This window comes from Marinobacter profundi (assembly GCF_002744715.1).
Classification (GTDB): domain Bacteria; phylum Pseudomonadota; class Gammaproteobacteria; order Pseudomonadales; family Oleiphilaceae; genus Marinobacter; species Marinobacter profundi.
The window spans coordinates 399,537-514,879 of sequence record NZ_KZ319370.1; the positions used below are offsets into that span (position 1 = coordinate 399,537).

96 protein-coding genes and 1 pseudogene (2 of these 97 cut by a window edge) are annotated in these 115,343 nt (G+C 62.8%); 53 read left to right on the top strand and 44 right to left on the bottom strand.

Features of this window, described 5'->3' with window-relative positions:
- From CLH61_RS09825 to CLH61_RS09855, 8 genes are all read left to right on the top strand, one after another.
- Positions 1-1,373 carry the 3' portion of an AMP-binding protein gene (locus CLH61_RS09825; RefSeq protein ID WP_170003678.1) on the top strand. The gene continues 163 nt to the left of window position 1, outside the view, so only the last 1,373 of its 1,536 coding nucleotides appear in the window; its start codon lies beyond the left edge, outside the window; its stop codon occupies positions 1,371-1,373.
- A 1-nt stretch (position 1,374) separates the two neighbouring features.
- Complete coding sequence (locus CLH61_RS18560) at positions 1,375-2,058, top strand: iron-containing redox enzyme family protein (RefSeq protein WP_170003681.1); 684 nt, start codon at positions 1,375-1,377, stop codon at positions 2,056-2,058.
- The gene (locus CLH61_RS09830; RefSeq protein WP_099614530.1) at positions 2,045-2,827 is read left to right on the top strand and encodes an SDR family oxidoreductase; all 783 of its coding nucleotides are present in this window, start codon (positions 2,045-2,047) and stop codon (positions 2,825-2,827) included. Before CLH61_RS18560 ends, CLH61_RS09830 begins: the two co-directional genes overlap by 14 nt.
- A complete protein-coding gene (locus CLH61_RS09835) occupies positions 2,824-3,444 on the top strand; it encodes a tetratricopeptide repeat protein (protein WP_099614531.1) in 621 nt (206 codons plus the stop codon). Before CLH61_RS09830 ends, CLH61_RS09835 begins: the two co-directional genes overlap by 4 nt.
- A gap of 94 nt (positions 3,445-3,538) precedes the next feature.
- Complete coding sequence (locus tag CLH61_RS09840; protein ID WP_099614532.1) at positions 3,539-5,035, top strand: sensor domain-containing diguanylate cyclase; 1,497 nt, start codon at positions 3,539-3,541, stop codon at positions 5,033-5,035.
- Positions 5,036-5,118: 83 nt separating this feature from the next.
- Complete coding sequence (locus CLH61_RS09845) at positions 5,119-5,985, top strand: MBL fold metallo-hydrolase (protein WP_099614533.1); 867 nt, start codon at positions 5,119-5,121, stop codon at positions 5,983-5,985.
- 7 nt (positions 5,986-5,992) lie between these two features.
- Complete coding sequence (locus CLH61_RS09850; RefSeq protein WP_099614534.1) at positions 5,993-7,717, top strand: SulP family inorganic anion transporter; 1,725 nt, start codon at positions 5,993-5,995, stop codon at positions 7,715-7,717.
- Positions 7,718-7,758: 41 nt separating this feature from the next.
- The gene (locus CLH61_RS09855) at positions 7,759-8,430 is read left to right on the top strand and encodes an energy-coupling factor ABC transporter permease (protein WP_099614535.1); all 672 of its coding nucleotides are present in this window, start codon (positions 7,759-7,761) and stop codon (positions 8,428-8,430) included.
- Here CLH61_RS09855 and CLH61_RS09860 read toward each other — a convergent pair.
- From CLH61_RS09860 to gdhA, 8 genes are all read right to left on the bottom strand, one after another.
- Positions 8,354-10,549: a sensor domain-containing protein gene (locus CLH61_RS09860; RefSeq protein ID WP_099614536.1), complete on the bottom strand. Its 2,196-nt coding sequence runs from the start codon at positions 10,547-10,549 to the stop codon at positions 8,354-8,356. The genes CLH61_RS09855 and CLH61_RS09860 overlap by 77 nt on opposite strands.
- A 219-nt stretch (positions 10,550-10,768) precedes the next feature.
- On the bottom strand, positions 10,769-12,133 hold the full coding sequence (locus CLH61_RS09865) for a DUF1329 domain-containing protein (protein ID WP_099614537.1): 1,365 nt from the start codon (positions 12,131-12,133) through the stop codon (positions 10,769-10,771).
- Between the two features lie 27 nt (positions 12,134-12,160).
- Positions 12,161-14,029, bottom strand: a complete 1,869-nt coding sequence (locus CLH61_RS09870; RefSeq protein WP_228152605.1) for a DUF1302 domain-containing protein — start codon at positions 14,027-14,029, stop codon at positions 12,161-12,163.
- 178 nt (positions 14,030-14,207) lie between these two features.
- Entirely contained in the window at positions 14,208-17,213 is a 3,006-nt protein-coding gene (locus CLH61_RS09875) for a hypothetical protein (RefSeq protein WP_099614539.1), read from the bottom strand.
- A gap of 163 nt (positions 17,214-17,376) precedes the next feature.
- Positions 17,377-17,910 carry a response regulator transcription factor gene (locus tag CLH61_RS09880; protein ID WP_099614540.1) on the bottom strand — a complete coding sequence of 178 codons (534 nt, stop codon included), beginning with the start codon at positions 17,908-17,910 and terminating at the stop codon, positions 17,377-17,379.
- Positions 17,879-19,153 (bottom strand): sensor histidine kinase, encoded by a 1,275-nt coding sequence (locus tag CLH61_RS09885; RefSeq protein ID WP_099614541.1) that lies wholly within the window; start codon positions 19,151-19,153, stop codon positions 17,879-17,881. Before CLH61_RS09885 ends, CLH61_RS09880 begins: the two co-directional genes overlap by 32 nt.
- 16 nt (positions 19,154-19,169) lie before the next feature.
- Positions 19,170-21,788 (bottom strand): PEP/pyruvate-binding domain-containing protein, encoded by a 2,619-nt coding sequence (locus tag CLH61_RS09890; RefSeq protein ID WP_099614542.1) that lies wholly within the window; start codon positions 21,786-21,788, stop codon positions 19,170-19,172.
- Positions 21,788-23,137 carry an NADP-specific glutamate dehydrogenase gene (gdhA, locus tag CLH61_RS09895; protein ID WP_099614543.1) on the bottom strand — a complete coding sequence of 450 codons (1,350 nt, stop codon included), beginning with the start codon at positions 23,135-23,137 and terminating at the stop codon, positions 21,788-21,790. Before gdhA ends, CLH61_RS09890 begins: the two co-directional genes overlap by 1 nt.
- A 255-nt stretch (positions 23,138-23,392) precedes the next feature.
- On the opposite strand from gdhA, the gene CLH61_RS09900 reads away from it, so the two are divergent.
- The 3 genes from CLH61_RS09900 to CLH61_RS09910 all read left to right on the top strand — a co-directional run bounded on the left by CLH61_RS09900 (position 23,393) and on the right by CLH61_RS09910 (position 29,839).
- Positions 23,393-25,375 carry a TonB-dependent receptor domain-containing protein gene (locus tag CLH61_RS09900; protein WP_211289095.1) on the top strand — a complete coding sequence of 661 codons (1,983 nt, stop codon included), beginning with the start codon at positions 23,393-23,395 and terminating at the stop codon, positions 25,373-25,375.
- A gap of 169 nt (positions 25,376-25,544) precedes the next feature.
- Positions 25,545-26,612, top strand: a complete 1,068-nt coding sequence (locus tag CLH61_RS09905; RefSeq protein WP_099614544.1) for an efflux RND transporter periplasmic adaptor subunit — start codon at positions 25,545-25,547, stop codon at positions 26,610-26,612.
- Positions 26,609-29,839 carry an efflux RND transporter permease subunit gene (locus CLH61_RS09910; protein WP_099614545.1) on the top strand — a complete coding sequence of 1,077 codons (3,231 nt, stop codon included), beginning with the start codon at positions 26,609-26,611 and terminating at the stop codon, positions 29,837-29,839. The genes CLH61_RS09905 and CLH61_RS09910 overlap by 4 nt, the downstream gene beginning before the upstream one ends.
- 169 nt (positions 29,840-30,008) lie before the next feature.
- Here the strand turns inward: CLH61_RS09910 and CLH61_RS09915 are convergent, their stop codons facing one another.
- On the bottom strand, positions 30,009-30,434 hold the full coding sequence (locus CLH61_RS09915) for a potassium channel family protein (protein ID WP_099614655.1): 426 nt from the start codon (positions 30,432-30,434) through the stop codon (positions 30,009-30,011).
- Between the two features lie 182 nt (positions 30,435-30,616).
- Here CLH61_RS09915 and CLH61_RS09920 point away from each other — a divergent pair, with 182 nt between their 5' ends.
- From CLH61_RS09920 to CLH61_RS09940, 5 genes are read left to right on the top strand one after another with little or no spacing between them, the layout of a single operon-like run.
- On the top strand, positions 30,617-31,873 hold the full coding sequence (locus CLH61_RS09920; protein ID WP_099614546.1) for an efflux RND transporter periplasmic adaptor subunit: 1,257 nt from the start codon (positions 30,617-30,619) through the stop codon (positions 31,871-31,873).
- Positions 31,870-35,034 (top strand): efflux RND transporter permease subunit, encoded by a 3,165-nt coding sequence (locus CLH61_RS09925; RefSeq protein WP_099614547.1) that lies wholly within the window; start codon positions 31,870-31,872, stop codon positions 35,032-35,034. Before CLH61_RS09920 ends, CLH61_RS09925 begins: the two co-directional genes overlap by 4 nt.
- Positions 35,035-35,085: 51 nt before the next feature.
- Positions 35,086-35,802 (top strand): ABC transporter ATP-binding protein, encoded by a 717-nt coding sequence (locus tag CLH61_RS09930; protein ID WP_099614548.1) that lies wholly within the window; start codon positions 35,086-35,088, stop codon positions 35,800-35,802.
- Entirely contained in the window at positions 35,799-38,090 is a 2,292-nt protein-coding gene (locus CLH61_RS09935; RefSeq protein ID WP_099614549.1) for an FtsX-like permease family protein, read from the top strand. Before CLH61_RS09930 ends, CLH61_RS09935 begins: the two co-directional genes overlap by 4 nt.
- Entirely contained in the window at positions 38,087-39,193 is a 1,107-nt protein-coding gene (locus tag CLH61_RS09940; RefSeq protein ID WP_099614550.1) for a lipocalin-like domain-containing protein, read from the top strand. Before CLH61_RS09935 ends, CLH61_RS09940 begins: the two co-directional genes overlap by 4 nt.
- A 4-nt stretch (positions 39,194-39,197) precedes the next feature.
- Here CLH61_RS09940 and CLH61_RS09945 read toward each other — a convergent pair whose 3' ends face one another.
- The 5 genes from CLH61_RS09945 to CLH61_RS09965 form a co-directional block, all read right to left on the bottom strand.
- The gene (locus tag CLH61_RS09945; RefSeq protein WP_099614551.1) at positions 39,198-40,406 is read right to left on the bottom strand and encodes an ammonium transporter; all 1,209 of its coding nucleotides are present in this window, start codon (positions 40,404-40,406) and stop codon (positions 39,198-39,200) included.
- A 205-nt stretch (positions 40,407-40,611) separates the two neighbouring features.
- Positions 40,612-41,052 (bottom strand): YkvA family protein, encoded by a 441-nt coding sequence (locus CLH61_RS09950; RefSeq protein WP_099614552.1) that lies wholly within the window; start codon positions 41,050-41,052, stop codon positions 40,612-40,614.
- A 32-nt stretch (positions 41,053-41,084) separates the two neighbouring features.
- Positions 41,085-42,728 carry a phytoene desaturase family protein gene (locus tag CLH61_RS09955; protein WP_228152606.1) on the bottom strand — a complete coding sequence of 548 codons (1,644 nt, stop codon included), beginning with the start codon at positions 42,726-42,728 and terminating at the stop codon, positions 41,085-41,087.
- Positions 42,722-43,219: a DUF6231 family protein gene (locus CLH61_RS09960; protein ID WP_099614554.1), complete on the bottom strand. Its 498-nt coding sequence runs from the start codon at positions 43,217-43,219 to the stop codon at positions 42,722-42,724. Before CLH61_RS09960 ends, CLH61_RS09955 begins: the two co-directional genes overlap by 7 nt.
- Positions 43,216-44,541, bottom strand: a complete 1,326-nt coding sequence (locus CLH61_RS09965; protein WP_099614555.1) for a DASH family cryptochrome — start codon at positions 44,539-44,541, stop codon at positions 43,216-43,218. The genes CLH61_RS09960 and CLH61_RS09965 overlap by 4 nt, the downstream gene beginning before the upstream one ends.
- Before the next feature lie 134 nt (positions 44,542-44,675).
- Between CLH61_RS09965 and CLH61_RS09970 the strand changes: the two genes are divergently transcribed.
- Positions 44,676-45,788: an S-(hydroxymethyl)glutathione dehydrogenase/class III alcohol dehydrogenase gene (locus CLH61_RS09970; protein WP_099614556.1), complete on the top strand. Its 1,113-nt coding sequence runs from the start codon at positions 44,676-44,678 to the stop codon at positions 45,786-45,788.
- Positions 45,789-46,011: 223 nt separating this feature from the next.
- Positions 46,012-46,971: a ketopantoate reductase family protein gene (locus tag CLH61_RS09975; protein ID WP_099614557.1), complete on the top strand. Its 960-nt coding sequence runs from the start codon at positions 46,012-46,014 to the stop codon at positions 46,969-46,971.
- A 41-nt stretch (positions 46,972-47,012) separates the two neighbouring features.
- Here the strand turns inward: CLH61_RS09975 and CLH61_RS09980 are convergent, their stop codons facing one another.
- The 4 genes from CLH61_RS09980 to CLH61_RS09995 all read right to left on the bottom strand — a co-directional run bounded on the left by CLH61_RS09980 (position 47,013) and on the right by CLH61_RS09995 (position 50,735).
- Complete coding sequence (locus CLH61_RS09980; RefSeq protein ID WP_099614558.1) at positions 47,013-47,801, bottom strand: alpha/beta fold hydrolase; 789 nt, start codon at positions 47,799-47,801, stop codon at positions 47,013-47,015.
- A gap of 16 nt (positions 47,802-47,817) precedes the next feature.
- Positions 47,818-49,020 carry a 3-oxoadipyl-CoA thiolase gene (gene pcaF / locus CLH61_RS09985; RefSeq protein WP_099614559.1) on the bottom strand — a complete coding sequence of 401 codons (1,203 nt, stop codon included), beginning with the start codon at positions 49,018-49,020 and terminating at the stop codon, positions 47,818-47,820.
- Between the two features lie 112 nt (positions 49,021-49,132).
- Positions 49,133-49,906 carry a CoA-transferase subunit beta gene (locus CLH61_RS09990; protein ID WP_099614560.1) on the bottom strand — a complete coding sequence of 258 codons (774 nt, stop codon included), beginning with the start codon at positions 49,904-49,906 and terminating at the stop codon, positions 49,133-49,135.
- 1 nt (position 49,907) lies between these two features.
- Positions 49,908-50,735, bottom strand: a complete 828-nt coding sequence (locus CLH61_RS09995; RefSeq protein WP_099614561.1) for a CoA transferase subunit A — start codon at positions 50,733-50,735, stop codon at positions 49,908-49,910.
- A gap of 217 nt (positions 50,736-50,952) precedes the next feature.
- Here CLH61_RS09995 and CLH61_RS10000 point away from each other — a divergent pair, with 217 nt between their 5' ends.
- A complete protein-coding gene (locus CLH61_RS10000) occupies positions 50,953-51,732 on the top strand; it encodes an IclR family transcriptional regulator domain-containing protein (RefSeq protein WP_099614562.1) in 780 nt (259 codons plus the stop codon).
- Positions 51,733-51,799: 67 nt separating this feature from the next.
- Here CLH61_RS10000 and CLH61_RS10005 read toward each other — a convergent pair whose 3' ends face one another.
- Positions 51,800-52,702: a LysR family transcriptional regulator gene (locus CLH61_RS10005; RefSeq protein ID WP_099614563.1), complete on the bottom strand. Its 903-nt coding sequence runs from the start codon at positions 52,700-52,702 to the stop codon at positions 51,800-51,802.
- A 105-nt stretch (positions 52,703-52,807) separates the two neighbouring features.
- Between CLH61_RS10005 and CLH61_RS10010 the strand changes: the two genes are divergently transcribed.
- The 9 genes from CLH61_RS10010 to CLH61_RS10050 all read left to right on the top strand — a co-directional run bounded on the left by CLH61_RS10010 (position 52,808) and on the right by CLH61_RS10050 (position 61,972).
- On the top strand, positions 52,808-53,929 hold the full coding sequence (locus tag CLH61_RS10010; RefSeq protein WP_099614564.1) for a muconate/chloromuconate family cycloisomerase: 1,122 nt from the start codon (positions 52,808-52,810) through the stop codon (positions 53,927-53,929).
- Between the two features lie 67 nt (positions 53,930-53,996).
- Positions 53,997-54,287 (top strand): muconolactone Delta-isomerase, encoded by a 291-nt coding sequence (gene catC / locus CLH61_RS10015; RefSeq protein WP_099614565.1) that lies wholly within the window; start codon positions 53,997-53,999, stop codon positions 54,285-54,287.
- A gap of 118 nt (positions 54,288-54,405) precedes the next feature.
- Positions 54,406-55,347, top strand: coding sequence for a catechol 1,2-dioxygenase (catA, locus tag CLH61_RS10020; RefSeq protein ID WP_099614566.1), 942 nt, complete (start codon positions 54,406-54,408; stop codon positions 55,345-55,347).
- A gap of 116 nt (positions 55,348-55,463) precedes the next feature.
- Positions 55,464-56,849: a Rieske 2Fe-2S domain-containing protein gene (locus tag CLH61_RS10025; protein WP_099614567.1), complete on the top strand. Its 1,386-nt coding sequence runs from the start codon at positions 55,464-55,466 to the stop codon at positions 56,847-56,849.
- Positions 56,846-57,337, top strand: a complete 492-nt coding sequence (gene benB / locus CLH61_RS10030; RefSeq protein WP_099614568.1) for a benzoate 1,2-dioxygenase small subunit — start codon at positions 56,846-56,848, stop codon at positions 57,335-57,337. Before CLH61_RS10025 ends, benB begins: the two co-directional genes overlap by 4 nt.
- A 20-nt stretch (positions 57,338-57,357) precedes the next feature.
- A complete protein-coding gene (gene benC / locus CLH61_RS10035; RefSeq protein ID WP_099614569.1) occupies positions 57,358-58,386 on the top strand; it encodes a benzoate 1,2-dioxygenase electron transfer component BenC in 1,029 nt (342 codons plus the stop codon).
- A complete protein-coding gene (gene benD, locus CLH61_RS10040; protein ID WP_099614570.1) occupies positions 58,383-59,162 on the top strand; it encodes a benzoate diol dehydrogenase BenD in 780 nt (259 codons plus the stop codon). Before benC ends, benD begins: the two co-directional genes overlap by 4 nt.
- Positions 59,163-59,324: 162 nt before the next feature.
- Positions 59,325-60,665 carry an MFS transporter gene (locus CLH61_RS10045; RefSeq protein WP_099614571.1) on the top strand — a complete coding sequence of 447 codons (1,341 nt, stop codon included), beginning with the start codon at positions 59,325-59,327 and terminating at the stop codon, positions 60,663-60,665.
- Positions 60,666-60,781: 116 nt separating this feature from the next.
- The gene (locus CLH61_RS10050; protein ID WP_265734787.1) at positions 60,782-61,972 is read left to right on the top strand and encodes a benzoate/H(+) symporter BenE family transporter; all 1,191 of its coding nucleotides are present in this window, start codon (positions 60,782-60,784) and stop codon (positions 61,970-61,972) included.
- Positions 61,973-61,999: 27 nt separating this feature from the next.
- On the opposite strand, the gene CLH61_RS10055 is transcribed toward CLH61_RS10050, so the two are convergent.
- Positions 62,000-62,662, bottom strand: a complete 663-nt coding sequence (locus CLH61_RS10055; RefSeq protein WP_099614573.1) for a 3'-5' exonuclease — start codon at positions 62,660-62,662, stop codon at positions 62,000-62,002.
- Between the two features lie 104 nt (positions 62,663-62,766).
- Between CLH61_RS10055 and CLH61_RS10060 the strand changes: the two genes are divergently transcribed.
- The 7 genes from CLH61_RS10060 to CLH61_RS10090 all read left to right on the top strand — a co-directional run bounded on the left by CLH61_RS10060 (position 62,767) and on the right by CLH61_RS10090 (position 67,914).
- Positions 62,767-64,149, top strand: coding sequence for a ribonuclease J (locus tag CLH61_RS10060; protein WP_099614574.1), 1,383 nt, complete (start codon positions 62,767-62,769; stop codon positions 64,147-64,149).
- A gap of 138 nt (positions 64,150-64,287) precedes the next feature.
- On the top strand, positions 64,288-64,680 hold the full coding sequence (locus CLH61_RS10065; RefSeq protein ID WP_099614656.1) for a globin: 393 nt from the start codon (positions 64,288-64,290) through the stop codon (positions 64,678-64,680).
- A 115-nt stretch (positions 64,681-64,795) separates the two neighbouring features.
- Positions 64,796-65,221, top strand: a complete 426-nt coding sequence (locus CLH61_RS10070) for a hotdog fold thioesterase (protein WP_099614575.1) — start codon at positions 64,796-64,798, stop codon at positions 65,219-65,221.
- Positions 65,222-65,317: 96 nt separating this feature from the next.
- Entirely contained in the window at positions 65,318-65,998 is a 681-nt protein-coding gene (locus tag CLH61_RS10075) for a hypothetical protein (protein ID WP_099614576.1), read from the top strand.
- Positions 65,999-66,130: 132 nt separating this feature from the next.
- Complete coding sequence (locus CLH61_RS10080) at positions 66,131-66,715, top strand: YchJ family protein (protein WP_265734786.1); 585 nt, start codon at positions 66,131-66,133, stop codon at positions 66,713-66,715.
- 90 nt (positions 66,716-66,805) lie between these two features.
- A complete protein-coding gene (rarD, locus tag CLH61_RS10085) occupies positions 66,806-67,699 on the top strand; it encodes an EamA family transporter RarD (protein ID WP_099614577.1) in 894 nt (297 codons plus the stop codon).
- Entirely contained in the window at positions 67,696-67,914 is a 219-nt protein-coding gene (locus CLH61_RS10090; protein ID WP_099614578.1) for a DUF3565 domain-containing protein, read from the top strand. The genes rarD and CLH61_RS10090 overlap by 4 nt, the downstream gene beginning before the upstream one ends.
- 18 nt (positions 67,915-67,932) lie before the next feature.
- Here the strand turns inward: CLH61_RS10090 and CLH61_RS10095 are convergent, their stop codons facing one another.
- A complete protein-coding gene (locus CLH61_RS10095; protein WP_099614579.1) occupies positions 67,933-68,868 on the bottom strand; it encodes a LysR family transcriptional regulator in 936 nt (311 codons plus the stop codon).
- A gap of 94 nt (positions 68,869-68,962) precedes the next feature.
- Between CLH61_RS10095 and CLH61_RS10100 the strand changes: the two genes are divergently transcribed.
- Positions 68,963-69,829 carry a cation diffusion facilitator family transporter gene (locus CLH61_RS10100; RefSeq protein ID WP_099614658.1) on the top strand — a complete coding sequence of 289 codons (867 nt, stop codon included), beginning with the start codon at positions 68,963-68,965 and terminating at the stop codon, positions 69,827-69,829.
- Between the two features lie 21 nt (positions 69,830-69,850).
- On the opposite strand, the gene CLH61_RS10105 is transcribed toward CLH61_RS10100, so the two are convergent.
- Positions 69,851-71,263 (bottom strand): CHAD domain-containing protein, encoded by a 1,413-nt coding sequence (locus tag CLH61_RS10105; protein ID WP_099614580.1) that lies wholly within the window; start codon positions 71,261-71,263, stop codon positions 69,851-69,853.
- A gap of 23 nt (positions 71,264-71,286) precedes the next feature.
- Positions 71,287-71,970 (bottom strand): type 1 glutamine amidotransferase domain-containing protein, encoded by a 684-nt coding sequence (locus tag CLH61_RS10110; protein ID WP_099614581.1) that lies wholly within the window; start codon positions 71,968-71,970, stop codon positions 71,287-71,289.
- 265 nt (positions 71,971-72,235) lie between these two features.
- On the opposite strand from CLH61_RS10110, the gene CLH61_RS10115 reads away from it, so the two are divergent.
- The 7 genes from CLH61_RS10115 to CLH61_RS10145 all read left to right on the top strand — a co-directional run bounded on the left by CLH61_RS10115 (position 72,236) and on the right by CLH61_RS10145 (position 82,155).
- Entirely contained in the window at positions 72,236-74,734 is a 2,499-nt protein-coding gene (locus CLH61_RS10115) for a penicillin acylase family protein (RefSeq protein WP_099614582.1), read from the top strand.
- 143 nt (positions 74,735-74,877) lie between these two features.
- Positions 74,878-75,924 (top strand): TRAP transporter substrate-binding protein, encoded by a 1,047-nt coding sequence (locus CLH61_RS10120; RefSeq protein ID WP_407657571.1) that lies wholly within the window; start codon positions 74,878-74,880, stop codon positions 75,922-75,924.
- 81 nt (positions 75,925-76,005) lie between these two features.
- On the top strand, positions 76,006-77,130 hold the full coding sequence (gene potA, locus CLH61_RS10125; protein WP_099614583.1) for a spermidine/putrescine ABC transporter ATP-binding protein PotA: 1,125 nt from the start codon (positions 76,006-76,008) through the stop codon (positions 77,128-77,130).
- Positions 77,123-77,986, top strand: a complete 864-nt coding sequence (potB, locus tag CLH61_RS10130) for a spermidine/putrescine ABC transporter permease PotB (RefSeq protein WP_099614584.1) — start codon at positions 77,123-77,125, stop codon at positions 77,984-77,986. Before potA ends, potB begins: the two co-directional genes overlap by 8 nt.
- Positions 77,983-78,753, top strand: a complete 771-nt coding sequence (potC, locus tag CLH61_RS10135) for a spermidine/putrescine ABC transporter permease PotC (protein WP_099614585.1) — start codon at positions 77,983-77,985, stop codon at positions 78,751-78,753. The genes potB and potC overlap by 4 nt, the downstream gene beginning before the upstream one ends.
- Positions 78,750-79,793, top strand: a complete 1,044-nt coding sequence (locus CLH61_RS10140) for an extracellular solute-binding protein (RefSeq protein WP_099614586.1) — start codon at positions 78,750-78,752, stop codon at positions 79,791-79,793. Before potC ends, CLH61_RS10140 begins: the two co-directional genes overlap by 4 nt.
- 103 nt (positions 79,794-79,896) lie before the next feature.
- Complete coding sequence (locus CLH61_RS10145) at positions 79,897-82,155, top strand: GGDEF domain-containing protein (protein WP_099614587.1); 2,259 nt, start codon at positions 79,897-79,899, stop codon at positions 82,153-82,155.
- Positions 82,156-82,233: 78 nt separating this feature from the next.
- On the opposite strand, the gene nadN is transcribed toward CLH61_RS10145, so the two are convergent.
- Together nadN and CLH61_RS10155 are read right to left on the bottom strand one after the other, a co-directional pair.
- Positions 82,234-84,087, bottom strand: coding sequence for an NAD nucleotidase (nadN, locus tag CLH61_RS10150; protein WP_099614588.1), 1,854 nt, complete (start codon positions 84,085-84,087; stop codon positions 82,234-82,236).
- A gap of 198 nt (positions 84,088-84,285) precedes the next feature.
- Positions 84,286-86,304, bottom strand: a complete 2,019-nt coding sequence (locus CLH61_RS10155) for an ExeM/NucH family extracellular endonuclease (protein WP_228152600.1) — start codon at positions 86,302-86,304, stop codon at positions 84,286-84,288.
- 200 nt (positions 86,305-86,504) lie between these two features.
- Here CLH61_RS10155 and CLH61_RS10160 point away from each other — a divergent pair, with 200 nt between their 5' ends.
- The gene (locus CLH61_RS10160; RefSeq protein WP_099614589.1) at positions 86,505-86,921 is read left to right on the top strand and encodes a PaaI family thioesterase; all 417 of its coding nucleotides are present in this window, start codon (positions 86,505-86,507) and stop codon (positions 86,919-86,921) included.
- Between the two features lie 72 nt (positions 86,922-86,993).
- Here the strand turns inward: CLH61_RS10160 and CLH61_RS10165 are convergent, their stop codons facing one another.
- The 5 genes from CLH61_RS10165 to paaX form a co-directional block, all read right to left on the bottom strand.
- The gene (locus tag CLH61_RS10165; protein ID WP_099614590.1) at positions 86,994-87,434 is read right to left on the bottom strand and encodes a universal stress protein; all 441 of its coding nucleotides are present in this window, start codon (positions 87,432-87,434) and stop codon (positions 86,994-86,996) included.
- A 42-nt stretch (positions 87,435-87,476) separates the two neighbouring features.
- On the bottom strand, positions 87,477-88,763 hold the full coding sequence (locus tag CLH61_RS10170) for a TRAP transporter large permease (RefSeq protein ID WP_099614591.1): 1,287 nt from the start codon (positions 88,761-88,763) through the stop codon (positions 87,477-87,479).
- Positions 88,764-88,807: 44 nt separating this feature from the next.
- The gene (locus CLH61_RS10175; protein WP_099614592.1) at positions 88,808-89,401 is read right to left on the bottom strand and encodes a TRAP transporter small permease; all 594 of its coding nucleotides are present in this window, start codon (positions 89,399-89,401) and stop codon (positions 88,808-88,810) included.
- A gap of 109 nt (positions 89,402-89,510) precedes the next feature.
- Positions 89,511-90,539 (bottom strand): TRAP transporter substrate-binding protein, encoded by a 1,029-nt coding sequence (locus CLH61_RS10180; RefSeq protein WP_099614593.1) that lies wholly within the window; start codon positions 90,537-90,539, stop codon positions 89,511-89,513.
- Between the two features lie 211 nt (positions 90,540-90,750).
- Positions 90,751-91,728, bottom strand: a complete 978-nt coding sequence (paaX, locus tag CLH61_RS10185; protein ID WP_099614594.1) for a phenylacetic acid degradation operon negative regulatory protein PaaX — start codon at positions 91,726-91,728, stop codon at positions 90,751-90,753.
- Between the two features lie 402 nt (positions 91,729-92,130).
- Between paaX and CLH61_RS10190 the strand changes: the two genes are divergently transcribed.
- The 6 genes and pseudogenes from CLH61_RS10190 to CLH61_RS18570 all read left to right on the top strand — a co-directional run bounded on the left by CLH61_RS10190 (position 92,131) and on the right by CLH61_RS18570 (position 97,390).
- Complete coding sequence (locus CLH61_RS10190) at positions 92,131-93,285, top strand: ABC transporter substrate-binding protein (protein ID WP_099614595.1); 1,155 nt, start codon at positions 92,131-92,133, stop codon at positions 93,283-93,285.
- Between the two features lie 85 nt (positions 93,286-93,370).
- Complete coding sequence (locus CLH61_RS10195; RefSeq protein WP_099614596.1) at positions 93,371-94,246, top strand: branched-chain amino acid ABC transporter permease; 876 nt, start codon at positions 93,371-93,373, stop codon at positions 94,244-94,246.
- Positions 94,246-95,253 carry a branched-chain amino acid ABC transporter permease gene (locus CLH61_RS10200; protein ID WP_099614597.1) on the top strand — a complete coding sequence of 336 codons (1,008 nt, stop codon included), beginning with the start codon at positions 94,246-94,248 and terminating at the stop codon, positions 95,251-95,253. The genes CLH61_RS10195 and CLH61_RS10200 overlap by 1 nt, the downstream gene beginning before the upstream one ends.
- Positions 95,250-96,008, top strand: a complete 759-nt coding sequence (locus CLH61_RS10205) for an ABC transporter ATP-binding protein (RefSeq protein ID WP_099614598.1) — start codon at positions 95,250-95,252, stop codon at positions 96,006-96,008. The genes CLH61_RS10200 and CLH61_RS10205 overlap by 4 nt, the downstream gene beginning before the upstream one ends.
- Positions 96,009-96,046: 38 nt before the next feature.
- A pseudogene (locus tag CLH61_RS18565) lies at positions 96,047-96,475 on the top strand (hemerythrin domain-containing protein); the annotation flags it as partial.
- A gap of 210 nt (positions 96,476-96,685) precedes the next feature.
- Positions 96,686-97,390, top strand: coding sequence for an ABC transporter ATP-binding protein (locus CLH61_RS18570; protein ID WP_228152607.1), 705 nt, complete (start codon positions 96,686-96,688; stop codon positions 97,388-97,390).
- Positions 97,391-97,570: 180 nt separating this feature from the next.
- On the opposite strand, the gene paaZ is transcribed toward CLH61_RS18570, so the two are convergent.
- The 11 genes from paaZ to paaG all read right to left on the bottom strand — a co-directional run bounded on the left by paaZ (position 97,571) and on the right by paaG (position 109,084).
- Positions 97,571-99,616: a phenylacetic acid degradation bifunctional protein PaaZ gene (gene paaZ / locus CLH61_RS10215; RefSeq protein ID WP_099614600.1), complete on the bottom strand. Its 2,046-nt coding sequence runs from the start codon at positions 99,614-99,616 to the stop codon at positions 97,571-97,573.
- Positions 99,617-99,660: 44 nt separating this feature from the next.
- Positions 99,661-100,740 (bottom strand): 1,2-phenylacetyl-CoA epoxidase subunit PaaE, encoded by a 1,080-nt coding sequence (gene paaE / locus CLH61_RS10220; protein ID WP_099614601.1) that lies wholly within the window; start codon positions 100,738-100,740, stop codon positions 99,661-99,663.
- Positions 100,741-100,753: 13 nt separating this feature from the next.
- Positions 100,754-101,323 carry a 1,2-phenylacetyl-CoA epoxidase subunit PaaD gene (gene paaD / locus CLH61_RS10225; RefSeq protein WP_099614602.1) on the bottom strand — a complete coding sequence of 190 codons (570 nt, stop codon included), beginning with the start codon at positions 101,321-101,323 and terminating at the stop codon, positions 100,754-100,756.
- Positions 101,307-102,071 carry a 1,2-phenylacetyl-CoA epoxidase subunit PaaC gene (gene paaC, locus CLH61_RS10230; RefSeq protein ID WP_099614603.1) on the bottom strand — a complete coding sequence of 255 codons (765 nt, stop codon included), beginning with the start codon at positions 102,069-102,071 and terminating at the stop codon, positions 101,307-101,309. The genes paaD and paaC overlap by 17 nt, the downstream gene beginning before the upstream one ends.
- A 12-nt stretch (positions 102,072-102,083) precedes the next feature.
- The gene (gene paaB, locus CLH61_RS10235) at positions 102,084-102,365 is read right to left on the bottom strand and encodes a 1,2-phenylacetyl-CoA epoxidase subunit PaaB (protein WP_099614604.1); all 282 of its coding nucleotides are present in this window, start codon (positions 102,363-102,365) and stop codon (positions 102,084-102,086) included.
- 17 nt (positions 102,366-102,382) lie between these two features.
- Positions 102,383-103,372, bottom strand: a complete 990-nt coding sequence (gene paaA / locus CLH61_RS10240) for a 1,2-phenylacetyl-CoA epoxidase subunit PaaA (RefSeq protein ID WP_099614605.1) — start codon at positions 103,370-103,372, stop codon at positions 102,383-102,385.
- Positions 103,373-103,700: 328 nt separating this feature from the next.
- Complete coding sequence (gene paaK, locus CLH61_RS10245; protein ID WP_099614606.1) at positions 103,701-105,008, bottom strand: phenylacetate--CoA ligase PaaK; 1,308 nt, start codon at positions 105,006-105,008, stop codon at positions 103,701-103,703.
- A gap of 55 nt (positions 105,009-105,063) precedes the next feature.
- Positions 105,064-106,311, bottom strand: coding sequence for a 3-oxoadipyl-CoA thiolase (gene pcaF, locus CLH61_RS10250; protein ID WP_322868230.1), 1,248 nt, complete (start codon positions 106,309-106,311; stop codon positions 105,064-105,066).
- Complete coding sequence (gene paaI / locus CLH61_RS10255; protein ID WP_099614607.1) at positions 106,308-106,772, bottom strand: hydroxyphenylacetyl-CoA thioesterase PaaI; 465 nt, start codon at positions 106,770-106,772, stop codon at positions 106,308-106,310. Before paaI ends, pcaF (CLH61_RS10250) begins: the two co-directional genes overlap by 4 nt.
- Entirely contained in the window at positions 106,769-108,289 is a 1,521-nt protein-coding gene (paaH, locus tag CLH61_RS10260) for a 3-hydroxyacyl-CoA dehydrogenase PaaH (protein ID WP_099614608.1), read from the bottom strand. The genes paaI and paaH overlap by 4 nt, the downstream gene beginning before the upstream one ends.
- Positions 108,290-108,292: 3 nt before the next feature.
- A complete protein-coding gene (gene paaG / locus CLH61_RS10265) occupies positions 108,293-109,084 on the bottom strand; it encodes a 2-(1,2-epoxy-1,2-dihydrophenyl)acetyl-CoA isomerase PaaG (protein WP_099614609.1) in 792 nt (263 codons plus the stop codon).
- Between the two features lie 454 nt (positions 109,085-109,538).
- On the opposite strand from paaG, the gene CLH61_RS10270 reads away from it, so the two are divergent.
- Positions 109,539-110,132, top strand: a complete 594-nt coding sequence (locus tag CLH61_RS10270; protein ID WP_099614610.1) for a phenylacetic acid degradation protein PaaY — start codon at positions 109,539-109,541, stop codon at positions 110,130-110,132.
- Positions 110,133-110,138: 6 nt separating this feature from the next.
- Here CLH61_RS10270 and CLH61_RS10275 read toward each other — a convergent pair whose 3' ends face one another.
- From CLH61_RS10275 to CLH61_RS10285, 3 genes are read right to left on the bottom strand one after another with little or no spacing between them, the layout of a single operon-like run.
- The gene (locus CLH61_RS10275; protein ID WP_099614611.1) at positions 110,139-111,140 is read right to left on the bottom strand and encodes an LLM class flavin-dependent oxidoreductase; all 1,002 of its coding nucleotides are present in this window, start codon (positions 111,138-111,140) and stop codon (positions 110,139-110,141) included.
- 27 nt (positions 111,141-111,167) lie between these two features.
- A complete protein-coding gene (locus tag CLH61_RS10280; protein WP_099614612.1) occupies positions 111,168-112,514 on the bottom strand; it encodes a cyclic di-GMP phosphodiesterase in 1,347 nt (448 codons plus the stop codon).
- A 43-nt stretch (positions 112,515-112,557) separates the two neighbouring features.
- Complete coding sequence (locus CLH61_RS10285) at positions 112,558-113,028, bottom strand: hypothetical protein (protein ID WP_099614613.1); 471 nt, start codon at positions 113,026-113,028, stop codon at positions 112,558-112,560.
- Between the two features lie 313 nt (positions 113,029-113,341).
- On the opposite strand from CLH61_RS10285, the gene CLH61_RS10295 reads away from it, so the two are divergent.
- Together CLH61_RS10295 and CLH61_RS10300 are read left to right on the top strand one after the other, a co-directional pair.
- Positions 113,342-115,042 (top strand): VRR-NUC domain-containing protein, encoded by a 1,701-nt coding sequence (locus CLH61_RS10295; protein WP_099614615.1) that lies wholly within the window; start codon positions 113,342-113,344, stop codon positions 115,040-115,042.
- Between the two features lie 8 nt (positions 115,043-115,050).
- On the top strand, positions 115,051-115,343 hold the start of the coding sequence (locus CLH61_RS10300) for an ATP-dependent DNA helicase (RefSeq protein ID WP_099614661.1). It continues 1,975 nt past the right edge of the window; the window shows 293 of its 2,268 coding nt (coding positions 1-293); it begins with the start codon at positions 115,051-115,053; its stop codon lies beyond the right edge, outside the window.

The window sequence follows — 115,343 nt, forward strand, 5'->3', positions numbered from 1 at the left end:
CGGGTGACAATGCCATTGGCTGGGTGGTAGCTGACCTGGCCTGCCTGATGGCCCGAATTGTCTGTGTGCCGGTGCCAGGCTTTTTTTCTGCCCAGCAATCCGCCCACCTGACCGCCATGGCGGGGCTCGAGGGTCTGCTGGAAGTCCTGCCGCCGTCAGCGGCGGCGCAAGAGGAAGATGCCTCTGGGCTGGAGCGCCTGACGGCACGGGTGGCGTTGCGCCGGCTGCCCGCGGGTGGACCGCTGGCACCGTTGCCGCCGGGTACCGCCAAGATCACCTTTACCTCGGGCTCTACCGGCAATCCCAAGGGCGTCTGCCTGTCTGCTGCCCAGCTCACCGCAACCACCCTGGCATTGGGCCGGAGGCTGGAGGCTGTGGCGCTGCAGCGGCACCTGTGTGTGCTTCCGCTGGCGACCCTGCTGGAGAACATCGCCGGGGTTTATCTGCCCCTGAGCCTCGGAGCCACGGTGGTGCTGGAGCCCCTCGCCAGTCTCGGATTCACCGGCAGCAGTCAGCTGGAGATTCCCCGCCTGCTGGCTGTTATCAACCGGGTTCGCCCCCATTCCGTCATCCTGGTGCCTGAACTGGCGTCGGTGCTGGTCGGTGCTGCCGAAACCGGGGCACTGGATACCGCGCCCTTCCAGTTCGTAGCGGTGGGCGGTGGCAAGGTGTCGCCCCGGATGCTGGCGCGTGCCCGGGCGGTGGGGCTGCCGATGTATGAGGGTTACGGCCTGTCGGAATGTGGTTCGGTGGTGGCGCTCAATGTGCCGGGTGCGGCCCGGGCCGGCACCGTTGGGCGTCCGCTGGATCATGTGGCGGTTGCCGTTGGTGACGATGGTGAAATCCGCATAGCCGGCAGTACCCACCTGGGCTATCTGGGTGAGCCCCGGGAGCCGGGTGCGGAACTTGCGACCGGCGATCTGGGGCGGTTCGACAACGGTTTCCTGGTCGTCAACGGTCGCCGCAAGAACCTGCTGATCACCAGTTACGGCCGCAATATCAGTCCGGAATGGCTGGAAAGCGAGCTGGTGCAGGCCGCCGGCGCCCGCCAGGCCTTTGTGTTTGGCGAGGGCGAGCCGCACCCCTGTGCCCTGCTGGCGGTGGGCAGCGGCAGCCCGGCGGAGATTGCCGCGGCCCTTGCCGGGCTGAACGCGCGGCTGCCGGATTACATGCGCCTGCAAACCGTTTATCTGCGCCGGCAGCCGTGGACCCGGGAGGACGGATACCTGACCGCCAATGGCCGCCCGCTGCGGAGCCGGCTGAATGAGGACCTGCCTGCGCTGCTGGCCAGCGCCCACCCCCTGACACTCGATGTTTCGTGTGCTGCCCCGGCCGAACCGGCGGCGGAAATTACCCAAGTTGAGGAGTTTTAATATGTCGTTTTTCCAGATACTTCAGGATGAAACCGCCGAAGATCGCAAGCACGTGACCGGCGCGCCGGCGTTTACCGCCATTCCGCAGGGCCGCTTCAGTCGCGCCAGTTACACCTGGTTCCTGACCCAGGCCTTTCATCATGTGAAGCATACCGCCCCGCTGATGATGGCCTGTGGTGCACGGTTGCCGGAGCGGCTGGAATTTGTCCGCAAGGCGCTGGTGGAGTACATCGAGGAAGAGTATGGCCACCATGAGTGGATTCTTGATGACCTGGCCGCCTGCGGTGAAGACCGGGAGGCCATTCGTCAGGGTGATCCGGACCTGTCGATCCGGCTGATGGTGTCCTACCTCTATGACCAGATTAACCGCGGCAATCCGATTGGCCTGTTCGGTATGGTGCAGGTGCTGGAAGGCACCAGCATCGACCTGGCCACTCCCATGGGGCAGAAAATTCAGCAGAACCTGGGCCTGCCCGACAAGGCGATGAGCTACCTGTTTTCCCATGGAGCCCTGGACCAGGACCATTTCGAGTTTTTCCGCGGACTGATGGACCAGATTACGGACCCACAGGACCAGAAGGCCATCATCGACACCGCCAGGATCTGCTACCGGCTGTACGGTGACATGCTGCACAGCATTCCGCTGCCGGCCCGCACCGAGGAGAAGGCCCATGAAATTGCATAACCGGGTCTTCCTGCTGCTGGGTGGCACCGGGGGAATTGGCCAGGCATTGATCAGCCCGTTGCAGGCCGGTGGTGCCAGGGTGATCGTGGCGTCCCGCCAGTCGCAGAACGCCGCGGTTCCGGCCGGAGTCGAGGTGGTGGCGCTGGATCTGGCTGCGGCGGATCTCGACCAGCAGCTGGATCAGCTGTCCCGCGCCCATCCGGAGATTGACGGGGTCATCCACTGCGCCGGTCAGAACCGGTTCGCCGCCGTTGATCGTCTGACGGTGGAGGCGATTGACGACCAGCTTACCGTCAACCTGCGCAGCGCAATGCTGGTTGGCCGGCATTTTGCGCCGCGCTTTGCAGCCTCCGGCCGCGGCGCCCTGGTGTTTGTCGGTTCCACCTTCGGCAGCATCGGCTTTCCCGGCTACACCGCTTACTGCGCCAGCAAGTTTGGCCTGCGCGGCTTCTCCGAGGCGTTGCGCCGGGAACTGGCGGACACCGCAGTCCAGGTACTTTATGTGGCCCCCCGTGCCACGGCAACCGCGATGAATCCGGAGGCGGTTAACCAGCTCAACAAAGCGCTCGGCAACAAGACCGATTCGCCGCAGCAGGTGGCGGCGGAAATTATCCGTGCGATGGTGCGGGGTGAGCGTCGCCGGTTCCTCGGCTGGCCGGAAAAACTCTTCGTGGTCATTAATGGCATCCTCCCGAAGCTTGTCGACAAGGCCATGCTCAAACAGCTGCCGGTCATCCGCCGGTTTCTTGATACAGGAGTCACATCATGAAGGTTTTGCTGGCCGTTCTGGGCCTGGTTCTGGCCCTGCCTGCGCTGGCGGGGGATCTGCAGTCCGACCTGCAGGGGATCCAGCAGCGCTGGGCCGAGGTCCAGTACCAGTTGCCGGACAAGGACCGCGAAGGCGCCTTCGAGCAGTTGGCACAACAGACCGAAGCCCTGGTCGCGGCCTACCCGGAGCGGGCCGAGCCGCTGATCTGGCACGGTATTACCCTGAGCACCTGGGCGGGCGCCAAGGGGGGCCTGGGGGCGCTCGGGCTGGTGAAGGAGGCCCGCGCGGCGCTGGAGTCTGCCTTGACCATCGATCATGCCGCGCTGGAAGGGTCCGCCTACACCTCGCTGGGCAGTCTGTACTACCAGGTGCCAGGCTGGCCCCTGTCGTTCGGGGATGACGAGAAGGCGCAGAAATACCTGCAAAGTGCGCTCAAGCTGAACCCCGAAGGGATTGACCCGAACTATTTCTTCGGCGACTTCCTGCTCGGGCAGGGTGAAACCAAGCGTGCCCGGGTCTACCTGGAGCGGGCGCTGAATGCGCCGCCCCGTCCGGGCCGGGAAGTTGCCGACGATGGCCGGCGGAACGAAATCCGTAGCAGGCTGGCAGGCCTCTGAGTATTGCCGTAACCGGGTCATCGCTGTGTGTGTGGGGTTGGACTACACTTCCTGTTGAACGAGGCAAAGTCGTCAGTGGGGAGATGGGGCGTCCATGGGGAAGCAGTCGACCGTTTCCGGAGAGTTGCTTGCAAGACTGGCAGCGGGTGTGCCCGGCGTGCTGTTTACCTATTGGCTCAGCGCCACCGAGGACCAGCACTGTTTCCCGTTTCTGGGCGAGCGTGCCAGGCCGTTGTTTGGCCTGGCACCCGAGGCTCTCGCGGCTTCTGCCGACCCGTTGTTTGCCCTGATTCATCCGGAGGACGTGGCGGGCCTGGCCGACAGTATCGTGGCGTCCGCCCGAACGCTGACGCCCTGGCAGTACCGTGGTCGCCTGCGGCTGCAATCCGGCGAGTTCCAGTGGTTTGAAGGCAGTTCAACGCCGGAGCGCCAGGACGATGGCAGTACCCTCTGGTATGGCTATTTCAACAACATCCAGTATTACAAAGAGCTGGAGGTCTCGCTCAGGGAGAGCGAGGCGGAGTTCGCGTTCCAGGCGCAGTTCCAGAAACTGATCGCAAAACTGTCCACCCGCTTCATCAACCTGGGGTTCGGTACCATTGACCAGGGTATCGACGAGTTGCTGATGGAGATCGGCAAATTCTTCGGGGTCGACCGCGCCTACCTGTATCACTTTTCCGACGATTACCGCGTCATGACCAACAGCCATGAATGGTGTGGCAAAGGTGTGCCATCGCTCAAGGCTTCCCAGCAGCAGGTTGCCATCGAATCCTTCCACTGGTGGCATGACCGGATCCACGAGATGGTCAGCCGGGGGCGGGTTATTTTCGTTGAGGATGTCAGGCGGTTGCCGAAACGGGCCCACCAGGAGCGCAAACTGCTGCTGGAGCAGGGCGTGGCTTCAATGTTCTGTGTTCCGGTCCAGATCCGCGGCCGGGTAACCGGATTCTTCGGGGTCGATTCGTTGCGCAAGCGCCAGTGGCGGCGGGACCAGGCTGACCTTCTGGTGATCATTTCCGGATTGCTGTCGGGGGCCCTGGAGCGCCACCGGCTGGAGGAGAAGCTGTTAAACCAGTCGATCCGTGACCCGCTGACCGGGCTGCACAACCGTCGCTACCTGATCCCCCGCCTTGAGGAACTGCTTGGCCGCAGCCAAAGGTTCGGGGATACCTTTTCCCTCGCGCTGTTCGATGTTGACCATTTCAAGCAGATCAATGATTCGGTGGGTCACCTGGCGGGTGACCATATCCTGCGCCAGTTTGCCGGTGTGCTAAGGCAACAGGCACGCACCACCGATGTGGTGGTCCGCTTCGGCGGCGAAGAGTTCATTGTTGTATTTGTCGGTACTGCCGCGGAGGATGCGGTACCCATCGTTCAACGGATTATCGAGGCCGTGCGACAGGCCTTGTTCCAGGCCGGGGGGTCCGCGGTCCATGTCACGGTCAGTGCGGGTATGGTCGGGCTGGGTGAGGTTCCGGCGCTGCCTGACACCCCGGATTCGCTGATCGGACGGGCGGACGAGCGCCTGTACCGCGCCAAAGCGGCGGGTCGTGACTGTCTGGTAAGTGCATCAGGAATCGTCCGCATATAAGAAACGGGCATTTCCCTTTATATTTCCTTTTGGTATAACCTTAGAATCAAATTTGATTTCCGACCCGGAAAGAGGTAAATGCCGTGACCAATCCGATCGTTCAGCATTTCTTTGACGAACCGACCAACACCTTCAGTTATGTGGTGAGGGACCCGGCAAGCGATGCCTGCGCCATCGTCGATTCCGTCCTTGATTTCGACTACGCGGCGGGCCGTACCGATGTGCGCTCGGCGGATGAGATCATCGCCTATGTCCGCAGCGAAGGCCTGCGGGTGGAGTGGATTGTCGAAACCCATGTCCACGCCGACCACCTTTCCGCCGCTCCCTATCTGCATGAAAAACTGGGTGGCAAGACCGGTATCGGTGCCCAGATTGTCGCCGTGCAGGAAATCTTCGGCAAGGCCTTCAATGCCGGCACCGAGTTTGCCCGTGATGGCAGTCAGTTTGACCGTCTGTTCAACGACGGCGATACCTTCATGATCGGTGAGCTTGAAGGCCGGGTGATGCATACGCCGGGCCACACCCCGGCCTGTCTGACCTACGTATTTGGTGATGCGGCCTTTGTGGGTGACACCCTGTTCATGCCGGATTACGGCACCGCCCGGTGTGATTTCCCGGGTGGCGATGCCCGTACGCTCTACCGCTCCATCCAGAAGGTGCTGGCACTGCCGCCGGAAACCCGGATCTTCCTGTGCCACGACTACAAGGCGCCGGGCCGTGAGGAGTACCAGCACATGACCACGGTGGCCGCCGAGCGCGAGGCCAATGTCCATGTTCACGATGGCGTCACCGAAGACGAGTTTGTCCGGATGCGCAGCGAGCGGGATGCCACCCTGGACATGCCGCGGCTGATTCTGCCGTCGGTACAGGTCAATATGCGGGCCGGCCAGATGCCGCCGGCGGAGGATAACGGTCAGGTTTACCTGAAAGTTCCGCTGAACCTGTTCTGACACGCTGATGAGACTCAAACAGTATCTGCCGTTCCTCGAATGGCTGCCCGGTTACCGCCGTGACATTCTGGTCAGCGACCTGGTGGCCGCGGTCATCGTCACCATCATGCTGATCCCGCAGTCGCTGGCCTATGCCCTGCTGGCGGGGTTGCCTGCGCAGGTAGGGCTGTATGCCAGTATCCTGCCGCTGGTGTTCTACGCCCTGTTCGGCACCAGCCGGACCCTGTCGGTCGGGCCGGTGGCGGTGGCGTCACTGATGACCGCTGCGGCTCTCGGGGCCATTGCCGAGCCCGGCAGCCCCGAGTACATCGGTGGTGCGGTGTTGCTGGCAGTCATGTCGGGCCTGATGCTGGTGGCCATGGGGGTACTGCGGCTGGGCTTCCTGGCCAATTTCCTCAGCCACCCGGTGATCTCGGGCTTTATCACCGCCTCCGGCGTGGTGATTGCGGCCAGTCAGCTCAAGCATATCCTCGGTGTCCAGGCCTCCGGCCACAACCTGCTGGATATTGGTGGGACGCTGCTGGCAAATATCGGTGACACCAATCTCCCGACCCTGCTGATCGGCAGCGGCGCCCTGGTATTTCTGCTGTTTGCCCGCAAGAAACTGAAAGCCTTGCTGGCCCTCGCCGGGGTGACCGGGCGGTTCGCCGATATTGTGACCAAGACCGCGCCGATTCTGGCGGTGGTGGTCACGACCCTGCTGGCCTGGGGGCTCGGGCTCGACCAGCAGGGAGTCAAGGTGGTCGGCACGGTACCCGCCGGGTTGCCGCAACTCACCCTGCCGACCATGGACCTGGCAGTGTGGCAGCAACTGGCGCTGGGGGCGCTGCTGATTAGCATCGTCGGTTTTGTGGAGTCGGTGTCGGTGGGCCAGACCCTGGCCGCCAAGCGCCGGCAGCGGATTGACCCCGATCAGGAGCTGATTGGCCTGGGTGCAGCCAACCTGTCGTCGGGTTTTTCCGGCGGCATGCCGGTGACCGGTGGTTTTTCCCGTTCGGTGGTCAACTTCGATGCCGGCGCCGAGACCCCCGCTGCCGGCGCGTTTACCGCGGTCGGTATTGCCCTCGCCACGCTGTTTCTGACGCCGGCGATTGCCTACCTGCCCACCGCCACCCTGGCGGCCACCATCATCGTCGCGGTTTCCACGCTGATTGATTTTCCGGCCCTGCTGCGTACCTGGCGCTATTCCCGCACCGATTTTGTGGCGATGCTGGCCACCATCGTGCTGACCCTCGGGCACAGTGTCGAGTCGGGCATTGTGGCCGGTGTTGCGCTGTCCATCGGGTTGTTCCTGTATCGCACCAGCCGACCGCACAGTGCGCTGATCGGCCGGGTGCCGGGTACCGAACACTTCCGCAATGTGCTGCGACACCAGGTAGAAACCCGGCCGGAGCTGGCCATGCTGCGGGTGGATGAGAGCCTGTACTTTGCCAATGCCCGTTTCCTGGAAGAGACCGTGATGGAGCTGTTGAGCAAGCAGCCGGCACTGCAGGATGTGGTGCTGGTGTGTCCGGCGGTCAACCTGATCGACGCCTCGGCACTGGAAAGCCTGGAAGCCATCAACGAGCGGCTGGTGGATGCCGGTGTTCGCCTGCACTTGTCCGAGGTCAAAGGCCCGGTGATGGACCGGTTGCGGGATACCGAGTTTCTCCGTCATCTCGGTGGCCAGGTGTTTCTCAGCAGCTATGAGGCCTGGCAGACCCTGAGCAGGCCCCGGCAGGCCGCTGCCTGATCCTGGCACGATCGGGACCATTCCGGGACAAGGGCGCATTCATGGGCATGACGGACAATCTGTTATCCGCCGGCCAGTTGCTGGTCACTGGCCTGTTGTTCCTGCTGATTCTGCTGGCGGCGGCCCGCCAGGTGGACTGGCAGGCCCTGCGGCGGGACAACGCCCTGCAGCATAGCTTTTTCGGCGCGGCGGTGGTGCTGGGATTCCTCTGGCAGCTGCGGGCCGGGATCTCGCCCGGGTTGTCCATCCACGTCTTCGGGATCACCGTCATCACCCTGATGATGGGCTGGGCACTGGCGGTGTTCGCCGGCCTGCTGGCACTGGTGATTACGGTGATTACCGGCCGTGAGCCGTTGCTGATGTTTGCCGTCAATGGCCTGGTGACGGTGATGGTGCCGGCGCTGGTCAGCTATCGCATCATGTTGTGGGAGCGCCGGCGCGGATTCCGCAATTTCTTTGCCTACATCTTCTTCTGTGGTTTTTTCGGGGCGGCGATTGCGGTGGCCACGGCGGGCCTGGTGATGTGCGCCCTGCTGTGGTCGGCCGATGTCTACAGTATCGACGAGCTGGTCGACGAGTACCTGCGTTACCTGCCGCTGTTCATGATTCCCGAGGGATTTGTGAACGGTACCATTGTTACCGGCCTGATGGTGTTCCATCCCGAGCGGCTGGTGACCCTCGATGAGCGCCGTTACCTGACTCCTCCGCGTTGAACTGGCGGTCGTTGGCCTGCATCACTGCAAACGGGTCGCGACCACCGACCGGCCAGGACTGGCGCCACTGCTCCAGCCAGCCTGCGATGTCCTCCGCCGGCATCGGCCTGGCCACGCCATAGCCCTGAATCATTTCGCAGCCCAGCGTACGCAGGGCCCGGGCATGCTCCAGGGTTTCCACACCCTCTGCAAGGACGGGCCGGCCAAAGCGCTTGGCGAGAAAGATCACGCTTTCGACGATGGCGCGGTCCGCCGGATCCGACAGCATGCTGCGGACAAAGCTCTGGTCCATCTTGATCAGGTCGACCGGCAAGGCGCGGAAATAGGTCAGCGATGAGAAGCCGGTGCCGAAATCGTCCAGGGCGACCTGCAGGCCCATGGCCCGGCACTGCTCGATCACGTGGCCGGCGCGCTGCATGTCGTCCAGCGCGGTGGATTCGAGTACTTCCAGGTGAATCAGCGCCGGATTGATCTCCGGGTGGGCCATCAGGTAACGCTGCAGGAACTCGGTGAAGTTGCGGTCGAGGAGGTGAGCTGCACTGATGTTGACGCTGACGGCGATTGCCTCGCCACGTGCGCTCCAGCGGCCCAGTTCACTCAGCGCCTCCCGCAGCACCCACTGGGCGATGGGGACTTCAAGGTGGCTGCCTTCCACCGCCGGCAGGAAGTCGGCTGGCGCCAGCTGGCCCCGTTTCGGGTGCTGCCAGCGAATCAGGGCCTCAAAGCCGACCACGGCCCGGTCGCACATGCGGATCTGGGGCTGGTAGTGCAGGCGGAACTCGCCATCATCCAGCGCCCGGGTCAGTTCCATCAGCTGCTTCCGCCGTTTCTTGCGGTGCTCATCCAGTGCCGGATCGAAGATCGCCCACTGGTTGCGGCCTTTTTCCTTGGCGGCGAGCATGGCCTGGTCGGCATGGCGGACCAGCCGGTCGGCATCGGTGGCGTCGTTGGGGTAGAAGGTAATGCCCATGCTGGCGGTCAGCCGCAGATTGGCGGGCCCGACCGGTGCCGGTCCGTTCACGACATCCAGAATGCGCTGGAAGGCATGGTCGTCGGTCACGTCCTGCAGCAGCAGGACAAACTCGTCGGCGGCAATCCGCGCGACCGTGTCCTCACTGCGGATGACCGTGCGCAGCCGATCGGCGATCAGGGTCAGCACCCGGTCACCGCCATTACGGCCAAAGCGGTCATTGATGCTTTTCAGGCCGTCCAGGTCCAGGTAACACACCGCCAGTGGCCGGTCATTGTGAATCGCATGCTCCATGGCGCGGCGCAGCCGTTTCAGCAGCAACTGCCGGTTCGGCAGGTTGGTCAGGCTGTCGTAATGGGTCGCCCGGTCCAGTTCCTCGGCGTGGTTCTTGAGGGTGGTGATGTCCGAAAACACGGCGACATGGTGCCACTGTCCGGGTTCGTCCAGGTGGACCCGGGTAATCGACAGCAGCTCGGGATACTCTTCGCCGTTCTTGCGCCGGTTCCAGATCTCGCCACGCCAGTGATTGTTGACGTTTATGGCTTCCCACAGGGCGTGGTAGAACTCGGCGGTGTGGCGGCCGGAACTGAGAATCGACGGATTCTGGCCGATGATTTCGTCGCGCTGGTAACCGGTGATCCGGCTGAAGGCCGGATTGACGTCGATGATGCGGTTAGCGCGGTCGCTGATCATGATCGCTTCATGACTGCGTTCAAACACACTGGCGGCAATCCGCAGACGCCGTTCTGACGATTTGCGGGCGCTGATATCCCGCAACACCGCGGCATAGCCGGGACGTGCCTTGCCCGCCGGGGCGAGGGCGGTGCAGTTGACCTGCAACCACACCGGCTTGCCGTCGCGGGTGTAGTTGAGAATTTCCACGTCGAAGCCCTGGCCTTTGCGCAGGCACTGGCGCATGTAGGCCACGGTTGCCGTCGAGCTTTCCTCGCCCTGCAAGAAATCACCGGGGCGCTTGCCCCGAACTTCGGCCAGCGTGTAGCCGGTGATCCGCTCGAAGCTGGGGTTCACCCATTCAATCACGCCTTGCTCGTCAGTAATCACCACACCGTTGTTGGTGTAAAGCGCCACTTTTGCAAGGCGGTTGGCATCCATGCCCTCGAACTGGTGGAGATTGTCAGAATCAGCCATGGTGTCGGAGGGTACCGTGTTAGCCGGGGCAGGCCGGAGAAGAGCTTGATGGAACGTGTTGAAGAGGCGGGCATGTTAACGATATTTGGCCCGTTATGACAGCTGCGATTGGCGATAGATTGACTTTGCTCAATCTGGCCGGTTTACCTCGCAAATGCCAAGGGCTGAGTGTGCCCGTACCGGGGCTGGCCGGTACGGGCGGGTTATCCGCGGTGATGATCAGCGCACGCCGGCGCGGCGCAGGGCGGCAGGGGTGAACTCGTTGGAGCGGGCCTTCACGCCAAAGGTGTACGGGTCGTCCTCTTCATTGGTCAGGCCCATCACCAGGTAACGGCCGGACAGCAGGTCGTAGAGGGTTTCCGCAGCGTAGCTCGGAACACCGATGTCGTAACCCTGCACCATGTGCGATTCGGCGACGCGCCACAACTGGCCGCGACCGTCATAGTGATCGACCACGGCGATCTGCCAGGAATCCTCATCCACATAGAAATCGCGCTTGGCGTAGATGTGGCGCTCACCGTCCTTCAGGGTGGCGCGGACATGCCACACCCGGTGCAGTTCGTAACGGGTCAGCTCCTGGTTGATGTGGCCAGGCTGGATAATCTCGTCATAGCTCAGCTCCGGGTCCGACAGCTTGTAAGAGTTGTACGGAATGTACATTTCCTTTTTACCCACCAGCTCCCAGGTGTATTTGTCGGGGGCGCCGTTATACAGGTCCAGGTTGTCCGATGTGCGCTGGCCGTCCGCCGCGGTACCGGGGCCGTCGTATGCTACCTGGGGGGCACGGCGAACCCGGCGCTGGCCGGAGTTGTACAGCCAGGCCCGGCGCGGTTCCTTGACCTGGTCCAGGGTCTCGTGCACCAGCAGAACGTTGCCTGCCAGGCGGGATGGTGCGGTGATGACCTGCTTGAAGTAGAACATCACGTTGTCGTCCACGCCGGCCTCGTAGTCTTCAAGGGCGACCCGGTCGGTCAGGTATTCGGTGAACTTGACCGCGCTGAAATCGCCGTTGGCCTGTGGCGTCACCTGGGCAACATTACGGACAATCGAACCACCGCGGTAGCGGGTGATGTGGTTGAAGATGACCTCAACGCCGCTTTGCGGAATCGGAAACGGTACGCCGGTTTCATAGTTCTGCAGGCCGTTGCCGTTGGCAGTCAGTGACACCTGGGTGGCATTGGCTTTGGCTTTCGCCGTCATGAACTCCGGATAGGCCGCGGTGCGCCGGGTCTGGTAAACCGGAATGAAGTAGTCACTGTAGGTCTTGATGGTGGCCACCTGACCCGGTGACAGCTTGTCCTGGTACTGGTCCACGTTGCTCTGGTCGATCACCAGCAGACGCTCGTCGCCGGGGAAGGGATCGGGGTAGATGCCCTGTTGGGGTTGTTTGACCGGCGGTGTGGTCAGGCCGCCATCCCAGGCCGGAATGGCATCGCCGTTACCGGCCTTTTCGGCCCCGATGGGGGTCAGTTCGCCGCCAAGCCGGGCCGCCTGATCGGCGGAAACCGCCGCCAGACTGGTGCCCGCGGAAAGCAGGGACAGGGCAATGGCACTGCCGATGACCGTGCGTTTGAAGGTTTGCATAGTTGACTCCTTGGTTTGTCGTTGTGATCAGAACGAGTAGGAAACGCTGGCCGAAACGAAGTCGCGGTCAGAAATTTCGTTGTAGTCGCCGCCGAAATAGTTGGTGTAGCTGATCGACGCGGAATATTTGTTCTGATAGCTGCCATCAAGGCCCAGGCTCACGGACTTGTTGCCTTCCTTGAAGTTGCCGCCGGGATCCGGGGCGTAGCCCTTCACGTCGTGGGTGAGGAACAGTTTGGGCAGCAGGTTGATGCCGGCAATGGCATTGGGGTAATCGAGGGCAAACAGTGCCCGGTAACCCCAGGAGAACGAGGTGGTGAAGCCGTCGCCACCACAGTTGGTGGGGTTGATGTTGAGGCGGGTGGTTTCATCGCCCGGGCCCTCGCGGCACAGATCGCCGGTAAACGAAGGTCCGTCCAGCGGCACCGGTCCCACGCCCCAGATACCGGAGCGGCCGTAGCGGGCCTCCTCCTTGCCGGGCAGATCGTGGATGTAGGTGGCACCGATTTCCGCCACGGTGATAAACCGCGCCGCGCCCAGCACCCGGTCGACAAAGTGGATCAGGGTCGCCTGGGCCTGGGAGACGTTATAACGGTCGTAGCCGTCGATGGCTTTACCGGCGTAGTTGAAGTCCGGGTCATTCTGGCGGGTCTGCTGTTCCAGTTTGCTGATGACCTGGCCGTCCGGGCCACGCTGCTGCAATCCGCCGTAGATCAGCTCGAAGGTGTTCCACTGGATCGGCAGGTTGGGGCGGAAGCTGTATTCCGCACCCAGGGAGGTGCCGGTGGGCAGTGTGGTGTTGATACTGATGCCATACAGGTCGATGCCTTTCGGGTAATCGATGAAGTAGCTCGGGAACCTTGAGTACGGTAGCGAATCGTCGTTGATCTGGGTTGCAGTAGGCGACTCAGGGTTAGATACAACGCCACTGATGTAAGGCAGCCGGCTGTTGTATTTGATGTAGTAGAAGCCGAGTTCGGCATCCAGTGCGGGTACAAACCAGCGTACTGCGGCACCGAATTGATCCTTGTCCCCTGGTTTTTGGTCACCGAGGCGGGGCGATACAAAGCCTTCGGCCAGCGCCTGGGAGTCAGGCACCTGACCGGCCAGCAACACCGGACCACAGCCGTCCGCGGCAACGTCGGCACTGGAGAAGTAGGTGCCGCAGTCATCAATCTTGAACGGTTCCCACTTGGTCTGGACGTAGGCCTCGACGTTGATCTCCGGGGTAATGCCTACCGAGGTATACAGCATTTCGACCGGACGCAAGACGTCCTTGAGCTCGGCGCCGGGGGTGCGGAACGCCGGCACGTCAATCGGGTTGGTGGCGTTGATGCCGCCGAGGATAAAGGTGCTTTCTCCCCAGCTCACCACCTGCTTGCCATAGCGCACGGAAATCGGCGTGTCACCGGCGTACCAGTCGGAGAACACATAGGCGTCGAGCAGTTCGGCACCGGCGGCGTTATCCAGGGCCTCGTCATTCAGCGTGCGTTGCTGGCCCACCGGGTCGACCGCACGGTCGTTCTCCCGCAGCTCGTAATCGTAGTAGTAGGAGCCACGTACCAGTGCGCCCACCCGGGTCAGGTAATCACTGTCCGGCGCGTAGTCCAGGAACAGCTCGGTACGGCCACGCAGAATCTGCGAGTAGGGATCGCCCTTCTCGAAATTGAGGTTGCCGTCATCAAAGTTGTTGGAAGAGGCGCCGGTGTTGCTGTAGGCGAATTCCGGGCCCAGGTTGCCCTGGGTAATCAGGTCCGGATCCTGTTCTTCCAGCCGCACGCCGATGCCGGCGGTCAGAGTGGTGCTGAGGGACGCGTCAATCCCGTAGAGCTCGAAATCGAAGGCCATGGCCGGCGTGGCAAATGTGGCCAGGGTGGCCGCTATCGCGGTCGCCATGGGCAGTTCCGGGGTGCTCAACCGGGGCGTGTTGAAACGGGAAGTGCCAAGCCATGGAGTGCTCAGCCGGGAGTTCTTTGTTGTTGTCATCGTTACTGCTCCGTTTTTCGGACATGCGCCGGGCCAGAGGGCTTTGCCTCAGGCCCGGCAAATCAATCACTTGAGAGAATTATTCCGGTTACAGCGGGATTATTCCGATAATGTCGCCGATACCGCCGCCAGTACCGTCACCATCGTTGCCGCCGCCATCACCTCCGCCATCGGGCGCGGTTTCGCCGGCATCGGTCTGGGCGGTACAGTCAACGCCGGTGGTGTCGGCATCTTTCACTACGCAGGGGTTGAACACGGCGGTGGTGCCATTGATAAACAGCTCCCGCATCTGGGCCGCCATTTCATTGAACACTGCGCCGGAGCTGAAGGGCTCGGAGGCCTTCTGGCCGGCAGAGATCGGGTTGCCGTGGGCACCTTCCAGGAAGCGGGTAATGGCCGGGAAGCCACCGTCGGCCAGGGGGGTGGACGCCGCTCCCATAGCCGCTGCCAGCGGATCGGTGCCGGCCAGCGGCGACCGTTCACCATTGATCTGGAAGCCGGTTTCCGGAATGACCAGGGCCAGCGGACCGAGGTCATAGAGGAGGTCATCGGCCGCGTTAGGCATGGTGCCGTCGGTGGGCCGGTCGGGGTCATCCGGAACGCCGACGATCGAGGTCATCAGGGTGGGGGTGCCTTGCAGCAGTGGCGCGAAGGCAGTGGGGTCGGCGGAGTCCAGCAGGCCCTGGAACACGTTCAGGTAGATGTTGAGTTCGGTGCGGCCCTGGGCCAGCAGGCCACCGGATGCCGCATCCAGTGTCGGCAACAGGCGCGGGGCTATGCTGGGAGAATTTTCCGCGATGCGGGTGAACTGGCCGCCGGTGTTGAACAGGACCGAGGCCAGTACCGGTGTCAGGTTGCCATTGCTCTGTGCCGCCAGGTTGTTGATCACCGGGAAGGGAACGCCACCCATGCCGCTCAGGGAGTGACTGATGAAGTACACCCGGTCTGGATTGAGGTTGATGCCGTTGGCGCAGCTGCCGGCAGCATTGCACTGGTTGATGGCGTCCTCGATCGCCTGGATCGATGCATTGACATTGAGCAGGTCAAGGGTGCCCTGGCGCATGTTGTCCCGGGTGTTGGCGTAGTTGGTGAAGTTGAGGAACAAGTCGCCGGAGCCGGGTTCGGTCACCTGGTCGGCCGGCACCGCCGCCAGGGTGTCGCTGGCGGCAAAGCCGAAGTGGCGCTCGGAGGCATCTGCGGAGGCTCCCGGTTGGCCGGTAATCGGTGTCAGCCCGACGAGGCCCGTGTCAAAGATGCCGTGCAGAGGCTGGTCGATGCCGACGGTGACAAAACAGTTTTCACTGTTAACCGGGGCAGAGCCGTCCTGCAGGCACAACAGACCGGCGGCGGTCGCCATCGGCAATATCGCCGAGCGGTCGGTGGTGGCAGCATGCTGGTAGATGATCACCGGATAGCCGTTGGCCGGGGGAGCGCCGAAATCCTCGTCCGGTGTCACGATGACCACCGGTACCTTGGTGTCGGCCTGCTTGGCGGCAAACGGGTAGCGGTAGGTAATGCGGTCCGAGGCTGCGACCGGCAGGGTCTCGTCGCTGCTGAGGTCAGCCGGTTGCCAGCTGCCGGCCTGGATCGGCGTGCCGTCGCCGGCCTCGGGCAGTGACTGATAGTACGGCAGGGTAATCTCACCTTCGAAAACCTGCGGATTGACCGTAATCTGGGTAAAGCCGAGGTCAATGGCGGTCTGCTCCAGCGCCGGATTCACTTCGCCACCCTCTTTCTGGCTGAAGACCCGGACTGCTCGCGGTTTCGGGGTGTCCAGCAGCGGTTCGGCGGCACTCGCGAGGGTCGCGGCTTCGGCTGAAACATCCACCACATTGGTGACCGCATCGGCGGTCGCGGCCTGCAGGGTGAAGGCGAGCCGGCGATCGCTGTCAGCATCTGTCACCAGGTCGCCGTAGCTAACAGCGAGCCCTGCGGCATTGGCCTCACTGAGCGCAGCAGCGAGGCTGGCGTCGTAGAGCCGGTACGCGGAATCCGTCAACTGGCGGTAGATCTCGCCGTTAATGGCTTCATGCTCGGCACTTGCACCGCTGCCAAGGGGCTGGCCCGACAGGTTGAAGGTACCGGCAAGCAGCTCACCGATGGCCGCCTGCTTGCGTTCGAGGCCGAGCTGGCGGGTGAAGAAGGTGACGGGGGCCGCGTTGGCCAGCAAGACATCCTCCACCGCGGTGGTGGTAATGCCGGTGGCGAAGGTAACGTCTTCAAACCCGGGCTGCTGGCCGCCGAGGAACTCGCCCCTGAAGGCGAAGAAGTCTGCGGCCAGCTGGCGCGCCGGCAGCATGGCCTGGCGGAAGGGGGTAAGCGCGGCGTTGGACAGTACCCGCTGCGGATCGGAAACACTCTGGAAGGTGGGCGAACCGACGAGTGGCTCGCCGCGGGCATCCACAATGTCGTTGGTCAGCACGGCGGCGTACTTGGTTTTCGGATCCAGCGGGCGGGTTGGCAGAAGGCGGATCAGGTTGTTGCTGCCGCCGTCGATATCCAGCAGTTCCACCCGGAAGCCGGGCTCCAGCAACGAGCGGAACAGGTCATCCGCCGCGGCGGTATCGCCGGCATCGCGCAGCGCCACGGCGCGACGGTAGATGTTGGCTTCGACCAGCCCCGCAACTTCACCCTCGGCCTGGTACACACTGTCACCACCGGGGTATTCCAGCTTCAGCAGAAAAACATTCTGGTCCGGATTGGGCACCACCACACCGTCGATCTCCACGAAACTGCGGCCATCCAGCACCTGATCGGCCGCGAGGCTGTCGGAGATCTTGATGTCGATGCCGGCCAGTACCGAGTTGCCATCCAGCAGGCCCAGTCCGGTGGTCACCGGGTTGGCTGGATCGGTGCCGTCGAGCATGGTGCCGTCGTTGCTGGGATCAAGGAAGAACAGCGCGTCGCTGGGGATCGGGAATGCCGTTTCCAGCGGCGCAAAGACCGGATGGGTTCCGGTGGCCAGCTGGGGGTTGGTGATCTGGTACACCGGGCTGGCATTGTCGCTGGTCTGGCCGCCCTCGCTGAGGCAGCCGGCAAGGCCGGTACTTGCGATGACGACTGCCAGAATGGACTTCTTGTGTTGGCTGAACATCTTTCTACCTTTCCGCTTGTTATTGTCATGACGGCGATCAGAGCGCCTTGACTGTCCTAACGGCGGTCGCTGGAGAAAGGTTCCAAAAAAATGTCAATAAGATGTAGGTAGCAATTTCTACCTATCGGCGTGCAGTTTGGGCCAATGACAAGGGTCTGGCGCTTCAGCTGCGCCAGCGGGAGTGCTTTTGCAGTTTGCGCTGGAGGGTGCGCCGATGCATGTTGAGCGCGCGGGCGGTGGCGGAGACGTTGCCGTCGTTTTCGGCCAGGACCCGCTGGATGTGTTCCCACTCCATCTCTTCCACCGACGGCGGCTCGTGGCGTAGTTCCGGGGGCTGTTCCAGGGGGTCAAAGCCGGAGGTCAGCTGGCTCACCGTCACCGGTTTGCAGAGGTAGTTGACGGCCCCGCGACGCATGGCCTCCACCGCAGTGGCAATACTGCCGTAACCGGTGAGCACCAGGACCTCCAGGTCCGGGGCCAGGTCGAGCAGTTCCGGCAGCAACTGCAGGCCACTTTCTCCCGCCAGGTTGAGATCCAGGACGCAGCGGTCGGCGCCGTGTTCCTGCAACAGGGCAAGGGCGGTTTCCCGGTTGCCGGCAGTCAGGGTGGTAATCTGCTGGCGCTGCAGGGAGCGCTCCAGCACCGTCAGGAATGCCCGGTCATCGTCAATCAGCAGCCAGCGCTGACTTTGGCTCATGGTTGGCCTCCGGTAGTTCGATGATCATGGTAGTGCCCTGCTCGCCCACCCTGGCCTTAAGGCTGCCGCCGAGGCGCTGGATGGTAGCGTTGGACAGGAACAATCCTACACCCAGACCGTTCTCGGACGGTACGGTGTGCTCGCCGGGCTGGTCCTGCAGGGTGCTGGCCAGGCCGTCGCCGTGATCTTCGACCACCAGCTCGATCAGCCCGTTGCCCTCATTGCGGGCGGCAACGGCGACCCACGACGGGCTGGCGGTCAGGGCATTGGCCAGCAAGTTGAGCACCGCCTGGTCGAGGGTGGCATCAACTGCAACCCGCCCGGCCGGTGCGGGCAGGCGCCACTGGATCGGTGCACCCGGCCAGAGCAGGGTGGCGGATTCCCGCAACCGGGCTATCCAGCTGGCCAGTTCCAGCACTTCCAGTTCGGCGGCGCGGGCCTGGCTGGCGGCGGATGACAGCTGGTGGAGGTGGCTGGTGCAGACGTCCAGCTGTTGCTCCAGCAGGTCCAGGTCGCTGGCAAGCTCGGCCTGATTGCGACTGTGGCGCAGCTCATCCACCAGCAGTGTCATGGTGTTGAGGGGGGTGCCCAGGCGATGGGCGACGGCAGCGGCAGACAGACCGAGGGCGATGATCTGCTCGTCCCGCAGGCGCCGCTCGCGGACCTCGGCCAGTTGTATCTGCTGCTGGCGGAAGCGGCGGGCCAGGGTGCCTACCACCAGCAGCAGAATGCTGGCGGTAATGGTGAAGGTAACCCACATGCCGACCAGGTGAAGCTGGGCCAGGTTGCTGGCGGCATGGTCGTGGGCGTGGGCAATCGGGGTGTGCCAGATTACCAGTACGGTGTAGGTCAGCACCCCGCAAATGGTCAGCAACACCGCCTGGGCCAGCGGCACCAGGATGATGGCTACGGCCAGCGGCAACAACAGCAGCGAAGTCAGCGGGTTGGTGTAGCCACCGGTGAAGAACAGCCAGCCGCCAATCAGTACCAGGTCCAGCAGCAGGGACAGGGTCACCGGCCACGGCACCGCCGGAGGCCGGCGGGTCAGCCACAGCCAGCCGGATACCGCCAGCACGCCGTACAGCAGGCACAGCAGGATGGCTTCTGGCCGGTGGCTGAGGGTGACCAGGGTTTCAGCAATCGCGAGGCTGGCCAGCTCGATGCCGGCGATGGTCAGGCGCATGCCGAGCAGGTAGCGCGCCGCCTGTTTGAAACCGGCCTGGGAAAGGGTGAGCCATTCCATATCGATAAACCGTCCGTCAGTCCGGGGTCGCGGGGGGCGGAACAAAGCAGGCCAGTTGCTGGCTGACCACGTCGGCACTCAGGCTGAGGGGTTGTGACTCGAGCTCATAGACCTCGACAACTCCGGGTGCCAGCAGGTCACTGTGTTCCGGCAGCTGCCGGATGTCGCTGGCAAACTGCAAAAGCCGCTCCGGATAATACTCACAGTGCCGGTCCTGGGGAAACAGCGCCACGTAGGCTATGCCGGTTTCGACCAGGTCCTGGAAGAAATGCGAGCCGTATGACAGGTCCGGCACCATCTCCCCGGACCGTTCCGCAACTTCCACCAGCGCTGCGATACCGGCGATGTCGGCGAACCGCACCGGCACGCCCAGTTCGGGGCTGCTGGTGCCCCAGCGTCCCGGCCCGATCAGCATGATGCGCTGGCCGGCGGGCGCCTGACGCACCAGTTCACCCACCAGCGACGCAACCTGGTAGCGCGCGGGCTGGGTCAGCTGCGCATAGTGCTCGGCATTGACCCGGATGATGCGGTCGATCTGCAGGTTAATGTTGCCGCCCATGAAGTGGCCCTGGTTGGCAAACAGCAACTGGCTGGCCGGCAGCGGGTCGGGCATCACGGCGGCGGCGGACTCCCCGAGGGTGGCCAGGGGCCGGCATTGCACCAGGTTGAAGGTCGGGCCCTGGCTGTCACTGAGGTGGACGGTAAACTCCACGTCCACCGGATGCTGGTAGGCAGCTTCCAGCGTAGCGAGCAGGCTGCGGACACGGCTGACAAACGCGCCCTGACGAATCAGCGGCTGAAAGGTCAGGCGCCAGACCGGAGCGGGTAAACCGAGTTCCCGCGCCCGGCTGCTGGCGGCGCGGTCCTGCTCGCCAAGACGGTCCAGTGGCAGGTCGGCGGCGGCTTCGCCAAGGCGGCTCAGGGGCAGGGTGATGAGACCGGCGCCGGCGGTATCCAGCACGTCGACCAGATGCTGGGAGAAGCGGAAGCTTTCGTCTTCATTGCGAAACGGCCGGCGACTCGGGTGATCCAGGGCCATCACACAGGCATGGTCACCCTCGATGCGGTCGACGGCACGGGTGCCCAGGCCCATGACCAGTCGCACCATACCGGCCGCCGGGTCCATGTCGCGGTCCCAGACAAAGGTATTGCGGGACACCCCGACGCCGGCGGCATCCGGCAGATAGTATTGGCCGTGGAAGCGGCCGTTGACCCGTTGCAGCAGCAGCGCCATGGGCTCTTCCCGCTGGTCGAGGCCCCGTTGCTTGCGGTAGACCAGGGCATCCTCACTCATGGTGGAGGCATAGACCTGGCGGATGGCGTCCTCGAGGGCGCCGAGGCGCTGCTCGGGCGGGCCCTGGTTGACCAGGAACACACTGTCATATTTGCCGGCGAAGGCATTGCCGAAGCCGTCTTCCTGCAGGCTGCTGGAACGCACAAGGATCGGATACTGGCCATAGTGGTCCAGCAGGCGTTCCAGCTCGGCGCGATACTCGGCAGGAAATTTGCCGGCCAGGATACCCGCCCGCAGCGCCGGCGCCTCGGTCAGATAACCCTCTGCACAGCGTTGGCGCATGATCGCAGGCCACAGGCCGTTGTGGACCAGGAAGGCATAGTAGACATCCGATCCCAAATAGCTGGAGTCGTGGGGTTCCAGGCACTGCTGCCATAGGCTCGGGTCGCAGTTGAGCAGGATGCTGCGGGCAATCAGCATGCCGGCAGCCTTGCCGCCAATGTAGCCGCTGCCAACCAGCCGGCTGCGGATCGTCAGCAACTCGTCGCGCCCCAGGTGCTGACGTGCCAGCGCCAGCATGCGGGGGTCCCGGCTTACCAGCACCTGCAGTACCCGGTCACAGATGTCCGTCAGGCCGCCGGCATCGGCGGGCTCGTCCGGCGTCTGCGCCAGTTCCATGAACAGCCGGTCCCAGTAGTCCAGCAGCGGCTGGCTATGTACCTGATGTTGTTCAATGGCGGCCTGCAGGCGGGTAGCATCGCTGCTGTCGGTGACCGGCACAAAGCGGCCGGCCTCCTCGCGATGAGGCAGGAACATGGTGGGTGACTGGCGGCGCCACACCTTGATCGGTTGCACCTGGACGTCGTCACCGGCCCGGTGGACATCCACCAGCACCTGGGTGGTTTCGCGGATGCGGTCGAGGGTGGTGCGGGAATGCCGTGAGGGGTAGAGGGCGAACCAGGCCACGGTGTCCAGTTCGAACAGGAACGGGCATACCACCCGGAAAAAGTTGCCCACCATGGTGTCGGTGGCCCAGGCATCGAGCAGGTCGCTGAGACAGTCGCAGATGTAGAAAGCGCCGCGGCCATGCTCTTCGATCAGGCGCCAGACCTGGCTGGTAAACGCCTCGAAGCCGCCCAGGGCGTCCAGGCTGACAACGCGGATGTTATCGGTGCCGGAAACCAGCGGCGGATGCTGGCCGAACCGGAGATAGATGATGCGGCGGCCGGTGGTGGCCGCCGCAGCAACGAAGGGAGCAACGAATCGGCGGTAGTCGTCCAGGTCACTGACCCGCCAGACCACGTTGTCGCCGATGCGCAGGCCGTCCAGAACCTGGTCCAGCCCGGGCAGGCCGGTGGAGACCCGGTCCTGGGCTGGTTCGGTTCCGGAGGCCCCGGTCATCAGATCAGACCCATGGCGTCCATGGCGCGGGCGACCTTGATGAAGCCGGTGATGTTGGCGCCGAGCACGTAGTTGCCCGGAGCGCCGAACTCGGCCGCGGTTTCGAAGCAGTCCTTGTGGATGTTGATCATGATTTCTTCCAGGCGCTTCTGGGTGAAATCGAAGCTCCAGGAATCACGGCTGGCGTTCTGCTGCATTTCCAGCGCGGAGGTGGCAACGCCACCGGCGTTGGCCGCCTTGCCCGGGCCGTAAGCCAGCTTGGCAGTCTGGAACACCTGGATACCTTCCGGAGTGGTCGGCATGTTGGCGCCTTCAGCAACGGCGATACAGCCGTTCTTGACCAGCAGTTCGGCATCTTTACCGTTCAGCTCGTTCTGGGTGGCACAGGGCAGCGCCACGTCACAGGGAACAGACCAGATGTTGCCATTGGCGACATACTTGGCGTCGCTGTGAGCTTCGGTGTAGGCACTGAGGCGGCGACGCTCGACTTCCTTGATGCGCTTGAGGGTGTCGAGGTTGATGCCGGCCTCGTGAACCACCATGCCGCTGGAGTCGGAGCAGGCAATAACCTTGGCGCCGAGTTCGTGGGCTTTCTCGATGGCGTAGATGGCAACGTTACCGGAGCCGGAAACCACCACGGTCTTGCCGTCGAGGGAGTCACCGCGGGCCTTCAGCATTTCATGGGTGAAGAACACGGTGCCGTAACCGGTGGCTTCGGTGCGGGCACGGCTGCCGCCGTAGCTCAGGCCCTTGCCGGTCAGCACGCCGGATTCGTAACGGTTGGTGATGCGCTTGTACTGGCCGAACAGGTAGCCGATCTCGCGGCCGCCTACGCCGATGTCGCCGGCCGGCACGTCGGTGTACTCACCCAGGTGACGGTAGAGTTCGGTCATCAGGCTCTGGCAGAAACGCATGATCTCGTCGTCGGACTTGCCTTTCGGATCGAAGTCGCTGCCACCCTTGCCGCCACCGATAGGCAGGCCGGTCAGGGCGTTCTTGAAGATCTGCTCGAAACCGAGGAACTTGATGATGCCCAGGTAGACGGACGGGTGGAAACGCATGCCGCCCTTATAGGGGCCCAGGGCGCTGTTGAACTCGACGCGGAAAGCGCGGTTGATATGAATCTCGCCCTTGTCGTCCTGCCAGGGTACCCGGAAGATGATCTGGCGCTCCGGCTCACAGATGCGCTGGATGATCTTCTTGTCGGCAAATTCCGGGTACTTGACCAGCACGGGTCCCAGGGTTTCGAGGACTTCATGAACGGCCTGGTGGAATTCGGTTTCACCGGGGTTGCGGTGGAGGACGTCCTGGAAGATCGGCTCCAGTTTTTCGTCGAGTTTTACGGTCATAAGGGATACCTCGGTTCGGATCCTGCGTATTGCAGAATTAAAGAAATGGGTATTGACAGGAAAAATGGGGCGATGATTTGACCACTATTGGTGCAAATTTGCAAGATACCGCCGCTTTAGGGGGCGTTTATCGGCACGCCCTACTACTTTTCACCTGCTCCTGATCTACCTCTTCCGGGATGCGGCATTGTGTCTCACGTCGCGGCGCAGTCCGGGCGGTATCATTTCCTCAAATTTCTTGTTTGGGGATGTGGAATGAAGGACAGAGCTCTGGGCCGGCTGGCGGCCGGAATTGCCTTGGCGGGCATGGCCGCGGTACCAGTATTGGGGAATGCTGCCGGGGAGACCGAAGACGACGTGGTCATCCGGGTCACCGAGGGCCGGCTGAGTGAGGGCGCGCAGCCGTCACTGGTCTCCGAACCGGTCACCCGGTTGTCGTCCAGTCCGGCGGTGGCGCTGTCGCGGATGGGTGGACGCGGTATCGATCCGATCATTCGCGGCCAGGGTCAGGAAAGGGTAGATGTCCTGCTGGATGGTATCCGTGTGGAAGGTGCCTGTCCCAACCGGATGGACCCTCCGACCAGTCGCCTCAGTTCGGCGCTGGCACCGGTGCTGGAAGTTCGCACCAGCAACCAGACCCTGCGCTGGGGTCCGATCACCGGTGGCCAGATCGTCGCGACCACCGCCGCGCCCGAGTTGGACGAAAACGGTCTGGCCGGCCATCTGACCATTGGCGGATCTGATAACGGGAACGGCAAACTGGCCAACGCCAGCGCCGCGGTCGGTAATGACACCGGCCATTTCCGCATTGCCGCCGGTCACGATGAGGCCGACGACTACGAGGATGGCAGCGGCAACGAAGTCCGCAGCGCCTACGAAAACACCGAAGGCCGGGTGGATGCTGCCTGGCGGGCCGATAACGGCTTCTATATCAAGGGCCTGGTGACACGCCAGGAAGAGCGCGACGTCAAGTATGCCGGCTCAGGGATGGACGCGCCGAAGACCGACACCGATACCTACCGACTGGAGCTGGGTGCGCCGGTGGCCAGTGGTGAGTGGAACCTGCTGACCTGGCAGGCCGATGTGGATCACATCATGGACAACTTCAGCCTGCGTGAACTGACCGCGCCAATGCCGATGCTGACGGCATCCGAAACCCGCACCCGGGGCCTGCGTCTGACCCTCGACCAGCGGGCCGGTGATTACACCGACTGGGCGCTGGGCACCGACGTGGAAACCAACGAATGGACCGCCAATCGTTACGGCGGCATGAACCTGGCCATGCTCAACTCGGTAATGTGGCCGGGGGTTGAGCGCGACCGTGTCGGGGTGTTTGCCGAGGCGTTCCATCGCATCGTCCCCGGTGTCCGTCTTGGCGGCGGGCTCCGTTACGACCGGGTCGACATGCAAACCACGCTGGCCGAGCCGAACGACGCCTACTTCCGCACCTACGGCACTACCGACACCGATGCCACCGATGACAACATCAGCGGGTTTGTCAGCAGCGAGTGGCGGTTCTCCCGTTTTCAGACCCTGGATGTCACTGCCAGCCACAGCGTCCGCAGCCCCGGCGTCAGCGAGCGCTACATTGCCAGCTGGAGTATGGACCCGGCGATGCGCTGGGTCGGCAATCCGGAGCTGGATACCGAGAAGCACCGCAAACTCGAGCTCAGCCTGACCGGCAAACGGGACGGCTGGCGCTGGAAACCGGCGATCTGGGTCGATGATGTCAACGACTATGTGCTGCGCACTAAAAACGATCAGGGCACCACGGTGTATCGCAACATCGATGCCCGCCTGCTTGGCGTCGAGGGCGAGCTGGGTTGGAGCAACGGCACCTGGAGTACCAGCAGCCGGATTGCGTCGGTGCGCGGCGATAACCGGACCGATGACCAGGCCCTGCCGCAGATTCCGCCGGTCCAGTTTATCCAGACCCTGGGCTGGCATCACCTCGGCCACAGCCTGCAGGCGGAATGGCAGGTCGCGCGCCGGCAGGACCGGGTGGACCTGGAGTCCGGGCTGGATGCCGGCACCTCGCCGGGCTATGGCGTGGTCAACCTGTCGGGGAACCACCCGTTGGTGGAGCACCTGAGCCTGGCGTGGGCCGTGGACAACCTGTTTGACAACACCTGGGCGCCCCATGTCAGCCGCGCCAATACCGACCCGTTCAATCCGGAGGCGGTGCGGGTAAACGAACCCGGACGCACCTTGCGGGCGGCCCTGACAGCCCGCTGGTAAGCGTCACCCTTGGCGGTTGCCCGCTTCTCATAGCCGGCGGGTAACACTCTCGCTCCGTGCGGACCCAACTCCTCCGCACGGGGCTTTTTTTTGTGGCTTTACTGTTGGGCAACTCCTGATACCCTGAAATCATGACCTTATAACCTGATCTTCTTCCAAGGATGCGTCCATGAAATCTTTCCGCTGGCTGGCCCTGTTGCTGGCTTCTGGTATGCCGGTGACTGTCCTGGGCGACGTTGCGGCCGACATTGCGGCCGACATTGCGGCCGAACCGGCGAGCCGGGGCGTGCTCCAGGAAACCGTGCGTCTCGATGGCGTGATTGAGGCGGTGCAACAGAGCACCGTATCGGCCCAGACCAGTGGCACGGTGATGGAGTTGCCGTTTGATGTCGATGACTCGGTGGCCGCCGGGGAGCTGATTGTGCGGCTGGAAGACAGTGAACAGCAGTCCCGGCTGAGCCAGGCCGAGGCGGGGCTCGAAGAAGCCCGGGCCGGCCTGCGGGATGCCGGCCAGCAGTTCGAGCGTATCGAGGCCGTTCACCAGCGCGGGCTGGTCTCACGTCAGGAGTTTGATCAGGCCCGCAATAACCTGGCCGCGGCCCAGGCCCGGCTGGAGCGGGCCCGGGCGGCGGTAGCCGAAGCACGGCAGCAGCTGGCCTACACCCGAATTGTGGCGCCCTATGGCGGCATTCTCACCGAGCGCCATGTCGAACTGGGGGAGTCCGTCAATCCCGGCCAGCCGCTGTTGAGCGGCCTGTCGCTTGAGCAACTGCGGGTTGTGGTGGATCTGCCCCAGCGTTACGCCGACAGTGCACGTGCGGCGCGCAAGGCGCAGGTCACCCTTAATGATGGCCGGGTGCTGGAAACCGGCGAGATGACCTTCTACCCCTATGCCAACCCCGCCACCCACACCTTCCGCCTGCGGATGCCCCTGACCGAGCCCAATGGTTCGCTGTTTCCCGGCATGCTGGTAAAGGTCAGTGTACCGGTGGCCAGCCGGGAGGCGCTGTGGATACCTGCGAGCAGCCTGATTCACCGCGGTGAGCTGCGGGCGGTATTCGTGCTGGACGGTGACGGTCAGCCCCGGCTTCGCCAGGTGCGGACCGGAGTGCGGGAAAATGGCCGTGTTGAAGTGCTGGCGGGCCTCGACGAGGGTGAGCGGGTGGTCAGCGATCCCCTACCGCTTGTGGGCAGTGTCCGGCTCGAACTCAAACGGCCCGAAGGGGATAACCCGTGAACGACCAGCTGCCTCCGGTGGGACCGTCCGGCGCGATTGCCCGGGTGTTCCAGAATTCCAGGTTGACGCCGCTGCTGGCGCTGATTGCCATCCTGCTGGGGGTCCTGGCGATCATCCTGACCCCCAAGGAAGAAGAACCGCAGATTGACGTCACCATGGCGGACATCATGGTGGCCCTGCCCGGTGCCAGTACCCGGGAGGTGGAGAATGTGATTGCCACCCCGGCGGAACAGGTGATGAGCGAAATCGAGGGGGTCGAGCACGTCTACTCGGTGTCCCGCCAGGGTCAGGCGCTGATCACCGTGCAGTTCGAGGTGGGGGTGACCCGCCAGGAAGCCCTGGTCCGCCTCTACAACCAGGTTTACTCCAACCAGGACTGGCTGCCACCGGACCTGGGCGCCAGCCAGCCGGTCATCAAGCCCCGGGGCATTGATGACGTGCCTATCATGTCACTGACACTGTACGACCCGGCCAACCGGCTGTCCGGTGAAGATCTGACCCGGCTGGCGCACATGCTGGAAGTGGCCCTGAAACGGGTGCCGGGCACCCGGGATGTCTACACCGTGGGGGGGATTCCCGACCGGGTGGATGTGCGCTTTGACCCGGCCTTGCTGAACGGCTTCAACCTGACCGTTGACGATATCCGCAACGCCCTGCTGGCCGCCAACGCCAGCAGCCAGGAAGCGCGGGTGACCCGCGACGGGGTTTCCATCCCGGTGCAGGCGGGCACGCTGCTGGAGGACGTTGCCAGTGTGCGCCGCCTGGTGGTGGGGATGCACAACGGATCGGCGGTGTTTCTCGACGATGTTGCCGCCATTTCCCGCGGGAGCACGGTGCCGGATCAGAGCGTGATGATGGGGTTCGGCCCGGGCAAGGATCCGCAGCGGGCCGGGCGTCCGGGCGAACTGTACCCCGCAGTGACCCTGGCCATCGCCAAGAAACCCGGCGAGAACGCCATCAATATCACTACCGCCATCGAGCAACGGCTGGAGTTGCTGCGCAACCGGGCGCTGCCGGCGGATATCGAGGTGCTGGTCACCCGGGATTACGGCAAGACGGCGTCGGCCAAGGCGGAGAAACTGATCACCGACCTGGTGTCGGCCACCCTGTGCGTGGTGTTGCTGGTGCTGGCGGCCATGGGCTGGCGCCAGGCCCTGATTGTCGGCGTCGCGGTACTGGTGACCCTGCTACTGACCATGGTGTTTTCGACCGCCTGGGGCTTCACCCTTAACCGGGTGTCGCTGTTCGCACTGATCTTCTCCATTGGCATCCTGGTGGATGACGGCATTGTGATCACCGAAAACATCAACCGGCGGATCCAGAACTCCCGTCACCCGGTGAAAGACATCATTCCGGTGGCGGTGGACGAGGTGGGTACGCCCACCATCATGGCGAGCCTGACCATCATGTCGGCGCTGATCCCGATGGCCTTTGTGTCCGGGCTGATGGGGCCCTATATGAGCCCGATTCCCATCAATGCTTCCGCCGGCATGGTGCTGTCCCAAATCGTCGCCTTCGTGGTGGCGCCCTGGATGGCCATGCGGCTGTTGCGGCACAAGCAGGGCTCGGCAGTTGAGGAAGCGGCCGCCGCCGGCAACTCGGCAGACGGCGTCAGCCCGCGCTCACTGCGGATTTTCCGTGGCCTGCTGGGGCCGTTCCTTGGCGATCATCCCTGGCGTCGCCGGGCCCTCGGGCTGGGCGTGGTCGGGCTTACCCTGCTGGCGATGCTGCTGCCGGTATTTCAGGTGGTCATCCTCAAGATGCTGCCGTTTGATAACAAATCCGAGTTGCAGGTGGTGGTAGATCTGCCGGAAAGCACGCCCATGGAGCAGACCCAGCGGGTGTTGCTGGAAATGGGCCGCTACCTGGAGTCCGTGGACGAGGTGGCCAACTGGCAGAGCTATGCCGGTACAGCGTCGCCGATCAACTTCAACGGTCTGGTACGCCAGTATTACCTGCGGGCGGAGCCTTACCACGGCGACCTGCAGGTCAACCTGGTGGACGAGGAACACCGCAGCCGGCAGTCCCATGCCATCGCCCAGGCCCTGCGCGGGCCGTTGCAGGAAATCGGCCAGCGCTATGGCGCGGCGGTCAAGATTGTCGAAGTTCCGCCGGGGCCGCCGGTGTTGTCGCCGGTGGTGGCGGAAGTCTACGGCGTGGATGAGGAGCGCCGGGTGGCGCTGGCCCGGCGCCTGGCAGAACAGATGGCCACCATCGACGGCCTGGTGGATATCGATACCACCGTGGAGGCACCAACCCGGGAATGGGAAGTGGTTGTTGACCGCGCCCGGGCCGCGCGGCTCGGGGTGTCCCAGGCCCAGGTGGTCGGCGCCCTGCAGACCGCGCTGGGGGGTAGCAGCGTGAGCTACCTGCACGATCAGCACGCCAAGTACCCGGTACCGATTCGGGTCATCCTCGCCGAAGGCGACAAGGCCCAGCAGGTGGCCCTGCTGTCCCTGTCGGTGCGCAGCCGCGACGGTAACCTGGTGCCGCTGGCCAGCGTGGCGGAGGTGCGCGAGGCCGACTGGCTCGGTGCAATCTATCACAAGGACCTGCTGCCAGTGACCTATGTCACCGCCGATATGGCCGGGGACGTGGATTCACCGCTGTATGGCATGTTCCGTCTGGTGAACCGGCTGAACGAACAGGACGGCGCGCCGGAACAGTACTTCATCCGGCAACCGGCCCTGCCGGAGCTGGGTTCGCTGAAATGGGACGGCGAGTGGCAGATTACCTATGAAACCTTCCGCGATATGGGCGCCGCCTACAGTGTGGGGGTGTTCATGATCTTCCTGTTGCTGGTGGCCCAGTTCCGCTCCTATCTGCTGCCGCTGGTGATCATGGCGCCGATTCCGCTGACCATGATCGGGATCATGCCCGGCCACGGACTGCTGGACCGGGAGTTTACCGCGACCAGTATGATCGGCATGATCGCCCTGGCAGGGATCATCGTGCGCAACTCGATTCTGCTGGTGGTGTTTATCCAGCAGTTGCTGGAAGAAGGGGTGGAACTGGAGGACGCCGTGGTGCTGGCCGGTGCCGTGCGCATCAAGCCCATCGCCCTGACGGCCATCTCGGCGATGGTGGGCGCTTACTTCATCCTCAGCGATCCGATCTTCAATGGCCTGGCGATCTCGCTGATCTTCGGCCTGGCGATGTCGACCCTGCTGACCATTGTGGTGGTGCCGCTGCTGTATTACACCCTGGCACGCTGCAAATGGATCTGACCCGATGGTGTCTGGGGACAGACCCAAGGTCAGTCCCCTTTGGTCAAGTGGATGGGGCTGGGAGGATTGATTCTGGCGGGGACAGACCTGAGGTCAGTCCCCTTTGCTCAATTGGATGGGGACTGACCTTGGGTCTGTCCCCAGCGGGCCAACGGCGGGGTAGCCGCGGTCAGCGGGTGGGCCAGTAGCGCTGCATTTCGACGAACAGGAAGGATGCGCTCCAGGTAATCAGTACCAGGCCGGTCAGGCCCTCGATGCCGGTCAGGTGGCGCAGGTGTCCGATGGCTTCGATATCGCCGTAGCCCAGGGTGGTGAAGGTGGTAAAGGAAAAGTAAACGCAATCCGGCAAACTGCCGTTGAAATTGCCGGTCAGCGCGCCCCAGCCGTCAGCGTGGTGCATGAAATAATAGACAGCGGCGAAGATCCACACCTGAATGGTGTGCGCGAGCAGCACACCGAATACCGCAACGATCAGGCGGAAATGGTGACTCTGGCGCATCCGGCCCAGCACGCCGCTGAGGCGGATCAGCACTTCGTTATGGATGAGTACCACCACTGCCACCACCAGCGCATTGATGACGGTGACGTTGATCAGGCTGAACGACGCTTCGGCAAACAAGGGTGCGTTACTCCGTTAGTGCCCGCCGATCCCTGCGGGACGTATAAGACCGATGCAGCGGTTCGTTACTCCGGAATCCGAAACCGCCTGTTGATTGTATAGTAGTTTTTGTGCCGTTTGACCGACGGACTCCATTTACCCTGGCTGGCCCTGAAGCAATGTCTAAACGTCTGTTGCCCCTGTTGATCCTTGCCCTTGCTGTTGCCGGGTTTCTGCTGCTGCGGATGACCCGGCCGGAACCCGCTGCGGTGACTGCCACCGAACGCAGCTGGCGGGTTGAGGTGCAGGTGGTTGAGCCGGGCCGTCACACCCCGGTGCTGCCCCTGTACGGGCAGGTGGTGGCCCCGGAGCAGCTGACGGTCACGGCAACCCTGGCGGGGCGGATCCAGGCCCGGCCGGTTACCGAGGGCCAGCGGGTGACCGCTGGCGAGCTGCTGGTGGCGCTGGACGAGGCAGATATCCGGCCGGCGCTGGCGCAGGCGGAAGCGCAGGTCGCCGATCTGTCCGCGCAGATCCGCTCCGAGCAGGTCCGTTACGCCAACGACCGCGAGGCGCTCGGGAGCGAACAGGCCATCCTGGCCAATGCCCGCCGCCAGTTCGAGCGGACCCGAGCCCTGGTGGAGCGCAATCTCGCGTCCCGGGAAAACCTGGATGCGGCCACCGACACCCTGGCACGGGCGGAACTGACCGTAAGCACGCGGCAGCGCGCCATCGATGAACATCCGGCCCGGTTGCAGAGCCTGCAGGCCAGGCTCGCCCAGGCGCAGGCCAGCCTGGAGGGTACCGTGCGGGACGCCGCGCGGGCACGGGTGACGGCACCGTTTGACGGGGTCATCACCGGGGTCCAGGTGGCGCCGGGTGACCAGGTGGCGCGCAATGAGCCGCTGCTTGGCCTGTATCCGGTCCAGGGCCTGGAATTGCGGGCGCGGGTACCGGAAGTGTTCCGGGCGGAATTGCTGGCGGCACTGGCGCGCGGGGACGCCCTCGATGCGACGGCAGTGGATAACAGCCAGCGGTTCCGCCTGGTGCGTTTCGCCGGCGTGGCGGATCCGGCTGGCACCGATGCCATCCTCGAGCTGGTGGGTGAACCGGCCGGGCTGCGGCCCGGTGCGATGTTGCCGGTGCTGCTGCAGCGACCAGCGCGGAAGGATGCGGTGATGATTCCGTTCAGCGCGCTGTACGGCGCCGACAGTGTGTACCTGATGAACGATGACGACCGTATGGAACGGGTTACCGTGGAACGCATCGGCGAAGCCCCGGCGGCCAACGGTGAACGGCAGTTGCTGGTGGCCGGAGACCGGCTGGAGGCGGGCGTCCGCCTGATTACCACACACCTGCCCAATGCGATTACCGGGCTGAAAGTGGAGGTGGCGGGCCGTCTGCTGCAACCGGGTAACGGGGCTCCGGGCCAATGAGACGCAGGCAGGGCGTTATCGGATTCTTTGTCCATCACCGGGTCGCGGCCAACCTGGTGATGCTGGTGATGTTGCTGGGCGGTGTGCTGGCGCTGACCCGGATGAACATCCAGTTTTTTCCCACCTTTGCCCTCGACGTGGTCAGCGTGCGGGTGGTGTGGAGCGGGGCCTCGGCGGAGGATGTGGAGCAGGGCATCACCAACCCCCTGGAGCAGCGCCTGCGCAGCATCGACGGGCTGAAGAAAATGACGTCGACCTCGGCCCAGGGGGTCTCCTCCATTACCCTGGAGTTCCACGAAGGCACTGCGCCTATTCAGGCGCTGGACGATGTACGTCAGCAAGTGGATGAGTTTACCAATCTGCCGGCCGATGCCGAGGAACCCCAGGTGACGCGGGTGGAACGGTACGAGCCGGTTGCCCGCTTGCTGGTCTTCGGGGCGGTGGATGGCAGTGAATTGCGGCAGCTGGCGTACCGTTATGAAGACGAACTGCTGCAGCGCGGCATTGACCGGGTGGCTATCCGCGGGTTGCCGGAACAGCAGATCAGCATCGATGTGCCGGTGGAGCGGCTGGAAACCCTCGGACTCTCCCTGGAGCAGGTGGCCGAGCGGGTAGCCTCTATCTCCCGCGACCTGCCGGCCGGGATGATGGCGCAGCAGGACGCCACCCGTGAATTGCGCGCGGTGGAGCAGCGCCGCAGTCCCCAGGCGTTTGAAACCGTTCCGGTGCTCAGTGGCGATCGCATCCAGTTGCGGCTGGGCGATATAGCCATCATCCGCCAGGAAGCCCGCGACAGCCAGGTGACCCTGACCCGCGATGGCCTGCCGGCGGTGGAGCTGCAGTTGCAGCGCGCCGAGAACGGCAACTCCCTGGCCGCGGCGAAGGTGCTGGAGAACTGGCTGGCGGATACCCGCCCGGTTTTGCCGCCGAACCTCAGGCTGGAAGTCTATGATGAAACCTGGCAGCTGCTGAATGAACGTATCTCGCTGCTGGTGAATAATGGTCTCGGTGGCCTGGTGCTGGTGGTGTGCCTGCTGTACCTGTTCCTGCCCGGCCGGGTGGCGCTGTGGGTGGCGGTGGGTATTCCGACGGCGTTTCTGGCGGCACTGGCGGTGCTCTGGGGCATTGGCGGCTCTATCAACATGATCTCGCTGTTTGCGCTGATCATGGCGCTGGGGGTTATTGTTGATGATGCCATAGTGGTCGGTGAGGACGCCGATGCCCATGCCCGCATGGGAGAGGAATCCATCTATGCCTCCGAAGGCGCCGCCAAGCGGATGGTGTGGCCGGTGCTGGCCTCGTCCCTGACCACCGTGGCCGCGTTCATGCCGCTGCTGGTGGTTGGCGGGGTGATCGGCAACATCCTCGGCGACATCCCCCTGGTGATGATCTGCGTGCTGGTGGCGTCATTGCTGGAGTGCTTTATCGTGCTGCCTGCCCATTTGCGCCATGCCTTCGTGCCCCGCCGCAACAAGCGGGCCGGGGCCGCTGGTGATCACCAGCGGCCGCATCCGGTGGCGCGGTTGCGCGCCGGCTTCGAGCGCCGCTTTGACCAGTTTCGCGAAGGGCCGTTCCGGCGGTTTTCACGGCGAAGTCTGCAGCATCGAGGCGTCACGCTGGCGAGTGCGCTGGCCCTGGCCATTGTGACCGTGGGGCTACTGGCCGGCGGGCGACTCGGATTCAACTTCTTTCCGACGCCGGAGCCTTCGGTGTTCTATGCCAACGCGAGCTTTGTGGCCGGCACCGACCGGGGCACGGTAGCGCGCTTCCTGGGGCAGATGCAGCAGACGCTCAATGACGCCGAGGCGGCTCTCGGTGGCCAGTTGATACTTCATGCCGTGACCACCACGGGGGCGACCCTGGGGGCCGAAGGCAGTTCCCGCACCGGCGACGAGCTGGGTTCGATGATGATCGAACTGGTGCCGTCGGACCGGCGTGGGGTGCGAAATCCCGAATTCATCAATGAATGGCGTAGTCGTCTGGTCCTGCCGGCAGGGCTGGATAACCTGACCATATCCGAGCGTCAGGCCGGGCCACCCGGCCGGGATGTGAATGTGCGGCTGACCGGCGATGATGCCGAGAACCTCAAGCGTGCCGCGGAGGAGCTGGCGCAGGCCCTGGCCACGCTGCCCGGCGTGCTGGATGTGGAAGACGACATGCCGTGGGGGCGGGAGCAGCTGATTTACCAGGTCAGTGCCGCCGGCGAGGCGCTCGGGCTGACCACGGCGGACCTGGGACGCCAGCTGCGGGCGGCCTTTGATGGCCGGATCGCCCAGATCTACCAGGACGGCCGCGACGAGGTCGAAGTCCGGGTTCAGTTGCCGCAGGCCCAGCGGGAACAGCTGGCTACCCTGTCGCGGCTGACGGTGCGGGTGCCGGATGGCCGCTTTGTGCCGCTGGCCCAGGTCATGAACCTGGATCACCGCCAGGGTTTCCAGGCGTTGCGTCACGCCGAGGGCAAGCTGGCGGTGGAAGTCACTTCGGCGCTCAATACCCGGGTCAGCACCACCGACCAGATTCTTGCCAGCCTGCAGGCGGAGGCCCTGCCAGACATCGCCAGCCGCTTCAACGTACGCTACAGCTTTGAGGGCCGCGCCGCCGATCAGCGGGAAACCATGGCGGACATGAAGACCGGCCTGCTGATCGGGCTCGGGCTGATGTACGTGGTGCTGGCCTGGGTGTTTGCCTCCTGGAGCCTGCCGCTGATCGTGATGGCCATCATTCCCTTTGCCCTGGTCGGGGCGTTGCTGGGGCACTGGATCATGGGGCTGCAGCTGACCATCCTGTCCCTGTTCGGGCTGTTTGGCCTGTCCGGGATCGTGGTCAACAACGCCATCATCCTGGTGGCCTTCTACAACCAGCAGCGCCAGAAGGGGCTGGCGATCCAGGACGCGCTGAACGAGGCAGCGGTACAGCGGGTGCGGGCAGTGTTACTGACCTCCCTGACCACCATCGGCGGGCTGTTGCCACTGCTGTTTGAGACCTCGCTGCAGGCTCAGTTCCTGATTCCCATGGCCACCTCCATCGCCTTTGGCCTGGGGTTGTCGACCCTGCTGGTGCTGTTCGTTGTCCCGGCGCTGCTGTCCTGGCTGGAGCAGTTCCGGGAGTGGCGGGCCCGGCGTCATGGTGAGCATGCCGAACCCCTTGGCAGCCAGTCATGAAACGGCCTGCCCATCCTGAAAACAGCACGAAACCGAATCACAGGAGCGTTCATGAGCCAGCAGGTGCTGGAAGCGCGGGAGCTGAGTAAAACGTTCGTCAGCGGTGGCGAGCCGATCGCGGTGTTTTCCGGCGTGTCGGTCGCACTGGCCGCGGGCCAGTCGCTGGCGTTGGTGGGTCGTTCAGGGTCGGGCAAAAGTACCCTGCTCAATCTTTTATGTGGCCTCGAACGCCCTGATGGGGGCGTGATCAGCCTGCTGGGGGAGCGCTTTGACAGCCGGGAGGCGGAAGCTCCGCGGCAATGGACACAGCGCTGGGCCCGGCTCCGGCGCGGTCGGATCGGTGTTATGTTCCAGGAAGCCAACCTGATGCCGGCATTGTCACTGCTGGATAACGTCCGGCTCCGGGCCCGGCTGGCGGAACAACCCCTGGAGCCGTGCCAGAGCTGGCTCGAGCGCCTGGGCATCGGCGAACTGGCCGAGCGCTATCCGGACCAGGTCTCCGGCGGCCAGCGCCAGCGGGCGGCCCTCGCCATGGTCTTTGCCATGAACCCCGACCTGATCCTGGCGGATGAGCCCACCGGCAGCCTCGACCGCCGCACGGCCGAAGAGGTCACCGCCGAATTGTTCCGGTTGCAGGCGGAAACCGGTGTTGCACTGATCCTGGCCACCCACGATGCGGAGCTGGCCGACCAGTGCCAGGTTACCCTGGACCTGGCGCACGGGGCTGCCGACCTGACGCCCGGAGCGTCGGCCGGTCCGGCGCCATGACCCTCTTTACCGCCCTGTTCAGCCATTATCGCCGCCACCCGTTGCAGCTGGCGGCGCTGGCGCTGATGATCCTGGTCGCGACTACGCTCTGGTCCGGGGTGCGCCAGCTCACCGAACAGGCGCGTACCAGCCTGGCCCAGAGTGAACAGGTGATGGCCGGGCGCCAGCAGGTGGTGCGGGTGGACGGTGCCGGGCTGACCGTTGGCGACTTCGCGGTCCTGCGTCGTGCCGGCGTCTGTGTGATGCCCTGGCTGGAAGTGCCCCGGCCGGACGCGGTGGGCCTGGTGATAGGCATTGATCCGCTCGCTGCCCACTGCTTCGCTGAAGAGGGCGCTCCCTTTGGAACGCCCGGCGGCAGTCGGCCGGCCCGGCTCGACGGCAAGCCCTTTGTAGATATCGCGGAGGCCGCGCGGCTGGCGCGGCAGCTGCCCGCTGCAGAAACGCCGCCGGCGCTGGTGCTGATTGCTGCGGATGATACGCTGGCCGCAGCCTTGCCTTCAGGCTACCGGCTAGTGAGCGTCAGTACCGGGCCGGACACCGGCGAGCTGGGGGAGAGTTTCCTGCTCAATCTGGATGCGCTGGGCATCCTGGTGCTGCTGATCACCGCCTTGCTGCTCCGTTCAGTCTATCGCCTCGGTATCGTCCAGCGCCGGGACAGCTTTGCCCTGCTACAGCGTTTTGGTGTGCCCCTGGCGCGGCTCCGTCGGCTGCTTATCCTCGAAATCCTGGTGCTCTCCGCCCTCTGTATCGGGCCCGGGCTGTGGGCCGGTGGCTGGCTGGCCCAGTCTATTGGCCAGGGTTTCGGGCAATCCCTGCAGGGGTTGTTCGATGCGCCACTGTACGCCTCCCCCGGGCATTGGGGGGAGCCGGCACTGATCATGATGACGGTGGTGCTGCTGGCTTGCCTGGCCGACTTTCTCGTGCCCGTTCGCCGGTCTCACGCCCCCCGGCTGCGGAGCTACCCGCTGGCAGGGGGGTTGCTGGTTACCGGGCTGGTCCTGGCGTTGCTGGGTCCGTCACTGGTCTTGTTGTTTGTTGCGGTGGCCATGGTGTTTGCCGGTGTGGGGTTGCTCGCTCCGCTGTTGATCCAGTGGCTGGCGGAACGGGCCGCCTCGATGGCCTCGGACCCGCTCCGACGGTGGCGTCACCGGGAGCTGGCGGTGATGGCGAGACAACTGGCCCTGCCGGTGGTGGCCCTGCAGTTCACCCTGGCGATGGTGCTGGCGGTACAGGCGCTGGTCACCACCTTTGAAGACACCTTCGATCGCTGGCTGGGGCAGCGCCTGGCAGCAGAACTGTACGTCCCGGTTCCGTCCGGACAGCCGGCCGAACCCGCAGCCCGCTGGCTGGCCGCACAGCCAGGTCTGCAACAGGGGGGTGCCTGGCACCGGGTGATTCGCGGCCGGGCCAGGGTGGCGGTCGGCGACAAGGCGGCCCGGCCGGTCGACCTGTTAGCCTTCGCGCCGGTGTCGTCACTGGTGTCGGATTGGGATTTCCTGGCCACTGACGGTAATCCCTGGGAAGCCCTGGCACGCCAGGACGCGGTGCTGGTGAACGAGCAGCTGGCACGGCGACTGGGAGTGGGCATTGGCGACCGTCTGGCCCTGGAGATCGCCGGCAGCCCGCTGGCCCTGCCGGTTGCCGGAATCTATGCCGACTACGGCCGTCCCGCCGCTGAGGTGTTGGTCAGCGGAGCCCTGCTCCCGGCCGGATTTGAAGCGGAGTTCGAGAGCATCTCCATCACGCCGGGTGGGCTGTCGCGGGAGGCGTTGGTTGGCGGGCTGAAGCAGGTGTGGCAGGTGCCCGAACTCACCCTGCGCGATAACGCGGAGATCCGCGCCCTGGCCGGCGGCGTGTTCGACCAGACTTTCCTGCTGACCCGCGCCATGAGCATTTTGACCCTGGTGCTTGCCGCCATCGCACTGCTGATCATGGGCTGGGTATTCTTCACCGGCCGTGCCTGGTATTTCCGGCTGCTGGCCACCTGGGGGCTGTCCCGTCGCGAGGTGGCGGCGCAGCTGACCCGCCTGTCCGTCGGGCTGACCGCCAGCGTGGCGTTGCTGGCACTGCCGCTGGGCATCTGGCTCACCTGGGTGCTGGTGCACCGGATCAATCCCCTGGCCTTCGGCTGGTCGCTGCCGATGGCGGTCTACCCGGGGTTCTGGGTGGAGCTGATCGGGCTCAGCCTGCTGATCGGCCTGGGCATCGCCCTGCTCATGGGGCGTCAGTTGCGGGCCGGGGCGGCGTTGCCGGTATCGGCCAGCAGCCTGACAGGAGGTGAGCGATGAGGCGGACGATGCTGGTCCTGTTGTGGATGGTGCTGGCCGGTTGCTCGCAGGAACCGGAACAGGCCGGTTTTGCGGGGTTAGCAGAAAGTGTGGCCGAAGGTATGGCAGAAGGTATGGCAGAAGGTGGAGGTGAGGGCGGCCAGCTGTTCTATCTGCAGCCCGGACCGGACACCGGACTGACGCTCCCGGAGGATCTGGGCACCCATCCACGGCACCGCATCGAGTGGTGGTACCTGACCGCGAACCTGAGAACCGAATCGGGCGAGCCGCTGGGGCTGCAGTGGACCCAGTTCCGCCAGGCACTGCTGCCGCGGGAGGCGGGATCGATACCTGAGCCTGCAACCTGGCCTCTGGAAGCGGCCTGGATGGCCCACGCCGCTGTGAGCTGGAACGGCAAACACGTGTTTGCCGAGCGCCTGGCCCGGGGCGATGTCGGTAACGCAGGGGCCGCGGCCCGGCCCTTTTCCGTGTGGCTGGATCAGTGGCAGCTGGAATCTGTCTCTGAGGATCAATGGCGGCTTCAGGTGCAGGCCGAGAACTTTAGCTATGACCTGACCCTGACCATCAACGATCAGCCGGTGGCCCACGGCATCGACGGTTTCAGCGCCAAATCCGATAGCGCTCAGGGCTCGATGTATTTCAGCTACGTGGACATCGCCATCAGCGGCACCGTTACCTTTGAGGACCAGTCGCTGGCCGTGGAGGGCCGGGGCTGGTTCGACCGGGAGTGGAGCAGCCAGTTTCTCAAGACCGGCCAGCAGGGCTGGGACTGGTTTGCCCTGCACCTGGATTCAGGGGACAAGCTCATGGCCTTCCGGTTGCGGGAGGAAGGTAATCCGTTCGTCTCGGGGACCTGGATTCCGGCAGCCGGCCAAGCACGGCCCCTGGATTCCGGGCAGCTGGCCCTGTCGGTGATCGAGCACCGGGAGGGCGTGCCGGTACGCTGGCGGATTGAAGTGCCGGCGCAGGGTGTGAACCTGGAGCTGTCCGCGCCTCCGGGGAACTACAGGAATCAGGGGCTCTACCCGTATTGGGAGAGCCCCGTCGATGTCTCCGGCAGTCATACCGGAGAGGGCTACATGGAACTCACCGGGTACCGGTGATGGCTCAGTCCAGCGAGGTGGCGCCGATCTTGTGGATGCTCACGTCGGCGCCGTTGAACTCTTCTTCCTCGCTCAGGCGCAGGCTGGACACGGTCTTGACGATGCCGTAGACAATCAGGCCGCCACCGAAGGCGACAATCACGCCCGCCAGGGTGCCCACCAGCTGGGACATCAGGCTGACGCCGCCAAGACCGCCCAGGGCCTGCTGGCCGAAGATGCCACAGGCAATCGCACCCCAGACACCACAGACACCGTGCAGTGGCCAGACCCCCAGCACATCATCCAACCGCTCAATCTTGGCCTGGGCCCACTCGAACAGGTAGACGAACAGGGCACCGGCCACACCACCGGTAATCAGCGCGCCGACCGGGTGCATCAGGTCCGAACCGGCGCACACGGCGACCAGGCCGGCCAGCGGACCGTTGTGGATAAAGCCCGGGTCCTTCTTGCCCAGCACCATGGCCACCAGGATGCCGCCCACCATGGCCATCAGGCTGTTGACCGCCACCAGGCCGCTGATGCCATCAAGGGTCTGGGCGGACATGACGTTGAAGCCGAACCAGCCTACGGTGAGGATCCAGGCACCCAGCGCCAGGAACGGAATGTTGGACGGGGCAATCGCCACCACCCGGCCGTTGCGATAGCGTCCTTTTCGGGCACCCAGCAGCAGGATGGCAGCGAGGGCCACCCAGCCGCCGACCGCATGCACCACCACAGAGCCGGCGAAGTCATGGAAAGATGCACCAAATTGGCTCTCCAGCCAGGCCTGGAAGCCGTAGTTGCCGTTCCAGATCAGACCTTCGAAGAAGGGGTAGACCAGGGCCACGATCAGGCCGGAGCCGATCAGCATCGGATAGAATTTGGCGCGCTCGGCGATGCCGCCGGAGATGATGGCGGGAATGGCGGCGGCAAAGGTCATCAGGAAGAAGAACTTGACCAGCTCATAACCATTGCCGGCGGTCAGCTCGCTGGCGCTGGTCATGAAGTGGCTGCCGTAGGCGATGTAGTAACCGACAAAGAAGTAGAGCACGGCGGAGACGCCGAAGTCGGTCATGATCTTGACCAGGGCATTGACCTGGTTCTTGTGGCGCACGGTGCCGACCTCGAGGAAGGCAAAACCGGCGTGCATGGCCAGCACCATGATGGCACCGATAAGGATGAACAGCGTGTTGGCGCTTTCAGTCAGGGTTTGTACGGCACTCGTGATGTCCACGGGTTGATGCTCCTGATGTTGTGGTTCTGGCCGCGGGGACCATTCGTGCATTGCTAGGGTGCACCTCAGGCACGTTCAAGCAAGAGCTGTTCCAAAACAATGCAAATCAAGAGCGGGCTGGGGGTTGAGCGGGGATGGGGGCGGGATCTCCCGGGAGATTGCACTGATTTCGCACTAAACGGGTGCATTTCCCGGGAGAATGCACCTATCCAGTGATATCTGTGGTGGTGCTGTCTGGCCGGGATGTCGATGATGCTTCCCGGTGTTCCTTCCAGGCGGCGTAGCGGTGCAGGTCCGACTCCACCAGCTTCAGGCACAGGGCCACCACGCCGGCATCGTCGAGGAAACCGAAGGCAAGAATGATATCGGGGATGAAATCCAGCGGGTTGAGTACATAGAGCAGGGCGCCGGCAATTGCCGCGATGCTTTTCCACGGAATCTGCCGGTAGTCGCCCTTCCAGTAATCCCGCAGCAGTGAGAACATCAGCCGGATATCGGTTGTGAAGCGTGCCATCCGCCCGCTCCCCTTGACCTTGTCTTCGATCGCACGCTGGCGCTCGAGCAGGGCTGCCAGGTCTTCCCGGTGAACCTTCGATGCCTCGGCATCGAGCTGCTGGCGGGCTTTTTTCTCGCTGAACAATGCCATGCCGGTTCCTTGACGAGGTGACTGTCCGGGGATTATCCCACAAAAATCCGTTTGGCCAAGGAGGCCCCGCGCCAGCCGCGGATGGCCAGGGTGGTGATGAGTCCGCCGATCATCGCGCCCACCACGCCACAGGTGAGAATGTCCTGGCCGGTCAGGTAGAGTCCCGGGATCGGGGTTTTCGGCCGGAGCCAGTCCTGCTCAAACCGTTCGGGATTGTGGTCCAGGCCATAGAGTTCGCCCCGGCCATAGCGGCAGAACCAGGCCGTGGACAGCGGCGTGGAGGTCTCCACATAGTCCACCTTGCCCCGCAGCTGGGGCAGCTTCTGGTACATGATCTCCAGTAACTGGTCGGTGATCCGGGCTTTCAGGGCCTCGTAGTCGTCGCCGCGCTTGCCCCAGATGGTGTCCTGCCAGGGCTCGAACATGGCCCAGGTGGTCGGCGCCACAATCTCGATGGTGGAAGTGCCCGGCCATCGGTTCTGGTAATCCGGATCCTTGGCGGCTGGGAAGGAGATATAGACCACCGGGTACTCGCTGTGGTCCGGGTCCTTCAGGAAGCGCTCCACGTTGGCGTCGTGGTCGGCGCTGGGGTAGATCCAGTAGTTGGTCCGGGGCAGGCCCAGCTGCTCCGGCGTGCCTTTGAGGCCGATGTAGAGGCCGATGTGGGGCATGGACGGGGTGATGTGCTCACGCTTGCGCCGGTAGCCGGCGATCTCGCGGCCTTCCTCCGGCAGCAGTGTCTCGAAGGTGTTGATGATGCCCGCGTTGCTGATGACCCGGGGTGCCCGGATCTCCTCGCCGTCTGCCATGCGCACGCCTACTGCGCGCCCCTTCTCCAGCAGGATGTCGGTGACATCGGCGTAGGTGAAGACCTCGCCGCCGGAGGCCTGGATCACCGGGATGATGGTGTTGGCAATCTCGGAAGCGCCGCCGACCGGGTAGAAACCACCGTACAGATAATGCTTGGCAATCAGGGCATGGACCATGAAGCTGGATTGGCCCGGGGTGACGCCGCAGTCACCCCACTGGCCGGTGATGGCACCGATCAGTTCCTCGTTGTCGGTGAGTTCGGCGAGTACCGCGCGGGTGGTGCGGTTGAAACAGTCCGGCAGGGCGACGTCCAGCCCTTTATGAATCAGCGGATCGAGGATACCGGGGGTCAGCTTGGACAGGGTGTACCACTGCATGCCATCGGAGACTTTGCCCAGCAGCCGGATGTAGCCGTCAATTGCCTCCTGTTCGTCCGGAAAGGCTGCCAGCAGGGACTGGCGCAGACCTTCCTTGCCGGCCCGCAGGTTGACCACCTTGTCACCCAGGTAGAACCGGTCGTAGACCTCGTCCATGGGCGCCCACTGCAGCTTGCCGTCGGTGATGTAATCGAACAGGCGGCGGCCGAGGGTGTGGGGCGACCCCATATCGCCGATGTAGTGCACCCCCACGTCCCACTCATAACCGTTGCGGGCGTAACTGTGGGTGTAGCCGCCGGCGGTGTAGTGCTGCTCCAGTACCAGGACTTTCTGGCCGGCCCTGGACAGGCAGGCGGCGGTGGTAAGACCGCCGATCCCGGAGCCGATGACGATGGCGTCGTAGGGACCGTCGAGGCGGTTGGCCCGGTAGCGCCGGCCGATGCGGATGGTGCTGGGTTTGAGTTTGTCTGATGACGGACTGGTTACCACCACGCCTTCCCCCACATTTCCGGATTGGCCCAGTTGTCGGGATTGTTCCAGGCTCGTTTGTGGTTGTAAGTATCCAGATTGTAGGTGTAGAGCGTGAGTGCGCCGTTCTCAGTTTCAATCTCGGCGTGGCGGCGGAATCCGAGGGCGAGGAAGTCGGTAAAGGCCCAATCGGGGGTCTTGCCCACCACCACGGCAATCTGACGGGTGCCGTAATTGCGCAGCTGCCCGAGCAGCAACACACCTTCACCGTGGGGCAGGTGTTCCAGGGTGTCGGTCACCAGGGCGAGGTCTTTCACTGTGTCCGGGGGCAGCCCGGCGTTGGGGTCAGCGGTGTCCAGAGTCTGCAGGCAGGTGTCCGGTTTCTGCTTGCACCACAGCCCGGCCACCTCGGTGGCGGTCGCACCACAGCACAGCAAGCTGCCGGGTTGCGTGGTGTCGAGGATTCTCACCAGTAACCCGGCGGAAGAGACATTCGGTTCAGGGTCTGTCATGACAGGGGCCAGTCAGCTGCATCAACGGTGTGAAGTCCCACGGGTTGTTCGGCATGGCCGCCCCAGCGATCAATGAAGGTGCCGCAGGGGTCGTACTGCATGGCCTGTTTTTCCAGGTTGAACTGGCGCAGGCCCCGGGGATCGGCGCCGACACCGGCCAGATACTGCCAGTTGCCGTAGTTACTGCCTACATCATAGTCGATAAGTTGTTCCTGGAACCATGCCGCACCGTAGCGCCAGTCCAGGCCCAGTTCGTTCACAAAGCAGCTGGCCACCAGTTGCCGGGCGCGGTTGCTGATGTAGCCGGTTTCCCGCAACTGGTTCATCGCGGCATTGACGATCGGGTATTCGGTGTTGCCCTCGCACCAGGCCCGGAAGCGGTGGCCGTAGAAGGTGGCTGGCCGGCGCTTGCGTTGCACGCCATCCCGGCGAAACAGGTTGGCGCCGTGTTTCAGGGCATACCAGAAGAAATACTCCCGCCACAGCAACTCGAACCAGAGCCAGTAGGTGGACTCGTTACTGGTTTCACGACGTTCGTACTCGGCAATGTTTTCCGCCACTTCCCGCACCGACAGGCAGCCATTGGCCAGCCAGGGCGACAGCTTGGCGGAGGCGTCCCAGCTGTCGAGGGCATTGCGGGTCTCCTTGTAGCGGGCAATACCGTGGTTAATGAACAGGAACTCCCGCAGCCGTTTCAGTCCGGCGTCTTCACCGCCGGTAAACGCCAGAGGGTGAACCGGTTCGGGGATGGGGGGGCAGTCGCCCCGATTGTCCTGGGGAAAGCCGGGCGCTGGCGGCAGCGCACTGAGGGTGCGGATACGCATCGGTTCGCTGCAGCGCTCGCCGGTTTTCTCTACCTGTTTGCGGAACTGGGAGAAGGTGTCGGGCAGCTCCGCCAGAGGCATTGGCAACGCTCCCTCGGTGAACAGCGACAGGGTCTCGAATTGCTGGAACAGGGTGCCAGGCAGCGCCGCCTTCAGGGACTGCCACTGTGCCGCTTCCTCGGTGCCCGGCAGGCGCGACCGCACTACCCGGTTGATGCCATGGTCATGAACCAGCAGGGGGATTACCGCTTCCGGATCGCCGAAGGCAATGTGCAGGCGCTGGCCCATGGGCCGAAGGCTCCGCTCCAGCGCCATCAGGCTCTGCCACAGGAAACGCCAGCGATGACTGCCCATGGCTTTGCTCTGAAAGCCGCCGCTGGCGAACCAGCGCGGATCCACCACGTAGACACACAGCAGCATGTCCGAGCGGGAAGCGGCCAGCAGGGCGGCGTTGTCGTGCAGGCGCAGGTCCCGCGTAAACCAGTAAAGTGTTTGCAACGTAACTGTCCCCCTTCTACGGTGCACTCTACGGTGGAATGTCCCGTAATTACGGCCATGACGTCAAACAGGATTGGCCGGGACCGGAATGGTGCTAAAGTAAGTTGATCTCAACCGGAACAAGGAGCCCAGATATGATCAAATCCCGCGCTGCGGTGGCCTTTGAAGCCAACAAGCCGCTTGAAATTGTCGAAGTGGATGTGGAACCGCCAAAAGAGGGCGAGGTTCTGGTACGCATCGTGGCCACCGGCGTTTGCCACACCGATGCCTACACCCTGTCCGGAGCCGATCCCGAGGGCCTGTTCCCGACCATTCTGGGCCACGAGGGCGGCGGTATTGTCGAGGCGGTTGGCCCCGGCGTAAAAGACCTGCAGGTGGGTGACCACGTCATTCCGCTCTACACCGCCGAGTGCGGCAAGTGCAAATTCTGCACCTCCGGCAAGACCAACCTGTGCGGCGCCGTGCGCGAGACCCAGGGCAAGGGCGTGATGCCGGACGGCACCTCCCGCTTCTCCTACAAGGGCCAGCCGCTTTACCACTACATGGGCTGCTCCACCTTCTCCGAGTACACCGTGCTGCCGGAAATCTCCCTGGCCAAGATCCCCAAGGAAGCCCCGCTCGACAAGGTCTGCCTGCTCGGTTGCGGCGTCACCACCGGTATCGGTGCGGTGCTGAACACGGCCAAGGTTGAAGAGGGCGCGACTGTGGCCATCTTCGGTCTCGGCGGCATCGGCCTGGCGGCGATCATCGGCGCCAAGATGGCGAAGGCCGGTCGCATCATCGGTGTCGACATCAACCCGGGCAAGTTCGACATCGCCAGACAGCTGGGCGCCACCGACGTGGTCAACCCCAACGACTACGACAAGCCGATCCAGGAAGTGATCATCGAGATGACCGACGGCGGTGCCGACTACACCTTCGAATGTGTGGGCAACGTCAAGCTGATGCGCGCGGCACTCGAGTCCTGCCACAAGGGCTGGGGCGAATCCACCATCATCGGCGTCGCCGGTGCCGGCGAGGAAATCAGCACCCGTCCGTTCCAGCTGGTCACCGGCCGGGTCTGGCGCGGTTCCGCCTTCGGCGGCGTGAAGGGTCGCACCGAGCTGCCGTCCTACGTGGCCAAGGCCGAGACCGGCGAAATCCCGCTGGACGTGTTCATCACCCACGAGATGAAGCTGGAAGACATCAACAAGGCCTTTGACCTGATGCATGAGGGTAAGAGCATTCGGTCGGTGATTCATTTCTGAGATTCCGTGCAAGAAAACGGGTTGGCGAATGCTGATCCGTTTTCTCGTATTCCTGAATCGATAACCCTCGTCTTGTTGGAAATCGGGCCCGTTTCCGGAAACCATCGCAGCGCAAACCCTCTCCGGATTTGGCTGGATGCGATAGACAAAGCCTGCAGCCCCTTCGTTCTGTTAAAATCGGGGCTTATCTGTCTGCAGAAATTCCAGCGAAGAGATGCCAGTGATGTCCCTGAAACTCCTGATTATCGGTGCCGGCGGCATTGGCGGCTATTACGCCGCCAGACTTGCCGGGGCCGGCCACGATGTGGTGCTGACTGCTCGTGGTGACCACCTGAAGGCCATTCAGGGCCGAGGCCTCAAAGTCGATTACGAGGGCCGGATTTTTGATTGCCGTTTGCCGGCCTACGATCACGCTTCACTGATTCAAGCCTGCCAGCCGGATGACTTTGACCTGGTGATTGTTGCGCTGAAATCCACCGCCACGGAACCGGTCATGACAGAGCTGGGTGACTGGCTGAGATCCGGCACTGTTCCGGTATTGTCGCTGCAGAATGGCGTCGATAACGAACCGCTGATTGCCGTGGTGGTTGGTGAAAGCCGGGTGCTGGGTGGCCTTGCCGTGCGCATTGGCGGGCACATTACCGGGCCGGGTGAAGTGTTTGCCGAAGGGGTGGCCCAGATCGTTATGGGGGCCTGGCCGGAGCAGGCTCCGGCCGACGCCCGGATCCCGTTGCTGGACAGACTGCAGACGGCGTTCAACCTGGCCGGCATCCCCACCACCGTGACGGATAACATCCGCTACGAACTCTGGCGCAAGCTGGTGATCAATAATGGCGTAAACCCGCTCTCGGCGCTCACCGGCCTCGATACCCGCAGCCTGACCCACCACCCCGAATTCGGCAGGATTGTCTACGGCATGATGGCCGAAACCGTCGCCGCGTCGCGGGCCGAAGGTGTCAATCTCAGTCAGCAGGATCTCGATGAGATGTTCGAGCTGATCAGCACCTTCAACGCTATCAAGACATCAATGCTGGTGGACAAGGAAAAGGGCCGCCCCCTTGAGCTGGACAGCATTGCCGGCGCAGTGCAGAGACGTTGCCGGCAACTGGGTATCGAAGCGCCTTATACCACGACGGTGAGCGCCTTGCTGGTGCATTCCGGAACTGGCGACAGGCTGGCCTGAGGCCACCCTGTCGCTACCCTGTTGTTACCCCGAAAAGCGGATCAGGACAGGTGCCTGATCAGCAGATCGGCGAACTGAACCGGACATTCCACGGAAGGAACGTGTCCGATATTTTCCAGAATGACCGGGTCGGCGGTGCCAATGGCTCCGGCAAGCTCCTGCAGGGCGGCGGGTGGGGTTGCCACGTCGTCACTGCCGCCGATCAGCAGGACCGGCACGTCGCGTCCGGCCAGCGCTTCGCGGAAGTTGCAGCGCCCCAGCATCTCGCACAGCAGGGCGTAGCTGCGGTCGTCGCCGCGACCCATGATCACCCGCCAGCCATCAAGCAGCGCCGGCTGCTGTTCGCAGGCAGCCGGGCCGAACCACCGGGGCACGATGTCCATGGCCATGGCGGCCAGCCCCTGCTCCAGTACATTGGCCGAGCGCTGTTGCCAGGCTTCGGGAGTACCAATGACCGCGCCGGTGTTGGTGAGGGTGGCAGAGATCAACCGTTCGGCATGCTGGCTGACCAGCTGCTGGCCAATTACGCCACCAATGGAGGTGCCGGCAAAGTGGAACGCCCGGGCGCCCGCCTGTTCGGCCAGAGCCAGCGCCTCGCCCGCCAGGTCTTCCGGCTGGATGGCGTCCGAGATGGGGTTCCACGCCGAACTCGCCCCATGCCCCGGCAGGTCCCAGGTCAGCACCCGGAACCGTGGCAGCAGCATGGGCAGCATGTCGTCCCACACCCCCTGGGTCATGCCCAGCGGGTGGGCCAGCACCAGCAGCGGCTTTTCGGCGTCGCCGAGCAGCCGGTAGCAGATGGTGCGGCCGTTGTGCTTCAGAAATGCCATGGTGTTCCCCTTTCGGTCAGACCCGTTCGATCAGTGTAGCAATACCCTGGCCGACGCCTACGCACATGGTGCACAGGGCGTATCGGCCACCGGTGCGCTGGAGCTGGTGAGCGGCAGTCTGCAGCAGACGGGCGCCGGACATGCCCAGTGGGTGACCGAGGGCGATTGCGCCGCCGTTCGGGTTCACCCGGGAATCGTCATCGGCAACACCCAGCTCGCGCAGTACCGCCAGGCCTTGCGCAGCAAAGGCTTCGTTGAGTTCGATTACGTCGATGTCGGCAATGTTGATGCCCTGCTTTTCCAGCAGCTTGCGTACCGCCGGTACCGGGCCGATGCCCATGATACGAGGTTCCACGCCGGCGGTTGCCATGCCAAGGATCCTGGCCATCGGCTTCAGGCCGTGGGCCTTTACTGCGGCTTCGCTGGCCACCAGCATGGCAGCGGCACCGTCGTTGACGCCGGAGGCGTTACCGGCGGTCACGCTGCCGTTGTCACGGAACGGCGCGGGCAGGGCGGCGAGTTTTTCCAGGGTGGTGCTGCGCAGGTGTTCGTCAGTGTCGAATACCAGCGGATCCTGCTTGCGGCGGGGAATGCTCACCGGCACGATCTCTTCGGCAAATACGCCAGCTTGCTGGGCGCGCGCGGCCTTTTCCTGGGAGCGCAGGGCAAACAGGTCCTGGTCCTCGCGGGTAACCTTGAACTGCTCGGCGACGTTTTCAGCAGTTTCCGGCATGGAGTCGATACCGTACTGTTTCTTCATCAGCGGGTTGACGAAGCGCCAGCCGATGGTGGTGTCTTCGATCTTCTGGCCACGGGAGAAGGCGCTGTCGGCCTTGCCCATGACGTACGGGGCGCGGGACATGGATTCCACACCGCCGGCCAGCACCAGCTCCATTTCGCCCGCGCGGATGGCGCGGAATGCAGTGCCCACGGCGTCCATGCCGGAACCGCACAGCCGGTTGAGGGTCGTACCGGGCACGGAGGTGGGCAAACCTGCCAGCAACGCAGACATGCGGGCTACGTTGCGGTTGTCTTCGCCAGCCTGGTTGGCGCAGCCCATGATGACTTCATCAATGGCGGCGGGGTCCAGTTCGGGTGCCTGTTCCAGCACCGCCTTGAAAACGGCGGCGCCGAGGTCGTCCGGACGCACGCTGGCGAGGGTGCCGCCAAAACGGCCAATGGCGGAGCGGCGGGGGTGGCAAAGAAAAACGTCGGTCATGATCGGTCTCCGTTGGGCTGAATCTGGGACAGACCGGTGGTCAGTCCCCGGGAGTTGCTGGGGTTGTTCGGTTCGGGGACAGACTCGAGGTCAGTCCCCTGCCATCAGCGGCTTACTGCCCGGAATGATGGGCCTTGGTGCGGGCCTTCAGGTCGCGCAGTACTTCCAGTTCCTGGGCCGTCGGCTCCGGCGTGGTGTCGAGCTGGTCGGCAAAGCGGATTTCCCAGCCGGTTGCCTCGATCACGTCGTCCCGGGTCACACCCGGGTGCAGGGAGGTTACCACCAGTTCTTTGGTCTCCGGATCCGGCTTGAGGATGCACAGGTCTGTGATAACCACGGTGGGACCCTTGCCGATGTTGGGGACATTGTCCCGTGCCTTGCCGTCGCGGCCGAAGCCCACGGTGGTCACGAAGTCGACGTCTTTCACGAAGGTCCGTTTGGAGTGCTTGACGGTGATGAACACTTCCTTCGCATTGGTAGCAATTTCCGGCGCGCCACCACCGCCGGGCAGGCGGACTTTCGGCTCACGGTAGTCACCAATCAGGGTGGTGTTGAGGTTGGCGAAACGGTCGATCTGGGCGGTACCCAGGAAGCCGACGCTGATATGGCCGCCCTGCAACCAGTAACGGAACATTTCCGGTACCGACACGGTAGTCAGCGCAGACTCGCACAGCTCGCCGTCACCAATCGACAGCGGCAGCACGTCCGGTCTGGTTTGCAGGGTGCCGGATTCGTAGATCAGGGTGATGTCCGGCGCGTGGGTCAGCCGCGCCAGGTTGGCGGCTTCGCTGGGCAGGCCGATGCCGACGAAACAGGTCATGTCGTTGTTCAGGGCACGTGCCGCGGTGATGCTCATCATTTCGGAAGAGGTGAATTCAAGGCTCATCTCACGCTGCTCCTTCTTCGGCGGTTTTCTCGAAAACGTTTTCCTTCAGCCAGGCCTGGAAGGTCTCGCGGTCACGGGCGATGCCGTCCCACTCCTGATAGAAGGCGTTGTCCCGGTCGTAGTAACCAAGGGCGTAAGACGGCCGCGAACCCCGCGGCGCCACTGCAATGGCGGTAATGGCCCACGACGGAATCACGCAGGCGTTCACGCTGGCGCCAAGGTCGTCGACGATTTCTTCCACGGTAACAATGCTGCGCTTGGCGGCCAGCACCGCTTCTTTCTGGATGCCGATGATGCCTTCCACCAGCACGTTGCCCTTGCGGTCCGCACGCTGGGCGTGAATGACGGCGACGTCCGGACGTACCGAAGGTACCGCAGCCAGCCGCTCACCGGTGAACGGGCACTCGATAAACTTGATCTGGTCGTTCACCTTGGGCAGGTCGCTGCCGACATAGCCGCGCAGGACCGCCAGGGGCAGGCCAGCTGCACCCGCCTCATAGGCATTGGCCATAGCGGCATGGCTGTGCTCGAGGATTTCCAGCTTGTTGGGCCAGCCTTTCTCTACCGCATCCCGCAGTCGGTGCAGGGAGCCGACACCCGGATTGCCACCCCAGGAAAAGATCAGTTTCTTGGCGCATCCGGCGCCGATCATCTGGTCATAAATGAGGTCCGGGGTCATGCGGATGAGTGTCAGGTCACGCTTTTCCTGGCGGATGATCTCGTGGCCGGCGGCGAACGGGATCAGGTGGGTAAAGCCTTCCATGGCAACGGTATCGCCGTTACTGATGTAGCGGCTGACCGCATCCTGGAGACTGAGAAATTCGGCCATGTGAACGGTCCTCATTCCGGTGGTAAATGGGTGTGGATTGCAGTGTTCGGGTTACGAACATAAGTTTTATATGCGAACATGATGGCCTGAAGGTTTTGGCATCGTCAAGGACAAAATTTCACCACCGGTGAAAAATGCACGGATGTTCGGACAGCGAACAAGCATGATACCATGCGGCAATCCGGCCATGTCCGGGCTAGCGAAAGGAGAGTAATAGGTGGACGAGCAGGTTTTGAAGCCCGGTGACCGGGACTACGTTGGCGCGCTGGCCGCAGGGCTGGAGGTGCTGCAGGCGTTTGATGCGGAACATCCGCGGATGACCCTGAGTGAAGTGGCTGCCCGTACCGACATGGATCGGGCCAAGGCCCGGCGCTTTCTGCTGACCCTTCATGCCCTGGGTTTTGTAAAGCGCAGCGGTCGCCAGTTCGAGCTTACGCCGCGGGTGCTGCAGCTGGGCTACGCCTACCAGGCGTCCAATCAGTACCGGGCGGTGATCCAGCAGTACCTGGAGGACATCACGGCGGAACTGGGGGAGTCGTCGTCGCTGGCCGTACTCGACGGCGATGACGTGGTGTATGTAGTGCGCTCCTCAGCCCCCCACCGGCTGATGGCCATTACCCTGTCGGTGGGTACCCGGTTACCTGCGGCCTATACCTCCATGGGGCGGGTGTTGCTGGCGCAACTGCCGGACGACGAACTGGAGGCCTACCTGGGGCGGGTTACGCTGGCCGCCTTTACCCCGGCTTCCGTCATCACTGTGGAGGCCCTTCGCCAGGAGATTCTGAGGACCCGGGAGCAGGGCTACTCCATCGTGGACCAGGAGCTGGATTCCGGCCTGCGCTCGGCGGCCGTGCCGGTTTTTGCCGGTAATGGCGAATTGCTGGGCGCGATCAACATCAGTACCAATGCCGCCCGGGTCAGCATGGACACCCTGGTGGCCAGCTATCTGCCCCGGTTGCAGCAGGCCGCTGACCAGGTGCATCGCACGACGCGCTGACGGGATGCCCGCTGATTGAAGGACCAGTCCGTAAAGCTGGCCCTTGGTGCGGAAGGGCAGTCAGCGGTTACGGATAGCGCCCGGTCAGCCGGTTCTCTACCAGTTCGTCGAGAATGGTGTTGGCCAGGCGCATCACCGCGTTGGGGTTCTCGCCGCGGCGCCGCGACGCGATGACCGGCGTGGTGATGTTGTCGTCGGCCAGGGGCATATAGTCGATGCCCTCCCGCTGGAGCCGGCGGACCTGCTCCGGTACCAGGGTGAAACCCATCTCCGATGCCACCAGTGACAGTGCCGTCTGCACATCGTTGACCTGCTGGATTACGTTGATCCGCAGGCCCCGCCGGTGAAACAGCCCCTGGGTGATATCAGAAAAATTCGGGCCGGAGCCGGCCGGGAAGGTGATCAGCGGTACCTCGGCCAGTTCTTTCATCGAGGGCGTATGCAGCGTCAGCGGGTGGCCGGCAGGCAGGGCGGCAATCATCGGTTCGTCGAACAGCAGTTCCTGCTCCACGTCCGGATCCTCGATGCGGATACGGCCAAACCCGATATCAATCTTGCCCGCCTTCAGGGCGTCGACCTGTTCCCGGGTTTTCAGCTCGTGCAACACGATCTCGAGATTCCGGTTCCGCCGCAGGCGGCGCACCATCAGCGGCAGCTGGCCATAGAACACCGACGGCACGAAGCCGATGGAAAACACCGTCTTGCGATTCAGTGCGATGCGCCGGGTGTCCTGGACCGTGGCGTCTACCTTGTCGAGGATCTGTCGCGCCTGCTCCAGAAAGTATTCACCGCCCGTGGTCAGCAGCAGGCCCCGGGGTTTGCGGATGAACAGCTCCACCCCCACCTCCTCCTCCAGCTGTTTGATCTGGCGGGTGAGCGGTGGTTGCGCGATGAACAGTTTTTCGGCGGCCCGGGTCAGGTTCAGTTCCTCGGCCACGGCGACGAAGTAGCGCAGGTGTCTCAGTTCCATCCATACCTCCAGGGTATCGGTTATTACTTAATCAATATTGGTTCATATCCGTGAAACTTCGTACTGTTCGAATTACAGATTTTTTACCCGTAATTCGGAGAGCACATGTCCGCGACCATTCAGTCCATCGAAGCCATTCTGGTTGATATCCCGACCATCCGGCCGCACAAGCTGTCGATGACAACCATGGGGGTTCAGACCATGGTTATCGTGCGGATGAAGGATTCCGAAGGGCTTGAAGGTCTGGGTGAGGCGACCACCATCGGTGGGCTGGCCTACGGCCCGGAAAGTCCCGAAAGCGTAAAGCTTACCATTGACACCTATTTCACACCGCAACTTGTTGGCCAGCGTGCAGATAACATCAATACCTTAAAGGTAATGTTAAACCGCTCAACCCGCGGTAACAACCTGGCCCGGTCCGCCATTGAAACCGCCCTGCTCGACCTGCAGGGCAAGCGGCTGAATCGCCCGGTGTCCGATCTGCTCGGCGGCGCGGTGCACCAGCACCTGCCGGTGTTGTGGACGCTGGCCAGTGGCGATACCGCGAAAGATATCGAGGAAGCCCTGGGGCTGATCGAAACCCGCCGGCATTGCGATTTCAAACTCAAGATCGGTTCCCGTCCGGTGCTGGACGATGTCCGTCATGTGGCAGCCATCAAGGCGGCCGTTGGCGACAGCGCGAGCGTCCGGGTGGATGTGAACCAGGCCTGGGACGAAGCCTCCGCGGCCAAAGGTATGGCCGAGCTGCAGGCCGCCGGCATTGATCTGGTCGAACAGCCGACGCCGATGAAAGACCACGCTGCACTGGTGCGGCTCGCCGCCAAATTCCACCTGCCCATCCTGGCCGATGAGGCCGTTGCCGACGCCAGGGATATGTACAACCTGGCGGCCGCCGGTTTCTCCGGTGCCGTCGCCATGAAGATTGCCAAGGCCGGTGGTCCGGCCCGTGCGCTGGAGCAGGCGGTGGTGGCCCAGGCCGCCGGCGTTGGCCTGTATGGCGGCACCCTGCTGGAAGGCACCATCGGCACCGCCGCCTCGCTGCATGCCTGGTCCACCCTGGAAACCCTGCACTGGGGCACCGAGATGTTCGGCCCGCTGCTGATGAAAGACGACATTGTGGTCAAGCCGCTGAACTTCCATGACAACGGCGTTGACCTGCCTGTGGGCCCCGGCCTGGGCGTCGAGATCGATGAAGACAAGCTGGCCCGCTATCGCCGGAAAGCCTGAGGTCGCCAGATAGCCTGAGGCGCTGCAGATAGCAACGCCGGAAAGTTCAGTAAAAGGAGGAAAGCACATGCTGTTCAAAGTTGAGATGAAGGTGAATATCCCTCACGACATGCCCGCCGAGGTAGTGGCGGACATCAAGGCGCGGGAAAAAGCCTACGCCCAGGACCTGCAGCAGCAGGGCAAGTGGCGTCACCTGTGGCGGGTGGCCGGCAGCTACGCCAACGTCAGCATTTTTGATGTGGCCGACAACGCGGAGCTGCAGGACCTGATCAGCAATCTGCCGCTGTTCCCCTACATGGATATTACCGTCGCGCCTTTGTGCCGGCACCCGTCCTCAATCCACGAGGATGACCGGTAACGGCAACTGCCAACCGGAAACCGGGCGCCGGCCGCATCACCGTCGACGCTGCCACTACTGATGTTGCCAACTGATGAGTTGATGTGAGCAACAACAATAAAGACCGAGGAGATCAACAATGACCGTTAAAACCATGCAAAGCGCTGAAGTCAAAGACCTGCTGGAAAAAGTCGCCGGCTTTAACCAGGAAGGTGGTAACGAGCGCGTGAAGAAGATCGTTCACCGCGTGATGCACGATATTTTCCAGATCGTTGAAGACTTCGACGTTACCCCGGAAGAGTTCTGGCAGGCCGTTTACTACATCGGCGACCTGGGCAAGAACGGTGAAGCGGCCCTGCTGGCGCCGGGCCTCGGCATGGACAAGTACCTCGACATCCGGATGGATGCCGAAGATGAGGCCAATGGCCTGGCCGGCGGCACGCCGCGCACCATCGAAGGCCCGTTGTACGTCGCCGGTGCTCCGATGAACGAAGGGTTCGCCCGCATGGACGATGGCTCCGACGACAGCGCCGAGACCATGATCCTGACCGGTCAGGTGACGGACGAGAATGGCAACCCGCTGGTCAATGCCGTGGTGGATGTATGGCACGCCAACACCATGGGCAACTATTCCTACTTCGACCAGTCCCAGAGCGACTACAACCTGCGTCGCCGCATCCGCACCGACGAAAATGGCCGTTACACCGCCCAGTCCATCATTCCGGCTGGTTACGGTTGCCCGCCTGAAGGCTCCACCCAGGCGCTGCTGAACCTGCTGGGTCGTCACGGCCGTCGCCCGGCGCACATCCACTTCTTCATCTCCAAGCCGGGCTACAAGCACCTGACTACCCAGATCAACCTGGCGGGTGATGAGTACACCTACGACGATTTTGCCTTCGCAACCCGCGAAGAGCTGGTGGTGGAAGCCAACCGCATCGAGGATCCGGCCAAGGCCGAGCAGTTCGGCCTCAACAAGCCGTTTACCGAGGTGGAATTCAACATCCAGCTGGTCTCTACCGACAAGGCAGAACTGCAGGATCGCCATGAGCGCAAGCGTGCCCTGGAAGGCGAAGCAGCTTAAGTCCCGAACCCTTAATCGAAACGTTTTGTGATCCGACCGGCCCGCTCAGGCGGGCCGGCCTGGGGCCCCTCGCGCCCGGAAAACGGTCTTCACAACAACAAGATGGAGTGACGAACATGACTCGCCAACTCGACAGACTTGAAAAGCAGATCCGCGGGGCGGTAGAAGCCGACCCGACAACCGGCCATTACCGCTGTGACCGCAGCATCTTCACCGACCAGGAGCTGTTCGACCTGGAGATGAAGCACATCTTCGAAGGCAACTGGATTTACCTGGCCCACGAAAGCCAGGTGGAGAATCCGGGTGACTACTTCACCACCACCGTCGGTCGTCAGCCGGTTGTCATAACCCGTACCAAGGATGGCGAGCTCAAGGCGATGCTCAATACCTGTTCCCACCGTGGCGCCACCCTGTGCCGCAAAAAGCGTGGCAACAAGTCCTCATTCACCTGTCCGTTCCACGGCTGGACCTTCAAGAACGACGGCAAGCTGCTGAAAGCCCGTGACCAGAAGAAAGGCGGCTACCCGGACAGCTTCAACACCGAGGGTTCCCACGACCTCAAGCTGCTGCCGAAGTTCGAATCCTACCGTGGCTTCCTGTTCGGCAGCCTCAGCTCCGACGTGCTGCCGCTGGCGGAGTATCTGGGCGAAACCACCAAGATCATCGACAACATCGTTGATCAGGCGGAAGACGGCCTCGAAGTGCTGCGTGGTGCCTCCACCTACACCTACGAAGGCAACTGGAAGCTGACCGCCGAGAACGGCGCCGACGGCTACCACGTCGGCACCGTGCACTGGAACTACCTGTCCACCATGGGCCAGCGTAACTATGACAAGGGCGGCACCGAGGCCGTGGACGCCAAGAGCTGGTCCAACGAGGGCGGTTTCTACTCCTTCGAGAACGGCCACATGATGCTGTGGACCCGCCTGATGAACCCGGAAGTGCGTCCGGTGTTCGGTCAGCTCAAACGCCTGGAAGAGCAGTTTGGTGAAGCCCGCGCCGATTCCATCGTTCGCACCACCAAGAACCTGTGCCTGTACCCGAATGTGTACCTGATGGATCAGTTCTCCACCCAGATCCGGGTGCTGCGGCCGATTTCCGTCAACAAGACCGAAATCACCATCTACTGCTGGGCGCCGAAGAACGAGCCGGCGGCCGACCGCGCCAAGCGCATTCGCCAGTACGAAGACTTCTTCAACGTCAGCGGCATGGGTACGCCGGACGATCTGGAAGAATTCCGCGGCTGCCAGGAAGGCTACGAAGCCAGCGGCCTGAAGTGGAACGACATGAGCCGTGGTGCCAAGCACTGGATCGAAGGCCCGGACGAAGGTGCCAGGGCCATCGGCCTGAAGCCCATCCTCAGCGGCGCCAAGCCCGAAGACGAAGGCCTGTATGTCACTCACCACCAGCATTGGGTGGAAGAGATGACCAGGGCCATCGACACCGAGCGCGCCCGTTTCATTTCTCTCTCTACCGTTTCCTCAGAGGAGGCTTCCGCATGAGCATGACCTTCGAACAGATCCAGGCGTTTGTCTACCGCGAGGCCCGTCTGCTGGATGACCGCCAGTGGGACCAGTGGCTGCAGTGCTACCACGAAGACGTTACCTACTGGATGCCGTCCTGGGACGATGAAGACCAGCTGACCGAAGATCCGCAAACCGAGATCTCGCTGATCTATTACCCGAACCGTCAGGGTCTGGAAGACCGGGTGTACCGCATCAAGACTGAGCGCTCCGGCGCCAGTTCGATGCCGGAGCCGCGCACTACGCACCTGACCACCAACCTGGAAATCCTGGAGCGGGACGGTGACACGGTGAAACTGCGCTTCAACTGGCAGACCAACAGCCACCGCTACCACAAGACCCAGACTTTTTTCGGTACCTCCTTCTACACCCTGGATGTCAGTGGCGAGCAACCGCTGATTACCGAGAAGAAGGTGATCCTGAACAACGATTACATCAATCAGGTGATTGATATCTACCACCTGTAATTGATGGGGAGAGCATCATCATGAGTTACAACATCGCGCTTAACTTCGAAGACGGCGTTACCCGTTTCATCTCCTGCAACGAGGGTGAAACGGTGCTGGATGCGGCCTACCGTAACCAGATCAACCTGCCCATGGACTGTTCCGACGGCGTGTGCGGCACCTGCAAGGGTTCCTGTCACCAGGGCGAGTTTGACCTGGGCGAGGAGTACATCGACGAAGCGCTGTCTGACGAAGAAGCCGAACAGGGCAAGATCCTGACCTGTCAGATGGTGCCCTCCAGCGATTGCGTGGTGGAGATCCCCGTGGCCTCCACCATGTGCAAGACCGGAATTGCCGAAGTGGCCGGCACCGTGGCCGAGGTCAACCTGATCTCCGCCACCGCCATCGAGCTGAAAATCACCGCGGCGGCGGATGTGGGCTTCCTGCCGGGCCAGTACATGAACATCAGGGTGCCCGGCACCCAGGAAACCCGGGCCTACTCGTTCAGCTCGAAGCCGGGTAGCCGCGACCTCAGCTTCCTGATCCGCAACGTGCCCGGCGGCCTGATGAGCAGCTACCTGGTGGGCACCGCCAAGACCGGTGCCGAGCTGACGCTGACCGGGCCGATGGGCAGCTTCTACCTGCGTCCGGTGGCGCGTCCGGTGCTGATGCTGGCCGGCGGAACCGGCCTGGCGCCGTTCCTGTCGATGCTGGAGCACCTCAAGGCCAACGGCTGTGACCAGCCGGTGCACCTGATCTACGGCGTGACCAACGACGAGGACCTGGTGTGCGTGGCGGCCCTCGAAGCCTTTGCCGCCGAGCTGGACAACTTCAGCTTTGCCACCGTGGTCGCCAGCGACGACAGCAGCCATCCCCGCAAGGGCTATGTGACCAATCACATGGAAGGCGCGCCGCTGAACGACGGCGACGTGGATGTCTACCTGTGCGGGCCGCCTCCCATGGTGGACGCGGTACTGGGCTACTTCCGCGAGCAGGGCATTGAACCGAATTCCTTCCACTACGAGAAGTTCACCCCGAGCGTGACCGCGGTTGAGGAGAAGGTGGCATGACGCCGCGCTTCACCGCCAAGGTCATGGTGGTTACCGGGGCCGCCCAGGGCATCGGCAAGCGGGTGGCGGAACTGGCCGCCGCCGAAGGTGCCCGCCTGGTGCTGGTAGACATCGCCGATTACGTCCAGGGCGTGGCCGCCGAACTGCGTGACCAGGGCGCCGAAGCCGTGGCCGTGCAGGCCAACCTGGAAACCTGGGAAGGCGCGGAAATGGTGATGGCCAAGGCCCATGAGCAGTACGGCCGCATCGACATCCTGATCAATAACGTGGGTGGCACCATCTGGGCCCAGCCGTTCGAGCATTACCAGCCCGAACAGATCCAGAAGGAAATCCAGCGCTCGCTGTTTCCCACCCTGTGGTGCTGCCGTGCGGTGTTGCCCTACATGGTGGAGCAGAAGGGCGGGGCCATTGTGAATGTGTCATCCGTCGCCACCCGCGGCCTGATGCGAGTGCCTTACGGCGCCGCCAAGGCCGGGGTGAACGGCATGACCGTCAACCTGGCCTTCGAATACGCCGGCCACAACATCCGCGTCAACGCCACCGCTCCCGGCGGTACCGAGGCGCCCCCCCGGCTGACCCCGCGCAATACCGAAGCGCAGGGCGAGCAGGAGAAGGGCTGGTACCAGACCCTGATCGACCAGACCAATGCCAGCAGCTTCATGCACCGCTACGGCACCCTGGACGAACAGGCCGAGCCGATCCTGTTCCTGGCGTCCGATGCCGCCAGCTATATCACCGGCACCATCCTTCCGGTAGCGGGAGGGGACTGCGGGTAAGGCAGTACAGGGACAGACCTCTGGTCTGTCCCTTTTCTAACCTCCGGGGACAGACCAAAGGTCAGTCCCCGAAGTAGAGAAGTAGTAGTCGGGGACAGACCTCTGGTCTGTCCCCTGGTCAACACACCCGAAGACAACAACAACACTCGGAGCAACAGACCCATGAGAAATATCGACGTCAACGACGTTATCGATAACGCAAGCTTTAATGGTTTCCACTGGAAGGTCCTCTTCTGGTGCACCCTGATCATCATTTTCGACGGCTACGACCTGGTGATCTATGGCGTGGTGCTGCCGCTGTTGATGGAGCAGTGGAACCTCAACCCTTACGTGGCCGGCCTGCTCGGCAGTAGTGCCCTGTTTGGCATGATGTTCGGCGCGATGGGCTTCGGCATGCTGTCCGATAAATGGGGCCGCAAAAAAGTCATTCTGATCTGCGTGGTGCTGTTCAGTCTCACCACGGTGATCAACGGATTTGCCACCAACGCCTGGCAGTTCGGCATACTGCGGTTTATTGCCGGCCTCGGAATCGGTGGCGTGATGCCCAACGTGGTGTCGCTGATGAGTGAATATTCCCCCGCGCGCAAGCGCAGCACCCTGGTGGCGCTGATGTTCAGCGGCTACGCGGTGGGCGGCATGATGTCTGCCGGCCTGGGAATCTGGATTGTGCCCAACTTCGGCTGGCAGATCATGTTCTGGCTGGCCGCTGTGCCACTGCTGATCCTGCCGGTGATGATCCGTTTCCTGCCGGAGTCCGTGGCCTTCCTGATGGCGCAAAAGCGTGAAACCGAGGCCCGGGCGATTCTCCAGAAAGTCGCACCGTTCAAACACATCACCAGCCAGGACGTGCTGACCGTGCCGCCGGTGGCGGAAAACAAGGCGCCGGTACTGGAGCTGTTCCGCGGTGGCCGTGCCATGAGCACGATGATGTTCTGGGTGGCCTTCTTTAACTGCCTGTTGATGGTTTACGCGCTGGGTTCCTGGCTGCCGAAGCTGATGTCCGCCGCCGGCTATCCGCTCAGTTCCAGCCTGATGTTCCTGATGGTGCTCAACATCGGCGCCATTATCGGTGCCGTGGGTGGCGGCTGGCTGGCCGACAGGTTCTCCCTGCGTTCGGTCCTGGTGTCCTTCTTTATCCTGGGTTCCGGTTCGTTGATTGCCCTGGGTTACCCGAACCCGATGTGGCTGCTGTACACCCTGATGGGGATTGCCGGCGCCACCACCATCGGTTCGCAGATTCTGCTGTACGCCTATGTCGCCCAGTACTATCCCACCAGTATCCGCTCCACCGGACTGGGCTGGGCCTCCGGCATTGGCCGTAACGGGGCCATCGTCGGCCCGATGCTGGGCGGCACCTTGTTGGCGCTGGCGCTGCCGCACCAGATGAATTTCCTGGTGCTGGCCATTCCCGGCGCCATCGCCACCATTGCCATCGCCCTGGTAGGGCGTCGCTTCCGGCTGAAGCAGGCGCAACCGGAGCTCGGCATGGCAGCAGGCAACTGACTTCAGAACGTTGAAGCGACCCCGAGGGACATCGACTTGTCTGTCATACCCCTCTTTAGCCCCGGCGCGCGAGCGTGCGGGGCTCTTTTTTGGCTAAGCTTGTTGCTTCGCAGATCATTAAGGATGAACTTATGACCCGTTTGTTCGGAGACCTGTCGGTGTCGGCGGTTGCCGCCGGCTTTCTGGCAGTACTGGTCTCCTATGCCGGTCCGCTGGCGATCTTTTTCCAGGCCGGTTCAGCGGCCGACATTCCGCCCCAGATGATGACCTCCTGGGTCTGGGCCATTTCCATGGGGGCGGCCATCTCCGGCATTGTGCTGTCGCTGTGGCTGCGGGCGCCGGTGGTCACCGCCTGGTCGGCACCGGGCACCGCCCTGCTGGTGGCGCTGTTTCCCGGGTTGTCACTGAACGAGGCGGTGGGTGCCTACCTCACGGCCGCGGTGATCATTTTCATCATCGGCGTGTCCGGTACCTTCGATGCCATTGTCAGGGCCATTCCCAAAGGCGTGGCCGCCGGCATGATGGCCGGCATCCTGTTCCAGTTTGGTATCGGTGCCTTCGCGGCTATCGAAACCACCCCGGCACTGGCGATCGGCATGCTGGTGGCGTATGTGGTGTTCCGCCGGCTGTGGCCGAAATACACCCTGGTCCTGCTGCTCATGGTCGGCGTGCTGCTGGCGGTGGTGCTGGAGGGTGCCTCGCTGGCCGGGGTGCGCCTCAGCCTGGCGGTACCGCAGCTTATCGTTCCACAGTGGAATCTGGGCGCAACCCTCAGCCTGGCGATCCCGCTGGTGCTGGTCAGCCTTACCGGACAGTTCCTGCCGGGTATGGCGATCCTGCAGGGGGCGGGTTACCGGGTCAAAGCCAAGCCGGTGATTGCGGTGACCAGCCTGGTGTCCCTGCCGATGGCGCTGTTTGGCGGGATTACCACCGTGGTGGCCGCCATCACTGCCGCCATCTGCACTGGCAAGGATGCCCATGAGGATCCGGACCGGCGTTATGTGGCCGGGGTATTCAACGGGGTGTTCTACCTGGTCGGTGGCCTGTTTGCCGGCACCATCGTGGCCCTGTTCACTTCGTTGCCCGCCGCCTTTGTCGCGGTGCTGGCGGGCCTCGCCCTGTTGGGGGCCATTGCCGGCAACCTGCATGCCGCACTGGATGACGCCAGTCACCGCGAGGCGTCGCTGATCACGTTCATTGTGACGGCCTCCGGACTGTCGTTGTTCGGCTTGTCCTCGGCGTTCTGGGGAGTGGTCATCGGTTATGCCTGTTACCTGATCCTCAACGGCAACATGGCCAAAAAGTAGCTGTCGTCAGCGCGGAAGCGCCGGTCGCTACCAGCGGGCAGCCATCCCCGGCAGCAGGTAACGCAACAGGCCGGGTTTCACCCCCAGGTGACGCAATACCTGGCGGGAGTGCCACTGCAGGTGGAGGCGGAGGTATCGGCTGTCGATATGGCGCAGCAAGCGGGCGGCGTTGCGGGCATCGTCGACGCCGCGATGGGGGCGGCCCTCGAAATCCAGCCGGTGATGGGCCAGCACGTCCGCAAAATCCATCCGGCCTTGCAGGCCGGTGGTTTTGCGCCAGGCCAGCTTGAGGTTGAGGTGAGGGCGGGCCATAAATGCCGGAGCACAGTGGTTGCGGTAGAATTCAGCCTCCAGCTGGTAAAAGTCGTAATCGCCCCAGCTGACCCAAAGATCGATGGCGGGCTTGTCGGCCAGCCAGGCATTCAGCTGCGCCACCGCCTCGCCATAGTGGGGTGCGCGATCGGCATCCTGCTGGCGGATGCCGGTAAGTTCGCGGCAGAACTCGCTGAGCCGGGGGCGCAGCACCGGCCGCGCCAGGAAGCTGGCCGAGTCCAGGACATTGCCGTCGGCAGTAGCCAGGGCGCAACCGATCTCCAGTACCTCCATGTCATTCACCGTTTGCCGGCGCACGGTGCCGGGCAGGTGGCCCTGCCAGCAGGTAGCTTCCAGATCGACGACAAGAATGTGCATGAGTCTCGATCATTTGCCAGCAATGCCGGTTTACCTTAGGGTTTCAGTCATCATAACTACAGGCAGTACAACATGGCACCTGACCACTGTGACACCAGGCCAGCATGACACCTGACCAACATGACCTCTGGTTCCTGCCGCTGGGCGGCACCGGTGAGATCGGTATGAACCTGAATCTGTACGGCCACGACGGCCAGTGGTTGATGGTGGACTGTGGCGTCACCTTCCCGAAACCGGGGCGGATTGCGGCCGACGGCACCGTCCATCACCGGGGCGAGCCGCCGGTGCAGATGGCCGATCCGGAATTTATAGCCGACCGGCGTGACCAGCTGGCGGGGCTGATCATCACCCACGCCCATGAAGACCATATCGGTGCGGTGCCTTACCTGTGGCCACTGCTGCAATGCCCCATCTACACCAGCCGGTTCACCGCCGAAATCCTTCGTCGCAAGCTGGCGGAGTTTGATCTGCTGCACCGGGTGCCGATCCATGTGGTGGAGGTGGACCAGCGTCGCCGCATCGGCCCCTTCGAAGTGCAGTGGCTGGCGCTGACCCACTCCATACCGGACCCCAACGCCCTGATGATCCGTACCCCGGCCGGCAACATCTTTCACAGTGGCGACTGGAAGCTGGATGACCACCCCCTGGTGGGCCATGGCTACTCGCCCGCCACCTTCCGCGCGCTGGCGGACGAGGGGGTGACTGCCATGGTGTGTGATTCCACCAATGCGACCGTCAGTGGCCACTCCACGTCCGAGGCGGTGCTGCACGAGGGCCTGCTGGCGGCGATTGGCTCTGCCCGTGGCCGGGTGGTGGTGGCCTGTTTTGGCAGTAACATTGCCCGCCTGCACACGCTGGCACAGATTGCCCGGGAGACCGGTCGCTACATGGGACTGCTGGGGCGCTCACTGGTCAACATGAGCGGTGCCGCCAAGGCCGCGGGCCTGTGGGACCGGGCCGATGAGCTGATCAACCCGGGCCACCTGGGCTACCTGCCACGGGAGGAAGTGCTGGTGGTGGCCACCGGCAGTCAGGGCGAACCGCGCACCGCGCTGCGCCGGCTGGCGATGGGGACCCATCCCGACCTGGAACTGGAAGCCGGTGACAGGGTGATCTTCAGTGCCCGTGCCATCCCCGGCAACGAAGACGCCATCGAGGCGCTGATCGGCCAGCTCCGCGGGCAGGGCATTGAGGTGGTGACGGCCGAGTCATCCAGCATCCCGATTCACGCCTCCGGTCATCCGGCGGAGGACGAACTGCGGGCGATGTATGGCTGGGTACAGCCGGCACTGGCGATTCCGGTGCATGGTGAAGACGTCCACATGGCGACCCACGCCCGCATCGCCCGCGACTGTGGCGTGCCGAAGACGCTGGTCGGTCGCAACGGCGACCTGTTCATGATCCGGCCGGTGCCGGGCATCCGCCGGCAGGTAACAGAAACCGGTCGTCTGGGCTGGCAGAAAGGGGAGCTGGTGCGGGTGTATTGAGGGGCGTTCCTGATGGCCTGTCAGGTGCCAGGATATTGGACATTTGTCTCATAAGTAGAAGTCGAAGGCACTCTGGTGGCGCTCCGGTGGCTGCTGTAACCTCCGCCGCTTCGCGCAAAGGAGGCCCTGCCAATGAAGATTTCCAAGAGTGATCTGGTGTTCCAGAGTTACGGTCGCTGCTGCAACCGCGACGAGTTTTTCGTGGATTTTTACAGCTACTTCATGGGCAGCTCGGATGCTATTCGCCAGCGCTTTGTGAATACCGACATGCCGGCCCAGCGCCACCTCCTGCGTGCAGGCATCCTGCAGCTGGTTCTCCATGCCCGTGGCATGTCTGACCGCAAGCTGAAGGCCCTGGGCGAGAGCCACGACCGCACCGGCTACAACATTCCGCCGGAGTGGTACAACTTATGGCTGGACGCCCTGATGACCACCGTGCGCAAGCACGACCCCGAGTACACTCCCGACCTCGACCGCGCCTGGCGCGATGCCCTCGGCCCGGGTATCGAGATCATTCGCGGGGCCTACTGAGCCCCGCCCGCCGGCATCCGCAGGATGGTGGTTCGCATGCTACCGGTATAGACTCTGCTGATTGATTCATCATTCCCCCGTTTTGCCGGGATACCCATCAGGAGAGAACAACCGCATGGCAATCTGGACCCGCACCCCGAAACTTGAAGACATGGCCGAGCGCAGCAAGAACACGGCCGTGGCCCATATGGGCATCGAATACCTGGAAATCGGAGACGACTACGTCAAGGGACGCATGCCGGTGGATCACCGCACGGTACAGCCGTTCGGTATTCTTCACGGCGGGTCTTCGGTGGTGCTGGCGGAAACCCTGGGCAGCATGGCGGCCAACTGCTGCCTCAAACATGACAACCAGGTGGCAGTGGGCCTCGACATCAACGCCAACCACATCCGTTCGGTCGCCAGTGGCTGGGTCTATGGTACCGCCCGAGCTGTCCACATCGGCAGCACGACCCAAGTCTGGGAAATCCGCATTGAAAATGAAGAGGGCAAGGTCACCTGCATCTCCCGTCTCACCATGGCGGTAATCACCCGGGGCTGAGCCCGTAACCGAGAGGCCTCTTCCCCGGCTGCCTCGGCAAAAGCTGTCGCTACCGCTATGCTTGAGGAGCAACAGGCATAGCGGACGTTCCCAGGTATGGCTTCCAAACCCGACGGCATCCCGCTCTGGTGGCTGGCGCTGGCCGCCGGGCTGATTCCCCTGCTTACCATCCACCTCACCTTCGGGGTCTCGGTGCTGGAGGGGCATATCGATGCCTGCATTCCTTATTGGGACAGCTGTACCAGTATCAGTCGTACCGGCCGCCATGGCACCTCGTATTTTATCTTCAAGGGCACCATGCTGCCGGCGGCAACGCTGGGCATCCTGTGGTGGTGGCTGAACGCCCGCTGGCTGCGCCAGCTGGGTTGCACGACCCGGGGCATCCGCTGGCTGCCAGCCCTCGGCCTGATTGCCAGCCTGGCGCTGGCGGCCTACACCCTGGCTCTGGGCCACGGCGGTGAGGGCTTCAACCTGGTGCGGCGGATCGGGGTTGTGCTGTATTTCTCGCTCACCTTCATCAACCAGTTGCTGCTGAGTTCAGCCCTGGCGCACCAGCCCCGCTGGCAACAGGCCGGGCAACGCCTGCTATGGCTGTGCCAGCTGACCCTGGGTATCGGCATCCTCACGGTAATACTCAACGGCGTTGCACCGGAGTTTTACAGCCGGCGGGACGACGCCTTTGAGTGGGTGCTGGCACTGTTGCTGAACCTGCACGCCCTCTGGGTAGCATTGCTGTGGCGCCAAAGCCGGTTCCGGGCGCGCCTGTGGACTGGCTGACTGGGGTTGGCTGGACAGGGTTGGCTGTACAGAGTTGGCTGTACGGGCTGGCTGGACAGGGTGTGCACGGCGAAGACTTTGCAGTCCTGATAAACTGCGTCCACCGAACTCGCATGGAACGAAAGGCGACCAATGACCTCTCACCCCGATACTGTTTCCTCCGATCCTGTTCACCCCCAAACGATGCGTTGCCCCTGCGGCAGCCAGGCCAGCTATGCCGACTGCTGCCAGCGCTGGCACCAGGGCCAGCCGGCTCCTGGCCCCGAAGCCCTGATGCGGTCCCGCTACACGGCCTTTGTGCTCAAGCAGGCGGACTATCTGCTCGCCACCTGGCACCCCGACACCCGCCCAACGCCGGCAGGCCACGCTACCCCGACCGGGGACAGGCCTGAGGTCTGTCCCCAAGACCCGCCCCCCACAGGGGACAGACCTCGGGTCTGTCCCCAGGAACTCCTGGACCTCGATCACGCTCCCGCCTGGACCTCGTTGCAGGTGTTCGACAGCGCTACCACCGGAGACCGCGGCAGCGTGCATTTCCGCGCCATTTACCGAGCCGGCAGTGGTTGGGGTTATCTCGAAGAACACTCCGACTTCCTGCGCGAAGCCGGCCGCTGGTACTACCTCAGTGGCCGGACCACCGAGGGCACCCTGAAACCCGGCCGTAATGACCCATGCTCCTGTGGCAGCGGCAAGAAGTACAAAGCCTGCTGCCTCTGAGCCGGGTGGCCCAAGCCGGACCGACGTTGGTCGAGGAGGCTCCGTCCCCGGCAGTGTGCTAGATTGGTGTGACCTGATGATGAGGAAGCTATGAAAAACGCCACTCCCGAAGCCACCAAAGGTGTTCTCTACGGCCTGGCTGCCTACACCATGTGGGGCAGCTTTCCGCTCTACTTCGCGCTGTTCGGGGGAGTGCCCGCCTACGAGGTGCTGCTTCACCGGGTGATCTGGTCCTGCGTGTTCCTTGCCATCGTCATCAGCGTGCTGAAACGCTGGCAACCGGTCACAACCGCGCTGGCCCACCCCGAAAAACTCGGTTACGTGCTCGGCTGTGCGTTGTTCATAGCCCTCAACTGGGGTGTCTACATCTACGCTGTGGAAACCCGCCATGTCCTGCAGGCCAGCCTCGGTTACTTCCTCACCCCGCTGGTAAACGTGGCCATGGGCATGCTGATCCTGCGGGAAACCATCAGCCGCCTGCAGGGCGTGGCCATCGGCCTGGCCACCGTAGCCATCCTCTACCAGCTGTTCCTGCTCGGCGTGGTGCCCTGGATCACCCTGGTGCTGGCCTTCAGCTTCGGCACCTACGGTCTGTTCCGCAAGAAAGTCGAACTGGACGGCCTGTCCGGGCTGTTTGTCGAAACCCTGCTGCTGTTACCGGTGGCCCTGCTGGCCCTGGCGCTGCTGAGCAGTTACGACCTGTCCCACTTCACCGGCGACACCAGCATGACCCTGCTGCTGATCTCCAGCGGCATCGTCACCGCCATCCCCCTGCTGGCCTTCGCCGGCGCCGCCCGCAGGCTGCGCCTGGCCACCGTCGGCTTCCTGATGTACATCAACCCCACCATCCAGTTCCTGATTGCGCTGCTGGTGTTCAACGAACCGCTGAGCACCGAGAAGCTGATGAGCTTCGTGATGATCTGGGTGGCGCTGGGGATTTATTCCTGGTCGGCCTGGATGGGCAGAGAGCGGCGTGCACCATGAAACAGCCCATCGTCGCCTTCCACCAGGATGAAGAGCAGCATTGGGTTGCCCGGTTGGCCTGTGGGCATAACCAGCATGTGCGTCATGATCCGCCCTGGGTTAACCGGCCCTGGGTGATAACGCCGGAAGGGCGGGCGGCCATGCTGGGATTTGAGTTGAACTGCAAGAAGTGCGATGAGGAAGGCGCCGCCGGGGACGGTGGTGTGGGACCATGAACCCCTGAGCCGCCCGGATCATGGCGGCGGCGTTACTTCAGCTGCCGCTGCGGCCGGCCCCTCCGGTTCGCCGTCAAGATAGTCTTCAAGATAGCCCTCCAGCTCATCCGCCAGCCAGCCCACCACGGCGCCCCCTTGCGCCTGCTCCGATTCCAGGGCGCTGAACACCTTCCACCATTTCGCGCTGCGGTGATGCACCACGGTCAGTTGGCGCTGGCGCAGGGCGTCGGTGATCAGCGGTAGCGGCAGGTCGGCCCAGCCGGCGCCGTCGATGACCGCGTCGCGGATCAGTTCGTACTGGGTGAAGGCCAGGTAGTTGGCGGTTTCCGGGGATTCGGCTACCAGCAGGTCGTCCTGCAGGTAGGCGAGGGTGACTTCGGTGTGGCGCACCAGGTCGTCCTGGGTTACCCGCTTGAGTTGACTGAGCGGGTGGTCAGGTGCGGCGACCGTAAGCATGCGGACGTCGGCCAGTTCACGGAACCACTGGTAGCCTTCGTTCATCAGTTGCGGCATCAGGCCATAGGCGACATCGACCGACTGGCTGTTGACCAGTGAAGGCAGCTCCCGCGGCGGTGCCAGGTAAACCGACAGGCTGGTCTGCGGGAAGCGGGTTTTCAGGCGCTTGAGGAGGTCGCGCCAGACCGGTTCGGGAATGGAGTCGTCCCGGGCAATGCGCAGGACCGACTCGGCGCCGCTGAGGTGATGCTGGCAGCGGGCCATGATCTGGCCGGCCACCTGGTCGAAGCGGCGGCAGTCGGTCACGATGGCACTGCCGATGGCGGTCAGGTGAAGCTGGTTGCCACTGCGTTCGAACAGCTCCACGCCGAGCTCGTCTTCGAGGGCGGCGAGCACGGTGCTGACGGTGGTACGGCTGCGGTTCAGTTCCCGGGCGGCAGCCGCAATGGTGCCGTTGCGGACCACGGCGAGGAACACTTTGATCTGGGAGGTTTTCAAGCGGATTCTCCAGGCGCCGGATTTTCCGGCGCTCACCGACTCACGCTGTCGCGTGCATGCCGCTACTATGGCCGGTAATTCACGGGAGATCAAAATGTTGAAGTTTATAGCGCGGGAAAATATGGCGCTCACCCTGTCTGCCTTTGCCGCTGGCCTGTTTGCGCTTGCCGGTATCAGCTGGGGCTTGTGGATCGATTCTCTGGTAATTCTGTTTGACGGCGCCTATTCCCTGGTCAGCCTGGCGCTGTCACTGTTGTCCCTGTATGCCGCCCGGTTGGTGCGTCGGCCTGCGTCGGATGATTACCCGTTTGGCCATGGTGCGGTGGAGCCGCTGGTGATTGCCGTCAAGGGGCTGGTGATTACGCTGGTGTGTGTGCTGTCAATGATTTCTGCCCTGGTGTCGCTGTTTGAGGGCGGCCGCCCGGTGGATGCGGATATGGCGCTGGTGTTTGCCGCGGTGAGCGTGGCCGGGTGTTTTGCGGTCTGGTTATACCTGGTGTGGGCCAACGGCCGGACCGGCTCCGGCCTGTTGCTGGCAGAGCATCGCCAGTGGCTGATGGACACCGCGCTGAGTGCGGCCGTGCTGGTCGGGTTCGGAGCAGCCTGGTGGCTGGAGCAGAGCCGCTGGTCGGCGCTGGCGGTGTATGCCGACCCGCTGATGATGGTGCTGATCTCCGGTTATTTTGTCACGGTGCCGCTGAAGATGCTGACCGGTGCGGTCAGGGAACTGATGCGGGCGGCGCCGCCCGCCGGGCTGACGGAAGAGGTTCACGAGGCGCTGACGTCAGTGGGGCTGGAACCGGAGCAGGTCAGAATGGCGAAGGTGGGGCCGGACCTGATGCTGGAGATCAGCCTGCCGGCCAACTGGCCCGGCAAGGCGGGGCGGCTCAAGCGTGAGGTGACCGGTCTGCTGGCCGGGTTACCGGTGCGCCCGGCGGTGTTTATCCGCGGCTTGGCGTAACCGCCCCACGGGCTTCCTGGCTCAGCCGCCAAAGGGGGCGGGCAGTGCCCGTAGGCCCAGCAGCCCGGCACGCACCTCCTGTTTCTGGTCTTCCAGCCGTGCAATGAGTGCAACGATAGCGGCCCGATGGTCCGGGGTGATGGGCCGGGCCGCATCGGCGGCCAGGAAGCGGGTCAGCAGGTCGATCTGGACGCACAGGTCCTGGAAGTTGCCATAGGCTTTCTGGCGCTTCTTCAATTCCTTCAGCAATACCGCCGAGGCGGTGGCATCCAGCTCGGTCAGGTAGCGAATGCGTTTGAGGGCCTTGCGCAACCGGTGCAGGTCGTCGTCCGGTGAGTCCGCTGTCAGAGCGGCCAGTTCGCTGTTGTAGCGGTTGATGCGGGGCACCAGGGTGTCGCGGATGGCGCTGGCATCGATGGTTTTCAGCCGCTGGCGGAAGTCCTCGGAGACCAGCCAGGTCAGCCAGTGTTGCATGTCTTGCTGGTAGTCCTTGCCGTGGATTGTCCGGCACAGGTTCTGGTGTTCGCGGTGTTGCCAGTCGCCAAACCATGTCGCCGCACCGGCTTCCGCCAGGGCCCGGCGGGTCTCCGGCTGCAGTTCCCGATCCTGCCGGATCCATTGCTGCAGAGACAGCAGGAACACATCCAGGTCCCGCAGCGTGCTGGTGGCCCTCGCCCAGTGCTTGAGCGTAGCAAGCGGCCGTTTCAGGTCCCGGTCACAGGTGATTTCTTCAAGGGACTCCACGATGGCGCGGCTGCTGCGCAGGTTGATGCGGTACTGGTGGAGAAATTCCGGATCGAATCCGGCGGCGACGCCGGGCTCCAGGGCGCGGATCAGCTGGTAGCGGCTGGCCAGGGCTTTCGGCAGGCGCTTGTGGAGTGGCGCCTGATGGTCGTCGCACACAACGGGTGCCTTGCGCTGGAACTGGCCGTAATCCGCCACCGCCGGGGTGAGTTGCGCCTTGACCTTGCCGCAGTGTTTTTTCAGTTTGCTCCAGGAGTCCGTCGCCAGGGTCAGGTGAATCATCGTGCAGGTGGGGAGGGCGTCCGGGGCGTCGGGGGCCAGGTAACGGGCCAGGTCGAGCAGCGCCGGGTTATGACCCACCAGGGTAATCTGCGGGTAATCGCCGCCGTGCTTCTTTAACCAGGTGAGCAGGTCCTTGTGGCTGAAGCTGTAGAGGGCGTGCTGGTAGCGGACATGGCGGACCAGGTCGCGGCCGGGGAGGTGGTCCGCCAGCCCTTCGAAGGTTTCCCGTGCGCGGGCCGCGGTGCTGACAAACACCGGGCCGTCAAACGCCCCCAGGTGTGCCAGCGGGCCGGCCATTACGCTGAGTTGCTGCAGCCCCCGGTCATTCAGCGGGCGGTCCCGGTCATCCAGGTAGGGATCGTCCCAGCTGGATTTGGCATGGCGGATCAGCAACAGCTGTTTCTTCATGGCCGGCTCGCTCGGGTCGGGGATCAGGCTTTTTTCAGCGCCTCCAGGACCGCTTCGGCGGTACCTTCAGACGACGCCGGGTTCTGTCCTGTTACCAGTTTGCCATCGACCACGACGTGGGAGGCCCAGTCGTCGGCCCGACTGTACTGGCCACCGTTCTGCTTGAGCATGTCCTCCACCAGGAACGGCACCACGTCGGTCAGTTGCACTGCGTCTTCCTCGCTGTTACTGAAGCCGGTTACCGGGCGATCTTTCACGAAGGCTTCTCCGGCGCCGTTCTTGACATGGCGGAACACGGCCGGCGCATGGCATACGGCACCGATCACCTTGTCAGCCCTGGCGGCATTCTCGATCAGTGCGATGGACGTCGCGTCTTCCGCCAGGTCCCACAGCGGGCCGTGGCCGCCCGGGTAGAAGACGGCGTCGAAATCGGCCACGTTGATGTCGCCGAGTTTGCGGGTATTGGCCAGTGCCGCCCGGGCCTCGTCGTCCTGGCTGAACCGGCGTGTGCTGTCAGTCAGGGCATCTTCCGCTTCACTGTTGGGATCTACCGGCGGTTGGCCGCCGGCCGGGGACGCCAGGGTGATGTCGGCGCCGGCGTCGCGGAAGACATAGTAGGGCGAAGTGAATTCCTCGAGCCAGAAACCGGTCTTGTGGCCGGTGTCGCCCATTTCTCCGTGAGAAGTCAGAACCATCAGGATCTTCATAAACGTCTCCTCTTGCTGTGCCATGCCCTGTACGGGATGGCTTGAGTATAGCTGCCGGGCATTACACTAACATGTCGGTCGCCCGGCAGGGCAAACCAGATTCTGGCCATCCAGCGCTCCGCAATTGCCGATCCGGGATACGGCAATGGGCACTGGCTGGATTACCCCGGTGCCCCGGCCGCTCGCGTGACGTTTCGCAAAACGGAACCGGGAGCGCCCGCCCGGCGTTGTTATCAGACCGATAACAACAATCACGGGTGAAACAATGAAGAACAGGATTCTTGTCTCTGCGGCGTGCGCAGCCACGCTGCTGCTGGGCGGATGCCTATCTGACAGTGGCTCCGGCGACGTGGCGCTGAGCGACCTGCCGAAACCGGCTGTTGGTGGTGACCAGCAGCTGTACCGGGCAACCCTGCGGCGGACGTCTTTTGGGATTCCCCACATTACAGCGGATGATTATGCCAGTATGGGCTATGCCTACGGGTACGCCCAGGCAGAGGACAATCTCTGTCTGCTGGCGGAGGACACCCTGACCATTCGTGGCCTGCGCTCACGGTATCTGGGGCCCGACGGCACCTACACCATTCCCGCCAATGGCGCCACCACGACTAACCTCAATGCCGATTTCTTCTGGCGTTTCGTGGCCACTGAGGAGGCCATTGCGCCGTTCAGGTCAGCAAGCGATCCGGAAGTGATTGATGCCTCGGCCGGCTATGTTGCCGGCTATAACCGCTACCTGGCAGAAATTCGGGACGGCAAGCACCCAGACCGCCACCAGGCTTGTCGCGATGCCGACTGGTTGCTGGCGCTGGAGGAAGCCGACATGTACCGGCGTTATTTCCGGCTGGCGGTGCTGGCCAGTTCGTCGGTGTTCGTGGACGGCATTGCCACCGCGGCCCCGCCGGCCGGGCTTGATGAGGTGTTGCCCGCCGCGGAAACCCTGCTGCAACAGCTGGCGGATGCCGGTGTGGGTGGCAGCGGGGACCTGGCCTTTCCCCTCGGTGGCGAGCTGCCGATTGGCAGCAACATGTACGGCCTGTCCGCCGGGGCCAGCCGCAGCGGTGAATCGATGCTGTTCGGCAACCCCCATTTTCCCTGGGAGAAAACCGAACGGCTCTACCTGGCGCACCTGAAGGTGGGGGAGGATGCGGAGATCATGGGGGCTGCGCTGTATGGTTTGCCCGCCGTGCTGATCGGCTTCAACGAGCACTTCGCCTGGAGCCACACAGTATCCACTGCCTACCGGTTCACCTTTTACGAACTCACCCTTAATCCGGCCGACCCGACCCAATACCTGTATGAGGGGGAGTTCGTGGATATGACCGCCGAGGACATCACCGTCGAGACCCTGCAGGCGGATGGGTCGGTAGGCTCGGAAACCCGCACGCTGTACCGTTCGCAGTACGGTCCGATGCTGCAGTTCGAGGTGTCCGGCATTCCGGTACTGAACTGGTCATCGCTCAAGGCCTACACCCTGCGGGACGCCAATGCAGAGAACGCCCGGCTGCTTAACCAGTTCTTCCGCTGGAACCGTGCCGACAGTTTTGAGGAGTTTGTCAGCCTGCACGGCAGCGTGCTCGGGGTGCCCTGGGTAAATACGGTGGCCACCGGCCCCGGCAAGCCGGCCTATTACGGCGATATCACCGTAGTGCCCAATGTGCCGGACGGCAAGGTGACCGAATGCCTGACGGCGCTGTCACCGGTGTTTGGCGAGCTGGCACCCGGGTTGCCGTTGTTGGATGGTGCCCGCGCGGTGTGTCAGTGGGATAGCGATGCCGATGCACCGGCACCCGGGGTGTTCGGGCCCGGCAACCTGCCTTCCCTGACCCGGGATGACTGGGTCCATAACTGCAATGACAGTTACTGGGCGACGAATCCGGCCCAGCCGCTCACCGGTTTTGCCGCGATCATCGGCGATGAGGAAACCCCGCGCACCCTGCGCACCCGCAAATGCATGCAGCAGGTGATCCAGCGGCTTGACGGCAGTGATGGCCGCCCCGGCAGCACCGGTTTTGATCTGGCCAACCTGCAGGATACGGTGCTGGACAGCTCGCTGATGTCCGAGCAGCTGGCCCGCAACGCCGTGCTTGATGCCTATTGTCCCCTGGGCACGCTGCCCGGCAGTTCCGGCCTGCCGGTGGATATCAGCGAGGCCTGCACTGTGCTGCGCGCCTGGGACGGTCGCAACAACCTCGCCTCGGTGGGTGGTCATATCTGGCGCGAGTTCTGGCGCAACATCGACCCGTTGCCCGTTGAGTCCCCGGACAAGTGGCTGATGCCTTTTGATCCCGCGGACCCGGTCAATACCCCGGCCATGCTGAACGTGCTGAGCCCGCTGGTGATGACGGCATTCGCCGATGGCGTGCAGCGCCTGCAGGATGCCGGTATCCCGCTGGATGCAGCGATGGGCGACATCCAGGTGTCCGGCATTCACGACAAAGTCATTCCGGTCTTCGGCGGCGAGGGCTTCGAGGGCAGTTTCACCATCGCCAGCAGTCGCGGCGATGGCCTTTCCGACGGCACCTACGACGTTACCTACGGCAACAGCTATATCCAGACGGTGACCTGGGGCGACGATGGCCAGCCCCGGGCGGAAGGCTTTGTGACCTATTCCCAGTCCACCGATCCGGCGTCGCCCTGGTTCAGTGACATGACGGAGGAATACTCCGCCAAGCGGTGGATCCGCTTCCCCTGGGCGGAGGCCGACATTGCGGCCGATCCTGCGCTGATCAGCCAGCCGCTGGTGGAACTGGTCAGAAAATAACGTCGGGGCGGACGGGCTGCCAGCGGAAGGTGGCCCGGACCGATTGGCTCGGGGCGTAAGTGCCGCTATGATGGGGGTCCAATAAGAAACCAACATAACAATGGATGGCAACGTCGCTTATGAAAATGCCTAAGTATTTCCTGATGGTTGTGGCGCTGGTGTGCTCGTTTGCGAGTGCGACTGTGTCCGCGCAAGAAACCCATACCCTCCGCCTGGCGGAAACCTGGGGTCCCAACTCGCCAATCCTTGGTGAAACCACCAAGCATTTTGCCGACATGGTCGAGAAGATGTCCGCTGGCCGGCTCAAGGTCCGCATCGACTCCTCCAACAAGCACAAGGCACCTTTCGGTATCTTTGACCTGGTCCGCAACGGTCAGTACGACCTGGGCCATACTGCGTCCTACTACTACAAGGGCACCATCCCCAACGCCATGTACTTCACCACCGTACCTTTCGGCATGCTGGCGCCGGAACAGTACGCCTGGTTCTACTATGGCGGTGGTATGGAGCTGATGCAGAAGGTGTACGAGCCATACGGCCTGCTGTCCTTCCCGGGTGGTAATACCGGCAACCAGATGGGTGGCTGGTTCAACAAGGAAATCAATTCCCTGGAGGACCTCAAAGGTCTGAAGATGCGTACCCCGGGCTTTGCCGGCGAGGTCATGTCCGAGCTGGGTGTGGCGGTGACCAACCTGCCGCCGGGTGAGCTGTATACCGCCCTTGAGCGTGGCACCATTGACGCCCTCGAGTGGGTTGCGCCGGCTCTGGACTTCCCGATGGGCTTCCACCAGATCGCCAAGTACTACTACTCTGGCTGGCAGGAGCCGGGCGCCGAGGTGCAGTTCCTGGTCAACCAGAAGACCTGGGAAAAGCTGCCGGCGGACCTCCAGGAAATCCTGCGTGTCGCCATGCGCACTGCGGCCTACGATATGTACGCCAAGAGCACCAACGACAGCTCCGATGCCTGGGACCGCATGAAAGAAGACTATCCGAACGTGACCCACAAGGTGTTCCCGCCGGAAGTCATCGATGCCCTGCGTGAAACCACGCACCGCCTGCTGCAGCAGGAAGCCGAGAAAGATCCGCTGGCGAAGGAAATCATCACCTCCATTCAGGATTACCTGGCGAAGGTGCGCAAGTGGACCAACATTTCTGACAAGGCATACCTGAACAGCGTCTCTGGCGACTGATATCAGAACGGATACGGGCCTGCTCTTTCTCCGCAGGCCCGTTTCTGAAAAAATAGGCCGCTCATTAACTGGGCCCGGCCGATGAACCAGACACTGCTTTCCCTCCGTAACGTCAGCAAGTCCTTTGACGGTAAATCCGTCCTTGACGCCCTGGATCTTGATATCCGCGATGGTGAATTCATCACCCTGCTGGGTCCCTCCGGTTGCGGCAAGACCACACTGCTGCGGCTGATGGCCGGCTTCGAGCATCCCGACGACGGCTCTCTCACCCTCGCCGGAACCGACATTACCCATACCCTGCCGGAGCACCGGCCGCTGAATACGGTGTTTCAGCATTACGCGCTGTTTCCCCACATGACGGTGTTCGACAACGTCGCCTACGGCCTGAAGATGGAAAAGCGGCCAAAAGACGAGATCCGTCAGCGGGTAGACGAGGCGCTGGCGATGGTGCAGTTGGGGGACTTTGCCCGCCGCAAGCCTCACCAGTTGTCCGGTGGCCAGCAGCAGCGGGTGGCCATTGCCCGTGCCGTCGTCAAGCGACCGAAGCTGTTGTTGCTGGATGAGCCGCTGTCCGCGCTGGATTACAAACTGCGCCGGACCATGCAGGTGGAATTGAAGCGCCTGCAGCGGGAGCTGGGTATCACCTTTGTGTTTGTTACCCACGACCAGGAAGAAGCACTGTCGATGTCAGACCGGGTGGTGGTGCTCAAGGACGGCCTGATCCAGCAGCTGGGCACGCCCCGGGAGATCTATGAGCGCCCTGCCAATCTGTTCACCGCCCGCTTTGTTGGCGAGACCAACCTGTTCCCCGGCAAACTGGAGCGCCTGGGTGACGGCACCATCACGGTGGATGTGCTGGGAGTTCATCGCACACTGCGCCGCCCGTCGTTTCCGGTCTGCGAAGGGCAGGCGGTCCATGTACTGCTGCGGCCTGAGGATATCCGGGTGCTGGCGCCGGACGCCGACCACGGCCTGGCGGGCAAAGTGGTGGAGCGGAACTACAAGGGCAGCACCCTGGATTCGGTCATTCACCTGGCGGACGGCACCGAAGTGCTTGCCAGCGAGTTTTTCGATGAGGATGACCCGATGTTCGACTACCGCTTGGGCGAGCCGGTGAAGGTGAGCTGGGTGGATGGCTGGGAGTGGCTGCTGCCGGTGGAGCCGGACGAATTGCCGGCGGGCGCGGAGTTGGCCGTTAATGCTTAAGGTCCGTCAGCAGCCATTCAAAACGGCCGTGCTGGCGCTGGTGTGGGGCTGGTTGCTGGTGCTGGTACTGGCACCGAACCTGCTGGTGGTGGGCACCAGTGTGCTGACCCGGGACGCGGGCAGTTTTATCGCGCTGCCGGTCAATCTGGACAGCTACCGCCGGCTGCTCGACCCGCTCTACCTGGACGTGTTCCTGCACTCGCTGTACATGGCGTCGGTCACCACCCTGTGCTGCCTGCTGATCGGCTATCCCTTTGCCTGGGCACTGTCGCGGCTGACCAAGCCACGGCAGACCCTGCTGATCTTCCTGTTGATCGTGCCGTTCTGGACCAACTCGCTGGTGCGTACCTACGCCCTCAAGTTGCTGCTGGCCACCAACGGTCTGATCAACAATGCCCTGATCGGGCTGGGCCTGATCGACGAACCCCTGCAAATGCTCTATACCGAGGGTGCGGTGATCGTTGGCCTGGTGTATCTGTTGCTGCCCTTCATGATTCTGCCGCTGTACTCGGTATTCGAGGATCTGCGCCGCGAGTTGCTGATGGCCTCCCACGACCTGGGGGCGGGCAAGTTACCGACGTTCATCCATGTGGTGGTGCCGCTGACCCTGCCCGGTGTGATTGCCGGGGTGATGCTGGTGCTGCTGCCGGCCATGGGGCTGTTCTTTGTAGCGGATATTCTGGGCGGTTCCCGTAACCTGCTGGTGGGTAATGTGATCAAGAACCAGTTTCTCGATGCCAGGGACTGGCCGTTCGGTGCGGCCGCCAGCATCCTGCTTACGGTGGCCATGGCGGTCTTGCTGCTGGCCCATAAACTCAGCGAGCGGCGCCTCGGTAACGGGGAGAGCAAGCCATGAACCGCTGGTTGCCCCGGGCTTACCTCAGCATAGTGTACGCCCTGTTGTACCTGCCGATCCTGGTGCTGGTGGTGTTCTCGTTCAACAGTTCCCGTACCGGTTACCGCTGGGGTGGCCTGAGCCTGCAGTGGTACGAGTCCCTGTTCAACAACCACGCCATGGTGCAGGCGATGTGGAACTCGTTGTGGCTGGCGCTGGCGGCGGCCACGGTGTCGACGCTGATCGGTGCGCTGACAGCGTTGGCACTGCACCGTTACCGCTTTCGCGGCAAGCGGGTACTGAATGGCATGCTGTTTGTGGTGATGATGTCCCCGGAAATCGTGCTGGCGATCTCACTGCTGGCGCTGTTCCTGCTGATAGGATTGCAGCTGGGCTTTGTGTCGCTGCTGCTGGCCCATGTCACCTTCTGTTTGCCGTTTGTGGTAATCACCGTGATGGCCCGGCTCAGCGGCTTCGACGAACGCCTGCCGGAAGCGGCGCGGGATCTCGGTGCCAGCGACTTCACCATGACCCGCACCGTGCTGATCCCGGTGATCATGCCCGCCCTGCTGGCCGGCTGGCTGCTGGGCTTCACCCTGTCGCTGGACGACGTGGTGGTGAGCACCTTCGTCAGCGGGCCAAGTTATGAAATTTTGCCATTACGCATCTACTCTATGGTGCGTGTGGGCCTGAAACCGGAAGTGAATGCACTGGGGACCTTGTTGCTGGTGTTTTCGCTGGTGATGCTGATGCTTTCCCAATGGATACTGACAAGGAGTAAACGATGAAGAAACTGGCGCTGGCTGGCCTGGTGGCCGTTACCCTGACCGGCTGCAGTGGTTCCGATGAACCGCAGGTGCTCAACCTGTACAACTGGTCGGAGTACATGCCGCAGGAAGTGCTGGACCGTTTCCAGGAGGAAACCGGTATCCAGGTGGTGTACACCACCTACGACAGTAACGAGGCCATGTATGCCCGCCTCAAGTTGCTCGATGACAGCGCCCAGTACGACCTGGCGGTGCCGTCTACCTACTACGTCAGCAAAATGCGCCAGGAAGGCCTGCTGGCCGAAATTGACCGCAGCAAGATCGAAGGTTTCGACAAACTGGCACCGGACCTGGTGAATCAGGCGTTTGATCCGGACAACGCCTACAGCGTGCCCTACCTGTGGGGGACCACCGGCCTGGCCTACGATTCCGCCGATCTGGACGGCGCCGAGGTGACCGCCTGGGCCGACCTGTGGAAAGACGAGTATCAGGGCACGGTGATGCTCACCAACGATATGCGGGAAGTGTTCCACGTTGGCCTGAGGGTGCTGGGCTATTCCGGCAACAGCACCAATCCGGTGGAGATTGAGGCGGCCTACAACAAGCTGACCGAACTGATGCCGTCGGTACGTACCTTCAACTCCGATGCGCCGCGCATGCCCTACCTGGAAGGCGAAACCGACATCGGCATGATCTGGAACGGTGAAGCGGTGATGGGCAAGGAAGATATGCCGTCCCTGGAGTATGTCTATCCGGAAGAAGGCGTGATCGCCTGGCTCGACAGCTTCGTGATTCCGAAGAACGCCAAGAACGTCGATGCGGCCCACCGGTTCATCAGCTTTGTGCTGCGCCCGGAAATCTCCGCACTGATCAGCGCGGACATCGGTTACGCCACGCCGAACCTGGCAGCCCGCGAGCTGCTGGATGAGTCCGTGGCCAGTGACCGTGCCAGCTATCCTACCGAAGCGGACATGGTGAATGCCGAGTTCCAGACCGACGTGGGCGACGAAGCCATGCAGGTGTACACCAAGTACTGGGAAATGCTGAAATCTGGCCGCTGACCGGACATTGTCAAAGTTTGTCCCCGGTCAAGCTGGTGATGTCGGTAGTTGCTAATATCAATTATAATTTGCCGTCATCACCAGCCCAGCAGGTCCCTTGCCCATGGGATTACCGCGCAGCTCATTGTTTCTTGTCGGGATCCTGTTCCTGCTTGTTGTTGCCGGTCCCGCCATTGCGGTAATGCAGCCCGTTAATGAGGGCTGGGAATACCGCTGGGGCGACTCGCCGTTCAACGATAAGGGCGTGCCGCTCTGGACCCTGGCTGATGAGCCGGAGCAGTGGCAGGCCATCGGCTTTCCTTCCAATCCGCCGGATCGGGCCGGACGCAGCCACGTCTGGTTCCGGGTGACACTGCCGGATGATGAATGGCAGGCGCCGGTGCTTTACATCTACAGTGTCGACATCATCACCCAGGTCTGGTTTGACGGCCGGATGATCTATCAGTACGGCACCTTTGACGAACAGGGGCGGGGCCGTTTCGAGGGCTGGCCCTGGCATGAGATTCCGCTTCCGGCGGACTACCACGACCAACCGCTGTATTTCCGGGTCTATTCCAATTACATCGATATCGGCCTGTGGGGTGAAGTGGCGGTGATGAACCACGCCGGGCTGGTACTGCATATTCTCGGCAACTCCCTGAAGTCCTTGATTGTTGCCGGCTTCTCGGTACTCATCGCCTTGCTGGCGCTGTTGTTTGCAGTCTTGCAAAGTGACCGGAAAAGCTTTGCCAGCCTTGCCCTGTTTGCCCTGAGTTCCGCGCTGATGCTGCTGGCAGAGAGCCAGGCCAGCCAGCTGCTGTGGCATGCGCCGCTGTTCTGGGATTACCTGGCGGCCGGTTCCTACTACATGTTGCCGGTGGCCATGGCGCTGATGCTTGGTCAGTGGCTGGCCGACCACCGGCCCTGGCTGATCAACCTGGTCTGGAAAGTCCATCTGCTGTACCTCGCCGGCGCCCTTGCGCTGGCCCTGGCGGGGGCGATTGATCTGTCATCGACCTTCCCGCCGTTCGATGCACTGCTTCTGGTGTCGCTGGTGACCATGGCGCTGGTGGCCGTGCGCCGCTTCCGCCAGCTGACGGGCGAGCAGCGGGCACTGATGCTGGCCTTTGGCGTGTTCAGTGCCTTGCTGGTTATCGACATGGCGGTGGCACACGGGGTGCTGGCCTGGCAACGGGTACCGGTCAGCTTTGGCAGTCTGTTTTTCTCCCTCACCGTGGTCCTGGTGTCGCTCTGGCACTATGCTGCCACCCAGCATGAGCTGAAGCGGCTCAATGCTTCCCTGGAACAGAAAGTCTCCGAGCGGACCACCGAACTCGAAGCCATGGCCCGCCGTGAGCAGGCCCGGGCCCGCCTGCTGGCCTTTGAGAATGCGAAAGGGCGGGTGCTGCAGGATGTGATTGCCGAGCTGCAGGGCTGTCGCAGTGTCAACCAGGGCTTTGCCGTGCTGGCCCGCGCCATGCCCGGGCTGTGCAGTCCGCTGCAGGGCGCGTTGTATCAGCACAAGGACGGCGGCTATGAACGTATCAGCTGCTGGGGCTATACGGATTCGGCAGAACCCGGGCTGTTGCTGGACACCCGTCAGGGTTTGCCGGAGCCGACCCGCCCACCCGCCGGTACCCCCGATGATCACGGCAGCCTCCGCTTCCCCCTCGAGTCGCTGACCGGTCGTTCCTGGTGTCTGTGGCTCAACCTGCAGCATGCCCGTCATGGTATCGAAACTGCCGGCTTGCTGTTTGTCACGGTGGACCCGGAGCTGGTCAGCGAAGAGTCCGATTACGGCACCACCCGGTTGTTCAGCGCCCTCGACCAGGCTATCCAGAAAATTGGCATTACCCTGTCGGGGATCAGCCTGCAGGAAGAGCTGCAGCGTTACTCCTATGAGGATGCCCTCACCGGTTTGCGTAACCGGCGGTTCTTCGACGAACTCCTGGCCCATGAGGGCAAGGTCGCCCAGCGTAACCAGTCACCGCTGTCGGTACTGATTGCCGATATCGACTGGTTCAAGCATTTCAACGACAGCTACGGCCACGAAGCAGGCGATGCGGCATTACGCCTGGTTGCCCGCACCCTGGCCGGCCAGTTCCGTGAAAGTGATGTGGTGTGCCGCTTCGGCGGTGAAGAATTTGTGGTGATCATGCCCGGTGCGACCGCTGCCGATGCCCGGGAGCGGGCCAGCGCCCTGCTGCGGGCGGTCAGTGATGTCCCCATTATTCACCAGGGTCGTTCACTCGGGTACCTCACGGTATCCGCCGGCATCGCCACCTGGCCGGATTGCGGCAAATCCCCCATGCACCTGCTGGGGATGGCTGACGAAGCCCTGTACCGGGCCAAGCAAAGGGGGCGGAATCGGGTGGAGGTGTGAAGCGGCGTTACGAGGTGGCAGGACGCGGCGGCACCCTCGACTCTTGGAGTGCCGCCGTCGTCGTAGTGGTGGGGCTGCTTACAGCACCGGAGTGATGACCGGCGTGTAGGACTGGGTGGAGAAATCCTCCAGCGCCGGCTTGCTCAGTGACCCCACTTCCATCACGTAGTCCACAAAGGACTGGGCGTAATCGAGGAAGGTATCCACGGCGCGGCCGTCGTCGCTGACGGCACCGAAGGTGACATAGCCATCACGACCGCCGGCGGTAAAGCTGTTGCTCACCACGTTGAGGACGTCGCTGTCGCTCAGCGCCCGCCATTCGGTGCTGTTCCGTTCCTTCACTTCGATGCCGAAGAGCCGTTCACCGGCGGGCAGGTTCATGTCCACGGTCCAGCGCAGGCCGGCGGCATAGGGGTAGGCGCCACTGGAGTCGCTGTGGGCGTAATCCACGGCTTCGTTGAGCACCTGGCGGATTTCGGCGCCGCTCATGGTGAGGTTGGTCAGGGTGTTGGCAAACGGCAGCAGGGTGTAGGCATCGCCAATGGTGATGTCGCCGGCGAACAGGTCGATACGGACACCGCCGGCATTCTGGATGGCCACATCGGCATCCTTGCTCTGGAACAGGAAGGCCTGGGCCACCAGGTTGGGGATATCGCCGCCACGCAGCGGGTCCTCACCCAGGCAGCTGGCATCGCCATAGGCGCGTCCCGGAATCCGCGCCAGACAGAGATCTTCCGTGGCAGTACCCACCACCACATTGCGGAATTCATCCAGCTGGGTGGTGTAGTTGGCCAGGGTGTTGGCGGCAACCGGGTCATTGGCGGTCAGGCTGAGCTGCGGATCGGCGGCGATGGCAGCTAGGATGGCGTCGCGCTCGGTACCTGCGGGGGTGTATTCGGTTTCGCTGGCGTCTTCGCGGATGATGGTGTCACCCAGCAGCAGGTGCGGAACACCGCCACAGGACTCCACGGTACCCTCGGCGTTGAACGCGACGTTCAGCTCACCCACCACGCGGGCATACTGCCAGGCATGGGCGATACAGGTCCGGTCGCCGTCGGCATTGGTGACCACGGTGGGGTAGGCGCCGGAGGAGCTCAGGCCATAGCTGTCAAAATCACCCAGCAGGGTGTGGGAGTCGCCGCCGATGATCACGTCCACGCCGGACAGTTTGCCGGCCAGCTCAACGTCGTTGCTGTACTGGAAGTGGGTCAGCAGCACGATCTTGTTGATGCCCTGGGACTCCAGTTCATCGATCATGGCCTGGGCGGTGGCGGTTTCATCAAGGAACCGCGTGGTGGTCAGCGGGCTGGAGCTGTTCCGGGTCTTGTTGGCGATATCGATGCCGATGATGCCCACCTGCTCGCCGTCCAGTTCCCGGATGGTGTAGGGCTTGATGTAGTCATCCTCCGCCACCGGAGCCAGCGGCGTGCCGACTTGCGGCTTGACGTTGGCGGCCAGCACCGGGGTGGCGCAGCTGCCGCCGGCGAGCATGTCGAGGAAGCTCTTCAGGCCGGCGTCGCCGCGGTCAAATTCGTGGTTGCCGAGAGCAAAGGCATCGAAACACACCTGGTTCATCAGGTCGGCGTCGGCCTGACCCTCGAACGAGGTGAAGTACAGGGTGCCGGTGATAGCGTCGCCGGCATGCAGTTTCAGCACGTTATCCAGGGCTGCTTCCCGCTCGGCCATCTTGGCGACAACCCGGGGAAATCCGCCCGCTTCGAATTCGGTCTCCTGGTCCGCAATCATCAGGCTCTGGGAGGCCGCGTCCAGTTGCGAATGATGGTCGTTGATGTGAAGGATGTTGACGGTCAGTGGCTTGCCGGTAATGTCATCGATATTGTCATCACTTGCGGTGACCGTGTTGCTGTCGCTGTCGTTACATCCGGCCAGTGCCAGTAGCGGCACCAGAACCCACGCGGACTTGCGGATCATGTCTTGCTCCTTGAATGATGTGTAGAGGTACTGGACAGTACCCCGGGAGCATCGCGCAGCAAGGTGACAACCCGGTGATGCTTTGATGGCGGTTTGAGGACGGTTCCGCGGGCCCGGCCGGTGTCTCGGCCGGGCCCGCGGAACCATTTGCCGGGGTTTACGTACAGAGGGTAACGTACCAGGGTTAACGCACCCGGGTTAAAGCAGCGCCTTGCGTTTGCGCAGAGTCAGCCCCGCCAGGGCCAGCGCGGCCATCAGCAGCAACGTCGGGTCAAACGGCGCCCCCGGGTTGTAGGCACAGCCACTGGAGCTGCCTGGTGCGACGGTGGTGCTGTCGTCACTGCTGGCGGCCTCGTCGGTGACGACCGGATCGCTGGTGCCGGCCGGCTCATCGGCGGTGGCCATGGTCAGGGCGACGATCACCGGGTCATGATCCGAGGCCCGGTAAGGGTCCGCTCCGTACAAGCCAGTGACCTGTTCGGCAGACTTGAACTCGGTGTTGTAGTCCAGGCCACGGGGTTCGTCGGCATTGATGTGCCACACGCCGGCATCCGCCACTTTCGCCAGCAGGCTGGCATTGGCGTGGCCGTGGTCGAGGTAGCCGGCCTGGCCATAGAACACGTAGGAATAGGCCTGCTCGCCGACAAAGGTGGTCAGCAGATCGGAATAGCCGGCGGCCGCGAGTGCCTGGACCGGATCTTCCTTGGCGTAGGCATTGAGGTCCCCGATGATCAGGATGTCCGGCTCGCCGGTACCGGTGGCATCGGCGGCCAGCCAGCTGGCCAGTTCCTCTGCCGCACGGGTACGGGTCGGGTTCCAGCAGCCCTGGCCGTCACCCAGGTCGGCCTCGGCACCTTCGGCGGAACCGCAGCCCTTGGATTTGAAGTGATTGACCACCACGGTCAGCCCATCCTCCGAGCCGGTGCGGCGGAAGGTCTGCGCCAGGGGCTGGCGGTTCAGGTCGCTGAAGGCGCTGCTGGCGAGGGTGGCGGCTTCGCCCACGGTTTCAACCCGGTCGTTGCGGTAGATGAAACCAACCGCAATCTCGTCCCCGCCCAGCGTTGCCAGCCCGGGATCGACCCACGACCAGCTGGCGCCCAGCGCGGACGCCAGTTCTGCAATGGCGCTGCTGGCGCCGTAGCCGTCATTCTCGATCTCCATCAACCCGACGATGTCTGCGTCCAGGCCGTTGATGGCGCTGACCAGCTTGGCGGTCTGCCGGCTAAGTTCTTCAGCGGTATCTGCGCCGCGGGCGGTGGGAAAGCCGCCGCCGAGGCCATCACCGTTGAAGTAGTTCAGCACGTTGAAGGAAGCAACCACCAGGTTGCCGCGATCGGCAAGCGCCGGCTGCGAGTCACGGGGGTTGCTCTGGCTGAAGGAGGGCGCTGAGGTGGGTTGCAGGCGCCATTCCGAGTAGCTGTAATTCAGGATACCGGTAAGGTCATGAACCTGATCTCCGGCCCGAACCGTGTTGCTGGCGCTCAGCCCAGGCGTCGGGTAGGGCACGGCTGCGGGATTTTGCTGGTTACTGCCATCGTCAAGGATCAGCCGGTCCAGGGCATAGAGTTCGGCCACCAGGCCGGCATCCACGCCGGGCGCAGCGATGTGGGTGGGAATGAAGTGCCGGCCACTGGCCAGGGTCAGGCTGCCATAGCGGGTCAGGTCATAGTTGTCGTTGACGGTCAGCGGTTCGCTGAAGCTTACCCGCATCGACTCATAGGCTTCCGGCGCCTCCGCGCTGGCCCAGGGCAGGCTGACCAGGGCCGGCGGTGGCAGCTCGCCGGTACCGCAGGAAACCGGATCGGAAATTGAGGTCAGCTCGGTCAGGTCGAAGTACTCGGTGACCTTGCCGGCCACCCGTACGGTATCGCCGGGGGTAACGCTTTGGTTGCCGTAAATGAACAGCCCTTCGGAGCTGGCCGGATCGCCATCGCGATCAGCGCTCTCCTCCTCGACAAAGAACCCGCCAAGGCGGTTGGCGCCGTTGAACACTCCGGTAACCACGGCTTCGATCACCACGTCGCTGCCATTAAGCGGGCTGGCGGCGGTGTTGCCCTGGATAGCGGAGATCCGGGTGGCTTCCGCGCCACAGGTCATGTCCGGCAGGGCTGTGAAACTCGATCCTTCAACGTACTCGCTGATAAGCAGGCTGGCCTGGGCCGTGCCGGTCAGCGTGCCGGCTACTGCGGCAGCCAGCAAAGTCTGTTTCAACGTCATGATTGCTTCCTGAATCATAAGGGATGGGTTGGGCAAGGAATTGCCCCGCCAAGCATGCGCGGGAACTGTGACGCTGGCATGAGGATTTTATGACGCCGATAGTCGGATAACGTCGCTCACGGAGCGGTGCTAGGATGGGACCATCCATGACTATCCAGACAACCACCCGACCACAACAGAAATAACAGAGGGCTTCGACCATGAGTGCATCCTTGCATGAGCTGCAGGCGTTTCTGACCGAACACTTTCCTCAGGGCAGCCGGTACGGCACGCTGGAACAGTCCGGCGATGGCTGGGCGGAAATGCGGCTGACCGTCGGCGACGAACACCTGCGGCCAGGGGGGACGGTATCCGGGCCGGCGCTGATGGCACTGGCGGACGTGGCGATCTATGCGGCGCTGCTCAGCAGGATTGGCCTGGTACCGCTGGCGGTTACCACCAACCTCAATATCAACTTCCTGCGCAAGCCGGTACCGGACCGGGACGTGATTGCCCGCGCCAAAATGTTGAAGGTGGGGCGCAGGCTGGGAGTGGGGGAGGTGTTCCTGTGCTCCGAGGGCGAAGACGATGCGGTGGCCCACGCCGTGATTACCTATTCGATACCTCCGCAACGGTAACCCGGCCGGGCCGTTCGACGGGTGGCCCGGGGCCGCCAGGCCCTGGACCACCAAGCTCTAGACCACCAAGCCCTAGACCACCAGGGTCGGGCACTTGGCCATGCTGGCCACCCGGTGGGACACACTGCCCAGCAGCATGCCGTCTTTGTCACTGTGGGTACCCCGGGTGCCCACCACAATGAGGTCGGCGCCTTTTTCCTCGGCAAATTTCACGATGACTTTTGACGGCCGCCCGCTTTTCACAAAGCCCCGCACCTTGGTGGCACCGTGTTCCCTGGCAACCTCCTTGGCATGGTTGACCACCTCCCTGGCATAGTCCGACAGCGCTTTGTCAGGGATCTGAATGTCCGAGGGGCGGCCGATCGACAAGGAGGCCTCAAACAGGCTGTGGTGCTTGTAGACGCAGATGATATGGATCTCGGCGTCGGTCAGCTTCTGCAGTTCGATGGCCTTGTCCAGGGCTTTGAGTGAGGCCTTGGAGCCGTCGACGGCCACCAGGATTTTCTTGAACATTGCAGCACTCCCTATCGTGAGCAGTTAGCAGGCGGCTACAGCCTAGTCCGCAAAGGCGAGGTCCCGCAGGAACAGGGCGATTTGCGGAAAGGCAATGATCAGCGCTGCCGCCAGGATCAGCATGAAGACAAACGGCGGAGTGCCGCGAATCACTTCCCAGTAAGGCCGCTTGAAAATGGCGATGGCCGTGAAAATGTCGCAGCCGAACGGTGGCGTGGCGGAGCCGATGGCCACCTGCAGGGTTATCAGCACGCCCACCAGCACCGGATCGAGCCCGGTGGCCTGGATCGCCGGCGCAAAAATGGGGGTGAGCACCAGGATCACCACAATCGGATCGACGAACATGCAGGCAATGAAGAAGGCGACACAGATGGCCACCAGTACGCCAACCGGGCCGGCCTCGTTGACACCGACGGACTCGAGAATGGCCTGGGGAATCTGGGCAAAGGAGATGATCCAGGAGAAGCCGTTACCCACCGCCACCAGGATGAAGACCACAGCGGTAATCAGGCCGGTGGACTTGGCAATCTTGTAGATATCGCCCAGCTTCAGCGAGCGGAAGACGATGAACTCCAGCAGGAAGGCGTAAAGCACGCACACCGCCGCGGCTTCGGTCGGGCTGAAGATGCCGCCGTAGATCCCGCCCACAATGATGACCGGGAAAAACAACGGCCACAGGGCATCCCTTACCGAGCGGCCACGCTCACTCCAGCTGGCCTTGGGCTCGGTGGGAACCTTGTTCTTGAAGGCGTAGAACAGGCAGTACATGGAGAACATCACCAGGATCAGCAGGCCGGGGCCGATGCCGGCGATAAACAGCTCGGCGATGGAGGTCTCGGAGATGACGCCGTAGATAATCATGCCGATGCTGGGGGGGATCAGGAAGGCAATGTCGCTGGCGTTGATGATCAGTGCCAGGGTAAACGAGTCGGAATAACCCGCTTTGAGCATCTTCGGGCGCAGCGGGGAGCCCACCGCGACCACCGTGGCCTGGGTGGAACCGGAGACCGCACCGAACAGGGTGCAGGAGGTGGCGGTGCTGATGGCGAGGCCGCCTTTGATATGGCCGATAAACGCCATCACCATGTTGATCAGGCGGTCGGCGGACTGACCGCGGGTCATGATGTCCGCGGCCAGGATGAACATGGGTACCGCAATCAACGACGCCGGCCGGATGCCACCCATCATCTGTTGCACGAAGGTGCCCATCTGGCCGAAGCCGTCGAACATCATTACGAAGCCGACCACCGCGGCGGTGATCAGCGGAATCATCATCGGAAAGCCGAGCAGCAGCAGCCCGATCATGATCAGCATCAAGGTCATTGCCATGTTGTTTCTTCCTTATCCCTTATCCGGCCATGGCCGGTTGCTGTTCAGACTTCCGATTCGGTGTCCGCGTAACCGTCAACCACACCGGTGGACAGGTACACGTCGCGGCTGGTGAAGTTCTTGATGGCGGTGAGCAAGTACTGGATGCCGGTAATGGCAAAGCCGACGGGCACCCAGACGTAAATTGTCCAGATCGGGAACCCCAGGGCAGGCAGTATCCTGCCGCGGCTCTGCAAAGTGTCCACATAACCGTAGGAGTGGTAGCAGAGGAAAAACATCACCAGCGAGGTGAACAGGGCAATGACAATCATCAGTGCCTTGCGCCCGCCAACCGGGAGCAGGTCGTAGATGGCAGACATGCGGATGTGGCGACCATGGCGCGCGGCGTAACCGATGCCGGCAAAGGTAATCAGAATGATCAGAATCCGGTTGATCTCGCCCGAAAAAAACAGGCCCTCGCCGAAGACAAAGCGGGCGATGACATTAACGCAGGTGTTGACCGCCATCAGGATGACGCCAAGGGCGAGCATCACCGCCTCGATCCTGGCTATCCACTCGTCAATCGTGCCAAGGAAGCCGGGCAGGCCAGATTCGTAGGATCCGGTATCGTCTTCGATCTCCGGGGAATTCTCGGACATGGATTCTGCTCCAGAACATGTCGCTCCCGGCCGGTTACAAGCCCCGGCGGGGCGGGGTTAACCGTGGGACCAACCGGCCTGCGCCGGTCGGTCCTGGTACGGTGTGTTTTCAGTTATTCTGAACGGCTTCGAGGTCGGTCTTGAACTGGTTCAGCAGTTCCTCGCCGCGCTTGCCGGTCATCTCAATGAACTTCTTCTCCACCTGTGGCGCGCGGGCGCGGAAGGTCTCGATCTGTTCTTCGTTCAGCCGGGTCACGGTGACCTTGTCGCTGGCTTTCTGGATCTTGGCGAGGGCTTCGTCGGCCAGGCCATCGATGTGCTCGAGGATTTCCGTGTAGGCGAAGTCCGCCGCGTCCTGCACCAGCTTCTTGTCGCCGTCAGACAGGCCGTCGTAGAAGTTCTGGTTGGCCATCATGGCGGTGGTGAACCAGCCGTGGCCGGTGAAAATCAGGTTCGGGGACACCTCGTAGAGGCCGCCGGACTCGATCCAGAAAATGGGGTTTTCCTGACCCTGGATCATGTTGGTCTGCAGCGCTCCGTAAACCTCGCCCCAGGGCAGCGGTGTCGGGGTTGCACCGAAGGCGTCGTAGGTTTCTGACAGCAACGGGTTGGTCATGACCCGGATCTTCTTGTTACTGAACTCTTCCGGAGAGGTGGCCGGCTCATCCAGGGTGACGACCATCTCGCCCTCGGGATACATTTTCAGCAGCTCCAGACCGTGCTCGGCGTACATCTTCGGGAACATCTCGTTGATGGCCTTGCTCTCGTTGAAGAACTCGACCACGGTGTCCATGTCGGTGGGCAGCAGGTAGGGGATAAAGAAAATCTGCGCTTCCGGAATCAGGGCGCCGGTGAAACCCGGGGACTGGTTAACAAAGTTGAGAATGCCCGCCTGGGTCTGCTCCATGATGTCGTCGGACTCACCCAGCTCGCCGAAGCGATAAACCTGTAGGGTGTGATCGGAATTTTCCTCGATGTATTCCTTGAACTTGTAGGCGAAAACGTCCTGCACGTCACCTTCGTATTCTTCATGGGCATAACGCCAGTTCGCGGCGTTTACGGCGTTGGCTGCAGTCATGGCCGCGAAAGCGACTGCCGAAATACCGGCGAGTTTCTTCAGTTTGCTTATGCTGTTCATGTGCTTGTCTCCGCTCGTTTTTTCGTTATGAAAATACTTCCATCTCTAAAGGTTGGCAAAACTATGAACATTTCGCAAGGAAACGGCGGAATTGAGGGTGGTCAAAAAGTGACCAATCGAGGGCGTTCAGGAGGTGTCGGGACGTGCGGTTGTCGGGTAAAACAGGGCCGCGGGGTGCGTCGGGCACCCCGGGCAGGAAAAGGCTTTACGGTCAGGGCAGTGCGGGTTCCGGGTGCCGGTCGGGAGCTGTGTCCTGGCCCGGGCCGCCTTTGAGGCCGCCGAACCGCTTGTAGAATTTCTCATTGGGGCCAGGCAGGGGGCCGGACGCATTTTCCAGGTTGGCATCCAGCCAGTGCTCGGCGCGCTGGTAAATCTGGCGGTAGAGATTGCGGCACAGCTGCTTGGCGCTGCGGCCTTCCCAGTCACCGGGTAACAGTTCATCGGGCAGCAACGGGTCCCGCAGCAGGATTTTGCGGTATTCGTGGATCAGCAGGATGCGCAGGGTCAGGCACTCTTCCGGGGTCAGGGTGTCCTCGTTCTGCAGTTCCCGCCAGATTGGCCGGAACTGGCTCAGGAAGCGGCGATAGCGTCCGCCCAGTTCGTCCAGGTTCCAGCTTTCCCGTACCTGCAGACGCAGCGCCTTGGGGCTCTTCTGGGTCATGGGGACGGTCTGCATCACGATGGTGTCTTCCAGCGCGCCCCACTCCTGCAGCAAGGGCAACAGTTCGTTGCGGGTGAAACGGGGGTGTTCCATCACGCCCGGTGCCATGCTGCCGAAACTCAGCCACTTCAGTTCCTCACGAACCTTCTGCTTGAGTTCCGGTGACAGCTGGTTGAGGAATACCAGGCACCAGCTGCCGCTCCACTCGGTGGTGGACAGGCTGTAGACGTGCTGGAAAGCCTGCTCGAAGCGGCGTAATCCCGGGCCGGTCAGGCTGTAGTAGCTGCAGCGCCCCACCTTTTCCGTTTGCAGCCAGGACTCCTGGACCAGCCGGTACACCGAGGTGCGTACCAGCCGCTGGCTGATGCCCATGGGCTCGACCAGTTTCATCAGGCTGCCCAGCCATACGTTGCCGCCGCGGGGCACGATGGCATCGCCGTAGATGGTGATGATGAGAGACCCGGCGCGCAACGGCCGTTTCTTCTGGAAATTGGTGACGAGCAGCTCAAGCTGGCTTTTTGCGGACATACGTCAGGTGCCGATTGTGAAAAATCAAGGGAACGAATTGAACCGTATTATGCGGTTCCTGTGTGTCACGTAAAGCATTGTGTGTCATATCGCTCAACTGGCGCGTTGGACTAAGGTCGGCTTTACTCTAGAGACCTGTCAGGAAGTCATCTAAACCGGTTGACAGGCTCGTTATGATACAATAACGTCCTTTGATATTCGTCAACGGTATCGAATTATATTGTAGGCGAACGATTAGGATGTGGATATTCACGGATGGCATCACCAAAAACAAAGCCGACAACGGGCGGAAGCACGATTCACATGACACAGAAGTCAGGAGCAGGCTTTCGATCGCTGTTTTACTTCTGAGAAATGGTTGAGGGTATCTCAGGCCCCACACAATTCGGGAGAATAAAAACAATGCTTAAGACAATGTTGCGTCGCGCGGGAAAGTTTGCAGCAATCGCTGCCGCCGGTCTGGTTATGAGCGCCCAGGCTGCCGAACCGATCAAGATCGGGTCTTTCCTGTCAGTTACCGGGCCGGCCTCCTTTCTGGGAGATCCGGAACTGAAAACCCTCGAAATGTATGTCGAGAAAATCAACGAAAGTGGTGGTGTGCTGGGGCGACCCCTGGAACTGATCCACTATGACGATGTGGGCAATGCCTCGTCTGCCCGTAACTTTGCCAGCCGTCTGATCCGCTCTGACCGGGTCGATATCATTGTCGGTGGCAGCACCACCGGTGCCACCATGGCCGCTGTGCCTCTGGTGGAACAGGCAAAGATTCCCTTCATCTCCCTCGCTGGCGCGGTGGTGATTACCACTCCGGTCAAAGAGTGGGTGTTCAAGACTCCGCAATCCGATCGTATGGCCGCAGAGCGCATCCTGTCTGACATGAAGGAGCGCGGTATCACCAAGATCGGGCTGATCTCCGGTACCGACGGCTTTGGTGCTTCCGGCCGTACCCAGACCCTCGAAGTGGCCAAGGAGCTGGGTGTCGAGATTCTCGCGGATGTGACCTACAGCGGTTCCGATACCGACATGACTGCCCAGCTGACCAACATCCGTAACACCCAGGGTGTCGAGGGTGTGCTGAACTTTGGTTTCGGCCAGGGCCCGGCCATTGTGACCCGTAACTATGCCCAGCTGGGTATCAAGCTGCCATTCTACCAGTCCCATGGCGTGGCTTCCGACGGCTTCCTTGACCTTGCCGGGGCTTCTGCTGAAGGCTTGCGCCTGCCGGCGTCGCCGCTGCTGGTGCCGGACTCCCTGCCGGAAGACGATCCCCAGAAGGAAGTGGTGCAGAGCTACAAGGCCGAGTATGAGGCGCGCTGGAACGCCAAGGTGTCCACTTTCGGTGCCTATGCCTACGACGGCCTGATGCTGGCGGTGAAGGCCATTGAAGCGGCCGGCAGTACCGAGCCTGAAGCTGTTCGCAAGGCGCTGGAAAATATCCAGGGCCACGTGGGTGTTACCGGCGAGTTCAACATGTCTCCGGAAGACCACAACGGCCTCAAGGCAGATTCCTTCCGCATTCTGGAAGTCCAGAATGGCGCATGGAAACTGATTAACTGATCCCTTCAAACAGCAGTCCCACGGCTGACGGTTGAGCCCCGCGTAGGGGCTGGCCGTCGGCCGGTGTCCGACCGGAACCACGGCTATGTTCTCAGAATTCTTACAGTATCTTTTTACCGGGATCACTATCGGCGCCACCTACGCGCTGATAGCCCTGGGGTTCACCCTCATCTATAACGCCAGTCACGTCATCAACTTCGCCCAGGGCGAATTCCTGATGATCGGTGGCATGGCGACGGTTTCACTGATGGCAATGGGAGTGCCGATGCTGCTTGCGATCATCCTTGCTGTGGTCCTGGCCGGCGTCCTCGGTATCCTGTTGCAGCGATTCGCCATTGCCCCTGCCAAGCAGGCCGACGTGGTTACCCTGATCATCATTACCATTGGTGCCTCGATCTTTATCCGCGGCCTGGCGCAGCTGGTCTGGGGTAAGGAATACCACGTCATGCCGAATTTCAGCAGCGACGAACCGATTCGCATCTTCGGCGCGGTACTCAACAGCCAGAGCCTGTGGGTGCTGGGTATCGGGGCCATCCTGGTGGTTGGCCTGGTGCTGTTCTTTACCAGGACGCTGATCGGCAAGGCGATCCTGGCCACCTCGATGAACAAGGAGGCGGCACGCCTGGTAGGTATCCGCACCCAGCTGGTGCTGATGCTGGCGTTCATGGTGTCGGCACTGCTGGGTTCGGTGGCCGGCGTTGTGGTGGCACCGATTACCTTCACCTCCTATGACATCGGCATCATGCTGGGCCTGAAAGGCTTTGTTGCCGCCGCCATTGGTGGTCTCGGCAGCGGTGTCGGCGCGGTAGTTGGCGGGTTGTTGCTGGGCGTGGTCGAGGCCATGGCCGCCGGCTACATCTCGTCGGATTACAAAGACGCTGTCGCATTTTCGATGATTCTGGTGGTGCTGTTCTTCATGCCCCGTGGATTGTTTGGCGCCAAGGTCGTGGAGAGGGTCTGATGGTTAACCGTTTTATGCAGTCCCGCCTGCGGGACCTGGTCTTTCTCGCGATTATCCTGTTCGCCCTGCCGGCGTTCCTGAGTAATCCATTCCACTATGACCTGGCCACACAGATGGCCATCATCGCCGCCACGGTGGTCGGCCTGAACCTGCTGGTCGGCTTTGCCGGCCAGATCAGCCTCGGTCACGCCGGCTTCTTTGGCCTGGGGGCCTATTTCAGCGGCATCATGACCGGCAGCTATGGCTGGTCGTCGATTCCCGCCCTGCTGGTGGGCGCGGTGCTGGTGGGTATCATTGCCTGGATTGTCGGCCGTCCTATTCTGCGGCTGAAAGGTCACTACCTGTCGATGGCGACCCTGGCGGTGGGCTTCATCATTGCCATCATCATCAACAATGAAACCTGGCTGACCGGCGGCCCCGATGGTATGCCGGTGCCCTCGCTGGACATCTTCGGCTGGGAACTGAGCCCTTTCGGCAGCTATTCGCTGTTCGGCATGGAGCTCGATGGCAACCAGGCCTGGTACCTGTTTGCGGCCCTGGTGTTGCTGGTGGCGGTGTGGTTTGCCCAGAACCTGATTGATTCGCCCATTGGCCGCGCCCTGCGTTCGGTCCACGGCTCCGAAGTTGCGGCCCGGGTGGTGGGCGTGAACACTGCCAGCTACAAGAGCCTGGTGTTTGTCATCTCTGCCATCTACGCCAGCCTGATGGGCGGACTGTACGCCCACTTCCAGGGCTTCATCACGCCGGCGGTGGCGGCTTTCGATTTCTCCATTGTACTGATCACCATGGTGGTGCTGGGCGGTATGGGCTCAACTATGGGCGTTATCCTCGGCGCCGTGGTGCTCAAGCTGTTGCCCCAGGTGCTGGCGGACTTCCAGGAGCTGGAAACCGTGATGTTCGGTCTGATCCTGATGCTGACCATGATCTTCATGCCCAAAGGCCTGCTGCCAACCATCCAGATGGCGGTCAGCAAGCGGATGAAGAAAAAGGCAGGAGGTCAGGCATGAGCGCATTGATAGAAGTAAAGGGCCTCGACAAGGCCTTCGGTGGTGTCCACGCGGTGGAAGGGGTGAGCTTTGCGGTGGAAGCCGGCCAGGTCTATTCGGTGATCGGCCCCAACGGTGCCGGCAAAACCACACTGTTCAACCTGATTTCCGGTATTTACACCCCGACCAAGGGTGAAATCCGCCTCAACGGTGAGAGCACCGCCAAACTGGAGCCGAACCAGCTGGCTGAGCGCGGCATGTGCCGCACCTTCCAGCAGATGCAGATCTGCATGAACATGACGGCCATCGAGAACGTGATGCTGGGCCGCCACCTCAAGCTCAAGAGTAACCTGTTCAGTACCCTGTTCCGGTTGCCTGCGTTGCTGCGGGATGAACAGTCCTGCCGCCAGCGTGCGGCGGAGCTGATGGAGTTTGTCGGATGTGGCGAATACCTCGACACCGAAGCCTCCGCAATGTCATACGGTGCCCTCAAGCGGCTGGAAATCGCCCGTGCCCTGGCGGCGGAGCCCAAGGTAATCCTGCTGGACGAGCCAGCAGCCGGCCTTAACGGCACCGAAACCGCTGCGCTGGAAGAGCTGATCCGCAAGATCGCCGATCAGGGCACTACGGTGATGCTGGTGGAGCACGACATGAAACTGGTGATGGGGATTTCCGATCGCCTGCTGGTGCTCAACTACGGCCGCGTGCTGGCGGAAGGCATCCCTGAGGAAATCCGGAACAACCCGGATGTGATTGCTGCCTATCTGGGCGGCTGAGCGAGGAGACATTTCACATGACCGAGCAACACACTGAAATGGCGCCTGCCCAGTCCCGCAGTGAGCAGGCCGTCCGGATTATCGTGCAGGAACACCAGGCACTGTGGCGGATCCTCGATCTGCTGGACCAGTTGCTGAGCGATATGAACATCAATGAGCAGCGCCCGGATGAGCGCCTGTTCAGCAAGATCTTTGACTACATCCAGCACTTCTCGCAACGGGTGCACAGCACGCCGACGGACATCGAGCTGTACAAGCGGCTGGGTGCGAAATCCCCCGAATCGGTACCACTGCTGGAGAAACTCTCCAAAGGTTACCTGGTGGGCCACGACAAGCTGATGGAGCTGCGTGGGCTGCTGGCCAGCTGCATGGAAAACTGGCCCGAGGGCCGGGAAGAGTTCAGCCATGCCCTGGCACGGTTTACCGAAGCCCTGCGCAAGCATATCCGCAAGGAAGAGGGTGTGGTGATTCCCCGTGCCCGCAAGCTGCTGAGCGAAGAAGACTGGGCGCAGATCATCGAATCCCGCGACGTGGAAAACGACCCGCTGTTTGGCGAGCGGGTGCGGGAAGAGTTCCGCGAATTGCGCCACCAGATCGTCAGCTACACGCCGGAGCAGTTCGGGGGTCTCGGCCTCAAGCATTCCGAGCGGGTCAGCGCGCCTCACGCCAAACAGGAAATGCTGGCCATCAAGGGCCTGGCAACCTCCTACGGCCAGATCGAGGTGTTGCACGATATTGATGTGCGCATCAACAGCGGCGAGATCGTGTCGCTGGTGGGTGCCAATGGCGCCGGCAAGTCCACCCTGCTGATGAGCATTTCCGGGCTGCAGCCGATGGACCGCGGCAGCATGGTGTTCGAGGGCAAGGACCTGGCGAAGGTTTCCGCCGACCAGCGGGTGGCCCAGGGCATCGTCCAGGTGCCGGAAGGGCGCCAGGTGTTCAAGGACCTCAGTGTCCACGACAACCTGCTGCTCGGTGCCTATACCCGTGGCCGGAGCCCGGAAGTGCTGGACGACCTGGAGCGGATGTACACCAAGTTCCCGATCCTGCGGCAGAAGCGTCACAACCTGGCGGGCGAACTGTCCGGTGGACAGCAGCAGATGCTCGCCATGGGCCGCGCCCTGATGGCACGTCCGCGCCTGCTGTTGCTGGACGAGCCCAGCATGGGCCTGGCGCCGCTGATCATCGAAGAGATCTTCGACATCATCAAGGAGCTCAAGGAGGAAGGCATCACCATCTTCCTGGTGGAGCAGAACGCCTCCCAGGCCCTGGCCCTGGCCGACCGCGGCTACGTTCTGGAGACCGGCAAGGTGGTCATTGAAGGCACCGGCCGGGAGCTGCTGAGCAACGAGAAGGTTCGCGAGGCGTATCTGGGGATGTAGGCCCCGAGCGGAGGGGGACAGGCTTGAGGTCAGTCCCCCTCGCATTTCGTCTCGGTCGCTGTTCTGCCGGGATTCAGCCGATAAAAAAAGGGGGACAGGCCCGCAAGCCTGTCCCCCTTTTATTTGCCTCCGCATCAGCCCCCTGGGTCCAACAGGGGCCTTATCCGGAAACGCCCCGGGTTAGCGGGGCTTTTTGGCAACCAGCGTCAGGATGTCGTAGCTGGCAACCAGTTCATCTTTCTGATTGCGGACTTCGACGTCCCAGACCACCACGCCCTGCGGATGACCGTCAGGTGAGGTGCGGCCCTGGTCGATCTTGCGCTTGCAAGTCAGGCGGGCCTGGATGGTGTCACCGATTGGCACCGGTGTGATGAAACGCAGGGTGTCGATGCCGTAGTTTGCCAGTACCGGGCCTTCGCCCGGGGAGACAAACAGCCCCGCCGCGGCGGACAGCACAAAGTAGCCGTGGGCAATCCGCTCGCCGAACTGGGACTGGCGGGCAGCGATTTCATCGAAGTGCATGTAGAAATGGTCGCCGGACAGGCAGCCGAAGTTGACGATGTCGGCTTCGGTGACAGTGCGGCGATGAGTCAGCAGGGACTCGTTGATCTGCAGGTCTTCGAAATGACGGCGGAACGGGTGGATGCCGGTCTCGATGACCTTGGCGCCACGCACATACTCACCGGTCACTGCCGCCAGCATGGTCGGCGAACCCTGGATAGCGGTGCGCTGCAGGTAGTGATGAACCGCGCGGATACCGCCCAGTTCCTCGCCACCACCGGCGCGTCCGGGGCCACCGTGCTTGAGCATCGGCAGCGGCGAACCGTGGCCGGTGGACTCCTTGGCAGCCTGGGCGTCCAGCAGGTGCAGACGACCGTGGTAGGCCGCCAGCAGCGGTACGATCCGGGCGGCAATGGCCGGGTCGCGGGTGCTCAGGGTGGTCACCAGTGAACCCTTGCCCTTGGCGGTAATCTCGACCGCCTGCTCAATGGTGTCGTACGGCATGATGGTGGCAACCGGGCCGAAGGCCTCGATGTCGTGGGCACCACCGTCCTGCTCCGGATTACGGCACAGCAGCAGGTGCGGTTCGAGGAACGCGCCCTTGTCGCAGCCTTCACCCTGGGGCTGAAAGTTGCCTTCGCCGCCCAGCAGGCAGTCGCTGGACTTCTTCAGCTCTTCGATGGCGGCTTTTACGTCCGCGCACTGGTCGAGAGAGGCCAGCGCGCCCATGCGAACGCCTTCCACCGAAGGATCACCGGCAACCACTTTGGCCAGCCGTGCCTTCAGCTTCTCGCTCACCGCTTCGACCTGGGCCTTCGGCACCAGCACCCGGCGGATGGCGGTACACTTCTGGCCGGCCTTGACGGTCATTTCCCGGGCCACTTCCTTGATGAAGAGATCGAACTCTTCATCGTCCGGGGTTACGTCCGGCGCCAGGATGGCGCTGTTCAGGGAGTCCGCTTCGGCGTTGAAGGGAATCGAGCGGGACAGGATGTTCGGATGGCTGCGCAGCTTGAGTGCGGTATTGGCGGAGCCGGTAAAGGTCACCACATCCTGCTCGCGCAGGTGGTCCAGCAGGTCACCGGTGCCGCCGATGATCAGCTGCAGGGCACCCTCCGGCAAGGCGCCGGATTCCTGCATCAGCCGCACTGCCGCTTCCGTCACGTAGCTGGTGGAGGTGGCCGGTTTGACAATGCACGGCATGCCTGCCAGGAAGGTGGGGGCAAACTTTTCCAGCATGCCCCAGACCGGGAAGTTGAAGGCGTTGATGTGGACCGCGATACCACCGCGGGGCACCAGGATGTGGGTGCCGGCAAAGTGGTTTTCCTTGCCCAGCGGCATCACTGGGCCTTCATGGACCACGTTGCCGGAGGGTAGGTCGCGACGGCCCATGCTGGCATAGGAAAACAGCGTGCCGAAACCGCCGTCGATGTCGATGGCGCTGTCGACCTTGGTGGCACCGGTCTGGTGCGACAGGGCGTACAGTTCCTTCTTGTGTTCCTGCAGGTAAACGGCCATCGCCTTGAGGGCGAGGGCGCGTTCCTGGAAGTCCATGGCAAGCAGGTTCTTGCCACCGGTGCGGCGGCCGTAGTCCACCGCCCGGGCAAAGTCGATCTGCTCTTCGTGGGTGTGCGCCACGATGTCGCCGTTGAGTGCGCTGGGAAGCGGCTTGGCCGCGGTAGCGCCCAGCCATTCACCGGCGATAAAGCTCTTAAGCACTGACATTGGAATAGAACTCCATCAGTTGTAGGTAGGGTGGGTCCGGACGATCAGATCTGGTCGTAGTCCAGAACCACCTTGTCGGTCACCGGGTAGCACTGGCAGGACAGCACGTAACCGGCCTCGACCTCGTAGTCTTCCAGCGCAAAGTTGGCGTCCATTTCCACTTCACCTTCCACCACCTTCGCCTTGCAGGTCGAGCACACGCCGGCCTTGCAGGAGTATGGCAGGTCGGCGCCTTCGTCGTTACCGGCATCCAGAATGCTCTTGGTGTTGCGGGTCAGGTCGAAGGTCAGCGCGCGGCCGTCGGCAATCACGGTCACTTCACTGACAGCGGCCGGGTCTACCTGGTTGTCGGCGCGGTCTTTACGGGCACGGGGAGCGCCACCGGCCGGGGTGAACAGTTCGAAGTGCACCTTGTCCTTTGCCACGCCGTGGCGGTACAGGGAGTCACGAACGGTTTCGGTCATTTCCTGGGGGCCACAGAGGAAAGCGGCGCTCAGGTGATCCACGTCGACCCAGCGGTCGAACAGGGCATCACACTTGTCGCTGTCGATGCGGCCGTTGTACAGGTCAATGTCCTGCTCTTCGCGGCTGAAGATGTAGACCAGGTTGAAGCGCTCCATGTAGCGGTTCTTGAGGTCTTCCAGCTGGTCACGGAACAGCGTGCTGGTGGTGGAACGGTTGCCGTAGAACAGGGTGAATTCGCTCTTGGGCTCGGTTTCCAGGGTGGTCTTGATGATCGACAGGATCGGCGTGATGCCACTGCCGGCCGCCACCGCCAGGTAGTTGCCGGCACGGGCCGGGTCCAGTTCCACCGAGAAGTGGCCCTGCGGCGGCATGACTTCCAGCGTGGCGCCGGGCTTCAACTGCTCGTTGGCGTAGGTGGAGAACAGGCCACCGGGGATCTTCTTGACCGCAATCCGCAGTTCCTGGTCGTTCACGCTGGTGCAGATCGAGTAGGAGCGGCGCACTTCCTCTCCATCCATCTGGGTCCGCAGTACCAGGTGCTGGCCCTGTGTGTAGTGGAATTTGTCTGCGAGGTCTTGCGGCAGATCAAAGCACAGGGATACGGCGTCTCTTGTTTCCGGTCTGACCTCTTTGAGGGCCAGTGAGTAGAATTTATTCATGATCGTATCGGCTCTAGATGCATTTGAAATAATCGAAGGGTTCGAGACAGTCCTTGCAACGATAGAGCGCCTTGCAGGCTGTGGAACCGAACTCGCTGACCTGTTCGGTGTGGTCGCTGCCGCAGTGGGGGCAGGCAATCACTTCGGACTGGCCCAGCAGGCTGAGCTTGCTGGAGCTGCCCTGTGGCGGGGCGATGCCGAACACGCGGAGTTTTTCCTTCCCTTCGGGTGTGATCCAGTCGGTGGTCCACGCCGGGGTCAGTACCTGGTTGATCTGTGGATCACGAATGCCGGCGGCCCGCAGGGCTTCGGCAATCAGTTCCTCGATCAACTCGGTGGCAGGACAGCCGGAATAGGTGGGCGTCACGTCCACCGAGACGGTCTTGCCGTCCCAGCGAACGGCCCGGACAATGCCGAGCTCCACCACGCTGACTGCCGGAACCTCGGGGTCCTTGACCTCGTTCAGGAGGTTCCAGATGTCGTCCTCGGTCAGCAACTCCGGGTGGGCGTTAGCCGGCACCCGGTCGCTGGCGATGAGGCTGTCTACTGCTGACCGCGGGTCAGGCTCACCATACTTTTGCATCGGGATATGCTCGCTGCAGAAACTGCATTTCTGCCAGGATGAACCCCAGGTGTTCGGTGTGCTCACCGCGCTTACCGCCCAAGTACATCCAGGCATCATCGGGTTGCGGCGTCAGGGTGGCTTCCTGAAGGACTTCCTTCACCAGCCCGCGCCAGTCGTTGGTCAGTTGTGCGGTATCGGGGCCGATACCGGCGGCGGCGATCTGCTGGTCGACGTCGTCGGCCTGGATCAGCTCACCGGTAAAGCGCCACAGCAGGTCGATGCCGTCCTGCATCCGACGGTGGCTTTCCTCGGTGCCGTCACCCAGTCGCTTCACCCACTCGGAGGAGCGGCGCAGGTGGTAGGTCACCTCTTTCAGGGCCTTGGCGGCAATGCCGGCCACGCGCTCGTCACTGGAATTGACCAGGCCCTTGAGGGTGAAGTAGTGCCACACATCGTAGAAGAACTGCCGTGCCATGGTGACCGCGTAGTCGCCGTTAGGCTGTTCGGTGATCAGCAGGTTACGGTAGTCGTGGGCATCACGCAGGAACGCCAGCTGGTCGGCGTCGCGGCCCTTGCCTTCGAGCTCGGCCACGTATTCGTACCAGTTGCGGGCCTGGCCCACGAGATCCAGCGCGACGTTCATCAGCGCCATCTCTTCCTCGAGTGCCGGCGCCTTGCCGCACAGTTCGCACAGGCGCTGACCCAGGATCATGTCCGAGTCCGCCAGGCGCAGCAGATAGCTCTGCAGGATTTCCTTGTCAGTCATCGGGGACCTCCGTTACATGTGGCCGACTTCGTCGGGCAGCTTGTAGAAAGAGGCATGCCGGTAAACCTTGTCCTCGGACGGGTCGAACAGCACTTCCTTTTCGTCACCGGTGGACGCGGTGATCGCGCTGGACGGGACCACCCACAGGCTCACGCCTTCGTTACGGCGGGTGTACAGGTCACGGGCGTTTTCCAGTGCCATCGCGGGATCGGATGCGTGAACACTGCCCACGTGCTTGTGGTTCAGACCGTGCTTGCTGCGTACGAAAACTTCGTAAAGGCTCCATTCAGCCATAATCTTTTCCTCCGGTATCAGGCGGCTGCGCGCTGTTTTTGTTTTTCGGCATAGGCAACAGCGGCTTCGCGCACCCATGCACCCTCTTCAATGGCTTTCTTGCGAGTGGTAATCCGTTCACGGTTGCAGGGGCCGTTGCCCTTCAGCACGTCGTAGAACTCCTGCCAGTTGATCTCGCCGAAATCGTAGTGACCGCGCTCCTCGTTCCACTTCAGGTCGGGATCCGGTGCGGTGCAACCGAGGAACTCGAGCTGGGGTACGGTCTGGTCGATAAACATCTGGCGCAGTTCGTCGTTGCTCTTGCGCTTGATCTTCCAGGCCATGGACTGCTGGGAGTTGGGGGAGTCGTCGTCGTGGGGACCGAACATCATCAGTGACGGCCACCACAGGCGGTTGATGGAATCCTGCACCATCTGCTTCTGCTCTTCGGTACCACCGCGCATCATGTCCAGCAGGATCTGGTAGCCCTGGCGCTGGTGGAAGCTCTCTTCCTTACAGATGCGGATCATCGCCCGGGAGTAAGGGCCGTAGGAGGTGCGCTGCAGTACAACCTGGTTGACGATGGCGGCGCCATCCACCAGCCAGCCGATGGCACCCATGTCTGCCCAGCTGATGGTCGGGTAGTTGAAGATGCTGGAATACTTGGCCTTGCCGCTGTGCAGCTTTTCGATTTCCTCATCGCGATCGGCGCCGAGGGTTTCCATGGCGCTGTAAAGGTAGAGACCGTGGCCGGCCTCGTCCTGGATCTTCGCCATCAGCTGCAGCTTGCGCTTCAGGGTGGGGGCACGGGTAACCCAGTTGCCTTCCGGCAGCATGCCAACCACTTCGGAGTGGGCGTGCTGGGAAATCTGGCGGATCAGGGTCTGGCGGTAGCCATCAGGCATCCAGTTCTTCGGTTCAATCTTGATTTCGGCGTCGACCCTCTCCTGGAACGCGCGCTCTTCGGGCGACATCTCTTCCAGGGTTCTGACGCGCTTGGCTCCGGTTTCGACGAGCTGGGCGTACATGCAATACCTCCGGTTCGGGCTTGTTGTTCTACTGGTCTGTGATCAGGCTGCCCTTAATGCTGTTATAGGGCTATGTACCTAATACTATATGATACTGAATAAATATCAAGGTTTCGGTTTGTGTGTCATGTCTAGATAAAAGGTTGCCTGAGATAGGCCGATGCCTTTGATTTAAAACAATAAAAAAGTGATACGCGATAAAATTCTATTGAGATCAGCTTTGGCAGAGTTAATTTAAATCAGTTTTTTGACCGGGTGAGGGGAATGCCGGTCGCAAGACGTGGGCAGCGAGGCCGGGGAAGGTGGCCCCGCTGCCGGTCAGGCCGGATTACTTGCGACGGTCAATGACCCGCTTGGCCTTGCCTTCGGAACGGGCCAGGCGGTTGGGCTCAACCACCTCCACCCGGGTGCTGATACCGATGTAGGACTTGATGTGGTGCGCCAGTTCCTTCGCGGCCTTGGCCCGTACCTCGTCACCCATGCCAGCTTCGGGCTTGAGTTCGGCGCGGATGTTGACGCAGTCCAGGTTGCCTTCCTTGTACACCTCGATCTCGTAGTGCGGCGCCAGCGCCTCGCACTTCAGCACCTGCTCCTCGATCTGGCTGGGGAACACGTTGACCCCGCGGATGATCAGCATGTCGTCGCTGCGGCCGGTGATCTTGTCGATGCGGCGCATCGGACGGGCAGTGCCCGGCAGCAGGCGGGTCAGGTCCCGGGTGCGGTAACGCAGGATCGGCAGGGCAACTTTGGTCAGCGAGGTGAACACCAGCTCGCCGTACTCACCATCCGGCAGCACCTCGCCGGTATCCGGGTTGATGATCTCCGGATAGAAGTGGTCTTCCCAGATGGTGGGGCCATCCTTGGTTTCAATGCATTCCATACCCACGCCCGGGCCCATGACTTCTGACAGACCGTAGATGTCGAGGGCCTGGATGCCGAGCCGCTCTTCCAGCTCGCTGCGCATGCTGTTGGTCCAGGGCTCGGCACCAAAGATGCCCAGTCGCAGTGGCAGCTTGTGGGGATCGATGCCCTGGCGGTCGAGCTCGTCGGCGATGTTGAGCATGTAGGACGGCGTGACCATGATGATGTCGGGCTGGAAGTCCTTGATCAGCTGAACCTGCTTCTCGGTCTGGCCGCCAGACATCGGAATGACCGTACAGCCCAGACGCTCGGCGCCGTAATGGGCGCCGAGGCCGCCGGTGAACAGGCCATAGCCGTAGGCGACGTGGACCTTGTCACCCCGGGAGCCGCCGCCAGCACGGATACAGCGGGCCACGATGTCGGCCCAGGTGTTGATGTCGCTCTGGGTATAACCCACCACGGTGGGTTTGCCGGTGGTGCCGCTGGAGGCATGCACCCGCACCACGTCGGACATCGGCGTGGCGAACATGCCGAACGGATAGTTGTCGCGCAGGTCAGCCTTGGTGGTGAACGGGATCTTGGCCAGGTCTTCCAGAGAGTTGATGTCCATCGGCTTCAGGCCGATGTCGTCAAACGCCTTACGGTAGAACGGGACGTTGGTGTAGGCATGGACCACGCTCCAGCGCAGGCGCTGGAGTTGCTCGTGACGGAGTTCGTCAATGCTGGCGGTTTCCATGCGGTCAAGTTTGCCGATTTTTTGTAGTGGTAAGCTCATGATTCTGTCCTGCGTTGTTCTTGTGCCGTGATGTCAGTTGGTCTGTTAGCGGATCTCAGAGGGCGCCGTCAGTGCGCTCGATGATCAGTGCGATGCCCTGGCCAACGCCGATGCACATGGTGCAGAGGGCATAGCGGGCCTTCTTGCCGGCCTGGTGGCGGCGTTCCAGTTCGTTCAGTGCGGTGGTCACCAGGCGCGCACCACTCATGCCCAGCGGGTGGCCGAGGGCGATGGCGCCGCCGTTCGGGTTCACGTGCTCGGCATCGTCCGGCAGCCCGAGGTCGCGGGTTACCGCAAGGGCCTGGGCGGCGAAGGCTTCGTTCAGCTCGATCACATCCATATCGGCCAGTTCGAGGCCGGCGGTTTTCAGCACCTTACGGGTGGCCGGTGCCGGACCAAAGCCCATGATGCGCGGCTCAACCCCGGCGGTGGCCATGGCAATGACCTTGCCGCGGGCCTTGAGGCCGTACTGGCTGAGCGCTTCGCCGCTGGCCAGCAGCAGGGCGCAGGCGCCGTCGTTTACCCCGGAGGCATTGCCCGCGGTCACGGTGCCGTTCTCGCGGAACGGGGTCGCCAGTTTGGCCAGTTGTTCGAGGCTGGTTTCCCGCGGGTGCTCGTCGGTATCCACCACCAGCGGATCCTGCTTGCGGCGGGGGATGGTGACCGGGGTGATTTCGCTGGCAAACAGGCCTGCAGCCTGGGCGGTCGCGGTGCGCTGCTGGCTGCGCAGGGCGAAGGCGTCCTGGTCCTCGCGGGAAATATTGAACTGCGCCGCGACGTTTTCAGCGGTTTCCGGCATGGAGTCGATGCCGTACTGCTTCTTCATCACCGGGTTGACGAAACGCCAGCCGATGGTGGTGTCAAAAATCTCGGCCTTGCGGCTGAATGCACTGTCGGCCTTGCCCATGACAAACGGTGCGCGGGACATGGATTCGACGCCGCCGGCAATCATCAGGCTGGCTTCGCCGGTGCGGATGGCGCGGGCAGCGCTGCCAACGGCATCCATGCCGGAGCCGCACAGGCGGTTGATGGTGCTGCCCGGTACGTCGACCGGGAGCCCTGCCAGCAGCAGCGCCATACGGGCCACGTCACGGTTGTCTTCGCCGGCCTGGTTGGCACAGCCGTACAGTACGTCGTCAATTTTCGACCAATCCAGTTCCGGATGGCGCTCGACCAGTGCCTTGATGGGTACCGCGCCGAGATCATCAGCACGGACGGCCGCCAGGGCTCCGCCGTAACGCCCGATAGGGGTGCGGATGGCGTCGACGATGTAGGCGTCTTGCAGGCGATTGTCAGTGCTCATGAATTTTCCTCCGAGTTACGAACGGTTCCGCGCACTTCATAGGAGCGGCCACGGAACAGGGCCACGGTGCGGCCATTCTGGTTGGTCAGGGTGATGTCATAGACGCCGGTCCGGCCACCGCGGGAACGCTCCTCTGCGGTGGCGGTCAGCAGGTCGCCTTCCCTGGCGCCGTACATGTAATCAATGCTGCAGCCGGAGGCCACGGTAGCCCGGTCGTAGCTGTTGCAGGCAAAGGCAAAGGCGGAGTCCGCCAGGGTAAACAGGTAGCCACCGTGGCAGGAGCCGTGGCCCTGGATCATGTCCGCCGTCACCGACATGGTGAGGATGGCCTTGCCCGGCGCCACACTTTCGATCTTCATGCCCAGCTTCTGGCTGGCGCGGTCCCGGGCGAACATGGACTCGGCGCATTCTTCGGCCAGTTGCTGCGGGTCGGTCACGCTTTGTGGTTCGATTGTGCTCATGCGTAAAACCCCTTGTTGGCAAAATGGTTCTTGCGCAGCAGCAGCGCCGGACGGTAGCGGTCCTCGCCGTAGCTGTTCTGGATATGGTTCAGCACGGTGAATACCCGGCCGTTACCCAAGCGGTCACTCCAGCTCAGCGGGCCTTTCGGGTAATTCAGGCCGGCCTGCATCGCCAGGTCGATATCGGCAACGGTGGCCACGCCTTGCAAGTGGGCGTCGGCCGCTTCGTTGGCCAGCATGGCCACGGTGCGCATTACCACCAGGCCGGGGCGATCGGCAATCCGGCTGACGGCAATGCCGGCTTTCTGTAACAGGGCGCAGGCATCCTGCAGTGCCCGGGCCGAGGTCTGGTCAGCGGCAGCCAGGGCCAGCCGGCCGGCTTTGCGGTAATCGAACGCCAGGTCAAACAGCACCAGGTTGGCAATGCCGTCGACGGCGGCCCGCTCGGTGGCCATCCGGCCATCGGTGAGTGCCAGTACTGCCTGGCCAAAACGCAGCTGGCCGGTGCCGTCCCGCTCGATGACGGTCAGGCCCGCTTCCCGCAGGCGCTCGACCAGAGCCTGGGCCGGGCCCAGGTCGCCTTCGGCGATGACCACCTGTTCGGTGCTGTCACAGTCAGGTTCGGTCTGTGGCGCGGGGCGTTCATCCCCGTCGCGGTAGCTGTAGAAACCCTGGCCGTTCTTGCGGCCGAGGCGGCCGGCTTCCACCAGTTCCTGCTGGATCAGCGAGGGCAGGAAGCGGGAATCCTGGAAATAGGCGTTGAATACCGAGTTGGTCACCGCGTAGTTGACGTCGTGGCCGATCAGGTCGGTCAGCTCGAAGGCGCCCATGCGGAAATTGCCGGCCTCGCGCATCAGCGCGTCGAGGGTGGCCGGGTCGGCGGCCTGCTCCTGCACCAGGCGCAGGCTTTCGGCATAGAACGGCCGTGCGACCCGGTTGACGATGAAACCGGGTGTGGAGGTGGCGTACACCGGCTTTTTGCCCCAGTTACTGGCGGTGGCGTGGACAGTTTCGGCCACCGTCTTGTCGGTTGCCAGGCCCAGTACGACCTCCACCAGTGCCATCAGCGGAGCGGGATTGAAAAAATGCATGCCGACCAGCCGCTGGGGCCGCTTCATCTGCGCGCCGAGGGCGGTGATGGAAATCGAGGAGGTGTTGGTGGCGAGAATGGTGTCATCGCCACAGAGGTCTTCCAGGTTGCTGAGCAGACCGCGTTTGATGTCCAGGTTCTCGACAATGGCTTCGATCACCAGGCCAGCGCTGGCCACCTCGGCAAGGGCGCTGACCGGCTGGATGCGGTTGATCAGGGCGTCCAGCGCCGGTTGTTCCATCTTGCCCTGGTCGACCCGGCGCTGCAGCTGTTTGGCAATGCTGGCACGGCCGGCTTCGGCGGCGCCTTCGCGCTGGTCATGAAGGAAGACCGGATGGCCGGCCTGGGCGGCCACCTGGGCAATCCCGGAGCCCATGGCGCCGGCGCCGATTACGGCAATGGCGATCTGGCTATCAAGTGCCGGCATGACTTACTTCCCCTTGAACGACGGTGTGCGCTTTTCCATGAACGCGGCGACGCCCTCACGGTAGTCCTCGGTCCTGCCCGCCTGGCGCTGCAGATCCCGCTCCAGGTTGAGCTGTTCTTCAAAGGTGTTGCTGGCGCTGGCATGCAGGGCACGCTTGATCAGTGCCAGGCCCTTGGTGGGCTGGCTGGCGAAGTGGCGGGCCAGCTTCATGGTCTCTTCCATCAGCTGGTCGTTGTCGACACAGCGCCAGATCATGCCCCAGCTCTCCGCCTGTTCTGCGCCGATCTTGTCACCCAGCAGTGCCATACCCTTGGCGCGGGCCATACCGGCGAGGCGCGGCAGTGTCCAGGTACCACCGGAATCCGGTACCAGGCCCAGCTTGCAGAAGGCCTGCACGAAGCTGGCGGAGCGGGCGGCCAGGGTAATGTCGCAGGCCAGCGCAATGTTGGCACCGGCGCCGGCGGCTACGCCATTGACCGCGCACAGCACCGGCATCGGCAGTTCACGCAGGCTGCGCATCATCGGGTTGTAGTAATTCTCGAGGGAGGCGCCGAGGTCCGGCACTTCCTGACCCGGAGCAACACTGCGGTCAGACAGGTCCTGGCCGGCACAGAAGCCGCGACCGGAGCCGGTGATCACCAGCACGCGGACAGTCTCGTCCTTGCGCACGGTTTCAATGGCGTCGCGCATGCGCTCGTGCATGTCTACATTGAAGCTGTTGAGGCTGTCCGGACGGTTCAGGGTGAGCAGGGCGATGCCCTGGTCGATGTCTAGAAGGATGCTCGGCTGGGTCATGGTGTTATCCCGTTGTTGGTAGCAAGGATGACTGGAAGGGCGCGGGTCAGGCTTCGGTGACGAGAGGCTCGGGTTTCTTCCGGTGCATGTGCTGGCGGCCCTGTGTTGTTGGTTTGTCAGGGTAGTTTTGAGAAATGAGTATATCCCAGAATTGATACCCGTCAAGGTTATGGGGTATCGACTTCTGTATCACGTTGGCCGGGGGTGCGGGGTGATCAGGTGTATCTTATTGATAATTGGTAAAAATCAATATCAGCTATAGATTAGTCTCGGTGCTGGGGACGGATTTTGACGTTTATTAAGCGTAGTCCGGTATGAAATTTCTGCCAAAAAAATATAATGTGATACAGAAAATCAATCACAATAAGTTTTTGGGTCCCATAACAGTTGCGCGCCAGGGAAGGTTTCGTCCCCGGTGGGTGTTGGCGGGAAGCCCGTTCTGCAGGAGAAGGTTATGCCCAGTTACAGCATTGAAGGTGTCATTCCGGTTGTTCATCCCTCTGCCTATGTTCACCCCAGCGCCGTGCTGATCGGCGATGTCTGGATCGGCGCGGATTGTTATGTCGGCCCGGCAGCGTGTTTGCGGGGAGATTTCGGTCGCATCGTGCTGAAGGAAGGTTCCAACATCCAGGACACCTGTGTGATGCACGCGTTTCCCGGAATGGATACGGTGATCGAGAAGAACGGCCATGTTGGCCATGGCGCCATCCTGCACGGCTGCATCGTGGGGGAAGATGCCATGGTGGGAATGAACGCGGTGGTGATGGACGAGGCCCGCATTGCGCCCCGTTCCATTGTGGGTGCCGGGGCGCTGGTCAAGGCGAAGTTCAGCTGTGAACCGGGTTCGCTCATTGTTGGCTCGCCAGCGAAGGTGCTGCGTATCCTGAGCGAGCAGGAAATAGCCTGGAAGAAAGCGGGCACCGAAGAATACCAGCGGCTGACCCGGCGGTCCCTGGCCAGCCTGCAGGAGTGCCAGCCGCTGAGCGAAGGCGAGCAGGACCGGCCGCGGGTCGATGCCGGGGCGTACCAGCCCAAGCACCAGTCCTGAACAAGGTTAGCCGCCGAGGGAGTCCCTCACCCGGGCCAGGATGTCGAGCCCGGCGCGACGTTGCTGTGGATCGTATAGATCGACGGTAAACATCAGCTCGTCCACCTCGACCGTCGCCAGCAGCTTTTCGAGCTGCTGGCGGATCCCGTTCTCATCCCCCAGCAGTTGCAGCGCCAGAAAATCCCGCACACCGGCTTCTTCTGCCGGGCTCCACAACCCCGTCATCGTTTCCACCGGCGGTCTCAGCCACAACGGCTGGCCGCGGAACAGTGCCAGTACACGCTGGTAGCTGGTGGTGGCGAGGATGCGGGCGTCCTCCTCCGTTGCGGCCGGAATCGCGGGCAGCGCAAGCATTGCGTAGGGGCTGGCGAGCTGCGCCGAGGGCTGGAAATTTTCCCGGTAGATCCGGATTGCTTCGCGGTACAGGCGCGGGGCGAAGTGCCCGGCAAAGGCGTAGGGCAGGCCCCGCATCGCTGCCAGCTGCGCACTGTAGAGACTGGAACCCAGCAGCCAGATCGGCACCTCGGTGCCGGCGCCCGGGATCGCCTTGACCGGTTGCCCGGGTTGCAGGGGGCCCAGCAGCTGTTGCAGGCGGGCAACGTCTTCCGGGAACTGTTCCGCGCCGAGGCCTTCCCGGCGCAACGCGCGGCTGGTGATCGGATCGGTGCCGGGGGCGCGGCCCAGGCCGAGATCGATGCGACCCGGATACAGGCATTCCAGGGTGCCGAACTGTTCGGCAATCACCAGGGGCGGGTGATTGGGCAGCATGATGCCGCCGGAGCCCACTCGCAGGGTTTCGGTCTGGCCGGCAATGTGGCCGATCAGCACCGCCGTCGCCGAACTGCTGATGCCTTCCATGTTGTGGTGTTCGGCCAGCCAGAAGCGGCGAAAGCCCAGGCGTTCGGCATGGCGGGCATAGGCAACACTGTTGGCGAGGGTGGCGCCGACGGAGTCGCCTTCGCGGACCGACGCCAGCTCAAGGAGGGAGAAGGGACGTAGTTTGGCCATAACGGGGTTCCGGATGTAAGGCTGGATTTACTCCGCCATCCTAACCTGTTCGGGCCGAAGAATAAGCCCCTGGTCGAGAAACGATTGCAGCCGGATGTCGTAGGTGCCGTCCGGGATCTCCCGGGCAATCCGGCCATCCAGGCCGGGGGGCAAGCTGGTTTCGCTGCTGAGGTCGAGGGTGATTTCTTCGGCGAGCGGCTGCTTGCCGGCATCGCGGACCAGTTTGATGACCGGTTTGCGACGGTTGCGGGGATTGGACGCAAGGACAATTCCGACCTCTCCACTGGCTAGTTCGACCAGCGAACCGGGCGGGAAAATCCCGATCATCCTGATGAATTCCAGGGTCAGTTCGGGGTCGAACTGACGGTCACGCATCCGATAGAGAATCTCCAGGGCTTCGAGGGAGGAGCGGGCGCCGTCGTAGCAGCGGGTACTGGTGATGGCGTCATAGGTGTCGACGACGGCGACCACCTTGGCAAAATGGGGAATCTGGCTGCCGCGAAGACCGCGGGGGTAGCCTTTGCCGTCGAGGCGTTCGTGGTGATTGTAGGCGACATCGATGGCGGCATGGTTGACGCCGTTGACGTTGATCAGGATGTCCCGGCCAAGGCCGGCATGGCTACGCATCAGTGCATGTTCATCCGGAGTCAGGGTGCCGGGCTTGTTGAGGACGGTGTTCGGGATCCGCATTTTGCCGACATCGTGCAACAGGCCGCACAGCCCGAGGGTGCGGATTTCCTCCTCCAGCATGCCCAGGTGCTTGCCGAGGGCCGCCGCCAGCACCGAGACATTGATGCTGTGCTCGGCCGTATAGTGGTCCTTGTGTTTAAGCTTGGTCAGCAGCAACAGGGCATTTTCATTGCGCAGCAGGCTGTCGACGCAGTCGTCCACTACCGCCCTGGCACGGTTGATGTCCAGTGCCCGGCCGATTCGCACGCCGGCCATGATGTCTTCTGCCAGGGTTTTGGCCTGGGTATAGGCCCGGCGGGCTCTGGAAAACTCGGAACCGACATCCACCTTGTTGATGTAAGTGACGCGCGACCGCTGGCGATTGCCCGTTGCGGCGTTGGCTGCCGGCCTGGCGCTGACGTTGCGGCGGCGCGGCTCGGGCTTTTTGCCCAGCAGGCGTCCGAGCATGGAGGGTTGTTTTTCCTGTCGGCCAGGGGGCGCAGGGCGGGGTCCATTCCGGACCTTGCCTTCAATGGTTACCGTGTGGCACTGGGCCTGCAGGGCCTGGATTTCATCACGGTCGCGGACGACAAAGCCCTGCAGGAGAAAGTCAGTTTCTTCCCACGGTCTGTCGAGGCGAATAACGTGCATGCCGATTCGCAGTTCGGAGGTGGGAATTTCCAGTTCGGTAGTCTCGGTGTACATGGCGCAGCATACCCTTGCCTCAGCCAGCTACCAGAACGTTAGTTCAGTGAGCCCCCTTCAGGCCAGTTGCCGCGGCCATGTTTGACAAGGTTTGACAATTTTGCCGGTGCGCCAGCAGATTGCCCATGGTGCGGAAAAAGATCGCTTTCAGGATGGCAATGTCGGTGCTGTAGAACGCGGTGCCGCCATCGGGGGTGGTCTGATAGAGACGGTGCAGCCGGTCGAGCGATACCGGGATGGAGCAGATGCCGATGGCAGAACCCTGATTGACGGTGTGGAAGACCAGGCTGTGATCACGCAGGCGGACGCGGGTGGTTGCCGGCTGGAAGTCCGAGCGGGGCTGCCAGCGAACCTGTTGGCGGAAACGCTCCTCAACGAGGTGAAGCTCGCCATCCTCGGCCTGGCTGTCCAGCAGTTGCAGCAGCGTGTCGCTGATGGCAATGGCGGTCCACAGCGGGCGCGGAATCCGTGCATCGCACACCGTGGGTAAGACCAGATGAATTGTTTTTGTCATTGCCCGTTCTCCCTTGGGTTCTTGTCTTGTTCTGCCATGGATGCAGGGCGCACTTGTCAGCGCACTTGTCAGCGCACTTGTCAGATTGTGCCCCGCGGTACTGATAAGCACGCAGATCGGGCCAAAAAGGTTTCATGTTCACCGCAAGAAAATTCAAGTCGCCCTCCCGGACCTCCGGCAGGTCGAAGGCGGGCCCGTCACCCTGAGGGTAGTGTTGGCCGTCGCAGCGGAGCTGATGGTACCTTTACGCCTTACGCTCTGATTCTCCTGCGCGCTGATCCGTCACCGTTCTGCCTGAGGTTTGCTGCCAGCCATGATTGACTCCCGTCGCGGTCGCCATCCGCTGTCGCAGCCGGTTGCGGCCTCTCTCGATAACCCGCTGTATTATCTGGAGAACTTTGACACCGTTGTTAGCTGGGTGGCGCATCTGCACGGTGACTTGCTGACTCCGCAGGAACGGGAATTACTGGTTGGCCTGTCGTCACTGGGAAAGGCTCCGCGGGCGTTGCTGGCGCGCCTGGTGATGCGCAGCGGCAGCCTGTTTCGCCTCAGCCGGCTGAAGTATCCGGAGCTTGGGGTGACCGATGCGGTGAACACGCTGGCCGCTGCGGGCTGGGTGGTGACCGATCCGCCACTGGACTTTGCCGGCTTCTGTCGCCTGTTCACCCTGGCAGAACTGCGCCAGGCCCTGGCCGGCCCGCTGGCCGCCGCCGGCCTCAGCCCCGTTGTCACCAAAAAGCAGCTCACCGAAGCCCTGGCGCCGCGCCTGCCAGCGGCGCAACCGCTGCGGGACTGGTGGCCCGAGGCGCCGGATGCCGTACTTGCGCTGCAGCACATGGCCCTGTTTGAGCGCCTGCGGCTGATGTTCTTCGGCAACCTGCGCCAGGGCTGGTCGGACTTTGTGCTGGCGGAACTCGGCATCTATCGCTATGAGCCGGTCCGGTTAACGGCGGAATCCCGCGCTTTCGGTAGCCGCGCCGAGGTGGATGCCTATCTGCACCTGCACGGCTGCCGTGAGGCGCTGGATAACGGCGAGACCCCGCAGGCAATCTGGCAGCTTGTCACCAAGGACGTGGCTCCGAACCGCTGGCTGGAAAGCCGCCGTGGTCGGCTGCTGTTTGAACTGGGCCGCCAGGCGGAGCGTGGCGGCGACCGCGAGCTGGCCCTTATGGCCTGGGCCATGAGTGGCCATCGCGAAGGCAGGTTGCGGCAGTTACGATTACTGGAGCGGATGGGCCGGCTCGATGAGGCCTGGCAGCTGGTGCGGGAAGCCCGGCGGGCGCCACGCAACGCTGCCGAAACCGAGGGGCTGTTACGCCTGGAGGCCCGGCTCGCCAAAAAACTTGGCCAGCCGGTGCCGGTGGCACCGCAACCTCACCAGCCGAAGGAATACCCGTTGACCCTGGCTCAGCCTGCCCATGGCACGGTCGAGGCTGCCGTGGTGAAGTCCTGGCAGGACGATGCTGCGCCGGTGTTCTACGTGGAAAACACCCTGTTCAACAGCCTGTTTGGCCTGTTGTGCTGGCCTGCGCTGTTTGCACCGCTGCCCGGCGCCTTCTTCCACCCGTTCCAGCAGGGCCCGGCGGACCTGTTCCGGGAAGACTTTGTGGCCCGTCGCCGTGAACAGTTCGACGCCTGCCTGGCGCAGCTGGCGGACGGCCGTTACCGCGAGACCATCCGCCAGGCCTGGCGCGACAAGCAGGGTGTCGCCAATCCGCTGGTGACCTGGCCGGTGTTATCGGCAGAGCTGCTGGAGCTTGCACTGGCCTGCCTGCCGGCCGAGCACCTCGCGGCAGTGTTCCGGCGCATGCTGGAGGATCTGAAAGCCCACACCAGCGGACTGCCGGACCTGGTCCGTTTCTATCCCGCAACCCGTGCTTACGAGCTTGTCGAGGTGAAAGGGCCGGGGGATCGCCTGCAGGACCACCAGCGCCGCTGGCTGGCTTTTTTTGCCGGACAGGGGATGCCGGCGGCGGTGTGCTATGTGCGCTGGCAGGAGCCCGGGGCATCGTGAGCGGATTGCTGAAAGTGACGGTCCGCACGCTGTGCGAGTTTGCCGCACGCGCCGGGGACCTCGATCATCGCTATACCCCGGCGCCGTCGGCCGAAGAAGGCATGGCCGGTCATACCCGGGTGCAGGAGCGGCGCCCCCTCAGCTATCAGAAGGAAGTCCCGCTGGCCGGTATCTGCGAGGGCCTGCAGGTGTCCGGCCGGGCCGACGGCTATGACCGGGTGGCCGGGCGGCTGGAGGAGATCAAGACCCACCGGGGCGATCTCAGCCGCCTGTCGCCGGCCCAGCAGGCCCTGCACCGGGC

What these genes read in the sequence shown, in the direction of transcription:
- CLH61_RS09990 (WP_099614560.1), bottom strand. Translation starts at nt 49,906, where the DNA reads ATGAGCCTTGAATTCACCTCTTCCGAAATGATGAGCATCACCGCGGCA.
- CLH61_RS10190 (WP_099614595.1), top strand. Translation starts at nt 92,131, where the DNA reads ATGCTTAAGACAATGTTGCGTCGCGCGGGAAAGTTTGCAGCAATCGCT.
- CLH61_RS10120 (WP_407657571.1), top strand. Translation starts at nt 74,878, where the DNA reads ATGGTTGTGGCGCTGGTGTGCTCGTTTGCGAGTGCGACTGTGTCCGCG.
- CLH61_RS10155 (WP_228152600.1), bottom strand. Translation starts at nt 86,304, where the DNA reads ATGACGTTGAAACAGACTTTGCTGGCTGCCGCAGTAGCCGGCACGCTG.
- CLH61_RS10145 (WP_099614587.1), top strand. Translation starts at nt 79,897, where the DNA reads ATGGGATTACCGCGCAGCTCATTGTTTCTTGTCGGGATCCTGTTCCTG.
- CLH61_RS09940 (WP_099614550.1), top strand. Translation starts at nt 38,087, where the DNA reads ATGAGGCGGACGATGCTGGTCCTGTTGTGGATGGTGCTGGCCGGTTGC.
- CLH61_RS09850 (WP_099614534.1), top strand. Translation starts at nt 5,993, where the DNA reads ATGAGACTCAAACAGTATCTGCCGTTCCTCGAATGGCTGCCCGGTTAC.
- gdhA (WP_099614543.1), bottom strand. Translation starts at nt 23,137, where the DNA reads ATGACCGTAAAACTCGACGAAAAACTGGAGCCGATCTTCCAGGACGTC.
- CLH61_RS10175 (WP_099614592.1), bottom strand. Translation starts at nt 89,401, where the DNA reads ATGTCCGAGAATTCCCCGGAGATCGAAGACGATACCGGATCCTACGAA.
- CLH61_RS10280 (WP_099614612.1), bottom strand. Translation starts at nt 112,514, where the DNA reads ATGTACACCGAGACTACCGAACTGGAAATTCCCACCTCCGAACTGCGA.
- CLH61_RS09875 (WP_099614539.1), bottom strand. Translation starts at nt 17,213, where the DNA reads ATGTTCAGCCAACACAAGAAGTCCATTCTGGCAGTCGTCATCGCAAGT.
- benB (WP_099614568.1), top strand. Translation starts at nt 56,846, where the DNA reads ATGAGCATGACCTTCGAACAGATCCAGGCGTTTGTCTACCGCGAGGCC.
- CLH61_RS09970 (WP_099614556.1), top strand. Translation starts at nt 44,676, where the DNA reads ATGATCAAATCCCGCGCTGCGGTGGCCTTTGAAGCCAACAAGCCGCTT.
- paaK (WP_099614606.1), bottom strand. Translation starts at nt 105,008, where the DNA reads ATGAGCTTACCACTACAAAAAATCGGCAAACTTGACCGCATGGAAACC.
- CLH61_RS10110 (WP_099614581.1), bottom strand. Translation starts at nt 71,970, where the DNA reads ATGAAGATCCTGATGGTTCTGACTTCTCACGGAGAAATGGGCGACACC.
- CLH61_RS10100 (WP_099614658.1), top strand. Translation starts at nt 68,963, where the DNA reads ATGTTGAAGTTTATAGCGCGGGAAAATATGGCGCTCACCCTGTCTGCC.
- CLH61_RS10205 (WP_099614598.1), top strand. Translation starts at nt 95,250, where the DNA reads ATGAGCGCATTGATAGAAGTAAAGGGCCTCGACAAGGCCTTCGGTGGT.
- CLH61_RS10285 (WP_099614613.1), bottom strand. Translation starts at nt 113,028, where the DNA reads ATGACAAAAACAATTCATCTGGTCTTACCCACGGTGTGCGATGCACGG.
- potC (WP_099614585.1), top strand. Translation starts at nt 77,983, where the DNA reads ATGAACCGCTGGTTGCCCCGGGCTTACCTCAGCATAGTGTACGCCCTG.
- CLH61_RS10140 (WP_099614586.1), top strand. Translation starts at nt 78,750, where the DNA reads ATGAAGAAACTGGCGCTGGCTGGCCTGGTGGCCGTTACCCTGACCGGC.
- CLH61_RS09860 (WP_099614536.1), bottom strand. Translation starts at nt 10,549, where the DNA reads ATGGCTGATTCTGACAATCTCCACCAGTTCGAGGGCATGGATGCCAAC.
- benC (WP_099614569.1), top strand. Translation starts at nt 57,358, where the DNA reads ATGAGTTACAACATCGCGCTTAACTTCGAAGACGGCGTTACCCGTTTC.
- CLH61_RS10060 (WP_099614574.1), top strand. Translation starts at nt 62,767, where the DNA reads ATGACACCTGACCAACATGACCTCTGGTTCCTGCCGCTGGGCGGCACC.
- paaE (WP_099614601.1), bottom strand. Translation starts at nt 100,740, where the DNA reads ATGAATAAATTCTACTCACTGGCCCTCAAAGAGGTCAGACCGGAAACA.
- paaB (WP_099614604.1), bottom strand. Translation starts at nt 102,365, where the DNA reads ATGGCTGAATGGAGCCTTTACGAAGTTTTCGTACGCAGCAAGCACGGT.
- paaG (WP_099614609.1), bottom strand. Translation starts at nt 109,084, where the DNA reads ATGACCCAGCCGAGCATCCTTCTAGACATCGACCAGGGCATCGCCCTG.
- paaC (WP_099614603.1), bottom strand. Translation starts at nt 102,071, where the DNA reads ATGACTGACAAGGAAATCCTGCAGAGCTATCTGCTGCGCCTGGCGGAC.
- CLH61_RS10115 (WP_099614582.1), top strand. Translation starts at nt 72,236, where the DNA reads ATGAAGAACAGGATTCTTGTCTCTGCGGCGTGCGCAGCCACGCTGCTG.
- CLH61_RS09950 (WP_099614552.1), bottom strand. Translation starts at nt 41,052, where the DNA reads ATGGCATTGTTCAGCGAGAAAAAAGCCCGCCAGCAGCTCGATGCCGAG.
- CLH61_RS10165 (WP_099614590.1), bottom strand. Translation starts at nt 87,434, where the DNA reads ATGTTCAAGAAAATCCTGGTGGCCGTCGACGGCTCCAAGGCCTCACTC.
- CLH61_RS09880 (WP_099614540.1), bottom strand. Translation starts at nt 17,910, where the DNA reads ATGAGCCAAAGTCAGCGCTGGCTGCTGATTGACGATGACCGGGCATTC.
- CLH61_RS10055 (WP_099614573.1), bottom strand. Translation starts at nt 62,662, where the DNA reads ATGCACATTCTTGTCGTCGATCTGGAAGCTACCTGCTGGCAGGGCCAC.
- CLH61_RS09960 (WP_099614554.1), bottom strand. Translation starts at nt 43,219, where the DNA reads ATGACAGACCCTGAACCGAATGTCTCTTCCGCCGGGTTACTGGTGAGA.
- pcaF (WP_099614559.1), bottom strand. Translation starts at nt 49,020, where the DNA reads ATGACCGACGTTTTTCTTTGCCACCCCCGCCGCTCCGCCATTGGCCGT.
- CLH61_RS10045 (WP_099614571.1), top strand. Translation starts at nt 59,325, where the DNA reads ATGAGAAATATCGACGTCAACGACGTTATCGATAACGCAAGCTTTAAT.
- CLH61_RS10025 (WP_099614567.1), top strand. Translation starts at nt 55,464, where the DNA reads ATGACTCGCCAACTCGACAGACTTGAAAAGCAGATCCGCGGGGCGGTA.
- CLH61_RS10010 (WP_099614564.1), top strand. Translation starts at nt 52,808, where the DNA reads ATGTCCGCGACCATTCAGTCCATCGAAGCCATTCTGGTTGATATCCCG.
- nadN (WP_099614588.1), bottom strand. Translation starts at nt 84,087, where the DNA reads ATGATCCGCAAGTCCGCGTGGGTTCTGGTGCCGCTACTGGCACTGGCC.
- CLH61_RS09930 (WP_099614548.1), top strand. Translation starts at nt 35,086, where the DNA reads ATGAGCCAGCAGGTGCTGGAAGCGCGGGAGCTGAGTAAAACGTTCGTC.
- catA (WP_099614566.1), top strand. Translation starts at nt 54,406, where the DNA reads ATGACCGTTAAAACCATGCAAAGCGCTGAAGTCAAAGACCTGCTGGAA.
- potA (WP_099614583.1), top strand. Translation starts at nt 76,006, where the DNA reads ATGAACCAGACACTGCTTTCCCTCCGTAACGTCAGCAAGTCCTTTGAC.
- paaD (WP_099614602.1), bottom strand. Translation starts at nt 101,323, where the DNA reads ATGCAAAAGTATGGTGAGCCTGACCCGCGGTCAGCAGTAGACAGCCTC.
- CLH61_RS10270 (WP_099614610.1), top strand. Translation starts at nt 109,539, where the DNA reads ATGCCCAGTTACAGCATTGAAGGTGTCATTCCGGTTGTTCATCCCTCT.
- paaA (WP_099614605.1), bottom strand. Translation starts at nt 103,372, where the DNA reads ATGTACGCCCAGCTCGTCGAAACCGGAGCCAAGCGCGTCAGAACCCTG.
- CLH61_RS10070 (WP_099614575.1), top strand. Translation starts at nt 64,796, where the DNA reads ATGGCAATCTGGACCCGCACCCCGAAACTTGAAGACATGGCCGAGCGC.
- CLH61_RS09890 (WP_099614542.1), bottom strand. Translation starts at nt 21,788, where the DNA reads ATGACCGGGGCCTCCGGAACCGAACCAGCCCAGGACCGGGTCTCCACC.
- CLH61_RS09855 (WP_099614535.1), top strand. Translation starts at nt 7,759, where the DNA reads ATGGGCATGACGGACAATCTGTTATCCGCCGGCCAGTTGCTGGTCACT.
- CLH61_RS09830 (WP_099614530.1), top strand. Translation starts at nt 2,045, where the DNA reads ATGAAATTGCATAACCGGGTCTTCCTGCTGCTGGGTGGCACCGGGGGA.
- CLH61_RS10080 (WP_265734786.1), top strand. Translation starts at nt 66,131, where the DNA reads ATGACCTCTCACCCCGATACTGTTTCCTCCGATCCTGTTCACCCCCAA.
- CLH61_RS09980 (WP_099614558.1), bottom strand. Translation starts at nt 47,801, where the DNA reads ATGGCATTTCTGAAGCACAACGGCCGCACCATCTGCTACCGGCTGCTC.
- CLH61_RS10090 (WP_099614578.1), top strand. Translation starts at nt 67,696, where the DNA reads ATGAAACAGCCCATCGTCGCCTTCCACCAGGATGAAGAGCAGCATTGG.
- paaX (WP_099614594.1), bottom strand. Translation starts at nt 91,728, where the DNA reads ATGTCCGCAAAAAGCCAGCTTGAGCTGCTCGTCACCAATTTCCAGAAG.
- CLH61_RS10295 (WP_099614615.1), top strand. Translation starts at nt 113,342, where the DNA reads ATGATTGACTCCCGTCGCGGTCGCCATCCGCTGTCGCAGCCGGTTGCG.
- pcaF (WP_322868230.1), bottom strand. Translation starts at nt 106,311, where the DNA reads ATGAGCACTGACAATCGCCTGCAAGACGCCTACATCGTCGACGCCATC.
- CLH61_RS10180 (WP_099614593.1), bottom strand. Translation starts at nt 90,539, where the DNA reads ATGAACAGCATAAGCAAACTGAAGAAACTCGCCGGTATTTCGGCAGTC.
- CLH61_RS09840 (WP_099614532.1), top strand. Translation starts at nt 3,539, where the DNA reads ATGGGGAAGCAGTCGACCGTTTCCGGAGAGTTGCTTGCAAGACTGGCA.
- CLH61_RS10275 (WP_099614611.1), bottom strand. Translation starts at nt 111,140, where the DNA reads ATGGCCAAACTACGTCCCTTCTCCCTCCTTGAGCTGGCGTCGGTCCGC.
- paaI (WP_099614607.1), bottom strand. Translation starts at nt 106,772, where the DNA reads ATGAGCACAATCGAACCACAAAGCGTGACCGACCCGCAGCAACTGGCC.
- CLH61_RS10075 (WP_099614576.1), top strand. Translation starts at nt 65,318, where the DNA reads ATGGCTTCCAAACCCGACGGCATCCCGCTCTGGTGGCTGGCGCTGGCC.
- CLH61_RS09995 (WP_099614561.1), bottom strand. Translation starts at nt 50,735, where the DNA reads ATGGCCGAATTTCTCAGTCTCCAGGATGCGGTCAGCCGCTACATCAGT.
- CLH61_RS18560 (WP_170003681.1), top strand. Translation starts at nt 1,375, where the DNA reads ATGTCGTTTTTCCAGATACTTCAGGATGAAACCGCCGAAGATCGCAAG.
- catC (WP_099614565.1), top strand. Translation starts at nt 53,997, where the DNA reads ATGCTGTTCAAAGTTGAGATGAAGGTGAATATCCCTCACGACATGCCC.
- CLH61_RS09925 (WP_099614547.1), top strand. Translation starts at nt 31,870, where the DNA reads ATGAGACGCAGGCAGGGCGTTATCGGATTCTTTGTCCATCACCGGGTC.
- potB (WP_099614584.1), top strand. Translation starts at nt 77,123, where the DNA reads ATGCTTAAGGTCCGTCAGCAGCCATTCAAAACGGCCGTGCTGGCGCTG.
- CLH61_RS10200 (WP_099614597.1), top strand. Translation starts at nt 94,246, where the DNA reads ATGGTTAACCGTTTTATGCAGTCCCGCCTGCGGGACCTGGTCTTTCTC.
- CLH61_RS10170 (WP_099614591.1), bottom strand. Translation starts at nt 88,763, where the DNA reads ATGGCAATGACCTTGATGCTGATCATGATCGGGCTGCTGCTGCTCGGC.
- CLH61_RS09900 (WP_211289095.1), top strand. Translation starts at nt 23,393, where the DNA reads ATGAAGGACAGAGCTCTGGGCCGGCTGGCGGCCGGAATTGCCTTGGCG.
- CLH61_RS09870 (WP_228152605.1), bottom strand. Translation starts at nt 14,029, where the DNA reads ATGGCGACCGCGATAGCGGCCACCCTGGCCACATTTGCCACGCCGGCC.
- CLH61_RS10105 (WP_099614580.1), bottom strand. Translation starts at nt 71,263, where the DNA reads ATGAAGAAACAGCTGTTGCTGATCCGCCATGCCAAATCCAGCTGGGAC.
- CLH61_RS09905 (WP_099614544.1), top strand. Translation starts at nt 25,545, where the DNA reads ATGAAATCTTTCCGCTGGCTGGCCCTGTTGCTGGCTTCTGGTATGCCG.
- paaH (WP_099614608.1), bottom strand. Translation starts at nt 108,289, where the DNA reads ATGCCGGCACTTGATAGCCAGATCGCCATTGCCGTAATCGGCGCCGGC.
- CLH61_RS09935 (WP_099614549.1), top strand. Translation starts at nt 35,799, where the DNA reads ATGACCCTCTTTACCGCCCTGTTCAGCCATTATCGCCGCCACCCGTTG.
- CLH61_RS10160 (WP_099614589.1), top strand. Translation starts at nt 86,505, where the DNA reads ATGAGTGCATCCTTGCATGAGCTGCAGGCGTTTCTGACCGAACACTTT.
- CLH61_RS09835 (WP_099614531.1), top strand. Translation starts at nt 2,824, where the DNA reads ATGAAGGTTTTGCTGGCCGTTCTGGGCCTGGTTCTGGCCCTGCCTGCG.
- CLH61_RS09975 (WP_099614557.1), top strand. Translation starts at nt 46,012, where the DNA reads ATGTCCCTGAAACTCCTGATTATCGGTGCCGGCGGCATTGGCGGCTAT.
- CLH61_RS09865 (WP_099614537.1), bottom strand. Translation starts at nt 12,133, where the DNA reads ATGCAAACCTTCAAACGCACGGTCATCGGCAGTGCCATTGCCCTGTCC.
- CLH61_RS18570 (WP_228152607.1), top strand. Translation starts at nt 96,686, where the DNA reads ATGCTGGCCATCAAGGGCCTGGCAACCTCCTACGGCCAGATCGAGGTG.
- CLH61_RS09920 (WP_099614546.1), top strand. Translation starts at nt 30,617, where the DNA reads ATGTCTAAACGTCTGTTGCCCCTGTTGATCCTTGCCCTTGCTGTTGCC.
- CLH61_RS10195 (WP_099614596.1), top strand. Translation starts at nt 93,371, where the DNA reads ATGTTCTCAGAATTCTTACAGTATCTTTTTACCGGGATCACTATCGGC.
- benD (WP_099614570.1), top strand. Translation starts at nt 58,383, where the DNA reads ATGACGCCGCGCTTCACCGCCAAGGTCATGGTGGTTACCGGGGCCGCC.
- CLH61_RS09885 (WP_099614541.1), bottom strand. Translation starts at nt 19,153, where the DNA reads ATGGAATGGCTCACCCTTTCCCAGGCCGGTTTCAAACAGGCGGCGCGC.
- CLH61_RS10005 (WP_099614563.1), bottom strand. Translation starts at nt 52,702, where the DNA reads ATGGAACTGAGACACCTGCGCTACTTCGTCGCCGTGGCCGAGGAACTG.
- rarD (WP_099614577.1), top strand. Translation starts at nt 66,806, where the DNA reads ATGAAAAACGCCACTCCCGAAGCCACCAAAGGTGTTCTCTACGGCCTG.
- paaZ (WP_099614600.1), bottom strand. Translation starts at nt 99,616, where the DNA reads ATGTCAGTGCTTAAGAGCTTTATCGCCGGTGAATGGCTGGGCGCTACC.